The sequence below is a fragment of the Helicobacter sp. 219-2 genome (genome assembly GCF_030053225.1).
In the GTDB taxonomy this organism is placed as follows: domain Bacteria; phylum Campylobacterota; class Campylobacteria; order Campylobacterales; family Helicobacteraceae; genus Helicobacter; species Helicobacter pylori_C.
Genome location: NZ_JASGBS010000001.1, coordinates 689,737 through 805,079, shown reverse-complemented (window position 1 = coordinate 805,079; position 115,343 = coordinate 689,737). Strand labels below are relative to the sequence as shown.

The following is a 115,343-nucleotide window of genomic DNA, read 5'->3' as shown; positions in this document are numbered from 1 at the left end:
TTTCATTACGATAGGGATGCAAATTAATGTGAGTTTCTTTATAGAAAAGTTCTTTGTTGTCATCTTTTTACTCATTTTAGTGATGGGTTTTAAGACGGCTATCATTTATGCGCTCTTGCGTTTTTTTAGAGACGCTAAAACTGCCATAAAAACCGCTCTTTCTTTGGCGCAAATCGGGGAGTTTTCTTTTGTTATCTTTTTAAATTCAGGCTCGCACCAGCTCTTTAATTTGCAAGAAAAAAAAGGGATTCTTGGTTTTTTGCACCAAAAAAATATCTTAAGTATCGCTCAAAATGACATCCACCAGCTCCTTATTCTTATGGTGGTCTTTTCTATGTTAGCAACCCCTTTTATTTTAAAATACCTAGAATCTATCGCTCAATTTATTTTGCACCAAAAGAGCCAAGAAAATGAGCCGGCTAAAAAATAATTGCGTAAAAACCAAATGATAAGTTTGCTTGTATTGTAAGTGTTATGTTAAAATACAAGCGTATTGAACTCAAACTATTAAACAAAGGGGGCTTTTATGAAAGAGCAAGAATGGGATTTAAGCGCTTTATTTGAGAATAAAGAAAGTGCAGAAGAATTTTTAAAAACCTTACAGACAGAAGTGCAAGAATTTGAGAGCACTTATCAAAATAACCTTAAGAATTTAGACATTGCAGGATTTGCCAACGCTCTTAAACATTACGAAGATTTGTCAGAAAAGATTTCTAGGGTGATGACTTACGCTCAATTGCTTTTTGCTAAGAACACCAAAGAAGCGAAGTTTTATTCGCAATGCGAAATGGCTTGCACGAATATCCAACAGCACCTTTTGTTCTTTGAAATTGAATTTAAGAATTTAGACGCCAAAAAACAACTCGCTTTCATTAAAAAATGCAAAAACCATGCTTTTTATTTGAACAATCTCATAGAAAGGAAAAAGCACACCCTAAATTTAGATGAAGAAAAGATCGCTCTAGCTCTTTCACCTATGGGAGTGGGCGCGTTTAGCCGTCTTTTTGATGAGCATTTTTCTTCTTTGAAAATCCCTTTTGAAGAGCAAAACTTGAGCGAAGAAGAAATTTTAGCCCTCTTGCACAACCCCAAACGCAAGATCCGTAAAAAATCTCAAAAAGCTTTCAGTAAAGCGTTAGAAAAATCTCGCCCTTTGCTCACTTACATTTTAAACATGGTGCGTAAAGATTTGCTCATTGAAACTAGGCTGAGAAAATACGATAAAAAAGAGAGTTTCCGCCACATTGACAACCAGATCTCCCAAGAGAGCGTGGATAGCATGCTAGAGATTGTGAACGCTAATTTTTCTTTAGTGCATCGTTACTACCATCAAAAAGCGCAAATTTTAGGGCATAAACTCAAAGATTACGATCGCTACGCCCCTTTAAGCGATGAAAATACCACCATGACTTACTCTCAAGCTTTAGAAGAAGTGCTTAACACCCTTAAAGCCTTTAGCCCAGAATTTCACAAAATCGCTTCTAAAGCGATCAAAGAAGGCTGGGTGGATTCGCACCCTAAAGATTTTAAGCAAGGCGGGGCTTTTAGCCATGGCGGGGTGCCTAGTGCTCACCCTTATGTGTTATTAAACTACACAGGAAACCGCCGAGACGCTTTCACTATCGCTCATGAGTTTGGGCATATGATCCACCAAGAATTGTCCAAAAAACAAGGCGTATTGAACATGGATACGCCCTTAACCACCGCAGAAACCGCTTCCGTCTTTTCTGAAATGCTGTTTTTTGAGCATTTAAAAAAGGGTTTAAAATCTGACGAGCTTCTTTTCATGCTAGCAGGCAAGCTAGAAGATATTTTTTCTACCCTTTTTAGGCAAGTGGTGATGACTAATTTTGAAAGAAGAATCCATGAAATTGATGAAGAATTAGACACCAAAGATTTTGATCGAATCTGGTTTGAAGAAAACCAAAGGATGTTTGAAAAGAGCGTAAAACTCACTAAAAACTACCATTTGTGGTGGAGCTATATCCCCCATTTTATCCATTCGCCTTTTTATTGCTACGCTTATAGTTATGGGCAGCTTTTAACTTTGGCGCTTTATGGGCTTTATAAAAAAAGCGACGCTAAAGAGTTTGTTAAAACTTACACGGAATTTTTGAGTTTAGGAGGGTCAAAAAGCCCCAAAGAATTAGTGTCCATGTTTGGCTTTGACATTGATAGCAAAGAATTTTGGGAGATTGGCATGCAAGAGGTGTGCCATTTGTTAGAAGAATTTGAAAGGTTGCTCGCATGCAAAGAGAATTAAGGCTTTTAAACAACAAACATTGCATGGAATACTTGCAATTTCTGTCCAAAAACCATTTGAGTTTTAACCTTTTATGCGAAAGAGATGCGATTGATTTTTCCCCCAAGCTCCCTAAAGAAATTCATGAAAAATTCGGCGCGTTGGTGCTGTTTGTTTTAGCCGGATACACCTTAGAAAGCTTGATGATTGACACACAAAGCGTGCAGTTTGAAGCCGGGTTTGGCCCTAATAATATTGGCAGCGTGGTTCAAGTGGAACTTCCTGGCATCATTCAAATCCTTATCAAAGAAAAAAATGAAAATGTCGTTTTATTCAATCGTTGCGATTCGCTTGAATTGTTTCAAAAAGAAGAGCCACTCTTTCAAGAGTCAAAAAAAGACGAGCGAGAGTCTAAAGAAGAGTTTAAAGAATGGCTGGATTCTAAAGAGGCTTTTTTTTCCAATTCCAAAAACCGTGCGATTTTAGAAAATCTGCACAAAAGCTAAAGGACTGATTGATGAGCGTTTTGAAATTGCATGTAAAAGTCTTTCGTTTTGAAACCAACAAAGATTACAACCCCGCTTATGAATCTTATTTTTTAGAATACCAAGAAGATCAATACCTTTTGGATCTTTTAAAACAACTCAAGGGCGTGAGTTATAATGAAAATATCGCGCTTAAAATCAACCAAATTGCGGTGTTTGAAGACGCTAATGTGAGCGATTTGGTGGCGTTTTTTTCTAAAGAATGGGTGCTAGATCCCCTATCCAAACGATACGCTTTAAAAGACTTGGTGATTGATGAAAAGGCGGTTTTAAAAAACTATGAAGATTTTTTCAAACAAGTCCCCTACATCACTAAAGGCGAAAAAGAAGAATTAGAAAAGTTTATCCAAATCAATTTTATCAACCCCCAAACAAACCCTAAATATCTGGGCGATGGCTTTTTCTTGTATGTTAAATGGCTGATGAAGCGCTACCCCACAGAGCGCGACCGGTTATTAGAGATGATTTCTCAGCCTGAAAGCGGTGTGATGAATTTTTTAAGCGTGGCGCATTATCTCTATAAAAACGATGACAACATTGACCATGAAATCTATGAATTGCAAGAAATCCTAACCAATTCCAAAATCAAGCCATGGAAAGATTTTTCTAAAAACCTTTTAAGCCTTTTTCAATACCACTCTAACCCCCCTAAAACGCCTAACCCCCCTAAAACTTGCACGCTCTTTAACGCTTATGCGAAGCATTTAAACGCGCAATCGCTTCTAAAAAGTGCTAAGCTCTATTTAGAAAAAATGGGGCAAAAAGTCATTGATCTGCCTTTTTGTTATGATGGAGGCTATTATGGGAAGATTATAAGCACGCATGATTTTCTCACGGCTTGCGCGTATAACCTGGCTCTAGCCAAAGCCAATGGCGTTTCGCTCATTTTTTGCGAAGAAGATGCGTATTTGAACATCTTGCATGCTAAAGAAGTTTTAGACAACAACCCTGAAATCATCGACTCCATTAATGAAAAATTGAAAAAATACCAGCTTGTTTATGAAAAAGGCGTTGAGATAGTCTATCTTAATGAGTGGGTTAATGAATTTTTGGCATGGGAATTGAAAAGCCCTTTTGATGCGTTTTTAGGGGCTGAATTTTCTCGCATCAAACAAAGCGATCATTTTTTCAATAAAATCCGTTTAAAAGCCCCCCATTTTTTAGAGTCTTTTCAAAATTACGCCCCCCTTTTAGAAGTCAATGAAGCAAGCGGCTTACTCCAGTGCGCGCATTTACGCTATTTAGGGATTGATTTAGGGGCGGATTTTTTAATCGCGCATTCCTTAGGGCTTTTTTACGCTTTTGAAAATTTAAGCTTAAAAGCTTCAAAGATTTATAAAAGAGATAATGACAACACCCCCACTTTATTTTTACCTCAAATCGCGCTAATGGCTATGGGGGAAAAAAACACGCAAGCTTTAGGGCTTGATGCACATTACCATAAGTTTACTTTCATTTAAAATGAACGCTTTTTTAAAACTTGCGCTCGCTTCTTTGATGGGGGGACTTTGGTATGCTTTCAATGGCGAAGGCTCTGAGATTATCGCTATAGGGATTTTTTTATTGATTTTGTTTGTTTTTTTTATCCGCCCTGTGAGTTTCCAAGACCCAGAAAAACGAGAAGAATACATAGAACGGCTTAAAAAAAACCATGAGAGGAAAATGATCTTACAAGACAAGCAAAAAGAAGAGCAAATGCGTCTTTATCAAGCCAAAAAAGAGCGAGAGAGCAGGCAAAAACAAGACCTTAAAGAACAAATGAAAAAATACTCATAAAGGAAAAAAATGGAAATCATTTTATTAATTGTTGCGGCGGTTGTGTTGTTTTATTTTTACAACACCCTCAAAGAATATTTGAAAAACCCCCTAAACCCTAAAACAAAAACCGAAGAATACGACTTGAAAAATGACCCCTATTTGCTGGTGCAATCTAGCCCCCTAGACAAATTCAAGCAAACCCAAACAGGCGCGTATATGCGTCTTTTAAAGTTTTTAGACATTCAAAAAAACGCTTTGGATAATGCCTTAAGAACGCTTTTTATCAATGAATTAGAGCAGCCCTTAAACAGCGAACAGCAAAATTTAGCCAAAGAGCTTCTCAATGAGCCTGTGGATAAAAAAGAAAATTTTGAATCCTTATGCCAAGAAATCGCCGACCACACGCATGGGGAATACGCCAAGCGCCTGAAATTAGTGGAATTTCTCATGTTATTAGCCTATGCTGATGGGATTTTGGATAGCAAAGAAAAAGAATTGTTTTTAGATGTGGGGGCGTTTTTGCAGATAGACAATCAAGATTTTAACGAGCTTTATGATAATTTTGAACGCTTCAATTCCATAGAAATCCCTATGTCTTTAGAAGAAGCAAAAAATCTTTTTGAAATCCAAACTCATATAACCAAGCAAGATTTAGAGGAAAAAGCTTTGGATTTGAGTGCTCTCTACTACCATAAAATGAACGACAACAAACGCTACAGCGAACAGGATTTTATCTCGTTAAAAAAGATCGCCCTCGCTTCCCAACTCTTAGAAAATGGTTTAAAAAACTCCTAAGGGGTCTTATGAAAAAGGCTATTGAATGCCCTTTTTAAAAGCCCTAGAATCTTTTGATGCGCCCTTTTTAGAAAAAGAAATTTTAAAGCGTTTTAGGGATAATTTAGTTTTTTTCAAATCTTATAATCCCCATCTTTTTAACGCTCTCAATACGCCTTTTAAAAATTACCAATTGCTTTTTGAACAAAACCACTTCAACCTCTTACACACGCCCACAAACGCTTTAAGCTACCCTAAAAATCAAATGGTAGGAATCGCTTTTAACATGGCTTCTAACCCCCTGAATAATCCCAGATGGTCATTAGACAATAACCACCTCTCTTTACATTATTTAAAAACTCAAAACAACCCCAAACTCCCCCTAACCCTTAAAGCCACGCATGCGATCTCAAACTTTTTAGATAATTATCAAACGCCTTGCTCTTTAAAAAAATTCTTACCCCCTACCATGATTTATGGCGTATTAGACGGCTTGTTTTTGGCCATTTTACAGGCTCAAAATTACCGCTTCCATTCGCTTTATTTGTTTGAAGAAAATTTAGATTTGTTTAAGATCAGCTGTTATTTTGCGCGTTATGAAGATTTGATTACAAAAGGGGCTAAACTCTTTATTCAAGGGTTTTTTAACCCCAATGAATTAAAAATGGATTTTTTGAAACGCCCTGTCACGCATTCTTTTTTAAAGCTAGAAATCATGCCCTATAAAAGCGCTTTTAATTCACGCATGAAAGAAAACATTCAAAGCTATTACAAACAAGCCTTAAGGGGTTGGGGGAGCTTTGAAGATGAATTGCTAGGATTAAAGAACACGCTTAAAAACTTACCCTTATACCAAACTCTAAAAACCAAACCTAAAAAGATTAACGCTCCCATTTGCGTGGTGGGTAACGGGCCAAGCCTGGATTTATTGTTGGATTTTTTAAAAGAAAATGAAGATCATTTCATCATTTTTTCATGCGGAACCGCTTTAAAGCCTTTAAAAACGCATGGAATCAAAGTGGATTTTCAAATAGAAGTGGAGCGCATAGACTATCTTAAAGAGGTTTTAGAAAAAGCCCCCCTAGAAGACACCCCCTTAATAGGGGCGAACATGCTCAATCCTAACGCTTTTAATATAGCCAAAGAAGCGTTCATGTTTATGCGTGGGGGGAGCGCTTGCACGTATATAAGCCCTTTAAGTATAGAATACGCAGCACCTTTTGTGGGCAATGCCGGGGTGGCTTTAGCGAGTTTGATGAGCGATGAAATTTATTTGTGCGCCTTAGATTGCGCTTATATCAAAGGGTTTAAAAAGCACGCTCAAAATTCCTATTATGAAAATGAAAAAGAAATTGACCCTTCGTCTTTAATCAGCGTAGAGGGTAATTTTAAAGGTTATGAAACTTTTAGCGACTCGCTTTTTTTGCTCTCTAAAGAAAGGATTGAAGAAGCCCTTAATTATTACCAGCCTAAAAAAGTCTATAATTTAAGTTATGGGGCTAAAATCAAGCATGCCGTTAGCCTCAATCGCTCTCAAGTAAAATTGAAACCTTCCAACAAACAAGAAGCTATCGCTCGCATTAAAAGCATGTTTAACCCTAAAAGTCATCATGCTAAGGATTTAAAAAATTTACAAAAAAATCTGATCAGTTTTAAAGAGGATTTTTTCATGCGTTTAAACACGCCTTGCAAAACCAAGCAAGAAATCTTTGAATGGGTGGATAGCTTGAGTGGATTTTGCCAAACAACCAGCGCTAAAACCCCTACTATAGGCATTTTATTTGAAGGGAGTATCGCTCATATCTTACAAAGCGTATTGATCGTTTCATTGCATCTTAACGAAAATGAGCTTGCGTGTTTTACCAACCACTCTCAAAACACCTTAAAACAATTCCTTAAAAAAGCTTGTTTGTTATTGCAAATGCAACTCAAACAACCATGATTTTTATTTTTACATTATAATAACAACCTTAAATCAAAGGGGTGATCATGCCACACAATGAAATCACAAGGGTTCAAGTCCCTGCCTTAATGCATTTAGCCAAGTTGGGCTATGATTTTATTCCCACTAATTCTAATCCTAACCTAGACACGGCCACTAATATCTTAACAGATAGTTTTACCCAAGCGTTTGAGCGATTAAACCCCACTAAAAACGCACAAGATTCGCTTACTGAAATGAAGAAACACTTGAATTATAATGATTTAGGCAAAAACTTTTATGAATACCTGCTCAAAAGCGAGCATCAAATCATAGACTTTGATAACCCTAGCAACAATCTTTATGAAATGATGGCTGAATTACCCTATAAATCCTTTAGGCCTGACGCCACCCTTTTTATCAATGGCTTGCCTTTGGTGAATATAGAAGTTAAACAGCCTTTGGCCGGACAAGGCATTAAAGAAGAAAGAGATCGCCACATCAAACGCTATAAAAACCCTGAAAACAAAGTTTTTTATAACCTTGCACAAATTTGGCTCTTTAGCGATAACTTACCCTATGATGAAAACAACCCCGATCAAGGTGCGTTTTATAGCGCTTCATATTCGCCCATTTTCCAACGCTTTGTTGAAGCCAATAAGCTAGATATTACCCCCCCCCCCCCCGAAAAAACGATCAAAATCATCAAAACCATCGATCGCTTGAAGAAATTCAAAAAAGTGTCTTAAACGAATTTAACCTTAAAGACACCGACTGCCCAAAAAGCCCTAAAGACACCCCAACAAACGCCCTTTTAACTTCGTTTTGCTCTCCCAAAAGGCTTTGCTTTATCCTAAAATACGGCATCAGTTTCTTAAAAGAAAAATCAGAGTTTAAAAAACACATTTGGCGTTATGCGCAGATGTTTGCGAGCCTGAACGTTTTAAAAGAATTGCAAAAGCATTATGGAACAAACCAAAACCTAAAAGATCCCCTAAAAGGCATCATTTGGCACACGCAAGGCAGCGGTAAAACCGCCTTAACCTACCATTTAACCAAACTCATAAAAGACTTTTTTAACCCGCTAGGGAAAAAGACTAAATTTTATTTTATTGTGGATAGGTTGGATTTATTAGAGCAAGCCAAAAACGAGTTCTTAAAAAGAGGCCTTCAAGCGCATGAGGCAGAAAATAAAGAGGATTTGAGCCAAAAATTAAAAAGCTCTAGCGTGTTTGAAAACCCTCAAGGGAATGATGAAATCATCGTTGTGAATATCCAAAAATTCAAAGCTCCCAATGAAGACCCATCCGATAGCACTCCTAAAGAAATCATTTCTAAAACAGACTTGCAAGAATCCATTCAAAATAGCCACGATTTACAAAGGGTGTTTATCATAGATGAAGCCCACAGGAGCTACGATCCTAAAGGTTGTTTTTACGCTAATTTGATAGAATGCGACAAAACAGCGATTAAAATCGCCCTCACAGGCACACCCCTATTAGAAGATAATGCACAAGATAAAGCCACTAAAAAAACTTTTGGCAACTACTTGCACACCTATTCTTACACAGAATCCATTAAAGACGCCCACACCCTAACACTCCAGTTAGAAACCATTGAAACGAGCTACAAAGAAAAACTGCAAGAAATCTATCGCCTTTTACAAGAAAGCATCACTATTGAAGACATAGAGATTAAAAAAGAAACGATTTTTAATGATGAGAAATACATTAAAGCCATGCTCTCTTATATCATTAGAGATTTATTGAAGTTCAGACAACTGAATGACAACAACGAACAATTAAAGGCTATGGTGGTTTGTTTTTCAAGCAAGCAAGCCAGATTAGCTAATTGGCTTTTTAATGAAGTCCAAGAAGAAGTCTTACAAAAAAACCCCAACCTAAAAATTTTAAACAAACTCAAATCTAGCCTGATTTTGCATGATGAGCAAGAAGTCAAAGAAAAGATTTATTCTTTCAAACATGAAGATACGGATATAGTCTTTGTGTTTAACATGCTTTTAACCGGCTTTGATTTACCCAATCTCAAGCGCCTTTATATCCACAGAGAATTAAAAGATCACAATTTACTCCAAGCCCTAGCCAGAGTGAATCGCCCCTATAACAACATGGCTTTTGGCTATCTTATAGATTTTGTAGGGATTCAAGAAAATTTTGACAAAACGACTGATGATTATTTGAAAGAATTAAACCGATTCAATCAAAGCGGTGCCAATAGCGATTCTAATATCAAAGACATTTTTGCGGATCGTGAGAATTTAGAAAAAGACATTAAAAACGCCTATAACGATCTTTTTAATTACCCCATTGATGATATAGAGGGCATGACTAGCGCCATTGTGAAAATGAGCGAAATTAACGAGTTACAAAAAGTTTCACACGCTATTAAAACGCTCAAAGAGCGCTACAATTTAATCCGCACTTCTAATGATGAAAAAATCCTTTCATTAAAAGAAAAAATTGATATTGAAAAGATCAATAAAATCTCTTCAACGCTTACTCAAAAAGCCAAACAACTCTATGCATTAAAAAATATCAATGAGCCTAAAAACCCCAACGATTTAATCATTTTAGAAGACCTCATCGCTCTTTTAGACTTTAAAATAGCGTATAAAGAAAGCAAAGAATTGCACTTTAAAGAAAGCGAAGAAATTAGCGCCAAACAAAAACAAGCTAAAGAGATTTTAGAAAAAATCCCGGATCAAAAAGATAAAGAAATCCAAAAGATTTATAAAGAATTTTCAAAACTGCTCCAAACGCCCGCAACAAGCCAGAATTTTGAGGAAATTTCTCATTCCTATGATGCGATCATTTCACAACTCAAACAACACAAAGAACAAACCACCCACTTATTAAACAAATACAATAATGATTTATCGTATGCGATCACGCACAAACGCCTCCACGAACGCCTCCACGAACGCCTTATGGAAGAAAACATTTCTGATCCAGTGGGAATTTTCACGCTTTTAAGCGCCTTAAAAAAATCTATTGATGAGCGTATTTCTAAGCGTCAAGAAATCTTAAACGAAGAATACCACCTAAAAAATGCCATAAAAATAGAATTAAGGAACGCTTTCAAAGAAAACCCCTCCTTAAAAGATTTAGAAAAAGAAAAAGAATTTATCGTTCAAACCCTTTTTAACGAGCTACAAAACCACCATCAAGGAAATTCACATGCCCAATAACGCTTTATTGCAAATCAAACAAAACACCCTAAGCCTCATTGATGATTTAAAAGTTACTTGCGCGAGTTATGGTTTAGGGAATGATGGCAACGAATACAAGATCATCACGCAATGCTTTTTGTATAAATTCTTATGCGATAAGTTTGAATTCCTTTTTGAACAAGAATTTCCTAACCAAACAATACAAGATTACAAAGACTTTAGTGAAGAAGAAAAAGAAGATTTTTTTCTTACCTTAATGGATAAAAGACTCCCCAAACTCGCCTATGATGATCTTTTAAGCTATCTTTTTGAAAAACATTTTAACGATAACGATTTACACCTAAAGCTAGATATTATTTTTAATCGTATTTCTAGCAATAATGCCGAGCTTTTTAACACCACAAGCACGGATGAAACCACTATCGCTTTATTTGAAAGCATCTCACAATACATTAATGAAGAGTCTAAAAGGGCTAATTTTACCAGAGCTTTACTAGACAAACTCAGAAATTTTGATTTCAAACAGGCTTTTTTAAACCTACAAAACCAGCAAGGCTATGATTTTTTCGCCCCCATTTTTGAATACTTGCTCAAAGATTACAATAGCAACAAAGGAGGCAAATACGCCGAATACTACACCCCTTTAAGCATCGCTAGCATCATTGCTAAGCTTTTAATTAATGAACCAACTCAAAGCGTCAAAATCTATGATCCAAGCGCAGGCACAGGAACGCTTTTAATGGCATTAGCCCACCAAATAGGCACGGATTCTTGCACCCTTTATGCCCAAGACATTTCGCAAAAATCCTTAAAAATGCTCAAACTCAACCTCATTTTAAACGATTTGACCCACTCTTTAAAATACGCCATTGAGGGAAACACTTTAACCAACCCCTACCATTCTAAAGAATGTAAAGGGAAAATGGATTACATCGTGAGTAACCCCCCTTTCAAGCTGGATTTTTCCAACGAGCATGCCGAAATTTCGCAAAACAAAAACGATTTTTTCTTAGGCGTTCCTAATATCCCTAAAAACGATAAAAGCAAAATACCTATTTACACGCTCTTTTTCCAGCATTGCTTGAACATGCTTAATAATAAGGGTAAGGGGGCTATCGTCGTGCCGACCGGATTCATTAGCGCTAAAAGCGGGATAGAAAATAAGATTGTCAGGCATTTAGTGGATAAAAAGCTCGTTTATGGGGTGATTTGCATGCCCAGTCAAGTTTTTGCCAGCACCGGCACTAATGTGAGCGTCATCTTTTTTAAAAAAGCGCCCAGCGCAAATGAAGTCATTTTGATTGACGCTTCCAAACTCGGCGAAAAATACACCGAAAACAAAAACAAAAAAACGCGCTTAAGAAAAAGCGATATTGATTTGATTTTAGAAACTTTTCAAAATAAAACCCAAAAAGCGGATTTTTGCGCTCTGGTTTCTTTTAATGAAATCATAGAAAAAAACTATTCTCTAAACCCCGGGCAGTATTTCACTATAGAAGACACAAGCGAGAAAATAAGCCAAGCGGAGTTTGAAAATTTAATGCAAAAATATTCAAGCGAACTGACAAGCCTTTTTGATGAAAGCCAGAGCTTGCAACAAGAAATTTTAGAAACTTTAAAAGGGGTTAGGTTTGAGTGAGTGGCAAACATTTTGTTTAAAAGATTTAGGAAAAATAGTCGGTGGCGCTACCCCATCTACCAATAACCCCAAAAACTATGGCAATAAAATTGCTTGGATTACCCCTAAAGATTTATCCACTTTACAAGGGCGTTACATTAAAAAAGGCAGCCGCAGCATTTCACGCTTAGGATTTAAGTCATGCTCTTGTGTGTTACTCCCAAAACATGCCATTTTATTTTCTTCAAGAGCTCCCATAGGTTATGTGGCTATTGCCAAAAAAAGGCTATGCACCAATCAAGGTTTTAAAAGCATTATCCCCAACAAAAAAATTTATTTTGAATTTTTATACTACTTGCTCAAATACCATAAAGATAATATCTCTAACATAGGGGGCGGAACTACTTTTAAAGAAGTTTCAGGGGCTACTTTAGGTCTGTTTAAGGTTAAAATACCCCCTACTTATTACGAACAACAAAAAATCGCCCACACGCTTTCTATCCTAGACCAAAAAATAGAGAACAACCACAAAATCAATGAGCTTTTACACAAAATCCTAGAACTTCTTTATGAGCAATACTTCGTTCGTTTTGATTTTTTAGATGAAAACAACAAACCCTATCAAACTAGCGGCGGAAAAATGAAATTTTCTAAAGAATTAAACCGCCTTATCCCTAACGATTTTGAAGTTAAAACGCTAGGGGAATTAGTGGATATTTTCAGCGGTTATTCTTTTCAATCAAATACATACAGCAACAACAAAAATGATTATATTTTAATCACAAATAAAAATGTTCAACATTCATTAGTTGATTTAAGTATTACAACTAACCTTTTATTTTTACCGAAAAAACTCCCTAAATATTGCCTATTAGAGCCAACAAATATTTTAATTACATTAACAGGACATATTGGACGCTGTGCCTTAGTGTTTTCAAAAAATTGTATTTTAAATCAGCGCGTCGGCGTAGTTTTACCAAAAGAAAAAGAGCTAAACCCCTTTTATTATTCTTTGATAAGAAATCCCCTATTCTCAGCTATACTACAGAGAAACGCTATAGGATCATCTCAACAAAATTTAAGCCCTATTGACACCTTAAAAATTCAAATCCCTTTCAACCATAAAATAATCAAGCAATACTCAAAAACATGCGAAAATATCATTAAATTACTTGTATCCAACATGCAAGCAACCCAAACCCTAACCGTGCTCAGGGACTTTCTGCTCCCCCTACTCCTAAAACAGCAAGTCAAACCTCAATGAAAAATTTTAAAACAAAACTTTTTAAGGGGTAAAAACCCTTTAGTTACAAGAAAGAGAAGTTTCAAAAATTAAAAGTTTGAGTCAAATCCGCTAGTAAGATTTGACCCTAGCACTCTTGCACCAGAGCCAAAATTTTAGTATAATGTGGCGTTGCGAGTGCCATTAAAACTATGATTACTAATCTCATGTTAGGTTATCTCCTTTCTGAGGTAACCACCCACTGTTACCCTCAACCCTAACATACTCCAAATACCGCAACCAAAGAGAAAACCAAGAGATTACTACTTGCGTTCGTTTATTATAGAAACAATCAACCCAAAAAACGCTAAAAAATTTTAAGCGATCTTTTAGGGTTAAATGAAGTTTTATTCAAAAAATGAAGTTTTACAAAAAAGAGTTTTTAAACAACAACTAAGCAAACTCATGCTACAATCTCTCTTTTTGATTGCGGAGTATGGCGCAGCCTGATTAGCGCGCACCCTTGGGGTGGGTGAGGTCGTGGGTTTGAATCCCGCTACTCCGACCATGACTTTTTAAAAAAGCTTCAATTACTATCATTTCATTATATAATCACACCAAGCAAAATGATTTTTAAGCATGATGATTTAAAGGATTTCTATTGAATCGTTTCTTTAACCGAGAGCTTTCATGGTTAGCTTTTAACACAAGGGTTTTAAACGAAGCCAAAGATGAGAGCTTGCCTTTATTAGAGCGCTTGAAATTTTTAGCCATTTATGACACGAATTTAGACGAATTTTACATGATAAGAGTGGCAGGGCTTAAACAACTCTATGAGCATAAAATCGCCTCTAAAGGCATTGATGGCGCAAGCCCTGAAGAACAATTAGAAAAAATCAAGCATTATTTAGCGCATGAAATTGAAGAAAGGGAGTTAGAATTTCAAAAAATCCAAGCCCTACTCTTTAAAAAAGGGCTTTGTATCACCCCCTATAATGAATTGAATTTAGAGCAAAAAGCTAAGGCTAAAACCTATTTTAAAGAGCAACTTTATGCGTTAGTTTTGCCTTTTAAGTTGGATTCTTCGCACACTTTCCCGCCTTTAGGGAATTTGACTTTTGCGCTTTTTGCCCGCATTAAAGACAAAGAAACCCAAACCATCTCCTATGCGCTCATCAAACTCCCCTCTTTTATCTTCCGTTTTGTAGAGCTAGAAAAAGGCTTGTTTGTGCTGGCTGAAGAAATCGTAGAAGCGCATTTAGAAGAATTGTTTTTAGAGCATGAGATTTTAGATTGCATGGCGTTTAGAGTAACTTGCGATGCGGATATTGCCATCACTGAAGATGAAGCGCATGATTATGCGGATTTGATGAGTAAGAGTTTAAGGAAACGCAATCAAGGCGAAATCGTGCGCTTGCAAACTCAAAAAGGCAGTCAAGAGCTTTTAAAAACCCTTTTAGCGTCTTTAAGGAGTTTTCAAACCCACTCTTACAAAAAGCACAAACTCACCGGCATGCATACCTATAAAAGCGCGATTATGCTCAATTTAGGGGATTTGTGGGAATTGGTCAATCATAGCGATTTTAAAGCGCTTAAATCGCCCAATTTCACGCCCAAAATCCACCCTCATTTCAATGAAAACGATCTTTTCAAATCCATAGAAAAGCAAGATCTGTTGCTGTTCCACCCGTATGAAAGTTTTGAGCCCGTGATTGATCTAATAGAGCAAGCCGCTAGCGATCCCACCACCCTTTCTATCAAAATGACGCTTTATCGTGTGGGCAAGCATTCCCCCATTGTCAAAGCTTTAATTGAAGCAGCGAGCAAGATTCAAGTGAGCGTTTTAGTGGAATTAAAAGCGCGCTTTGATGAAGAAAGCAATCTGCATTGGGCAAAAGCTTTAGAAAGGGCGGGCGCGTTAGTCGTTCATGGCGTTTTCAAACTCAAAGTGCATGCCAAAATGCTAGTGATCACTAAAAAAACAGACAACCAATTACGCCATTTCACCCATTTAAGCACGGGCAATTACAACCCTTTGAGCGCTAAAATCTATACCGATGTGAGTTTTTTTAGTACTAAAAATGAAATCGCTAACGACATTATCAAGCTTTTCCATTCCTTACTCACTAGCAGCGCAACTAATAGCGCATTAGAAACGCTTTTTATGGCGCCCAAACAGATCAAGCCTAAAATCATTGAACTCATTCAAAATGAAATGAATCACCAACAAGAAGGCTATATCATTTTAAAAGCCAACGCCCTAGTGGATAGCGAAATCATTGAATGGCTCTATCAAGCCTCTCAAAAAGGGGTTAAAATTGATCTCATTATTAGAGGGATTTGCTGTTTAAAGCCCCAAGTCAAGGGATTGAGCGAAAATATCAGGGTGTATTCTATTGTGGGGAAATATTTAGAACATGCACGCATTTATTATTTTAAACATGAGAATATCTATTTTTCTAGCGCGGATTTAATGCCCAGAAATTTAGAAAGGCGCGTGGAATTGCTTGTCCCGGCCACAAACCCAAAGATCGCTAATAAATTGTTACATGTTCTAGAAATCCAATTGAAAGACACTCTAAAACGCTACGAGTTAAATTCTAAAGGCCGTTACGCAAAAGTTTCAAACCCTAACGATCCTTTAAATTCGCAGGATTATTTTGAAAAACAAGCCCTTAAAACCTTTTAAGGGTTATCGTTCAAATCATAAAAGATAAGGATTTAAATGCTTTATTCGTTATTAAAAAAATATCTTTTTAGCCTAGACGCTGAAGACGCGCATGAAAAAGTGTGTAAAATTTTAAAAATGCTTTCTTCATCGCCCTTTTTGTGTCGTTTGATTGATTCTCAATGGGGTTATAAAAACCCAAAGCTTGAAAATGAAATTTTAGGCTTGCATTTCCCTAACCCCTTAGGATTAGCCGCTGGTTTTGATAAAAATATCTCCATGCTCAGGGCGTTAATCGCTTTTGGGTTTGGCTATTTAGAGGCAGGCACTCTCACCAATGAAGCACAAATGGGGAATGAAAGACCAAGGCTTTTCAGGCACATTGAAGAAGAGTCCTTGCAAAATGCGATGGGGTTTAATAATCATGGAGCGGTTTTAGGAGTGAGATCGTTCAATCGCTTCGCCCCTTATAAAACCCCTATTGGCATCAATTTAGGCAAAAACAAACACATAGAGCAAGCGCATGCCCTAGAAGATTACAAAGCGGTTTTAAATAAATGTTTAAACATTGGCGATTATTACACCTTCAACCTTTCTTCGCCCAACACCCCTAATTTAAGGGATTTACAAAACAAAGCGTTTGTGAATGAGCTTTTTTGCATGGCTAAAGAAATGACTCATAAGCCTTTATTTTTAAAAATCGCCCCGGATTTAGAAACAGACGCCATGCTAGAGGTTGTCAATAGCGCTATTGAATCAGGAGCGCATGGAATCATTGCGACTAACACCACGATTGATAAAAGCCTAGTGTTCGCTCCTAAAGAAATGGGGGGCTTGAGCGGGAAATGCTTGACCAAAAAAAGCCGTGAAATCTTTAAAGAACTGGCTAAAGCTTTTTTTAATAAAAGCGTTCTTATTTCTGTGGGGGGGATTAGCGATGCCAAAGATGCTTATGAAAGGATTAAAATGGGAGCGAGTCTGTTACAAATTTATAGCGCTTTTATTTACAATGGGCCAAATTTATGCCAAAATATTCTTAAAGATTTGGTAAAATTACTCCAAAAAGATGGATTTTTGAGCGTCAAAGAGGCTATAGGAGCGGATTTAAGATGAAACATTTTTCTGTTAAAAGACTTTTGAGGCTTAGTTCTGTCTTGTTAGTCACTTTAGGAGCGAGCATGCACGCACAATCTTACTTACCCAAACATGAGAGTATTACCTTAAAGAATGGGTTGCAAGTCGTAAGCGTCCCCCTAGAAAATAAAACCGGGGTTATAGAAGTGGATGTGCTTTATAAAGTCGGCTCTAGAAACGAAGTCATGGGCAAGAGCGGGATCGCTCACATGTTAGAGCATTTGAATTTTAAAAGCACTAAAAACCTTAAGGCCGGCGAATTTGACAAGATCGTTAAGCGTTTTGGGGGCGTGAGTAACGCTTCTACGAGCTTTGATATTACACGCTATTTTATTAAAACCAGTCAAGCTAACTTGGATAAATCTTTAGAATTGTTCGCTGAAACCATGGGTTCTTTGAATTTAAAAGAAGATGAGTTTTTGCCTGAGCGTCAAGTGGTCGCTGAAGAAAGGCGATGGCGCACTGATAATTCCCCTATCGGCATGCTTTATTTCCGCTTTTTTAACACCGCTTATGTCTATCACCCCTACCATTGGACGCCCATTGGTTTTATGGACGATATTCAAAACTGGACTTTAAAAGACATTAAAAAATTCCATTCGCTCTACTATCAGCCTAAAAACGCTATTATTTTAGTGGTAGGCGATGTCAATTCTCAAAAGGTTTTTGAATTGAGTAAAAAGCATTTTGAATCCTTAAAAAACCTTGATGGAAAAACTATCCCCACCCCTTACATGAAAGAGCCTAAGCAAGATGGAGTCAGAACGGCAGTCGTGCATAAAGATGGGGTCCATTTAGAATGGGTAGCCCTTGGGTATAAAGTGCCTGCTTTCAAGCATAAAGATCAAGTCGCCCTAGATGCGTTAAGCAAGCTTTTAGGCGAGGGTAAAAGCTCATGGTTGCAAAGCGAATTAGTGGATAAAAAACGCCTGGCTTCTCAAGCCTTCTCGCACAACATGCAATTACAAGATGAAAGCGTGTTTTTATTCATTGCGGGGGGTAATCCCAATGTCAAAGCCGAAGCCTTGCAAAAAGAAATCGTAGCGCTTTTAGAAAAGCTTAAAAAAGGCGAAATCACTCAAGCTGAATTAGACAAGATCAAAATCAATCAAAAAGCTGACTTTATTTCTAATTTAGAAAGTTCTAGCGATGTTGCGGGGCTTTTTGCGGACTATTTAGTGCAAAACGATATTCAAGGCTTGACGGATTATCAGCAACAATTTTTGGATTTAAAGGTGAGCGATTTGGTGCGTGTGGCCAATGAATATTTTAAAGACACCCAATCAACCACCGTGTTTTTGAAACCTTAAAAGAGCCTTATAACATGCAATTTCATTCATCTAGTGCGTTAATTACGCCTTTTAAAAAAGATTTGAGCGTTGATGAGGCCGTTTATGAAGCCTTGATCAAGCGCCAAATTTTTCAGGGCATGGACGCATGCGTGCCTGTTGGCACGACAGGAGAATCCGCCACGCTCACCCATAAAGAGCATATGCACTGCATTGAAATCGCCGTAGAAACTTGCAAAAACACTAAAACGCTCTCAAATTCGCGCATGAAAGTGTTAGCCGGTGTGGGCAGTAACGCCACGAGCGAGTCCCTTTCTTTAGCAAAGTTCGCTCAAAAAATCGGCGCGGATGCGATTTTATGCGTAAGCCCCTATTATAACCGCCCCACCCAACAAGGCTTGTTTGAACATTATAAAACTATCGCTCAATCGGTGGAAATCCCTGTCATGCTTTATGATGTGCCAAGTAGAACAGGCGTGTCTATTGAAGTTTCAACCGCTCTCAAACTCTTTAGAGAAGTCCCTAACATTAAAGCCATTAAAGAAGCGTCTGGCTCTTTGAAAAGAGTGACAGAATTGCATTATTACGAAAAAGATTTTAAAATTTTTAGTGGGGAAGATTCACTCAACCACTCCATCATGTTTTCAGGGGGGTGTGGCGTGATTTCAGTAACCGGTAATTTAATGCCCAATCTGATTTCACAAATGGTCAATTGCACGCTCAAACTTGAATACCAACAAGCCCTAGAAATCCAAAACAAGCTTTTTCCTTTGCACCAAGCCCTTTTTGTAGAAACAAATCCTATCCCTATTAAAATGGCTATGCATTTAGCCGGCTTGATTGAAAACCCAAGCTACAGACTGCCTTTAGTGGCCCCAAGCAAAGAAACGATTCAACTTTTAGAAAAAACTTTACAACAATATGAGGTCATTGCATGAACAATTCCAATCACATGAAAAATAAAACCCTAGTGATCAGCGGCGCGACTAGAGGGATTGGCAAGGCGATATTGTATCGCTTCGCTCAAAGCGGCGTGAATATCGCTTTCACTTACAATAAAAATGTTGAAGAAGCCAACAAAATTATAGAAGATGTGGAGCAAAAATATTTTATTAAAGCCAAAGCCTACCCCCTCAATGTTTTAGAGCCTGAGCAATACACGGAGCTTTTTAAGCAAATTGACGCTGATTTTGACAGAGTGGATTTTTTTATTTCTAACGCTATTATTTACGGGCGTTCTGTCGTGGGCGGATTTGCGCCGTTTATGCGATTAAAACCTAAGGGGTTAAACAATATTTACACAGCCACTGTGTTAGCGTTTGTGGTGGGGGCTCAAGAAGCGGCAAAACGCATGCAAAAAATAGGCGGTGGGGCGATCGTGAGCTTAAGCTCTACCGGGAATTTAGTCTATATGCCTAATTACGCCGGGCATGGCAATTCTAAAAACGCCGTAGAAACCATGGTCAAATACGCTGCTGTTGATTTAGGCGAGTTTAACATTAGAGTGAATGCGGTGAGTGGCGGGCCTATTGATACGGACGCTTTGAAAGCCTTCCCTGATTATGTGGAGATTAAAGAAAAAGTAGAAGAGCAATCGCCCCTAAAACGCATGGGCAATCCTAACGATCTAGCCGGAGCGGCTTATTTTTTATGCGATGAAACCCAAAGCGGTTGGCTTACAGGGCAAACGATCGTTGTAGATGGCGGGACTACTTTTAAATAAAGATATTTCTTGCAAAACATTATTCACATCCACCAAAACAAAGAGTTGCAATTCATTAAAAAATGTTTGTTGTGCTATTTTTTCGCCCCTTTGTGTGGGGCTATCTTGCTAGTGCTTTTTCTTGTTTCAAGCGGGGCAAAATCGTTTCAAATTTCTAACCTCTTTAATAATCAACTAGCTTATATCGTTTTATTGTCTCTTTTTTTATGCGCGCTTGGGTTTATTGCCGGAGCCATTGGTTTTTACAGGCTTTCTAAAATCACACGCCATCTGAGTTTTTTTGAAAATTTTGCTTTCAGTTTTTTGGCGGTGATTTTATGCGCCCTTTTAAGCTATCTTATCCCTAACGCCAGTAACGCTCTTTCACTAATCGGTAATGGCGTTTCTATTTTTTATTTGCATAAACTCTATAGAGAATTGAGCCTTTATACGCAAGAAAGGTTTTTTTTAAGCGGGTTTAGGTTATTGCTTTTTAGTTTCATGCTGGCTCTTTTAGGGATTTTAGCGCAAGCGTTAGTTGTCATTTTTTTAACGATCGCTGTGATTTTAATGTGTGTGGCACTGGGATTTTTAGGGCGCGCGTTTTTGAATTTTTCACAAGTCTTTTTGAAAGCATGAAAATTTTAAAACTCCTGCCTAATTTTTTAACGATTTTACGCATCGTCTTATCCTTATTTTTATTATTTTTATTGTTAAACACGCGCACTTATTTTAGTTTTTTAACCCCCTTTCACATCAACATGATCTCTTCATTGGTTTTTTTGTTTGCCGCGCTAACGGATTTATTGGACGGATACATCGCTAGAAGCTATAAAGCCAGATCGCGCTTTGGGGAAATCTTTGACCCTTTAGCGGATAAAATCCTTATTTTGAGTGCGTTTTTAGGGTTAGTCCATTTGGATCGTGTGAATGCGTGGATCCCGTTTGTGATTTTAGGGCGTGAATTTTTTATTTCAGGGCTTAGAGTCTTAGCCGCTAATGAAAAAAAGGATATTCCTGTCAATGCGTTAGGCAAGTATAAAACCGTTTCTCAAGTCGTGGCGATTGGCGCTTTATTGGCTGATGTAACTTACTCTTATGCACTTGTGGCTATAGCGGTTTTTTTAACCCTTTATTCGGGGATAGATTACACTATTAAATATTATAAATCTTAATGTTTTAGAAGAAGTTTTTAGCGTTTTTTAAAAAATACCTCAAAGCTCCGTTCTCATCAAATATTGATAAACATTAACCTTAATTCTTTCGTTTTTTTATAAATTTTATTTTCAATATTCAATTAAAAAAAATCATTTTATTTTATTTTTGTTATAATTCAAGCTATTTTTATTTTCAATCTAAGGAGGTGTCGCATGGACAATCAAAAGATAACGCATCAAAATATCGCGCAAAAACAAGGCGAGCTTAAAAGAGACATGAAAATGCGCCATCTCTTAATGATTGCCTTTGGGGGAGCGATTGGCACAGGGCTTTTTGTAGGCACTGGAGGTAATATTGCGAGTGCTGGCCCTTTAGGGACTTTGATCGCTTATTGTTTTGGAGGGCTTGTGGTCTATTGTATCATGCTCTCTTTAGGCGAATTGGCTAGCGTTTATCCCACTACGGGAAGCTTTGGGGATTATGCGGCTAAATTCATAGGCCCTGGCACGGGCTATATGGTTTTTTGGATGTATTGGCTTGGCTGGGTGATTACGGTGGCGCTAGAATACATCGCTATAGGCATGATCATGCAACGCTGGTTTGCTGGTATTCCTATCCATTATTGGGTTATTTTATGCATTGCGTTAGTTTTTTTATTGAACTTCTTTTCGGTTAAAATTTTTGCTGAAGGCGAGTTTTTCTTCAGCCTGATTAAAGTTTTAGCGGTGATCGCTTTTATAGGCATTGGTGCGATTGGGATCATTTATCAAATCTATTTGCATGGGTTTAGTTCTATTTTTGATAATTTCCATTTTGGCGATAAGGGGTTTTTCCCTAACGGAAGCGCAGCGGTTTTTAGTGCGATGCTTGCAGTGATTTTCGCATTCACCGGCACAGAGGTGATTGGGGTGGCTGTGGGAGAAACTAAAAACGCTAGCGAAGTGATGCCTAAAGCGATTAAAGCGACTTTGTGGCGGATTGTCTTTTTCTTTTTAGGCTCTGTGTTTGTCATTTCTGTTTTTTTACCCATGAGCGATTCTTCTATCACGCAAAGCCCTTTTGTGAGCGTTTTAGAACGCATCAATTTGCCCTTTATTGGCATGGGTATCCCTTATGTGGCTGATATAATGAACGCTGTTATCATTACGGCGATGTTTTCTACCGCTAATTCAGGGCTTTATGGAGCGAGCCGCATGATTTATGGGCTGTCCAAACAAAAGATGTTTTTTAAGGTTTTTTCCAAACTCAACCGACAAGGCACGCCCACTTATGCGATGTTTTTTTCCCTTTCTTTTTCTCTCATAGGGCTTTTAGTCCAAATTTATGCCAAAGAAAATGTCGTGGAAGCTTTGATTAATGTGATCAGTTTCACGGTGATTATTGTGTGGGTTAGCGTGTCTGTTTTGCAATATTCTTTCCGCAAGCAATACTTAAAAGCCGGGCATTCTTTAGCGGATTTGCCTTATAAAGCCCCCTTTCTACCCTTTTTGCAACTCATAGGGATCACTGGGTGTGTCATCGGCGTGATTGGTTCGGCTATGGATAAAGATCAACGCATTGGGATGATTTTAACGATTGTTTTTGCCATTGTGTGTTACATTGGATACTATTTTACACAAAAAGCTAATGAAAATAACAAAAAAGATTTGATATAATCTTTTTTTAATTTTGAAGTTTAGCAAATTTTAAGGAAGTAACCATGATGAAAAAAACCCTTTTTATCTCTTTGGCTTTAGCGTTAAGCTTGAATGCGGGCAATATCCAAATCCAAAGCATGCCCAAAGTTAAAGAGCGAGTGAGTGTCCCCTCTAAAGACGATACGATCTATTCTTACCACGATTCGATTAAGGATTCGATTAAAGCGGTGGTGAATATCTCCACTGAAAAGAAGATTAAAAACAATTTTATAGGTGGCGGTGTGTTTAATGACCCCTTTTTCCAACAATTTTTTGGGGATTTGGGCGGCATGATTCCTAAAGAAAGAATGGAAAGGGCTTTAGGCAGCGGCGTAATCATTTCTAAAGATGGCTATATTGTAACTAATAACCATGTGATTGATGGCGCAGATAAGATTAAAGTTACCATTCCAGGGAGCAATAAAGAATATTCCGCTACTTTAGTAGGCACGGACTCTGAAAGCGATTTAGCGGTGATTCGCATCACTAAAGACAACTTGCCCACGATCAAATTCTCTGATTCTAACGATATTTCAGTGGGCGATTTGGTTTTTGCGATTGGTAACCCTTTTGGCGTGGGTGAAAGCGTTACTCAAGGCATTGTTTCAGCGCTCAATAAAAGCGGGATTGGGATCAACAGCTATGAGAATTTCATTCAAACAGACGCTTCCATTAATCCTGGAAATTCCGGCGGCGCTTTGATTGATAGCCGTGGAGGGTTAGTGGGGATCAATACCGCTATTATCTCTAAAACCGGGGGCAACCACGGCATTGGCTTTGCTATCCCTTCTAACATGGTTAAAGATATTGTAACCCAGCTCATCAAAACCGGTAAGATTGAGAGAGGTTACTTGGGCGTGGGCTTGCAAGATTTGAGCGGCGATTTGCAAAATTCTTATGACAATAAAGAAGGGGCGGTAGTCATTAGCGTAGAAAAAGACTCTCCGGCTAAAAAAGCAGGGATTTTGGTGTGGGATTTGATCACTGAAGTCAATGGGAAAAAGGTTAAAAACACGAACGAATTGAGAAATCTAATCGGCTCTATGCTACCCAATCAAAGAGTAACCTTAAAAGTCATTAGAGATAAAAAAGAACGCACCTTCACCCTCACTCTTGCCGAAAGGAAAAACCCTAACAAAAAAGAAACAATTTCTGCTCAAAACGGCGCGCAAGGCCAATTGAACGGGCTTCAAGTAGAAGATTTAACTCAAAAAACCAAAAGGTCTATGCGTTTGAGTGATGATGTTCAAGGGGTTTTAGTTTCTCAAGTGAATGAAAATTCCCCAGCAGAGCAAGCCGGCTTTAGGCAAGGTAACATTATCACAAAAATTGAAGAGGTTGAAGTTAAAAGCGTTGCGGATTTTAACCATGCTTTAGAAAAGTATAAAGGCAAACCCAAACGATTCTTAGTTTTAGATTTGAATCAAGGTTATAGGATCATTTTGGTGAAATGATAGAGGTGGGTTGTTAGTCGCATGTCTTTGATTAGAGTGAATGGGGAAGCTTTTAAACTCTCTTTAGAAAGTTTGGAAGAAGACCCTTTTGAAACTAAAGAAACGCTAGAAACGCTTGTTAAACAAACGAGCGTTGTTTTATTGGCTGCTGGGGAATCGAAACGATTTTCTCAAACCATCAAAAAACAATGGCTGCGCTCTAATCATACCCCCTTATGGCTCAGCGTTTATGAAAGCTTTAAAGAAGCCCTAGACTTTAAAGAAATCCTTCTAGTCGTAAGCGAATTGGATTATATTTATATCAAACGCCACTACCCTGAAATCAAGCTTGTAAAAGGCGGAGCATCAAGGCAAGAATCCGTTCGTAACGCTTTAAAAATAATTGATAGCGCTTACACGATCACCAGCGATGTGGCTAGGGGTTTGGCCAATATTGAAGCGCTCAAAAGTTTGTTTTTAACCCTCCAACAAACCAGCCATTATTGCATCGCTCCTTACTTGCCTTGCTATGACACAGCGATCTATTATAACGAGGCTTTAGACAGAGAAGCGATCAAACTCATTCAAACCCCGCAATTAAGCCACACCAAAACGCTCCAATCAGCCCTAAATCAAGGGGATTTTAAAGATGAAAGCAGCGCGATTTTACAAGCTTTCCCTAATCGTGTGAGCTATATTGAAGGCAGTAAGGATTTGCACAAGCTCACCACGAGCGGCGATTTGAGGCATTTCGCGTTCTTTTTTAACCCAGCAAAAGACACTTTTATAGGCATGGGCTTTGATACGCATGCATTCATTAAAGATAAGCCTATGGTTTTAGGGGGGGTTGTTTTGGATTGCGAGTTTGGGTTAAAGGCCCATAGCGATGGCGATGCTTTGTTGCATGCGGTTATTGATGCGATTTTAGGAGCGATTAAAGGGGGGGATATTGGCGAATGGTTCCCTGATAATGACCCGCAATACAAAAACGCCTCTTCTAAAGAGCTTTTAAAAATCGTGTTGGATTTTTCTCAAAGCATTGGGTTTGAATTGCTTGAAATGGGAGCGACTATCTTTAGCGAAATCCCCAAAATCACTCCTTACAAACCGGCGATTTTAGAGAATTTGAGCCAACTTTTGGGTTTAGAAAAATCTCAAATCAGCTTGAAAGCCACCACAATGGAAAAAATGGGGTTCATTGGCAAACAAGAAGGGCTGTTAGTCCAAGCGCATGTGAGCATGCGTTATAAACAAAAACTTTAAAGGTAAGGAAGAATTGATGAAAATCTTGATCATTGAAGACGATTTAGCGCTAGCTAGGAGTATTTCGCATAATTTGCATGATTTAGGGCATTTTTGCGAGATCATCTCTAGCATTTCAGAGGAAAATAAAGAGCCTTATGATGTGATTTTGGTTTCTTCTAAAGTTTGCACTCAAGGGCGTTGCGAACATTTTGTGCGTTATAATTCCAAACAAATCATTATCATGATGGCTTCGCATGTCAATGAAGATGGCGTGAATAAACCCATTCAAGCGGGAGCGAGAGATTATATTCTAAAACCTTTTAAAATGGATGAATTGTTGCGTAAGATTCAATACCACAAAGCCTACCAAGAAATGACCGCTCGCCTAGGATTTTATGAAAATTACTTAGACTTTATCCATGCGGAATTGCCCTTGCCTAAAGATTTTTCTTACCGGCCGCCCTTTATCATCCACACGCCCTCTCAAGAGCTTGCGAACGCTTATTTATTGCAATACGCTAAAGAAAGGCAAATGGATTTTTCTTTTTTCTCTCTAAAGGATACCACTTGGAAAGAACTATACAAAATTAAAGACAAACTAGAACGCCCTTTTTACATCATGCATTTAGAAGAGCTTAAAAAAGATGAGCAATTGAAATTGTTAGAATTGGCCCGTTCATGCCCTATTGTTTTGTCCTATACCCATAAAGAACCCCTAGAATTTCCTAAAATTGTGAGCATTGAATGCGGCAACAAACCCCTATCTTTGTTCAGCAACCACACGACTTTCCTTTCCATTCAAGAATATGAAAGAGAAGCGATCAGGCATTTTTCTTCTACTTGCACCGATACAGAATTAGCCAACAAGCTTGGCATTAGCCGCAAAAGCCTTTGGGAAAAACGCCGGAAGTATAATTTGCCGCGCAAATAAAAGAAAATCCTTAAGCCCTGTTTTCATTGGGCGTTTGATCATAAAATGTAAAAATGCCCAAAGCGTTTTTACAATCAAAAGATCTAAAGCAAGCGATAACCTCTCAAAATTTAGCGTATTTAATGAGAATAGAGCTAATTATTATTAAAATAACTTATTATTTGCTATATATTTACTATAATAGTTTAGCCTTTAAAAAAGAGAAATTCAACTTAAGGATTAACCATTAGACAAGCGTTTAACAAGGCAAGATTCACGCATTCAAAAACCCTTTTACTAGACATTGATTGTGTTATCCCTAATATTGTTAGGCGTTTGCTCTCTAATAAAACGCTCCCTAAAAGATTCGCCGCTTGCAGCTTGCAAGAGGTGGGCATAATCTTTCTCACCACTCAAATTTTATCCATCATGCGCAAAACCCGTTGCTCTAAAACGCTTTTTTTTATCACTAGGGGCAGAGAGAGTTTCCGATACCAGCTGTGCGATCATTACAAACAAAAACGCCACCAATTTAATGAAGATTTTAGATCTCTTTTAAAAGCTCTAAAAATCGCTTTAGTGGAAAAATACCCCCTAAAAAAAGGGGCTAGGATCCAGGGCGAACATTGTTTTGAATATGAAGCCGATGATATTATCTCTTTTTACAAAAAGAAAGACCCCCAAAATTATGTGATAGCCAGCATGGATAAGGATATTTTGTATTCCAATAGAGGCTCTCATTTCAACCTCAAAACCAACGCTTTTTTTAATGTGAGTCAAAAAGAGGCTCATTTTTTTGCTTATTATCAGTGCGTTGTGGGAGATAAGGGGGATAATATTAAAGGGGTTAAAGGGATTGGTGGCTTCAATTATAAAGATTTTTTAAACGAAGACGCTAAAGAGCATGAGCTGTGGGAGCAGATTATTCAAGCGTTCAAAATTAAAGAAGATTTGAGCGATAGCGAAGCTAAAGAAAAGGCTCTTTTAAACATGCGTTTAGTCAATATGCACCAGATGACCCACCATGGCGTGATCAAACTATGGGAGCCTGAGTTTAAAAAAACTTTTTTCCCTAAAAAACCCCAAAGACCTGATTTTAAAAGAATTTCTTAAAACATTTTTATCTTTGATTTCTTAAAAAAAAAAGAAATTATCGCTTACTTTATTGCACAATCTCTTCCGCTATTGATTGCAAAGATGGTGTTTTTTAAAACAAAAACTTCCCAAAAAAGACAAAAGAACTATTTCCAAGACTTTTTCTCGTGGCTTTAGAATTGTAAGCATACACATACCCCCCACCCATATCAAAAGACAAACCCCTATAAGTCCAAACCCTAAAACTGCTCATTAAAGAATATTCTTGGTAATCCCCAAAAGCCACCATGGCATCTAAACGCACCCTTTTAGTCTTAAGCCCTAAAAAAACATAGCCTGAAATGCTAGAGTTTGCAAAATAAATCGCTGGCACGCCGGGCGCGTTGATCCCACGGCCATAGAATTTAGTCCTGTCATTAAAAGTCCATAGATAGCCCTTATTGTTTCTTGCCGGAACGATATAAAAACCCGTTCCAAAATTAAAAATTTTGTATTTAAAAGTTTGATCGATCAAAAACAAGCCGGCATTTTTAGCGTTGGTGGCAATATCAGTGTTGCCGTATTGATACATGCCATGCACTAGAGTGTGCGAAGTGAAACCCTTAGCTAAAGAAGCGTCATACTCCAACTTACCCCCCACTTGCACCAAAACATTTTGAGTGGGCAAAGGCAAGCGGGTATCCGTTAAAATAAAAGGAACCACTTTAAGATTTTCATGCCTGTATTCTGTGCCTAAAACAAACACTTCCCCCCCCACATACAAGCGTTTAGACACAGGATCATAAGACGCTAGAGCGTTTAGGGAAGTAGCGATCCTATTCCCTTGCTCTTTGTTGATTTGATGCCCATTATAAAGCATGCTATCCATAAAAATCCCAAAATAACGCATGGAATTTTGCTTAAAAGCCACAGAAACCCCTTGAATATTACCCCCTATCCAATCAAAATCCACAAAATCGGTATTGAAACGCCCTAAAGCTATTTTAAAACGCTGGTTAGTGTATTGAATATACGCATCAGAAACATCGCCAGCGCTCAAATAAGGTTTAACATTGTTAGGGTTACCAAAAAAATTCCCCAGACTGATGTAAAGGTTGGCCAAACGCTGTTTGTTATAAATATTCCAAGCTCCAATCGCTCCAATGCCAAAGGACCACCCATTGCTATAAGAAAAATCCACCCCAAGGCGTGCTAAAGCCCCCACATAGCTGTGAGGGTTTTTTTGCGTCCCTTGATTATACAATAGCCCCAAATAGCCAAAAGGTTTTACGGCGATTTCTAAAGCTTTCAAAGACAGACCATTTAAAAAAAGGATCCATAACGCTAAATAATAATATCTTTTCTTATTTTTCTTGTATTGCATTAAAAACTCATCGTGGATTTAAACTCAATATTTTAATTAAAATTCCTTTTAATTGCGCTGAAACGGGTTTAAAATCTCCATTACCTAAAAGCATTATCAATAAACTTGATTGACTAACACTAAAGATTTATGATAGTATTCTAATAAAACTATTTTAAAGGTGATCCATGAGCAAGAGCTTATACCAAACTTTAGATGTGAGCGAAAACGCCAACCAAGATGAAATCAAAAAATCCTACCGCCGTTTAGCCAGAAAATACCACCCGGATTTGAATAAAACCAAAGAAGCCGAAGAAAAATTCAAAGAAATCAACGCCGCTTATGAAATTTTAAGCGACGAAGAAAAACGCCGCCAATACGATCAGTTTGGCGACAACATGTTTGGCGGGCAGAATTTCAGCGATTTTGCCAGAAGCCGCAGCGCTAGTGAAGATTTAGACGATATTTTAAGCTCTATTTTTGGGAGAGGAGGCTTTTCGCAAAGATTTTCTCAAAATTCGCAAGGCTTTTCTGGCTTTAATTTTTCCAATTTCGCCCATGAAGATTTAGACATAACCACCACTTTAAACGTCTCTGTTTTAGACACCCTTTTAGGCAATAAAAAACAAGTGAGCATCAATAATGAAACTTTTAGCCTTAAAATCCCTATCGGCGTGGAAGAGGGCGAAAAAATCAGGGTTCGCAACAAGGGGAAAACGGGGCGAACGGGCAGGGGCGATTTGCTCTTGCAGATCCATATTGAAGAAGATGAAATTTACAGGCGCGAGAAAGACGATATTATCCAAATCTTTGATTTACCCTTAAAGACGGCTCTTTTTGGAGGGAAAATTGAAATCGCTACTTGGCATAAAACCTTAACCCTAACCATTCCCCCTAACACCAAAGCGATGCAAAAATTCCGCATCAAAGACAAAGGGATCAAAAACAGAAAAACTTCGCATGTGGGGGATTTGTATTTGCAGGCTCGTTTGATCTTGCCTAAAACGGAAACGCTTTCTAATGAGTTAAAAGCGTTATTAGAAAAAGAATTGTAAGGAGGAATCGTGTGCGATTATGATGAACCGCTTTATTTGATAAGCGTTGTGGCTAAAATCTTAGGCGTGCACCCTCAAACCTTGCGCCAATACGAAAAAGAGGGTTTGATAGAGCCTAGCAGGACTGATGGGAAAATGCGCTTGTATTCCCAACGAGATATGGACAAAATCAAAACGATTTTACGCCTTACAAGGGATATGGGGGTTAATCTAGCGGGCGTGGATATTATTTTGCGCTTAAAAGAAAAGCTTGATGAATTAGACAACCTGAATAAAGAATTGCAAGACACTCTGCACAAACACTCTAGAAACACCAAAACCCCAACGAAAAATTTAAACACCCCTACTAATTTTTATGAATTGATTTTATTTAAAAAATGAGCCTGACTTCGCTTTTAAACCCAAAAAGCCTAGAAGATTTTTTAGGCCAAGAGCATCTAATAGGCAAAGACGCCCCCTTATTTAAAGCCCTACAATCCAAACACTTCCCCCATGCCTTTTTCTATGGCCCTCCTGGCGTGGGTAAAACAAGCCTGGCTCAAATCATCGCCCGCATGCTAGAGCGCCCCATTCTTTTATTTAATGCGACGGATTTCAAATTAGAGGATTTACGCCTTAAGCTTAAAAATTACCAAAACACCCTTTTAAAACCGGTTGTTTTTATTGATGAAACCCACAGATTGAATAAAACCCAACAAGAATTTTTACTCCCCATTATGGAAAAAGATCACGCTCTAATCTTAGGGGCTAGCACGCAAGATCCCAATTACAGCCTAAGCCATGCGATCCGCTCAAGAAGTTTTATTTTTGAATTAACCCCCCTAAACAAGAGCGATTTAGACAAGCTTTGCGCTAAAGCTTTAACATTACTCAAAAAACAAATAGAGCCTAGCGCTAAAACCTATCTTTTAAACAACAGCGCTGGCGATGCTAGAGCGTTATTAAACCTTTTAGATTTGAGCGCTAAAATAGAAGATCCTATCACTTTAGAAACGCTGCAATCCTTACGGCCTCATAGCCTGAATGACGGATCTTATAGCGATGATACGCATTATAATCTTACTAGCGCACTAATTAAGTCTTTAAGAGGGAGCGATGAAAACGCTTCCATCTATTATCTGGCGCGCTTGATTGCTGGCGGGGAAAACCCGGAATTTATCGCCAGAAGGTTGGTGGTTTTTGCGAGCGAAGATATTGGTAACGCTAACCCAAACGCCCTAAATTTAGCCACTTCTTGCTTGTTTTCAGTCAAACAAATCGGCTACCCTGAAGCGCGCATCATTTTAAGCCAATGCGTGATTTATCTGGCTTGTTCGCCCAAGTCTAACACGGCCTATAGAGCGATCAATCAGGCTTTGGATTATATTCAAAAAGGCTCACTCTACCCCATTCCTAAACACCTGCTGCCTAACGCTAAAGACTACCTTTACCCGCATGATTATAACGGCTATGTCAAACAAGATTATTTGGAAAAACCCCTAGATTTGGTTTCTTCTCAAGGCATAGGGTTTGAAAAAACCCTTTTAGAATGGCTTGATAAGATAAGAAATTGATTTTATAAATTACATTAAAATGCGACAATGGTAATAAAAAATCAATATTTTTTGATTAAATTAAAATAATAATGAGTTTTATCTATGTTTCATCGCATTATTATTGTATAATAATATTCTAGTTATAAAAATCATTTTACGGATAAGGAAAATATTAGCATGAAAAGATTAGAAACTTTAGAATCTATTTTAGAGCGCTTGAGAATGTCTATCAAAAAAAACGGACTCAAAAATTCAAAACAAAGAGAAGAAGTGGTGAGCGTTTTGTATCGCAGTGGCACACACCTAAGCCCTGAAGAGATCACGCATTCTATCCGCCAAAAGGACAAAAACACCAGCATTTCTTCAGTCTATCGCATTTTGAATTTCTTAGAAAAAGAAAATTTTATCTGTGTTTTAGAGACTTCAAAAAGCGGTCGGCGCTATGAAATTGCGGCTAAAGAGCACCATGATCACATCATTTGTTTGCATTGCGGTAAGATCATTGAATTTGCAGACCCTGAAATTGAGAACCGCCAGAATGAAGTCGTTAAAAAATATCAAGCCAAGCTGATTAGCCATGACATGAAAATGTTTGTGTGGTGTAAAGAATGCCAAGAGAGTGAGCGTTAAAAGATTTTAAAAAAGAAGATTAGATAGGGTTATCTTTAATGGTTTTAAGGACTTCATTCAGGTTAAAACGCTTGAGTTTTAGATTTTTGATTTCTTCATCGCTCAAGCGTTTCCAAGTGAAGGTCTTGCCGACATACCCCCATTTATCATAGCTTGGAGTGAATTCTAAATCCCCGTTTGAATTTTGAGTGACTCTCACATAGTAGGTCTTGCCGTCATAAAAATTATACGCTTTACCGCCTTTATAAGATCGTTCTCCAACCTTAACCAAATCGCTTAAAAACACCACGCCTTTATCGCTGCGATCCCTTAATTTTGGGTTAGGGTTAAACTTGTCTTTTCTGGCTTTAGAGCCATCCGCATCAGAAATACCATAGGCATAGAACTTCCCATTATGCTCAAAAAACTCCACAAAAGAGCTTTTCATGTATAAAAATTCTTGAGTTTGATAAACTCCAGGCAACTCTACAGCCCCTAAAAAACAACAAAAAACTATAACAAGACTCACCAATTTCATAATTTTAATTTGATCAATCCTTTAGGTGCTTTAATGACCGCTTTAAAAATCGGCTCTTCCCTATATTTTTTAAAAGACTCTCCATAAAATCTCAACGCATGCGCATCGTTTTCAAAAAAAATAGCCAGCATGCCCACATCTAAACGCAAAAAAGAAGCTTCACTGACCGGCTCATAAACGATCAAATCTTTTTTTTCATCGTAAGGGTTTTTAATGGCAGCTTGATTGATACCCACCGCTTTAGCCCCCTCAACGCCTTTGACAATCAGCTGGAAATCCACATATTTTTTGTGGCTTTCAAAAAAGCCTTTCTCGCTTTCTTTGGCATGCTCTAAACAATAACTCTGCTCTATGCTAAACATGCCATGCCCTAAAGGCACTTGAAATTCTGTATTAGTAGCGAGGTTTAAAATCCTTTGATTCGCTTTACTACCCTTTTGCATGACATCTTTTAAATACTCATGCAAAATTTCTAACGCTTGTGTTTTTTTAAACAAATGCCCAAGCGAGCTTAATTCCCCAAAAATAGCCATATCCCTTTCCTTTTTATGATAAAAAGATTTAATGTTTCAGTTGCTCTAAGCGTTCTTTTTTAGTGCCAATATCAGTGATTTGAATGCCAAAATTCCCATCCACAATCACCACTTCGCCCTTAGCGATCACCTTGTCATCTACAAGAATTTCCAAAGGGTCATTCACCAATTGATCCAGCTCTACCACGCTCCCTATATCCATAGAAACCACATCTTTTAAAATCATCTTTTTTTGCCCAATGCGCACCTTAACATTCAATTTCACGTCTAAAAGCATGCTGATATTGCGGATTTCTATGTTTTCTAAAGACGCATCATGGGTTTTAATCTCTTCAGTAGCGCTCTTTGTTTTTTCTTCTTTTTCTTCTTGATGCGTTTTTTCAAATTGGCGCTCAAAAGCCACCGTAGTCAATAAAATGATTTGGCTTTCTTTGATGGCTTCCATTTTAAAAGAAAATACCATCGCTTTAGCGTAATCTTCTTTTTTAGGAAGCTCTTTAGCGATCTCAGCGTTTATAGTGGTGAAATTGAGTTTAGGGAGCAATTCTTGAGACTTCAAGCTTGTAGCGATCGCGCCAAAAATATTAGAAGCCATTTCTTTAAAAGCGTCTAAATCGTCATTATCCATTTCTTCCTTACTCGCTCCCTCACCTCCTAGCATCAAATCGCTTAAAGCGGTAACTAAAACCACCGGAGCCAGTAATTCAATAGAGCTCTCTTCTTTTTCAATCGCACTTATCACAACTCTTGCATAAGGCACGCTGATCAAACTCCCCCAAGCCTCTTCACTATTAGAAACTTCTTTTTCTAATCCCACGCTTGGAGCCTTACCCACTAACCCTTCTAAAGTAGAAACAACCTCTTGAATAAAAATTTTAATAAAATCTTGCATTTCTCACTCTTCTTCTATTTTCATAATATCGCCCACTTTGCCTCTGCGCTGTTCTTCTAGCATTTCTAAAATTTCTTTAGTGCGTTCTTTTTCGCTATAAACCACTTCTTTAATTTGAATGGTTTTCCTATACCCTTGAAACCCCACGCTCGCTAAATAACGCTTTTTTTTATGCACATACACGCTCACTTCATCATTAGCGATCTTATTTAACCGGATAGTATCCCCCACATCTAAATCTAGCATTTCTTTCAAACTCAATTCCACCGCGCCCAAAAACACCATCATATCCACGCTCACCCCGCTCAATAGTGCTTGCAATTCCTTATTACGGCTCTTTTTGGAATTCGTTTCTGAAAGCATGAAATCCCTACTCCCCATTTTAGAAAGAATGCTCTCAATGGAAATCACCGGGTAACAAATATTCATCATCCCACGACTATGCCCAATAATAATCTCTAAAACCACCATGATAGAAATTTCATTTTGAGCGACGATCTGGACCACATTCGCGCTGGATTCTTTAGCGTCAATGGTAGGAAACATCTCCACCACGGGCGACCACACTTCTTTTAAAATTTGCATCACTTGGCGTAAAATCGTATCCAATAAATTCAATTCAATATCGCTAAATTCCCTACTTTGATCATACGCGCTCCCCTTACCCCCTAATAGTCTGTCAATCATAGGGAAAGCGATGCTAGGATTGATTTCTAAAACCCCTGTTCCTCCCATAGGCTTCATGGAAAAAACATTAAAACTCGTAGGGCTAGGCAAACTCATCAAAAATTCGCCATAAGTCATTTGATCCACGCTATGGAGCTGAATTTCCACAATAGAACGCATGATAGAAGAAACTTGACTGGAAAGATTCCTAGCCATTTTATCATGGATACTCCTAAAAGAGCGCAATTGCTCCTTACTCACACGATTAGGGCGTTTGAAATCATAGAGGGTTACGCTGCGCTGCGGGATAATATCTTTTTTTTGGACATTTTGAATATCCACATTTTCATCAACGACTTCTAAAAGCGCATCAATTTCTTCTTGGCTTAAAATATCAGCCATGATCCACTCCTAAGGATTTACGCACCTTTTTAATCACTTCTTTAATGATTTGAGAAATGCGCGATTCAGTGATGCCTAAAATCTCTTTAATCTCGCTCAAATTCAACTCTTCAAAGTAATAAAGCTGGATAAGGATTTGCTCTCTTTCGCTCATTTGATTCAGCGCTTTTTGGACATGCTCTAACAACTCTTCTGCTTCAATTTTTTTAGTGATTTCATCTTGCTCAATCGCATTGAATTGTTCGTCTATTGGCACTAACGCATAAATATCTGAAGCCGTTTTGGCTTCTTTTATTTTTTCAATATTTTCGCCTAAAACTTCCGCTAAATACGCATCGCTAGGCTCTTTCCCATGCTCATTAAGGTGTTTGGTGATTTCAATATCAATGCTTTTAATCAGCTTTCTGTTGGAGCGAGAAATCACATCTAAAGAGCGCAAATAATCTAGCATCGCCCCATTGACACGAGTTTTAGCATACCCCCAAAAAGAATCGTTTAACGCGCTCTCATAACGCCTGGCTAATTTAATCAATTCTTCAGTGCCAATAGAAACCAGATCGTTAAAATCAATAGAGCTGGGCAAGCGCTCTTTCAAGCGAAACGCCATAGCGCGCACGGCCGGTAAATACTGGATAGCGAGCGCGTCTTGATGGTGGTGTTGCTGCTTATCATAGGCGTTCAAAACCTTTTCTATATTTTTTTCGCTTGTTTCGCTTGTTTGAGTTTTTTGAATTTCTTTGGGCATTCTATTTTCCATCATCAAAATCATAACTTCTAATGTATTCTAAAATATTAGCCACTTCTTTTTCTCTGTTCTTAAATTCATGGTTGAAACGAAGCAAGCTCTCTTCAGTGCCTTTTTTGTCAAAAAGACAAATATCCAAATCCGTGCAAGCGATAAAAATAGACGCAAACAACAACGCAATCAAGTATCCCCCAAGCGTGGATAACACCGTCCATAATAAAATGCTCTCTGGCTCATTGAATTTCAACACCGAAAACACTAACCCCAAAAAAAACCCTACCACAACAGAAAAATGGATAAAATTTTGCACTTTCATCAGCCTACCCCAAATAACTCAAAAGCCTTTTAAAAAAGCTTTTAAAACCTTCTTTTGGTATTTCTAAAGCGCCGGTTTCTAATTTAGAAACCAAAAGGCCCGCTATCTGATCAATGGATTGCGAAAACAAATCATTAGGGGCTATTTTTCTCAAAATTTTGCGCTCTCTCACATAGCGTTTCAATAAGGAGCTGTTTTCAATCGCTCCTAAGTAATGCAATTCTAATGAAGCGATATTGTTTTTAGCCACTTTCAACAGCCTTTCATAAGTCGCCCTGCCCTCTTTAGGTTGGGCTACCATGTTAGCGATAAGAAACAATTCATCTTTATTTTTGGAGTTGATTTTAATGCATGCATACGCATCGGTAATCGCTGAAGGATCGGGGGTGGTAACAATCACCACGCAATCGCTCGCATTCAAAAACGCTTGCGTAGTGGCTCCAATCCCAGCGCCTGTATCAATCACAATATAATCCAAAGAGCTTAAAACCCCCTCTTCATCTACGAATTGATCTAAAGCTTCTGCGCCGCTAATGTATTTTAATATTTCTTCGCCGCTATCTCCTGGAATGAGGCAAAGCCCGGGCTCAATCTCGCAAATGATTTCTTGCAATTTGGCTTCACCTTTTAAGGCGTGCAAGATATTTTTATGGGTTTTCACCCCAAAAATAACATCTAGATTCGCTAAACCAATATCCGCATCAAACACCCCTACCTTATAACCTTTCTTGTATAAAGCATAAGCTAAATTAGCGCTAATATTGGATTTCCCTACGCCTCCCTTACCGCTTGTGATAGCGATGAATTTGGTATTCCCTTTATTGTCAAAAAAACTTTTGGGGTTTTTAATATTGATCAAATTATCTAAGCGACTCGCTTGATTGTTCATGCTTGTTCCTTATTAGGGTTACTAAAGCCATCTAGCATGCAATCCACTAAATATTCATTAGTAGCCACTTTCAAATCCATAGGCACTTCTTGCCCAACAGAAAGATAGCTGATAGGCTTTTGGCTTTCATGCACTAAAGAAAACAAATTCCCTAACCCCCTACTCTCATCTAATTTCGTAAAGATTAAAGTGTCAATCCCTAACACCCCAAAAGAATCATAAATATCTTTCATGTCTTCATACTTAGTGGTAACCGAAAGCACTAAGGACACATCAATATTATAACCCCCATCTATAAATTCCTTCAAACCGGCAATTTTTTCTTTATCGTATTGCGAATGCCCTGTCGTATCCACTAGAATAAAATCGCAGTATTCCAAAGCTTCAATTTCTTTAGCAAAATCTTTAGCGTCAATCACCGCTTCTATACTCATTTTCATTTTATTAGCATACCAGCTTAATTGCTCCAAAGCCCCAATACGATAATTGTCTAAAGTGATAATGCCCACCTTGTATTTTTTCGCTAGCATCCTAGAATAGCGCGCGGCTAATTTGGCTAGAGTCGTCGTTTTCCCCACGCCTGTTGGCCCTACAAGCATTAAGATGCGTTTTTGCCTTAAATTCAAATCTTCAGGGCGGCACAAGATCATTTTGCGCAACACTTCTCTAAAATAGCGCTTGATCGTTACGGAATTTTCGCGCATGCGTAAAGGCATCAATTCCAGGCTTAATTGCATGATTTCATCTAAATGGCTGGATTTCATCCCGCTTTGTTTGGCCAATTTGTAAATTTCGGCAAATTCTTGAGGGATATTGACAGAATTAGGGTTTTTCTCATCCCAAAACATGTTTTGAATGAGTTTCAAGCTGTCTCTGATTTTGCTTAATTGCAGATTAATATCTTTAATCTCTTCTTCTTGTTTGACTTCTCTTTTTTCTCTTTCTTTTTTATGGTTGGCTTCATCTTTTAAGGCTTGCAATAAAGCGTCTTGCTTATTAGACTCTAAAGGCGTATCCTCTAATGGAGCGTCTTTGTCTAAAAGGGTCTTATTTTTTGAAAAACTATAGTTGCGCTGATTAGATGAAACCCCGGCGAGTTTGCGCATTTCTTCTACAGTGCTTGAAAGCTGCATGACCACATCTTCTTCATTCAATTCTTCATCATACAAACTTTCTGGAATAAGGGGGGCTTTAGGGGGTTTGTTTTCGCTTTCTTCTTCAACCGCTACAACGATTTCATAAAGCCCAGAAGAAGTGAGCGTTTTTTTACGGATTTCTTGGGTTTTAAACACCAGCGTATCCACCCCATGGTGGCTTTGAGCGATCTTTAAAGCTTCAGCGGCCGTTTCCCCACTATAGGTATAGAATTTCACCACTCCCCTTTTTTAAAAAGAATTTGCTGCAAAGCCAACGGCACTAACACCGAATCCCTTTCACTCCATTTAAGATGAGGTAAAGTCAAATCCTTCTGTCTTAAAATGACTTGATTGAAAGCGATAATATCAATGTCTAAAGTTCTTGGAGCGTCTTTAAAATCGTGCTTCCTTTGGCGCCCAAAGCGCCTTTCTATATAAAAAACCAGAGCGAAAAAATGGCGCAAGCTTAAAGATGTTTTAAGAATAATCGTAGCGTTATAAAAGTTAGGTTGCTTCGTGTAACCAAAAGGCGGGTTGATATAAACAGGCGAAGAAAAAATTTTCCCGATTTTACTATGATTTTTAAAATATAAAAAACAATTTTTTAATATTTTTAAAGGATTTTTAAGGTTAGATCCCAAACCTAAAACCACCCTGTTAGAAAAATCAAGCCTTTTTTTAAAAAGGCTAGGGAAAAAGCGGCTAGTAAGGATCTCTCGCATCACAAAAGCTCAGCCCTAGAATTTTTGATCACCACTAAATCTTCAATGCGCACCCCAAAAAATCCAGGGATATAAATCCCAGGCTCTACAGAAAACACCATGCCCTCTTCTAAAATGGTTTCACTGCGCGATGAAATATAGGGAAGCTCATGAATGTCTAATCCAATGCCATGCCCGGTGCTGTGAGTGAAATATTGCCCATAACCATGATCGCTAATCACTCCCCTAGCCAAGCTATCCGCTTTTTTACCGGTCATACCCGCTCTAATGCCTGAAATAGCCTTTTCTTGCGCTTCTTTCACGATGTCATAAATCTTTTGACGCTCTTTATCCTTGAAACTCTGCTCTCTTGTGAAGACAAAATCTTTAGGGTCAAAAAAGGCGGTGCGAGTCCGATCAGAGCAATAGCGTTCGTATTTGATCCCCATATCCAAAAGAATGCTATGCTCCGCTTTTAAAAAATCCTTTGCGCTAGGCAAAGCATGGGGCTTGCTCGCATTCGCATTCAAGGCTAAAATAGGCTCAAAACTCAGATCATAAACCCCCTCTTTAGTCAAAAAGTCCTTAACCTTATGCTGCAAATACCGCTCGCTCAATGACTCTTTTTCATCAAAAACCTTTTTCACATACTCAGCAAAATTTTCAAAAGCTTCAACATTCAGCGCTTGAGATTTTTTGAGGAGTTGGATTTCATGATCGTTTTTAATGATGCGTTTTTGGCGGTGGTAACTAGGCACGCCCTCTAAAGTAACCTTATCCCCAAGCACTGAATTCAAACGCTTGTAGGTTTGTAAATTCACTTGATTGGGGTCAAAAAAGAGCTTTTTAAGCGAACTTTTAACGATCAAATCAATCGCGCTTTGCACTAAATCGCTAGATTCTACCACTTCCGCTAAAACGCCATTTTTAGGCTGAATGCTTTCTTTAGCTTCTTGAGTGTAGCGAGAATCAGTGATAAAAAACGAGCGATCCTCTAATTGCAAAAACAAAGCGTTATCGCAACTATAAGCGCACTCAAAAAACATCGCATTTTCATCAAGCGTGAAATGGGCGTCTCTCTCTAATCCACTCATCAATAGCCCCCTTTTATTTTTGATTGTTAATGGGGTTATTGGGGTTGTTTTGTTGGGCTTCTTGGAACGCTTTCATTTCGGCTAAAATATTGACCATCGCCATTAAAGCCATGTTGTAACCAAGCGGGCCAAATCCCATGATCACGCCTCCACAAGCCGCTCCGGTGTAAGAATTTTTCCTAAATTCTTCTCTGGCTTGAATGTTAGTGAGATGCACTTCAATGACGGGTTTGCCCGCTAGCATGATCGCATCAGCAATCGCAATAGAAGTGTGCGAAAACGCTCCAGGGTTAATGATAATCCCTTCATAATCGCTGCCCACGCTCTCTTGGATTTTATCAATGATTTCGCCCTCAAAATTGGTTTGAAAAAACTCTAATTCCACATCTAAATTGCCTTGCTTCACGAAAGTTTGCATGATTTCATGGATTTGGTCTAAGGTTACCATGCCATAAAGTCTTGGGTCTCTGTGTCCTAACATGTTTAAATTAGGCCCTTGAATCACTAAAATTTTCATTGTTGATTTCTCCTTGTTTAATATGGAATGAGATCGCATTATAGCATAAGTTTTTATCTTGCCCCTTAAATCCCCATAAGAACGCATCACAAGAAACTACCTCTTGACTAACATTAAACCCTTTATACTAAAAAGCGCTTTTATCCTTTTTTAAAAAAACAGCCATCATGACCATTCCTACAAAAAAACTTCCCGTAATAAAGAAATCAAAGGGGTCAAACCCAATACCAAAAATAAGGTAAAAAGTGAGTGTTGTTAATATAAAGAGTGAGATTAAAGAGTTTTGCTTTATCCCGCTCCAAAAAATCTTTACAATGACTAATAAAAAAAAGAGCCAGATTAAAAAGCCTATGATGCCCCTAGTGGCTAGAACATGAATGATTTGATTGTCGTATCTTTCATAACAAAGAATCAAGTCTTTGGCTCTGTAAGAATGCGATAAAGATAAAATCTCTTCTAACCTTTGGCATTTCTCGCTAGCGGCCATACCAAAAAAGGGTCTTAAACGCAAAACCGTTAGGGCTTCTTTCCAGCGCTCCAAACGCCACCCGATACTGCTATCAGCGTCCTTTTTAGCGTAGCGTTTCAAATCTTCTTCAAAGCTTTGGTTTTGAACCCTAGATTGCTCTATTGCCCCCTTTTTTTCTAAAGCACTACTCCCCATATACAAAGCGCTCAAAATAAGACTCACAACCACCATATAACCCAATGGTTTGAGCGATTTTTTAGCGTATAAAATAAAGCAAGAAAGGATTAGAAAAGTAGCTACAAAGGCGATTGTCGCGCTCCTTGTGGCGCTTAAAATAACGACTAAAAACCCCACAAAAACAGAAAGCGTGAAAAAAAGTTTCTCTTTTTGATTTTGCGAATAAAGCGCATAAATATAACAGCCTAAAATGGAAACGCTCACTAAAACCACATACTCTTTAACCGTGCTAAACCCTTGCGCTCTGGGCATGTTAAAATAAATTTTTTGCACCAATGAAAGCAAGCCGTTGATGAAATTTGCAACAGCCATGCTGTAAAAAAGGATTTTTTGATTCAATTTGATTCTTAAACAACTGGCAAAAAGCAAGCATAACGCCCCGCAAGCATAAGTTAAGGACATGTTTAGAGCGAATAAATTGTAGCGGAAAGTTTGGCTATCATGCATGTTAAACATGTTAGGGAAGATGCTTAAAAACACGCCCCAAAAAGCCAGAGTAAGCCATTTGAAAGGCATTGTTTTTAGATGATTAATTCTAAAAGTCTCTTTCAAAGACGCTTGGAAATAACACCTAAGAAACAAAAAAACCATTAAAACAATCAACAGAACTTGAGTTAAAGGTTTTTTAAACGAAGTGAGAAAAAAAAGGGCAAAAATTAAAGTGAAAACAGAGTCCGCACTAAAAAAGGCTTTTAAACGCTCTTTCAACACAAACTCGCCATGCCCTAAAACCGATAAAAATTATCTGTCTTTAATGCCTAACTTTTCAATCAAAACCACATAACGCGCATGATCGGTGCGTTTGATGTATTTCAACAAGTTGCGTCTTTGAGCGACTAATTTTAAAAGCCCTAAACGACTGGAATGATCCTTGGGGTTAGCCTTTAAATGCTCGGTTAAAAGTTTGATCCTTTCATTCAACAACGCCACTTGCACCTCACAAGAACCCGTATCGTTTTCTTTAGTGGCAAACGCCTTAATGATTTCTTGTTTTTTCTCCAGATTCAAAGCCATAACGACCTCCTAATTGGTAATAATTTTAAAGATCGCATTATAGCGTAAAATAAGCTTTTTTGTGTCATACTCTTAAACTTTATATTATAATAAGCCTAAAAAGACAAACCACCTACCTTAAGGCATTGATTTTAGATTATGGCAAACGAACGCTCCAAATTAGCTTTTAAAAAGACTTTCCCCGTCTTTAAACGCTTCTTGCAATCCAAAGACTTAGCCCTTGTGGTCTTTGTGATAGCTATTTTAGCGATCATTATCGTGCCGTTACCGCCTTTTGTGTTGGATTTTTTACTCACGATTTCTATCGCGCTATCGGTATTGATTATTTTAATTGGGCTTTATATTGACAAACCGACTGATTTTAGTGCTTTCCCCACTTTATTGCTCATTGTAACCTTGTACCGCTTGGCCTTGAATGTGGCGACTACTAGAATGATCTTAACGCAAGGCTATAAAGGGCCTAGCGCGGTGAGCGATATTATCACGGCGTTTGGGGAATTTAGCGTGAGCGGGAATTATGTGATTGGGGCTATTATCTTTAGTATTTTAGTGCTAGTGAATTTATTAGTGGTTACTAATGGCTCTACTAGGGTTACTGAAGTGAGGGCGCGATTCGCCCTAGACGCTATGCCAGGAAAGCAAATGGCGATTGATGCGGATTTAAATTCAGGGCTTATTGATGATAAGGAAGCTAAAAAACGGCGTGCCGCTCTAAGCCAAGAAGCGGATTTTTATGGTGCGATGGATGGCGCGTCTAAATTTGTCAAAGGCGATGCGATCGCTTCTATCATTATCACGCTTATCAATATCATTGGAGGGTTTTTAGTGGGCGTGTTTCAAAGGGATATGAGTTTGAGCTTTAGCGCTAGCACTTTCACTATCCTAACCATTGGCGATGGGCTTGTAGGGCAAATCCCTGCCTTAATCATTGCGACAGCGACCGGTATTGTCGCCACTCGCACCACACAAAACGAAGAAGAAGACTTTGCTTCCAAGCTCATCACACAGCTCACCAATAAAAGCAAAACTTTAGTGATTGTGGGAGCGATTTTATTGCTTTTTGCAACCATTCCTGGACTCCCTACCTTTTCTTTAGCGTTTGTAGGGACTCTCTTCTTGTTCATCGCATGGCTGATTAGCAGGGAGGGAAAAGACGGGCTGCTCACTAAATTAGAAAATTATTTGAGTCAAAAATTCGGCTTGGACTTGAGCGAAAAACCCCACAGCTCCAAAATCAAACCCCACACCCAAACCACAAGGGCTAAAACCCAAGAAGAGCTTAAAAGAGAAGAAGAACAAGCGATTGATGAAGTGTTAAAAATTGAATTTTTAGAATTGGCTTTAGGCTATCAGCTCATCAGTCTTGCGGACATGAAACAAGGGGGCGATTTGTTAGAAAGGATTAGGGGTATTAGAAAAAAGATAGCGAGCGATTATGGTTTTTTGATGCCTCAAATCCGGATCAGGGATAATTTGCAGCTCCCCCCAACGCATTATGAAATCAAGCTTAAGGGTATTGTGATTGGTGAGGGCATGGTGATGCCAGATAAGTTTTTAGCCATGAATACCGGTTTTGTGAATAAAGAAATTGAAGGCATTCCTACTAAAGAGCCGGCTTTTGGAATGGACGCTTTATGGATTGAAACTAAAAATAAAGAAGAAGCCATTATTCAAGGCTATACCATTATTGATCCAAGCACCGTTATTGCGACGCACACCAGCGAATTAGTGAAAAAATACGCTGAAGATTTTATCACTAAAGATGAAGTGAAATCCCTTTTAGAGCGCTTGGCTAAAGACTATCCTACGATTGTAGAAGAGAGTAAAAAAATCCCCACCGGTGCGATCCGATCAGTCTTGCAAGCCTTGTTGCATGAAAAAATCCCCATTAAAGACATGCTCACTATTTTAGAAACGATTACCGATATTGCCCCATTAGTTCAAAACGATGTGAATATCTTGACCGAGCAAGTGAGGGCGAGGCTTTCTAGGGTGATCACTAACGCTTTTAAATCTGAAGACGGGCGTTTGAAATTTTTAACCTTTTCTACCGATAGCGAACAATTTTTGCTTAATAAATTGCGAGAAAATGGCACTTCTAAAAGCCTGTTGCTCAATGTGGGCGAATTGCAAAAACTCATTGAAGTGGTCTCTGAAGAGGCTATGAAAGTCTTGCAAAAAGGGATCGCTCCGGTGATTTTGATCGTAGAGCCTAATTTAAGAAAAGCCCTTTCTAATCAAATGGAGCAGGCCAGGATTGATGTGATCGTGCTAAGCCATGCTGAATTGGATCCTAACTCTAATTTTGAAGCCTTAGGCACGATCCATATTAACTTTTAATGGATAAATAATTGATAAAAAAGGAGAATGATGCAAGTTTATCACCTTTCACACATTGATTTAGACGGCTATGCATGCCAGCTTGTTTCAAAACAATTTTTTAAAAATATCCAATGCTATAACGCTAATTACGGGCGTGAAGTCTCAGCGAGGATTTATGAGATTTTAAACGCAATCGCTCAATCTAAAGAGAGTGAATTCCTTATTTTGATTAGCGATTTGAATTTGAATTTAAACGAAGCGCAGTATTTGCAAGACAAAATCCAAGAACACCGCTTGCAAAATAGAAACATCCAAATCCAGCTTCTAGATCACCATATCAGCGGTAAGGAAGTGGCTGAGAGTTTCCATTGGTATTTTTTAGACACGAACCGCTGCGCGACTAAAATCGTGTATGAGTTTTTGAAAAAGCATTACGCTATTTTAGAGCCAAAAAACACAACATGGCTAGAGCCTTTGGTGGAAATGGTCAATTCTGTGGATATTTGGGACACGCAAGGTTATGGCTTTGAATTAGGCAAGGTGTGTATGCGCATGATTAACCAAAGCTCTGAATTGAATCGTTTCATGTTTGATGATGAGAACCGCAATTATAAATTAAAGCTTTTAGAAGAAGTTAAAAACTATTTGTTTTTAGAAAATGCCCCTGTAGCTTATGATAATGATTTGTTCAAACTTAAAAAAATCGCTTTGGGGGGTGATCCTGATACAGAAACGATGGACAATATCTCTTCAAACGCGCAAACGCATTTGCTCTCTTTAAAAAAGCATGATTGCAGCGTTTATTACCAGGATAAAAAAGGGTTTTTAAGTTATTCTATGGGGGGTATTAGCGTGTTGGCTAACCTTTTTTTAACGCAAAATCCAGATTTTGATTTTTATATGGATGTGAATTCTAAAGGGAATGTGAGCTTAAGAGCGAATGGGAATTGCGATGTGTGCGAACTCAGTCAAATGTGTTTTAATGGGGGAGGGCATAGGAATGCGAGCGGAGGCAAGATTGATGGCTTTAGAGAGAGTTTTAATTATAGGGATATTAAAGAACAAATTGAAGAAATCTTTAATAACGCTTAAAAATAAGCTGTTTGTAAAAAGCTATCAAAAACTAAAAAGAGTTTAAAAACTCTTTTTGGAAAGTTTAAAAATTTTCATTCCATCGTTTTATGGCAAAAACTCATTTTTTAAGAGAATAAGGAATATTTTAAAATAATTCTCCCCCTACAAATCTCCAACTAAACCCCCTAACCCCCCAAAAGACCGCTTAAAAATCCATCGCTTGATTAAAATCAAGCTCTTTTAATAATTTGATTGTAAAGAATGCTTTTAACATTCTTTAAGTTTTATAGTCAATATTTGACAGAGCCAAAGTTTGCATTTTTGTGTTTTGATAGGTATTTAGATCCATGAATTGATGCAAATCTATTTTAGTGTTTTTTAACCAAAATACCCTACCAATCGCAGATAAAACGATTATGCCCCTAGCTAAACACCAACATGATATGAGTGTCTCTACTATCGTTATTAAAATATCTGATTTTACCCACTCCACACCCTCATTCTAATCTATTTTTAGCCAAAACCACGGAATTTATTCTTCACACGCCGGTTTTGGGTAGCAAAAACGATAACCTCTGCGCCTTACGGTTTCAACCGTGGAAATCCCTAAGGGTTTATCCATTTTTTGGCGGATTTGATTGATAGCCACTTCAATGACATTAGGGGTAACCATTTCAGGCTCTTCCCAAATAGCGTCTAAAAGCTGTTCTTTGGAGACGATTTGATCCCTATGTCTGGCAAGATGGGTGAGCACTTCAAAAGGCTTGCCTTTAACCTCAACTTCACGCCCCTTGTAAATAATCTTTTCTTCATCGGGGCTAATAGTCAAATCCCCAATTTCAATCACATTAGAGCCCCAAAATCTCAAACGAGCCTCAATCCTTGCAACTAAAGCCTTAATGCTGCGATAAGGTTTAGCGATGTAATCGTCCGCGCCTTGCTCAAACGCATGGACTTCTTCCTCGCTTGTAGGGTTATCCGAAGAAACTAAAACAACAATAGAAGAATGCTTTTCTTTGATTCTAGAAACAAAACTTAAAGCATTTTTATCGCTAACCATAACCAAGTCATAATTCCTAATATCCATAAGATATTCCCCATCCTCCAAACTCTCTGTTACATCAGCCATAAAGCCTTTAACATTTAAGCCCTTTTCAATTTCTCCACCCAAAACAGAATTTTTTTCAATCAGTAGAACGCGCATGGTGTATGACTCCTGCATTTAAGAGTAATTCAGGCACTGATTATATCATAAATTTTAAATTAGTTTAAGAAAATATTAATAAAAGTTATCGCTTGATCAAAATCAAGCCCTTGATTATTGGTTGTAAAAAATGCCTTTGAGCGTTTTTATGGATAATTTTTAAAATCATTTGCTAAAAATCACCATTTTATTGTATAATTACAAATCCAACCATTCCTTATGGTTTGGTTGGCACCGCTAAGACTAAAGGGTCACCTCCCCCTCCTTTCCCTTTGTCTTGGCGGTTGTTTTTTATCCTTGTTTAATTCTCATTTTTAACCGCTTGATTAAGATTTTGTTTAACTAAGCTTGATTTTTAGGTAAAAGCCTAAGGTATGCGATCTCGCTAGGGGCTAAAAACCTTAAAGGAACACCCCAATACCCTGCCCCACTGCTCACATAAATTTGAGTGGTGTCGCTGTGCTTGTATAAACCATATAAATAGGTTTGCGCCAGCTTGACTAAAAGGCTAAAGGGAAAGATTTGCCCCGCATGGGTATGCCCTGAAAGCACTAAATCTACAGAATGGCTTTCTTTGAGACTTCTAATTTGTTTGGGCTGGTGGGCTAAAAGGATTGTGGGCTGACTCTCATTGCGCTTTTTTAAAGCTTTGTCAATATCAGGGGCAAAATTTTGATGCTTTCGTGCGAAATAATCATACACGCCGCACAAGTTGATCCCCCCTAGATTCACGCACTCATTCCCTAAAATCGTTAAATTAAGCGTGTCAAGAAACGATAAAATCGGCTCTATGCCATGATAATACTCATGATTTCCTGGCACATAAAAAGTGCCATGCACGCTTTTAAGGTTGTTTAAGGGCAGTAAAAAAGATTTGACTTTTTCAATGTTTTCATCCACTAAATCCCCCCCAATCAGCACCATATCCACTTCTTTTTGATTGACTTCTTCTACAATGTAATCAACAAAATCTTTTTGCAACAAACTCCCCACATGCATGTCTGTGAGTAAAATAATCTTTAATTCTTTATCCAGTTTGTCTAAATAAATAGGGGTTTCTTTGATTTTAGGGCGGGCCAACCCTTCATAAAACCCGCGCCAAAAATACCCCAATAACGCCAGATAAAACCCCAATTTTAAAAAATTTTTTAAACTTTTACGCCTTGAATGCAAAAAATCTATTTTTTCTATGGAGTAGGAAAACCCGTAAAAACTTAAAGAAAGGATAAAAACAATAAAAGTTACAAACGAACACGCCGAAGTCAAAACAAACAAATGGCTAGGCATGGTATTTCTATAAAAAGCAAAAGCCGCCTCGCCCGCACTCAAAAGGATAAAAAACCCTAAATAAGCGTGTTGAGAGATTTTCTTTAAGGTTAAAAACGATTTTAACATCCTAAAAGAACTATAATTCAAAAGACACAAAACCAATAAAAACGCTATGGAGATCAGCATACCACCCTTTTGTAGTCATAATGTTCTACTATATTAGCATATTAACGCTAATGCGCCCTTTAGGTTTCATCGTGCTATTTCCTTTTTTATCAGTCTCAATCCACACAGAAAGAGAAAAGTATCCCTCCCTTTAAAAGAGTGTGAGTTTGGATATAATAATAAAAAATGCGCTTAAAACCATGAAAAAGGAGATGCGATGCAATTAGACGAAGATTTAGAATTCGCTAAAAAAATCTTTAACCCTAACAGAGCGTTTGCCAAGCAAGCCAGGATTAAAAACATGTGCGAATATAAAGATTTAGTGCATGAAGCCAATGAAGATTATGAACATTTTTGGGGCGAGTTAGCCAAGCAAAAACTCACATGGTTTAAACCTTTTGATAAGGTTTTAAACAGCGATAACGCCCCTTTTTTCAAATGGTTTGAAAACGGCAAAATCAATGTTTCTTACAATTGCATAGACAGGCATTTAAAAGACAAAAAAAATAAAGTGGCGATCATTTTTGAAGGGGAAATGGGGGATTATAATGTCATCACTTACAGAAAACTCCACTCTGAAGTCAATAAAACAGCCAACCTTTTAAAAAACGAATTCAATGTCAAAAAAGGCGATAGAGTCATTATCTATATGCCTATGATTGTAGAAAGCGTTTATATGATGCTCGCATGCGCTAGGATTGGAGCGATCCATAGCATCGTTTTTGCTGGGTTTAGCCCTGAAGCCTTGAGGGATAGGATCAACGACACTCAAGCCAAATTAGTTATCACAGCGGATGGAACTTTTAGAAAAGGCAAACCCTACATGCTCAAGCCAGCCCTTGACAAGGCTCTAGAAAATAACGCCTGCCCTAGTGTGGAAAAAGCGCTCATTGTGATACGAAACGCCAAAGAGATTGACTATGTGAGAGGGCGCGATTTTGTCTATAATGAAATGGTCAATTACCAATCCGATAAATGCGAACCTGAAATGATGGATTCTGAAGATCCTTTATTCTTGCTCTATACAAGCGGATCAACCGGGAAACCTAAAGGCGTTCAACACAGCAGTGCGGGGTATTTGCTATGGGCACAAATGACGATGGAGTGGGTTTTTGATATTAGAGATAACGATAATTTTTGGTGCACCGCTGATATTGGTTGGATCACAGGGCACACTTATGTGGTTTATGGGCCTTTAGCTTGCGGGGCAACGACTTTGATACTAGAAGGCACGATGTCTTATCCGGATTATGGGAGATGGTGGAGGATGATAGAAGAATACCGCGTGGATAAATTCTACACTTCCCCCACCGCTATAAGAATGTTGCATGCTAAAGGCGAAAACGAACCCTTAAAGTATAATTTAGACTCACTCAAAGTTTTAGGGACGGTGGGAGAGCCCATTAACCCTACGGCATGGAAATGGTTTTATGAAAAAATCGGTAATTCAAAATGCAGTATCGTGGATACTTGGTGGCAGACAGAAACAGGCGGGCATATCATCAGCCCTTTACCGGGAGCTACGCCTATAAGGGCTAGTTGCGCGACTTTACCTTTACCTGGCATCCATGCAGAAGTTTTAAACGAAGACGGCACTAAAACAAAGCCCGGAGAGCAAGGGTTTTTATGCATCACTAAGCCATGGCCTTCTATGATAAGAAACATTTGGGGCGATGAAAAACGATACATTGACAGCTATTTTTCTCAAATCAAGTTGAATGGGGAGTATGTCTACCTCTCTGGAGATGGCGCTATCGTGGATGAAAACGGATACATCACTATTATTGGGCGCACCGATGATATTGTGAATGTGAGCGGACATAGGATTGGCACGGCTGAAGTGGAGAGCGCTATTTCTAAACATGAAATGGTGGCTGAATGCGCGGTAGTGGGTATCCCTGATGCGATTAAAGGAGAGGGCTTGTTTGCGTTTGTGGTGCTGTGCGATGGGGCTAAATGTAATCTTGGCGAGAGTTTAGAATTGCTAAAAGAAATGAATTATATCTTATCCATTGAGATTGGAAAGATCGCTAAATTAGACAATGTCATGTATGTGCCGGGTTTGCCTAAAACCAGGAGCGGGAAAATCATGAGAAGACTTTTGAAATCTATCGCCAAAAAAGAGCCCATCACTCAAGATTTAAGCACGCTAGAAGATGTGAATGTGGTCAAAGAAATAATGAGTATCGTTCAAATGGAAGAGTGAAATCTAAAAAATGCTTTTTAGCGTTTTTTAGCCAAATAATGAAAGTCTAATTTCAATCAAGCGATAATCTCTCATAAAGTGTAAGGACGCTACCGCTTTGCGTTATTTCACCACTCAAAAAGCGTTTTAACTTTCTTTAAATCTTTATACTCCACGCTTTTGATAGCATGATCTTCTAATTCAAAATCCGCACTCAAATCGTTAGCGTCTTTAAGGACAGCTTGAAAGCTTTCTTTATTTGTGAGTTTGACTTCCACTTTTTCGCCTAAAGAAAGCTTGAAGTGTTTGGGGGTTTTAAGCGTTCTTTCTAACCCCATAGAGCTCACTTCCAAAATATAAGCGTCTTGAATAAAATCGCACACATCTAATAAGGGCGAAATGATCTCACTCACTTGTTGGCAAATATCCAAACTAACCGCTCCATTAGGGTTTTTAAGGCTCACTCTTAAAACATGCTGCTCATTTTCTTTAATCAAACTCACATCATAAAGCAAATAGCCTAAACTTTCAATCACGCCCTCTATTTTCTCTTCTATTTTTTTAGTCATTATCTTTCCCTTTAGCGATTTCATTAAATATGGCGTCTAATCGGAGCTGTTTTTCTAGGCTATTGTCTAAAACAAAACTGAGTTTTGGGCATTTAAACCACCCGCTCGCCTGCAAAACAAACTGCCTAATCAAGCCCTCAGCTTTTTTTAATTTAGAAAGGATTTTATGATCTTGTGAAAGCACAAACACAAAAGCGTGGTGCTTCCCTTTAGAGCATTCCACTTTAGTAACGCTTAAAGAATTCAACTCGCTGTCGTTCAAGCTCGCTAAAGCCTCTTGTAGTAATTCTAAAAGATTGGATTCTAAGCGTTCTTTATGAGCGTTCATTAGATGGTTCTTTTTTTATGGATTTCTTTATAGGTTTCAAACACATCGCCCACTTTAATCTCATCATAATTGTCTAGCATGATTCCGCACTCATAGCCCTTAGAAACTTCTTTCACATCATCTTTAAAGCGTTTTAAAGAAAGGATTTCGCCGGTATGAATCACCACGCCATCCCTAATCAAACGCGCCTTAATGCCACGAGCGATCACCCCATCGCTCACCACACACCCAGCTATCGTGCCAACTTTAGGGATATTAAAGGTTTCTCTCACTTCCGCTTGCCCGGTATGCTCTTCTTCAATAATAGGACTCATCAAGCCTAATAACAGCGATCGCATCTCTTCAATCAAGGCATAAATCACCGTGTAAGTTTTAATGCTCACATTGTATTCTTTAGCCTTATTTTTCACATTACCAGTGGGGCGGATATTAAAGCCTAAAATCACGGCATGATCACTGCTAGAAACTAGGCTCAAATCATTCTCAGTAATGCCCCCCACCCCTGAGTGGATCACTTGAATCGCTACTTCTTCGTTATTAAGCTCTAACAAGCTGTTTTTAATGGCTTCCAAGCTTCCTTGCGTATCCGCTTTAATGACTACAGGAATGTTTTTCAATTCCTTATTAGCGACCATTTCTGAAAGCTCATCAAAAGACACTTTAGTGCTTTTACTCAAGGCTTTTTGGCGTAAATAAGTCGCCCTCTTTTGAGCTTGCAAGCGCGCGATAGAATCGTTTTCTACCCCTATTAAGACAGATCCCGCAGGCGGCACTTCGCTTAAACCTGTGATGAGAGCCACCATAGAGGGTTTTAAGCTTTGAATGCTCTTACCTTGATCGTCAGTCATCGTTCTTACTTTACCAAACGCCGTTTCAGCAAAAAAACTATCCCCCACGCTCAAAGTCCCGCTTTGGACAATCACAGTGGCTACTGCCCCACGCCCTTTTTCCACGCTTCCTTCTAAAACAACCGCTCTAGCGCTGCCCTCTTCTATGGCTTTTAATTCCATAATATCCGCTTGGATAAGAATGGTTTCTAACAAATTGTCAATGCCATCGCCCGTTTTAGCCGAAACAGGGATAAACTCATGCTCTCCGCCCCAATCCACAGGGTTATAGCCAAGCTCAGCGCATTCGGCTTTGAGTTTGTCCGGATTCACATTAGGCTTATCCATTTTATTCATCGCAAAAATCACAGGCACATTAGCGGCCTTTGCATGCTCTAATGCTTCAATAGTCTGCTGCTTCACCCCATCATCAGCCGCTATCACAATCACTGCAATATCTGTAACTTGAGCCCCACGATTACGCATCTGGCTAAAGGCTTCATGCCCTGGGGTGTCAATGAAAGACACCCACTTATCATTCTTTTCTACCATGTAAGCGCCAATGTGCTGAGTGATCCCCCCAGCTTCCGTGTGAGCGACTCTTTTATCACGGATTTTATCCAATAGTGAAGTTTTACCATGATCAACATGCCCCATGATAGTAACCACAGGCGGGCGCTCTTTTTTCACCCCCTCTAGCACTTCTTCTACCTCAAATTCTTCTAAAGTGTTTTGAACAGAAATTTCTAAATGGAACTCTTCGGCTAAAATTTCTATGCTATCCTTATCCAAAAAGTCGTTTTTAGTTACCATAAGCCCTAAATTAAAGAGGGTTTTAATCACATCAGCCAGATTCAAATTCGCTTTTTGCGCAAATTCATAGACGCGCACTTCTTCAGGGATTGAAATCGCGCTTTGGATCACTTTTTGGCTGTTATCGTTACGGAATGCGCGTTTTTTCTTGGATTGTCGTTTGATCCCACTTTCATTCATCCAAGGGTTTTTCCTTTGGACGCGCACCCTGTCGTTGATATTTTGGCGGATTTCTTTTTCTTCTTCTTCCTTATTGAGATTATCTTGTTCATGCAAATCAAACAATAAGATTTCATCGGTTTCATCATCATAAATATCATTGCCCTTAAAATCCCTCGCATCGCTCAAATCAATTTTATGGGATTTGTTGTTTTTGGCCGTGGGGGTGGGTTTGGGCTTACTGGGTTTTTTGGCTTTTTTAGCCTCTTGCTTGTCTTTTTCTTGCCATTCTTTTTTAATGTCTTCAAAAATAGCCGCCGCGCTTTGAGTGGGTTTTTTGCTTTCGGTTACGCTGTTTTCAGTTTCATTTTCTGCTTCATCGTTGCGTTTAATCACCCTAAAACCGGTGCGTCTTTTAATGTTTTCATGGCGTTTGATTTCTTGCTCTTGCTTTTTAACTTCGCTGATTTCTTTTTTAGCGTTATTAACATTATTAGCGTTATTGGCACTGTTAGCGTTGTTAGCGTTACTTTGGGTGAGCTTGTTTAGGGCTTCTCGGCTTTTTTGGATTTCTTGGAGCTTTTGCTTGGCTTTTTCTACTTGAGAGTGGCTAACCACTTTAGGGGTGTTTTCTACAGGGGGCGTTTGGTCTTCAAAAGTATTGACAATCTCTATCCCTCCTTTTTTTTTGGCAATGGGCGCAGGAGCTTCTTTTTTCTTTTCTTTAGTTTTTTTGGGTTTTGGCTGGCTTTTTGTTTCTTCTTTTTTAGGCGTTTTGGAAACCTTTTTGTTAAGGGGTTTGGGCGTAGCGGTCAAATCATCTTTATTGTCTTGTTCAGGATTTTTAGTGGGTTTATTGGCTTGTATTTGTTCTTTAATGCCATCCACAATGTATTTGTATAGCTTGCCTGCTTGCTCTGGGGTCATTTTAGAATTTGTCTTAAGCTCTAAACCAATGTCTTTGGCTTGCTTGATCACATTTTTAAGCTCTTTTTGGGTCTTACCAAGCTCGGCTAAAAATTCTTTTAAATCAACCATACTACTCATGCTATGCTTCTCTCCTTAATCCAAGTAATGATATTTTTGGTATCTTTTGGGGCGTTCTTTATTTTTGAAACCGCTTTCAACAACTTTTTTTCTCCACTTTTCAAACAATTTCCACACACATAAAAACTACGGCCTTTGCCATCAAATTCCATGATTTGATTTTCAAAGCTTTTCAAACGCAACAAATCCTTTTGAGGTTGGCGCATTCTGCACGCCACACACATGCGGATTTTAATTTCAGTCTTTCTCAATAAGAACTCCATCATTATCAAAATCTAAAACCGCTACCCTAAATTTAGGGAATTTCTTGCTCAAAACCTGCTTCAATTTAGGGGCATCCTCTTCATAACACATATTAAAAAACGACGAACCGCTCCCTGAAAGCGTGCTCATTAAGGCGTTATTTTCTAAAGCGAGCTTTTGGATCGCAAACAACACGGGATAAGTTTGCATGCGCTTATATTGATGCATCCTGTCTTTAGAGCAACAACGCAGTAAATCCCACTTACCCTGCACAATCGCCATCGTCATCAAGCTCGCATGCGAAAGGTTAAACACGCTTTCTTGCACGCTGTAACGCTTGGGCAAGAGGTGGCGCGATTGCTTGGTAGAAATGGCCCTATTAGGGATCACCATGACCGCTTTTAAAAAAGAAGGGATTGTGGTTTTTAAACTTATCACTTTCTTTTTTTCCACAAACGCTGCATTATACCCCCCAAACACCGCCGGGGTGATATTATCCGGGTGGTTTTCATAAATTAAAGCGGTATTGACAATGTTTTCTCTATCAAAAGCAAACCCTAAAAACGCAAACGCTGAAGCGACCGCCCCCACAATCATCGCCGAGCTAGACCCCATGCCCCTTGTAATAGGGACTCTATTATGCAATAAAAATTTAAATGAGCCGTCATTCCCATGCTTTTTTAAAATCTCATAAAACACTTTAGTGAAAATATTGTTGGTTAAAAACTTAGGAATCCCTTCACCCTCCCCAACCAATTTCACTGCATGAAAACTGCTAGGCTCAATAAAAAAACGATTGCGTAAATTCAAGCTCAAACCCAAGCAATCAAAACCGGGGCCTAAATTCGCACTTGTTGCAGGAACACTCACTACCAAATTTTAAACCCCTATTGTTGATACCCTTTCATTTTTTAAAACTAGCATTATTTTTTAAAACTAGCATTATACACTAAATAGGAGGCAAAATGTAAAACGGCGTGTTCAATTGGGTGAATTTGTCTTTCTCTAAAAAAGAGGGCAGCATGAAATCTTTTGGTGCGATTTTCAAATCTTTAAAATCGCTCAAGCTTTCCATTTCTTTTGAAACAAAGTATTTATTGGCATACGCTAAAATGGGCGTGTTGCCGTTAAAATCAAAGCCTGTGGTGGAATAGAGTTCAAAGTCATGAATTAAAGCCAAAGTGTGTAAGAAAACATGCGTGAGCTTTAGGCTAGTGAAACTCCCTGGCCCTTTAGCGTAATAAACCCCTTTAATCGCCGGTAAAGTAGGGTTTTTAAAATCTTCAAATAATTGCGAAAAAACTTCTACTAAAGCCTCGCTTGTTTTTGCTTTAGAAGTGTAAGAAGTGCATAAAAAATCGTTTTGATACACCCCAAGCAAGACCTTCTCGCCCAAAGAGATAAGCACTAAATCCAATTCCAAAAAATAAACCCTAATTCAGGATTAAGCGAAAGCCTTTTGCAACGCAAATTCTTTAGCCGGATCTGTAGCGATCAAAACTTCGTAATTTTTAGCGTCCGCTAAAATGGCTTTAACCAACATGGAATTGAGCTTATGACTCCCTGAAAAAGAAGTGTATTTGCCCATCACAGGCATGCCCAAAACCATTAGATCCCCCATAGCGTCTAAAATCTTATGACACACGAATTCCTTTTCGCACCTCAAACCCTCTTTATTCAAAATGCTGTTTTCATCCAGCACGATGCAATTATTCAAACTCCCCCCTTTAGCCAAACCAATGGATCGCAAGTAGTTCACTTCTTGCAAAAACCCAAAGGTGCGAGCTTTAGCGACTTGCTCTTTGTAAGCGGTTTTACTAAAGACAAAATGATGAGCCTGCTTGGCGATAACCGGATGGTTAAAATCAATCGTGAAATTCAAAGAAAGCTGGCTGTCTGGCTCAATTTTAACAAACTTATCACTCTCTCTAACCTCAACGACTTGCTTGATTTCCATCACCTTTTTAGGAGCGTCTAGTTCTTTAATCCCTGCTTCATCTAAAAGCATGCAATAAGCCAAAGCACTCCCATCCATGATAGGGATTTCTTCGTTATCCACAGAGATCTTAAGGTTGTCAATACCATACGCATGGACAGCTGAAAGCAAATGCTCAATCGTAGAAATTCTAGTATTATCCTTACCCAACACGGTTGCCATTTTGGTATCCACGATGTTTTCAGGTTTTAAGGGGAGCTTCACGCCCAAATCAGAGCGGTAAAAAACAATGCCTTGATTTTCTTCTAAAGGCTCTAAAACAAGCTTCACAGGAACGCCCTTGTGTAAGCCTATCCCTACTAATTCCACAGAGTGGTTAATGGTTGTTTGTTTCATAATACTTCCTTTATGTCTAGTATATCGTCATTTTTAGTGATTATTTTAATATTTTTATTTACCAAAAGCCGTTCAACCTCTTTTAGAGATAAAATTTTATTTTGAAAAACGATTTGAGCGCTCTTGACTTCTTTCAAAATCAAGCACTCTCCAAAGCACACAATCGCCCCTTCACAAACCCCATAAACCGACACACAGCCTTCTGAAATAATCTTGGCTCCATTGTGGATATTGCCCAAAAAAATAAGGTGGTTAGCGCTATAAATCTCTTCCCCACTCCTGATATGGCGCTCATAAATCGTTGTTTTAGGTTCTGTTTTAGAATGATTGGGTGTTGGATGATTGGTTTCTTCTTTTATAGACATGGTTTTGATATGACGCCCGTTTAAAGGGCGATTGGTTTCTAAAAACAAAAGCTGGTGTTTGTGCAAAATGGCTTTGACTTCTGGTTCAATATCATATTTAAATATAATAAGAAAATACTGCAAAAGGGCATGGTTTTTTTCTAAAAATCCTATGACCGCTTCAGGCTCTTGCTTTTCAATTTCAAACGCATGCACATTTTTTTGATTCGTTTTTAACATGACTATCCTTTCATTAAAAGCCGCTTGGCTTGCTCTATGGGGGCGATGATATTGGTTTTTATCCATTGCTCATTAAGCCATTCATTGGGCCGGACAAAAACCCCTTGCAAAAGCATCCCTAAATGCAACCCATTCCCTAATTTCAAACCACTACTCCCCACGCTTTTATCATCTTTTAAATGAGCCAAAAAAACGCACAAACCCAGCCCATAACAATGGATTAAACTATTACCATAAAAATCTAACTCCCCCTTAAAAACCCTCTTCACCGATGAATCAAACGCTAAAGATAAATCCTTGCCAGGTATCAAATCCACCCCTAAATGCAAGAATTGGAACAACACCTGATTATCCCTTAAGATACGCCGATTTTCTAAAAAATTGCTTACCATTTTAAAAGGCCCACTCAAGGGTTTTAGCGCTTGAAAATGAGAAAAATCCTTATAAAAATCCCCTTGCTCTAAAGTGATCTTGTGGATTTTTTCCAAATCTTTTGGGCGCGCGTTGGAAAATCTTTCCAATAAAGTTTGTTCAGTGTCGTTTTGGAATTTTTCTTGCTTTGCAATCTTATCTTTTAAGGCACTTAAGTCTATATCTTTTTCCCTCAAACGATGGGTTTTTCGCTTGAATAATAATGGGGTGGTATTAGAGTTATAGGCTTTATCTTTAGCGACAATGAACGCTTTAAAATCCTTATTTTTATAAGACCAAGGCACTAGAGCGATAAAAACATTACGCTGTTTGAATTCTAAAAGCCTGAAAGCTTCAAAATCCTTTTTTTTGACGCGCACAAACGCTTGAGACAAATTCTTATCCAAAGCTTCAAAGACGACTATCGCGCTCCCTCCATAAGCGATGCTTGGGGATCGAGATAAAATAGTAATGGAGGGTTTTATCGTATCAACACACACTTCTTGTTTGAAAGACGCCTTATTGCCATTGAAAAAATTAGCATAACTCCAATCATTAGCTTGAATTTCATACAAAAGACACTTGTCTTCTAGCCCCATGATTTCAGGCTTGATCAAAGGCACTTCTAAAGACTTGGGTTTATCCAATACTAGACTTTCTTTTTTGTATAAGATCAAATCATCTTGTGTGGTTACTTTTAATTCATAGCGTTTGATGCCCTTTGGGGCTACTATTTTAATCTTAATGGGTTTTTTTAAATCCCAAAAAAGCGCTCCATCATTGCCATCAAGCGCACCCTCTTTGCTAATTAAACTAAAACTTAAAGCTTTAGGTTTTGTGATTAAAGCGTTAAAGATCAAATAACCCCCTAAAATTAAAACGACTAACGCTAAAATTTTAAACCTTAACTCCAAAATCAAGCCTTAAAAAATAAACGCATAATTCACTAATAAAAAACTGGATCGCTTGAACTGGTTGTTAGCCGAAACCAACAAACGCTCATCATCTTCTTTATTTTGATAAATCGCTCCCTCTTCCACTCCCATTCTCAAATAGCTAATCGGTAATTTTGTGCCAATCTCTAAGCGGTGTTTCCTATAAAGCGTTAAACTCACGCCCACATTAAAAGTGTAATCCACTTCAATCAAAGATTTCCATAAAAAATTAGGGCTTGAATAGCCCCCCACTACCAAATCTCTCCCGTTTTGATTAGGCTTGTCTTGATAGAGCATAAGCCCTATCCCAAAACCCGCATAAACGCCTAAAAAATGCTTTTTAGTTTTAAAATCTAAAGGCATATCAAATAATAAATCCGTATTCATAGCCCCTAAAACATAAATAAACGAGCCTTGTTTGAGTGCATTCTCTTTTAACGCCCCACCCCCAAGCAATAAATCCCCATAAAATCGTGTCCCAAAATAAGGCACAAAGTATTTTTGATACCCGAATTTAACGCTAATCATAGAAACAGGAGCGTTAATATTGATATTGTTTTTAAACGCGCTAGGGGCATTTGCGCCATATCTGTCTAACATTTCCCCTTGATAAGACAAGTTAAGTTCCCCATAAGCATACCCACCCCCTAAAAAAACCCCACTTCTATCATTAGCTATGGAAAAAGATTTGAGCAATTTCTCTTTTTTCTTGGAGGAAATTTTAGGATAAGATCGATCAATATATTCTTCTTCAAACTTATCCTTATTTATCTCTTTGGGCGAAACCCCTTTTTCGGTGAGCTGTTGCTTTAAATGGTTTATTTTTTCGTCTAATTGTTGGTTTTCTTCTTCTAAATTGTCATAATCTGCCGCTTGAAGTCCTAGTATGAGTGCGATATAAATCAAACAATATTTAAATTTCAACATTTTAGCCTTTACAATAAATAGTTGTAACTAATATAATAAATATTAGTGCTTTTAAAATAATATAAAAAGGTTTGCGAAGTTTCTTTTAAGGGGGGCATTTTTAAGGCTAATTCAAAGCGGTGTTTGAGGTTAAGCGTCATGCTCACCCCTAAATTTAACACTAACCCAAAAGCGTTAGGCTGTGAATACCCTTTAATCTCTTTTAAATTTTGATACATCCCATTCCACCCCACTCCAACGCCTCCAAATATCCCTAACGCAAACCTTTTTTCTTTGTCAATAGGCTTATCCATCAACAGATCAATATTCAAGCTTGCGGTTTGATAAGAAGCTAAAGAATCGCTTTTAAACCCTTTCATCGCCCCTCCTAAATATTCCCCATAAAAGCGTAAGGCGCTAATCCCGTTAGCAAAATACTTTTGATACCCGCTCCTTAAGCCATACAACAAAGGAGAAGCTTGAATATTGCTTGAAGGTTCAAAGCTTTCATAAGATCGGGCATTAGGATGAGCGTTAATCCCTATATCGCCAAGAATGACGCCTATAAAAAAACCGCTCTTATTTTTAGCCATTTGTTGGAATAAGATGGATTCATTTTTTTCATGCAATTCCCCTTTGAGCATGTAAAGCTGGCGTTTTTTCTTATGGATTTCTTCAAGCAGGCTTTTTTCATCAATCTTTTTTTTAACTTCCTTGTTTTCTTCAAATTCTAGCGTTTGGGCGCGTTTTTCTTCCAAAAGAATGGGAGCGTCTTTGGGGGTATTTTCTTCAGTCATATTCTCTTGAGCCGTATTTTCTTCAGCATTCAAGCCTAAAATAAAACCAAAGCACAAAATGAAATTTCTTATTTTTTTAGAACACATATTGATACCCAATGCTTGCTATAGCTCCCCACCAAGTCTCTTTTGAAGAATTAGATTGCAAAAAAGGGAAATTATTTAAAATTTTAAATTCAAATTCAATGCGGTTTTTTTCTAATACCGTTAGAGCCAAACCCGCATTAAAAGACATCCCCCATTCCGCCGTGTAATTCACCCCATGCGCTACAACCCCTAAACCTAAACCCATATAACCCCCCATATAAAGGTATTTCCCCACAAAAGGTAAGGGAATGTCCAATAAAAAATCCCCATTCAGCATAACCGATTGAAACCCCACACTCCCAAAGCCCGCTTTTTTAGGGGCTCCTCCATAGTATTGGATATAAATGCGCCTGCCAATGATATTTGGCTTGACCAAGCGTGCAAAAAATGACGGCCTGAAAGTTTGATAGCCAAAACGCAAGCCATAAGCGAACAAATAATTTAAAATATTCCCCGTGATGCTAGAACTATTAGTTCTAACCATGATTTCATGGTTGTAAAAAAACCCAGTATTGATCCCTAAAATAAGCCCGCTTTTAGCGTTCGCCCTTTTTAAGTCTTTGATCAATTCTTCAACTTCTTTATCTTCATAGGCTTTATAATACTTGATATACTTATAGTATTTTGGATCTAGGGTGTCATAATCAAGCGCGTTCAATCCCGCATAAAACCCCATTAAAAACCATAAAATAACATATTTTTTAAGACCCAAAATCGCCAAATCCCTTGAATTGTTTGTTAAAAGTTTCTTTCAATTATACTAAAATAATTAAAATGACCGGTTAAAATTGAGTGAAATTTTACCCACCCTAATAAAGTCATGCTACAATGCCACTATATTTAACACTTAGGATTTTTCAATGAGCATGCAAACCGCCCCAATTAAAAAAATCACTCTCAACCACCTCCAAGCTAAAAAAAATCAAGAAAAAATCATCGCCATCACCGCTTATGATGCGCTATTTGCTCAAATATTTGATCCGCTAGTGGATGTGATTTTAGTGGGCGATAGTTTGAATATGAGTTTTTTCAATCAAAACGACACTTTAAATGCGAGTGTGGGAATGATGCTCTATCACACCAAAGCCGTGTGCGCGGGCGCTAAGACTCCTTTTATCATTACAGACATGCCCTTTGGAAGCTATAAAGATGAAAAAACAGCCCTAAAAAACGCCATTAGAGTTTATAAAGAAACCCAAGCGAGCGCGATCAAACTAGAGGGGGGGAAAGAAAAAGCGAAACTGGTTAAAACGCTCACTGATGATGGCGTTATTGTGGTAGGACATATCGGCTTAATGCCCCAATTCGTGCGTCTTGATGGAGGTTATAAGATTAAGGGCAAAAATGAAGAGCAACAAAAAAAGCTTTTAGAAGACGCCTTGAGTTTAGAAGAAGCCGGGGCGGGTTTGTTGGTTTTAGAGGGTATAACCACCCCTATCGCTCAAAAAATCACGCAAACAATCAAAATCCCCACGATCGGCATAGGGAGCGGTAAAGATTGCGACGGGCAGATTTTAGTGTGGAGCGATATGTTAGGCTTTTTTGATAGTTTTAAGCCTAAATTCGTGCGAGAATACCTTAAGGGGAAAGAATTGGTTCAAAACGCTATCAAGCAATACGCTGATGATGTGAAAAAGGGAAACTTCCCTAACGAGCTAGAAAGTTATCATTAAATGAAAGAACGGATAGTCAATTTAGAAACTTTGGATTTTGAAACTTCCCAAGAAGTGAGTTTGCGCCCTAATCTTTGGGAAGATTATATCGGTCAAGAAAAGATTAAAAGCAACTTGCAAGTTTCTATTTGCGCGGCTAAAAAACGCCAAGAAAGTTTGGATCACATGCTCTTTTTTGGCCCGCCCGGTTTGGGTAAAACTTCAATAAGCCATATCATCGCTAAAGAAATGGAAACCAATATCAAAATCACCGCCGCTCCCATGATAGAAAAAAGCGGTGATTTGGCCGCCATTTTGACGAATTTGCAAGCTAAAGACATTCTTTTTATTGATGAAATCCACCGGCTTAGCCCAGCGATTGAAGAGGTTTTATACCCGGCTATGGAAGATTTCAGGCTGGATATTATCATAGGCTCAGGCCCAGCGGCTCAAACCATTAAAATTGATTTGCCCCCTTTCACCCTCATCGGCGCTACCACCAGAGCCGGAATGCTCTCTAACCCCTTAAGAGACCGATTTGGCATGAGCTTTAGAATGCAATTTTATAGCCCTAGCGAACTAGCCCTTATCATCAAAAAAGCCGCCGCTAAACTCAACCAAGACATCAAAGAAGAAAGCGCTGATGAAATCGCTAAAAGGAGTAGAGGCACGCCAAGGATCGCTTTAAGGCTTTTAAAAAGGGTGCGCGATTTTGCGTTAGTCAAAAATTCAAGCTTGATGGATTTAAACATCACTTTGCATGCTTTGAATGAGTTAGGCGTGAATGAATTAGGCTTTGATGAAGCGGATTTGGCGTATTTGTCTTTGTTGGCTAACGCTCAAGGACGACCGGTGGGTTTGAACACGATTGCAGCATCTATGAGAGAAGATGAAGGCACGATTGAAGATGTGATTGAGCCTTTTTTACTCGCTAATGGTTATTTAGAGCGCACCGCTAAAGGCAGAATCGCCACGCCTAAAACCCACGCGCTTTTAAAAATCCCCACTTTAAACCCTCAAACTTTATTTTAATCTTGTTTAGAAAGAAAATTACACTACAATAACGATAAAATTTTAAAGGGTGTAAAAGTAGATTATTATGTTTGGCATGGGCTTTTTTGAAATCCTTGTGGTGTTGGTTGTAGCGATTATTTTTTTAGGGCCAGAAAAATTCCCCCAAGCTGTCGTGGATATGGTGAAGTTTTTCCGTGCGGTTAAAAAAACGCTCAATGACGCTAAGGACACTTTAGATAAAGAAATCAATATTGAAGAAATCAAAAAAGAAACCCTAGAGTATCAAAAGCTCTTTGAAAACAAAGTGGAGAGTCTTAAGGGCGTTAAGATTGAAGAATTAGAAGACGCTAAAGTAACTGCAGAAAATGAGATTAAAAGCATTCAGGATTTGATGCAAGATTATCAACGCAGTTTAGAAACCAACACAACCCCTAACCATTTAAACGAAGAAGTTTCCAATGAAGAAGCCCTAAATAAAGAGGTTTCAAGCGATGAATCTCCTAAAGAAGTCAAATTAGCTAACAACACCAAAGAACACGACAAAGAAAAAGAGCATGTTTGAAGATTTAAAACCGCATTTACAGGAATTAAGAAAGCGTTTGATGGTTTCTGTAGGAACGATTCTAGTGGCGTTTTTGGGGTGCTTTCATTTTTGGAAAAATATTTTTGAATTTGTTAAAAATTCTTATAAAGGTACGCTCATTCAGCTCTCCCCTATTGAAGGGGTCATGGTAGCGGTTAAAATCAGTTTTTCAGCCGCTATCGTCATTTCCATGCCCATTATTTTTTGGCAATTATGGCTCTTTATCGCTCCAGGGCTTTACAAGAATGAAAAAAAAGTGATTTTGCCTTTTGTGTTTTTTGGGAGTGGCATGTTTTTAATTGGGGCGGCGTTTTCTTATTATGTGGTGTTCCCTTTCATCATTGAATACTTAGCCACTTTTGGGAGCGATGTGTTTGCGGCTAATATTTCTGCGTCCAGTTATGTGAGCTTTTTCACGCGCTTGATTTTAGGCTTTGGCGTGGCATTTGAATTGCCTGTTTTGGCGTATTTTTTGGCTAAAGTGGGCTTGATTACCGATGCGAGCTTGAAAGCGTATTTTAAATACGCTATTGTAGTGATTTTTATTGTAGCAGCCATTATCACTCCCCCTGATGTGGTGAGTCAAATCTTTATGGCGTTGCCCTTAGTGGGGCTTTATGGGCTTTCTATTTTGATCGCCAAAATGGTCAATCCGGCCCCCAATGACAACGAAGAAGATAGCGAAAATAACGCCAAAGAAAATACAAAGAGCGAGTGATAGTTGAAAGAATTTGATTTAGAAAGCTATGATTATGATTTGCCTAAAGAATTGATCGCCAACTACCCCATTTTGCCCAAAGAAAAGGCTAAATTACTCGTATATGAAAGGCGTTCGCAAAAAATCACGCACACCACTTTTGAGCATGTTTTAGATTTTTTCCCTAAAAACGCCCTTGTGGTGTTGAACGACACTAAAGTGATTAAGGCCAGGCTTTTTGGTTCTAAGCATGCCTTTTTGCCATCAAAAACAACCGAAGTGTTTTTCCACCGCTTTTTTAAAAACAATACCGCTCTAACTCAAATCAAGGGTAAGATCAGAGTGGGGGACAAAATCTTTTTTGATGCAAATTATCACGCTGAAGTTTTGGAATTGCTTCATAACGGCCAGCGCTTGATCGCTTTTTATGACAATAAAACCCCCTTAAATCAAGCGAATATCTTAAAACTTTTAGAGCAATACGGGCATATGCCCCTACCCCCTTATATTAAAAGAGCGGATGAAAGTTTGGATACGCATGAATACCAGAGCGTGTTCGCTAAACACATGGGTGCGGTGGCTGCCCCTACAGCGTCATTGCATTTTTCTCAAAATACCTTAGAAAAATTATTGAAAGATTTCAAGCACGCTTTTTTAACCTTGCATGTGGGGGCTGGGACTTTTCTTGGCGTAGAAACTAAGGATATTAGAGAGCATCAAATCCATACAGAAGTGTTACGCATTCCTAAAAAGAGTCAAGAAATTTTGCAAAAATCCCAAGAGGTTTTATGCATCGGCACGACCGCTTTAAGGAGCGTGGAATACTTTAAGCGATTAGAAAACCCTAATCAAGAGGCGTTTGAATGCGATATATTCTTGCATCTTGCTAATCCTATTTTGCATGTTAATCATTTGCTCACTAATTTCCATTTGCCCAAATCAAGCCTTTTAATGCTTGTAAGCGCGATGGTAGGCTTAGAAAAAACCAAAGAAATCTATCAAATAGCCATAGAAAAAAAGTATCGTTTTTATTCTTATGGCGATGGGATGCTGATTTTATGAACCCCTTATTGCAAGACTATGCGCGCATCCTTTTAGAATGGAACCAGACGCACAACTTGAGCGGCGCGAAACATTTAAGCGAGTTAGAACCCCAGATCACAGACGCTCTAAAACCTTTAGAATTTATCAAAGATTTTAAAAGTTGTTTGGATATTGGAAGCGGAGCGGGACTTCCTGCTATCCCTTTAGCCCTTGAAAAACCTGAAGTCAAATTCATTCTTTTAGAGCCAAGAATAAAAAGAGCGGCTTTTTTAAGCTACCTTAAAAGCGTTTTGCCTTTAAAAAATATTGAAATTGTTAAAAAGCGTTTAGAAGATTATCAAAATCTTTTACAAGTGGATTTAATCACTTCTAGAGCGGTCGCTAGCTCTTCTTTTTTGATAGAAAAAAGCCAACGCTTCCTAAAAGATAAGGGGTATTTTTTATTCTATAAAGGCGAGCAGTTAAAAGATGAAATCGCTTGTAAAGACACTGAATGCTTTATGCATCAAAAGCGTATTTATTTTTACAAATCAAAGGAAAGTTTATGTTAAGAATTTTAATCCCCCTACTCATTATTGTGTGGGTTTTATGGCGTTTGTTTTTGAGGCAAAAACCCCTTAAAGGCAACCATAAAGACAGCCACTCTTATACGCAACAAACCCCTAAAGAATTAGAAGATCACATGATTGTATGCTCTAAATGCCAAACCTATGTTTCTAGCAAAGACGCTATTTATAGCGGAGCAGTGGCGTATTGCAGTGAAACTTGTTTGAATAATAAAGGATAAATATGCTTATTTTAGGACACCCTTTAATCCCTAGCGATCGTTTTATTTTCATTAAAAACACCGATGGCATCCATTCTAGCGCCAATAACGATATAGTGTGTTTTGAAGCAAACCCAAAAAATTTGGAATTAGCCAAATATTGCTGTGAAAATAGCGTCCATTTTGGCGTGATCTTTTTATCGCACAAAATAGAAACAGACACCTTTTTTTTATTCAACGCTTTCAAACCGCTCTATTGTATTTTTAAGGATATTAAGCAAGCTACACTCGCCCAACAACACGCCACTAATTACTTATTAGATAGCAAAATTTTGTTTTCTATGGATTTAAACGATACAGAGTTGTGGGAAATTTGCGCTAAAAGTCAGATTGATGGCGTTATTTCTAAGGATTCACTCCTTTTAAAATAAGCCCTTTTTAAACAAATCTCAGTTATAATAAACCCTTTTTAAGGGGAGATGTCCGAGCGGTTGAAGGAGCACGCCTGGAACGCGTGTAAGGTGCAAGCCTTCGAGGGTTCGAATCCCTCTCTCTCCGCCATTTAAAAATGCCACGAATGCGAAACAAAAAACAAAAAACTCCTTTCAAACAAGCTACGCCTTTCAGGGGTTAGAAAGATTTTCATGCCAATTTCCACATCCACCTTATGATACAAAACGATCGTGCGAAACTGCACCCCAAATTTCCCGATAGCCCTGAAATAAGTGTTATGAAAATTGAAATCTTTTAATGAATCCCAAGTATTCACCACCAAATCTTTGACTTTATTGTTGAGTATCCATGTGTTAGCGGCCAGTTGCAAGCCAAAGAAAAAAGCCCAGCGGTTGATAGGGTTTTTAGCGTAGGCGACCATAAAATCCCCTCCCACCCCATAAGTGAACATGTTCGCCTGTAAAGTAGAGTCATTATTAAAAAGCACATTACCATAATCTATAAAGAAATAATACCTAGAATAAGCCCAATCGTTTTTAGGATTCACTTCATAGCCTTGAAGGATTGAAGCCCCTTGTAAAAGCTTGTTGGTGTTTAAAGGGCGCATAAACACCGTGCCTATTTGATAAGAAGAAGACATATAACTCAAATTTTCAGCATTTAAAATATTTAAAAAACTTATACTCAGTATTAAAATTCTTAAATAATACACTTACTTGTAAAATCCTTGTCTTTCTTTTTTCAAACCATCCAATGACCCTTTATCGCCCTCAAAGAGTTATTTTATTATTTTTAAACGATTATCATAGCAAACAAACTAAATTTTTTTACAAATAAGAACGCTCATTGAACGCTCCATTTAGCCAATGATTATTGTCGGTCAAGGTAATTTTAATCAAAACATGCTATTATTTGGAATGGTTTATTATTATAAGGCGTTAGAGACGCTTTGGCTGTTTAAAAAGAGCCTAATTTAAATGCAATCTTAAAAGGAGAAGCACTTTGAAACTACTGGTAGTAGATGATAGCTCAACTATGAGAAGAATTATTAAAAACACACTTTCACGCTTAGGCTATGAAGATGTTTTAGAAGCTGAGCATGGAGTGGAAGCTTGGGAGAAACTAAACGCTAATGCGGACACTAAGGTGCTTATTACAGATTGGAACATGCCTGAAATGAACGGCTTGGATCTCGTTATAAAGGTGCGTGCGGATGAGCGGTTTAAAGAAATCCCTATCATTATGATTACCACAGAAGGCGGTAAGGCTGAGGTCATTACGGCTTTGAAAGCGGGCGTGAATAACTACATTGTGAAGCCTTTTACCCCCCAGGTTTTGAAAGAAAAATTAGAGGTTGTTTTAGGGACAAACGATTGAGTGTTAAAGCTAATGTATTATGAGTTTTTCTTTATCTTCCCTAAGGAGCAAGAGCTTTTTGAGAGCTTTCTTTTAGACACCACGCATCTAGCCTTAGAAGAATCAAGCCTGGAAAATTTAAAAGCGTTTGACGATAAAGAGACTATTGAATTTATAAGCCAATCCAGTTGGCATTATTTCACCACTCATGACCCTTTAAAAGAAAATTTAAAAGAAAAACCCCCACACCTCAAAAATTTCGTTATTTTACGCTCTCAAAAGGATTTGAACGACTCGCTCATTCCAGCATTAGAAGCGTTTTGTTTGAGCTTGCAACAAAATCTGCAAAGTGGGTTTGATTTTTTCTATCTTTCACGCAATCTGGCTTCAAAAGACTGGCTAGAAGCCTACAAACAAGCTATTTTGCCGGTGCAATGCACCAAGTTTTACATACACCCTAGTTGGCATCAAAAACCAAGCCATATCGCTACAGATGATAGCATAATGATTGATCCGGCTCTTGCCTTTGGATCAGGCCATCATGAAAGCACTTCTATGTGTTTGGAATTGCTCTCTAACCTTGATTTAAAACGCAAAAACGCTTTAGATGTGGGCTGTGGGAGCGGGATTTTAAGCATCGCCTTAAAAAAACAAGGCGTTAGCGCTTTAAGCGCTTGCGATACGGATAGTTTAGCCGTTGAAGAAACCCTAAAAAATTTTAGTTTGAATCAAATACCCCTATTAGCGCAAGATAAAGTCATTCATGGATCTACGCAAAAAATTAAAGGGTGTTTTGATATTATTGTGGCGAACATTGTCGCTGATGTGATTAAGAGTTTGTATAGTGAATTTGTGCGGCTTTGTAACCACACTCTTATTTTATCAGGGATTTTAGAAACCCATTTAAACTCTGTTTTACAGATCTATTATAATGGATTTGAGGTTTTAGAGCAACGACAGCGTAACGAATGGGTCGCTCTAAAATTGCTTAAAAAACAATCAATAAATTAAGGATTATAATGAAACCAACAAACGAACCTAAAAAACCTTTTTTTCAAAGTCCCATTATCCTTGCGGTTCTTGGAGGGATTTTACTCATCTTTTTCCTACGCTCTTTCAATTCTGATGGCAGTTTTTCGGACAATTTCTTAGCTTCTAGCACCAAAAATGTGAGCTACCATGAAATCAAACAGCTCATCAGCAATAATGAAGTGGAAAATGTGAGTATCGGTCAAACTTTGATCAAAGCTAGCCATAAAGAGGGTAACAATCGTGTGATTTATATCGCTAAACGAGTACCTGATTTGACCTTAGTGCCTTTGTTAGACGAAAAAAAAATCAATTATTCTGGTTTTAGCGAGTCTAACTTTTTTACGGACATGTTAGGGTGGCTCATGCCTATTTTAGTGATTTTAGGGCTATGGATGTTTATGGCAAACCGCATGCAAAAAAATATGGGTGGGGGTATTTTTGGCATGGGGAGTGCGAAAAAACTCATCAACGCTGAAAAACCCAATGTGCGTTTTAATGACATGGCAGGCAATGAAGAAGCCAAAGAAGAAGTGGTAGAAATCGTAGATTTCTTAAAATACCCCGAACGATACGCCAATTTAGGGGCTAAAATCCCTAAAGGCGTGTTATTAGTAGGGCCTCCAGGAACCGGTAAAACCCTTTTAGCAAAAGCGGTAGCCGGCGAAGCGCATGTGCCATTTTTCTCTATGGGAGGGAGCAGTTTCATTGAAATGTTTGTGGGCTTAGGGGCAAGCAGGGTTAGGGATTTGTTTGAAACCGCTAAAAAACAAGCCCCTAGCATCATTTTTATTGATGAAATTGATGCCATAGGTAAGAGCCGAGCGGCTGGAGGCGTGGTGAGCGGGAACGATGAAAGAGAGCAGACCTTAAACCAGCTCTTAGCCGAAATGGATGGCTTTGGGAGCGAAAACGCGCCTGTGATTGTCTTAGCCGCAACGAACCGCCCTGAAATCTTAGACCCAGCTTTAATGCGTCCAGGGCGCTTTGACAGGCAGGTTTTAGTGGATAAGCCTGATTTTAATGGCAGGGTAGAAATCTTAAAAGTGCATATTAAAGGCGTGAAACTCGCTAATGATGTGAATTTGCAAGAAGTCGCCAAACTCACCGCAGGGCTTGCAGGAGCGGATTTAGCGAATATCATCAATGAAGCCGCGCTTTTAGCAGGAAGAAACAACCAAAAAGAAGTCAGGCAACAGCATTTAAAAGAAGCGGTTGAAAGAGGGATTGCAGGGTTAGAAAAGAAAAGTAGGCGCATCAGTCCTAAAGAAAAGAAAATCGTCGCCTACCATGAAAGTGGGCATGCCGTGATTTCTGAAATGACTAAAGGGAGCGCTAGGGTGAATAAAGTTTCTATCATTCCAAGAGGCATGGCGGCTTTAGGCTACACCCTTAACACGCCTGAAGAAAACAAATACTTGATGCAAAAACACGAACTCATCGCTGAAATTGATGTGCTTTTAGGTGGGAGGGCGGCTGAAGATGTCTTTTTGGAAGAAATTTCTACCGGTGCGAGCAACGATTTAGAAAGAGCGACTGATATTATTAAAGGCATGGTGAGTTACTACGGCATGAGCAGTGTCAGTGGGCTTATGGTGTTAGAAAAACAACGGAACGCCTTTTTAGGAGGTGGTTATGGAAGCAGTAGGGAATTTAGCGAAAAGACCGCAGAAGAAATGGATCTTTTCATTAAAAACCTGCTAGAAGAACGCTATAAGCATGTCAAACAAACCTTAAGCGACTATAGAGAAGCGATTGAAATCATGGTCAAAGAATTGTTTGACAAAGAAGTCATTACAGGCGAAAGGGTGCGTGAAATCATCAGCGAATACGAAGTTGCCAACAATTTAGAAAGCCGTTTGATTCCTTTAGAAGAGCAAGCGAGTTAAGAGTGCGAGCTTACAAACGGATTTTTGATAAGGGTTTAAAGCCTTATTATAAACATTCTGTTTGTTTAAAGCTTTTTTTTAGATTTTGTTTTCTAAAAACTCATGCTTATCAACAGCGTTATAAAGCGTTTTCTCTAACGCTCTTTTCTTGTAAGTTTTTTAACGCTTGTGAGATTTTTATCTCAATAATGGATTTTAAAATCGTTTTTATTCCTATTCTTTCTAAAAGACAAGTTAAAAAGAGTTTCTAATGCCTATTAACCCTCTCTATCTTTTCCCTAATCTTTTCACCGCTAGCAGTATTTTCTTAGGCATGATGAGTATTTTTTACGCTTCCAGTTATCAATTTGTCATGGCATGCTGGTTAGTGGTAGCGAGCCTTATATTAGACGGGCTTGATGGGCGTGTCGCAAGGCTTACCAACACCACTAGCAAATTTGGTATAGAATTTGACTCTCTGGCTGATGTGGTCGCTTTTGGGGTGGCCCCAAGCTTAATCACTTACTTTTATGTGGGGTATAACTTTGGGCGCATAGGCATGGCGGTGAGCGCGTTGTTTGTGATTTTTGGAGCGATACGATTGGCGCGATTCAATATCAGCACCAACACAAGCGACCCCTATTCTTTCATCGGTATCCCTATTCCTGCTGCGGCGGTATTGGTGGTGCTTTGCGTGTTATTGGATAACAAATACCATTTTTTAGAAGGAAATACAGAAAAGTTATTTTTAGGCTTCATTGTCTTATTGGGGGTGCTTATGGTGAGCAATATCCGCTACCCTAATTTTAAAAAAGTCAAATGGAATCTCAAGCTTTTCATCTTAGTGTTGATTTTTTTATCGTTAGTGTTTGTGCGCCCTTTAGAAGCTTTAAGCGTGTTTATGGGGTTGTATTTGATTTATGGAATCATTCGGTGGCTTTTTTTAATGGTAAAAATTATTTTTAATAAAAATAAGAGCGCATGAAAGAATCTTTTTATATAGAGGGAATGACTTGCACGGCGTGTTCTAGTGGGATTGAACGCTCTTTAGGGCGTAAGAGTTTTGTGAAAAAAATAGAAGTGAGCCTTTTAAATAAGAGTGCTAACATTGAATTTGACGAAAACCAAACCAATTTAGACGAAATTTTCAAGCTCATTGAAAAGCTAGGCTATAGTCCTAAAAAAACTCTAGCAAAAGAAAAAAAAGGATTTTTTAGCCCTAATGTTAAATTAGCGTTGGCGGTTGTTTTCACGCTTTTTGTGGTGTATCTTTCTATGGGAGCGATGCTTAGTCCTAGCCTTTTACCTGAAAGTTTGCTTACGATTGATAATCATAGTAATTTTTTAAACGCTTGCTTACAGCTTATAGGCGCGCTCATTGTCATGCATTTGGGGAGAGATTTTTACATTCAAGGGTTTAAAGCCTTATGGCACAGACAGCCCAACATGAGTAGCCTTATCGCCATAGGCACAAGCGCTGCCTTAATTTCAAGCCTGTGGCCATTGTATTTGGTTTATACAAACCAGTGGTCTTATGGGCATTATTATTTTGAGAGCGTGTGCGTGATTTTAATGTTTGTGATGGTGGGCAAACGCATTGAAAATGTTTCTAAAGACAAAGCATTAGACGCTATGCAAGCCTTGATGAAAAACGCCCCCAAAACCGCCCTTAAAATGCAAAATAACCAACAGATTGAAGTTTTAGTGGATAGCATTGTGGTGGGGGATATTTTGAAAGTCCTCCCTGGAAGCGCTATTGCAGTGGATGGTGAAATCATAGAGGGCGAAGGGGAATTAGATGAGAGCATGTTAAGCGGCGAAGCGTTGCCGGTTTATAAAAAAGTCGGCGATAAAGTCTTTTCAGGGACATTCAATAGCCACACGAGCTTTTTAATGAAAGCCACGCAAAATAACAAAAACAGCACCTTATCTCAAATTATAGAAATGATCCATAACGCTCAAAGCTCAAAGGCAGAGATTTCTCGCTTAGCGGATAAGGTTTCAAGCGTGTTTGTGCCAAGCGTGATAACTATTGCTATTTTAGCATTTGTGGTGTGGCTCATCATCGCGCCTAAGCCTGATTTTTGGTGGAATTTTGGAATCGCTTTAGAAGTGTTTGTATCGGTTTTAGTGATTTCTTGCCCTTGCGCTTTAGGGCTGGCTACGCCTATGAGCATTTTAGTAGCGAACCAAAAAGCGAGTTCTTTAGGATTATTTTTTAAAGACGCTAAAAGTTTAGAAAAAGCAAGGCTAGTTAATACGATCGTTTTTGATAAAACCGGCACGCTCACTAACGGCAAGCCTGTCGTTAAAAGCGTTCATTCTAAGATAGAATTATTAGAGTTATTGAGTTTAGCGGGCAGTATTGAAAAAAGCAGCGAACATGTCATTGCTAAAGGGATTGTAGAATACGCAAAAGAGCGTAACGCTCCCTTAAAAGAAATGAGCGAGGTTAAAGTGAAAACGGGTTTTGGCATTAGCGCTAAAACGGATTATCAAGGTGCTAAAGAGAGCATTAAAGTAGGTAACAGCGAGTTTTTTAACCCTATTAACACGCTAGAAATTAAAGAAAACGGGATTTTAGTGTTTGTGGGCAGAGTGATTAGTGAAAAAGAAGACGAGCTTTTAGGGGTGTTTGTTTTAGAAGATTTGCCCAAAAAAGGCGTGAAAGAACATATCGCTCAAATCAAAAATTTAGGCATTAACATCCTTCTTTTAAGTGGGGACAATAGGGAAAATGTCAAAAAATGCGCGCTTGAATTAGGGATTGATGGCTATATCAGCAACGCTAAACCACAAGACAAGCTCAATAAGATTAAAGAACTTAAAGAAAAAGGGCAGATCGTTATGATGGTGGGCGATGGCTTGAATGACGCTCCTAGTCTTGCGATGAGCGATGTGGCGGTGGTGATGGCTAAGGGGAGTGATGTGAGCGTGCAAGCAGCGGATATTGTGAGCTTTAATAACGATATTAAATCGGTTTATAGTGCGATCCAATTAAGCCAGGCGACCATTAAGAATATCAAAGAAAATTTGTTTTGGGCTTTTTGTTATAATAGCGTGTTTATCCCTTTAGCTTGTGGGGTTCTTTATAAGGCTAATATCATGTTAAGCCCAGCGATTGCGGGTTTAGCGATGAGCTTAAGCTCTGTGAGTGTGGTCTTAAACTCCCAAAGGCTAAGGAATTTTAAAATTAAGGATCATTGAATGAAAGCAACTTTTCAAGTGCCAAGCATTACTTGCGACCATTGCGTGGATAAAATTGAAAAATTTGTGGGCGAAATTGAAGGCGTGAGCTTTATTGATGTGAGCGTGGAAAAAAAGAGCGTGGTTGTAGAATTTGACGCTCCAGCGACACAGGATTTGATTAAAGAAGCCTTATTAGATGCTGGGCAAGAGGTAGTGTGATACAGAGGTAGTGTGATACAGAGGTAGTGTGATACAGAGGTAGTGTGATACAGAGGTAGTGTGATACAGAGGTAGTGTGATACAGAGGTAGTGTGATACAGAGGTAGTGTGATATAGAAGTGGTGTGATATAGAAGTAGCGGATTGATAATAAAGGTGGTGTGATATAAAGATAGTTTTAAAGACCGCAGCATTCAAAAGGGTTGTTGTCTATTAATGCTTTGTTTGGGTGTTTTTACGCCCTTCAATTGCGATCTATCATAACCATAAGAGAAAGAAATTATCGTATTTTCCTTTTCTCATTTCAATTTTTTCAAGCCGCTAATCACACCACCCATAAAAGAAAGGGAGTTGCGAGATAGATTGCTTTTGAATTGCGAACGAATGAGTTCAAAGATTTTAACAAACAATACGCATAGATCAATCAGGTTTCATATTGCCAAGCAATAAGCCCTTTATGTGTCCAATAGGGACAAGAATACGAGAGTCATCATCTTTTAAGTCATTGTCTAATCGCTGTATTAAGCCATCCATGCCCTTTTTGGATTATCTCATGCATTCTTTCTAAAATACGATGTTCCCTTGCTAAAAAAGAATAAGATGAACGCATGATATAAAGTCTTCTGCTTATTTTACACAGCCTCTCTGTTAAATTAGGTAATGATAAATAAAGATTTCTAATGTCTAGCATAACTATCCTTTATTTGCGACTATGATATTATATCAGGCGTTGCCTTAAAACGCTATGAACTCTTTTGGTAAGTCTTATCCATTCTACACAAATTTCACTAAAATCATGCCACTAAACGCGTTGTTTTTATAAAATTCTATGCGATAGATCCTTTCTTGCTTGTCTAATGAAAAGCGTTTTTGAAAATCTTTAAATTTAATCGTATAGCCCGCTTCATTAGGCTTGCTTTCATTAGAAACGCTAAAGCCAATCACATTCGCGCGGATATTGTCCATAGCATGGATATAAAAACTCTCTTTCACTTCAACCACGCTCCCTATTTTAACCATTTGATCCTTATTGTCAATTTGCATTTTCACTTCTTCTAAAGAATGATCAAACTCTATATAAAAGGGCGATAGTCGTGTCATGAGCTTGTTGCCGTATTTCAAAAACACTTCTTGTTTATTTTTGACTAGCCCCACAATGTAAGCGTTGCTCTCTATGGGGATTTGTGGGATTTTAGTGTTGTGGGGTAAGGGGAAATGGTTGAGTTTGGGGCGCAAGTTAAAAAGGGGCATTTTAGGCAGAGAGCTGATTTTTGCCCACAAGCTTTTATTATTGATTAGGGCATGCACGCTGCTAGGGTTAAGCTCAAAATCGCGCTTAAAAGGGATATTGAGTTGGTTGAGTAAGCCCTCAATGGCTTGCAAATGGTAAAACACCCTTGATGCTAAAGGGAGTTCTTTGCTGGCTTCATTGGCAAAAGCGCTCTTTTTTTGATTGATCGCATAAAAAGTTAGGGCTTTTTGCATTTCTGTATCGCCTTGCGCGGTGCGCGTGTTTTTTAAATGATACTCTTCAATGGGGTGCAATAAATGGGCGTTGATGCTCTCAATCGTATTGTTTGCAAAAGCAAGCAAGTTAGGGAATTTCGCCCCCTTAACCTCATCTTGATCAATAATAAAGCAATTCCCCCAGCGCTTAGGATTGAGCATCGCATCAACATAAATAGGGCGATAATACCCACCGCCATCATGCAAATGCAAGACGGCATCTATATTGGGTTTTGCAATCAAGGATTTGATTTCTTGGATAGTGGGGTATTCAGGGTCATTCTTGTCTAAAGCGGCAAATTTGCGGTTCATATCTCCATACAAGCCCCTATGATTTCTCAACATGGAAGGCTTATTCAATACCGGAACCACTTCAACCAGGCCTTTTAAAACGCTATAGTGCATCAAAAACAAATTAGCCGCATTAAACCCTCCAGGCTCATCGCCTTGAATCCCTGCTAAAAGCAACAAATGGGGGGCTTTGTCTTTATCCTCTACATTTGTAGGGACTTTTTCTATCGTTTCTATCGCATGCAAAAACGAATACAAGCCCCACACTAAAAGCCATATTTTTTTCATCCAATCTCTCTACTATTGAAACTAAAAGATCGCTAATTATACCTAAAAACCTTTTTAAGGATGTTTTTAAAGTTCTCATAAAAAGGAACGAAAAATGCTTATGAATAGTTAATTCTATTTAAAGGTTTTTTATGGATATTTTAAAAACTCTTCAAAAGCATTTGGGCGATGTTGAAACAAGCGATTTTAAAACCAATGCGGTAGAAAAATCCCAACAAATCGCCAAATTCAGTAGGGACATGAAAAATATAAACGAGAGCGTTGGAGCGTTACAAGTCTTGCAAATCGCTTGCAAAAAGCTTTTTAATAAGAGCATGGGATTAGAAGATAAAGACGCTTTGCAAGCTTCTATCATTAAACAGGAATTGCGAGAAATTGTAGAAAATTGCCAGTTTTTAGCCTCCCCTTTGTTTGACACTCAGCTCAACATTGCAATCAATGATGAAATTTTTTCCATGGTTGTGGATAATCCGTTGGATTTATTGGAAAATGCGGGCGAATTTCAAGCTTATTTGGAAGAAAAATTAAACGAAATTAAGGAATTATTAGGTTATTTGAGCGAAAGCCTTTCAAACCCTAAAGCCTTTATGCCAAGTTTTTCAAATAAAAGCCTTAAAGATTTATTAAGCGATAATTTGAGAGCTTAAATTTTAGCCCTCTAGTTTAGAAAACTTGATTTTCCATAAAAAGAATGAGCCTAAAAACGCTATTACAAATAAGCCCACCAAGTAATAGCCCAAGTCTGTAAATTCCAGGCTTTGTAAGGCGTTTAAAAGGCGGTTTTCAAATTTTAAATGGAGTTTCTCGCTAACGACTTGAAAAAGCTCAATCAACCCGATAAAAAGCGCGATAAACACGCTTAAGGCCGTGATGGAGATATTGTAATAGATTTTTCTTAAAGGGGTTTTAAACGCCCAATCATACGCCTTAAGCATGAACGCCCCATCTAAAGTGTCAAACAAACTCATGCCAGCGGCAAAAAGAATGGGTAAAGAGAGCATGCCCACCACACTCACTTTAATCGCACTGCTAGAGAGAGCCAAAAGCGCGATTTCACTAGCGGTATCAAAACCTAATCCAAAAAGAAACCCGATAGGATAAATATGCCACGACTTGGAGATGAAATTAAACAAGGGTTTAAAAAAGCGGTTGAGTAAGCCCCTACTCGTTAAAAGCCGCTCAATCTCTTCATTTTGTTGCTGGCTTAGGCTTTCATTAGAATGCGATTTTTTGAAGATTTTTAGTAAATCCACTAGAATAATAGCATTCAATAGCCCTATAATGAGCAAAAAAAGCCCAGAAACTAAAGTCCCCACTACCCCCCCTATTTCTTCTAGCATCGGCGTATGCTCTTTAGCCCAAGCGATCGCAAACGCGCTGATGATGGTCATTAAAATCACCACGCTTGAATGCCCCATAGAAAAGTAAAAACCCACACCATAGGCGTTTTTGCCTTGTTGGGTGAGCTTTCTAATGGTGTTGTCTATGCAAGCGATGTGATCCGCATCAAAGGCATGCTTTGCCCCTAGCATGTAAGCCATAGAAGCCGCCGCATAAAACGAAGCGTTATTGGCCATAAAGAGCAACGCTAAACCTAATGCATGCAAGAACACAATCGCTAAAAAATAAGGAAACCACAATTTCATAGCACACCTTTTAAGAAAATAATACTTTTTGGGTAATTTTAATATATTTTGTTAAATTAGAAAATTTTAGGATTTATTTTTGATTATTTTCTACAGATCTTTCTAAAAAATTTTTAAGGGGAACGAGAGATTTTGAGTCAAAACCAATCACTCCTTGTAGTTTCTCATAGTCTCCTTTATATTGATCCTTTACTTTACCTTCTGTATCAAAAATATTTTTTTTGGTATATAGATCCTCTAATCCAAGCGCTTCTAAATAGGCATACAGCATATTTTTTCTGATGTTTTTAATCGGTTTGTAATGTTCTTTCTTTTTAATACAATCTAAATAGCTTTCAAAACAATTTATGAACTCTTTGTGGTTAGCAATCTCTAATAATAGGGTTTCTAAATCGCCATCATCTTGATTGTTAGGGAATAAAAAAATTTGTTCTCTTGGAAAATCAATCCTTTTTTCTTTGAGTTCTTTACAAATATGCTCAAGCTTATTATCAAAACCAGCATCACTTTCTTGGCTCTCTTTCTTGTCTGCATCAAAAATAATACACACTTGTTTATATGTTTTATGTTTATTATTTAAAATTTTGTCAATCTTTTCCAGAAATTCATCTGAAATTAGCTTATCTTTACCTTCTATATCAAACACATCAAAATGATTCTTGCATTCAAAATGATTCTTGCATTCCAAAAAATTAAGATACCAACCCAGAAAGTTTCTATCGCTTTTTCCTTCTGTATAAATAAGTATCTTTTTACTCATAATTATTTTCCTTAAATCTTTCTTTACCTCCAAAAAGATTGGCATGATTTTTGAAATAAAGAGATAGATTTTCTCCATAATAAGGCTCTGCAACGATTGAACTGCTGCTTTTTTCTAAGCAAAACAATTTAGTCTGATTGGTAAATTTTTTTTCTTTGATAACTTGGTCTAAAATTTCTACAAATTCTTGGCTGTGGGTAGTCATAAACACTTGCAAATTACGATCTTTGTTTTTTTAATAAAATTAATAATCTTTTCTAACAATAACCTCATGCAAGAAAAATGCAAGCCATTTTCCACTTCGTCAATATAGATCGTTGTTGCGTTATTGGCAATAAAAGCGCTCACAATATGCAAATACTTCATCAAACCATCGCCAAACATAGATAGGGGGACTTTTTCTTTTATATTTTTCACCTCTAATTTGAGTTGGTTGTTAGCATTAAATCTAATAGCTTGAATGTTTTTATCAAATTGGTTAAGGCTTTGATTCAGCCTTTTTTCTAGTTGATTGTCATCAAGAACCTTACCCACTGCTTGAATAACATTGGGATCCATAATATGGATAGCATTAGGATTTATAACATTTCGCTTGCGAGCAACATCGCTAGGGGTTATGATGGTAGCGCTTTCAAAGGGTAAAAGCTTCCGTGATAGATTAGGTTTGAAATTATTAAATTGCCTGTTGTAGCTTGATTGATTAGGAATTGGTGGGAAATTGGGAATTCTAGCGATCTTTAAATAATCGTTATAGATTTCTTCTTCACCTTTTTTAAAAATGAACTTAAGTTGTGAGAATGCTTGCGCTTGTTCTGCTGTGGGTATTATTTGCGACTCTATTGTATTTTGATATTCACTGGCTATGAATTTTATTTGCAAGTCCAAGGTCTGATTGTTATCTAAAGTTGTAACAATTTGTATTTCTTTCTTTGTGTCTAAAGCATAAAACATCAAGTTTTTTGATTCTATTGTTAAAGGCTCTTTGCGTATATCGTCATAAATTTCTAATATATTGGCGCATGGGTGCATGGATTTTCCCACTAAACAATATAACGCCTCTAACAAATTAGACTTTCCCGCATTGTTTTCACCAGTGATAATATTAAGCTTGGTAAAACCATCAATTGTGGTGTCCTTAAAATTCTTAAAGTTTTTGATGCGAACAGACTGAATCATTGAACCCCTTTATCTAAGCAGAAATTTGCACTAAATTCTTGTATTATAACACATGCAATTACGACAAAATTTTAAAAGAACTTGAGGGCAAACGATCTGATGAGATCGGTTCATCTCTTTCCACCCAAAAACCTAACCCATTCGTCTCTGTCAATCAAAATCACTTCGTTAGCTTGAGCTAGTTTTTGAGCGGCTTGCGTGAAATAGCTGTTGGTGATCACGCAAGCTTTTTCGCAAGCGTAGTAAGCTTTAGAAGAGACCACCTCCTGAATAGCTTTGGGCGAAACTTTATGCGAGTAGCGTTTGGCCTGAACCGCCCACTTGATGCCGTCTTTTTCTGCAATCAAATCCGCTCCATAATCGCCGCTTTTTTGCGTGATGCTCACTTCAAAACCCTTTGAAGTGAAAAAGATTTTGGCGTATTCTTCAAATTCAAAGCCGTTCATGGCGTCTATTTTTTGTAAAGCGCGTTTGAGTTGGCGCTTTTTATACGAAGAAATAACGCCTTGAAAAAGCACTAACATTGAAAAAACGCCAAGAAGCGCTAACAATTTTAAAAGCAAATCGTTAGCTGAGGTTGCTAATTTCAATTCTAGGGCTTTTTCCAATAAAACATGCCACGCTAAATAAATCCCTACCGAAAACAAAATGACAAAAATAAAAAATACAATCTTTTTCATGCCTTAAAGCCACTCTGCATTTTCTATAGCGTTCAAACGCTTTTCTAAACCCTCCATAAGAGAATAGTAAGCCTTATTAAGGGCTTTGATTAAAGCGTTGTGATAGGTTTTATCTTCTTGGGAAAAAAGAGAGGGGTTATCGCCCAAATGATTAGCGTAATAAACAGGCACGCTGAAAGCGGTGGGGATTAAAAGGGTGTCAAACGGGCAAGTTGTCTGCGGGGCGCATTCTAAAATCAAGCTCGCTTGAAGGTTTAAAAAACGCATGACGGATTTTGGGTCAGCGTTAGGCTCAATCGTCTTTTTAAGCCTTTCTTTAATGCCTTTTAAATCTTTAGGACTCTCTTCAAAAGAGAAAAAAACATTGCCTGAAACATTGAGAATAAAAGCGCTTTTATCTTTTAAAAAATAAGCGATTTGTTGGATGATCGCTTTTTTAAATTCTTTTTGGTAAAAGGGCGGCACAAAATGGGCGTTAAAAAAGATTTTAGGGGGGGTTAAAGTGAAAGCGGTTTTTAAAGCGCTATTTTTGGGGTAATCTTTATATTTTAAATGGAGTGTCATTTTGTTGAAAAACTGACACCCTAGTAAAATAAAAATAACACCAACGCTTAAAACCCTTAACATTCTATCAAACGCCCATGCTCTAATTTCACATGCTTAGTGGCTAATTTTAGCGTGCTTGGGTTGTGCGAGATGAGAATGATTAAGCGATTTTGTTTCAATTCTAAAATGCTTTGTTTAACGCTCTCTTCTGTGTTATTGTCCAAAGCGGAAGTGGCCTCATCAAAGATTAGAACTTGAGCGTCTTTATACAAAGCTCTTGCAATGGCGATTCTTTGGCGTTGGCCACCGCTAAGATTAGCGCCAAATTCATCTAAAACACTCTCTATCCCATGAGGCATTTTTTCCACAAAATCTAAGGCTTGAGCTTTTTTCAGGCATTCTTTGATTTTTATCTCATCAATTTCTAAACCATACGCCACATTTTCAGCCACGCTCCCATTAAAAATAAACACCCTTTGAGTGACAACGCTAATCTTTTCTCTCAAGGATTTTTGAGTGATGCTCTCTATTTTTTGATCGTTGATGAAAATTTCGCCCCTGCTTGGCTCATAAAGGCGTAAGATCAGATTCACTAATGAGCTTTTACCGCTCCCGCTTTCGCCTTTTAAAGCGATGATTTCATTTTGTTGGAATTTCAAACTAATATCGCTTAAAACATAGTGCTCTTGATTATCTAGCGTATAAGCCAGCCATACCTTTTTAAATTCTATGGTGTGTATAGCGTCATCTAGCGTTAATTCCCCATCAACAATAGCCGGCTCTCTTTCTAAAATCTCATGGATCCTGTCGCTAGCGACAAAGGCTTCTTGAAAATTAGAAACGATCCTAGTTAGGCGTTTGATCGGCGTATAGAGCATAAAAAGGGCCGTGATGAAAGAAAAAAACGCCCCCACGCTAATATGACCCCTAATCACTTCATTCCCCCCCAAATAAATCACTAGCGCTATAGCGATAGAGCCTAAAAACTCCATTAAAGGCGAAGAAATTTCAGCCACGGCGATGTTTTTGATACCGATTTTAAAAAACGCTTCATTTTCTTTCACAAAAGCCTTATGCTCTAATTTTTCGCCATTAGAGATTTTAATCGCTTCCACATTGTTAAAGACTTCACTCAAACGAGCGGTGATTTTGGCGTTACTCTCTTGATGGGATTTAGCGAGTTTTTTAACCTTACGAATGATTTTACTGATAGGAATAGCGGCTAGCGGCATGATCACTAACCCCACTAACGCTAATTTAGGGCTTTGATAAACCACCACCCCCACTAACCCCACAATCGTTAGCCCCTCTCTTATGCTCTCTGAAAGGTAATTGGACAAACTCGCTCTAATCAAACCTATATCATTGGTGATCCTTGCGATCAATTCGCCCTTTTTAGTCCTGTTAAAAAAATCCATTTCCATTTTTAGAAGGCTTTCTAACATGGTGTTGCGTATTTTTTTGACAATATCAAGCCCGATAAAGTTAGTGAAATAAGTGCCTAAATACATGCCCCCACTCTTGCCCAAATACGCCAAAATCACTAAAAAAGGCAGGATTTTGAGCATTTGAGTGTCTTTATTGATAAAAATTTCATCTAAAGTGGGCTTGACTAAATAAGTCCCCCAAGCCGTACTTAAAGCCACCACTAAAGAAGAAAATAAAACCACTATAAAACTTTTATAATGCTCTTTAAGATATTTAGAATAACGCCTGAAAAAGAGTTTCAAATGTTTAACCTTATGGATTTGATTAAACTCGTATTATAGTGTTTTTATTATAGGGATTTTTAACGCTTTAATAAACAGCTTAAAGCGATTAATTAGAATTTAGCGCTAAGAGTTGTCATCAAATGACTCCTGTCTGAATAAAGCGCTTTAGAGCCGGGCGTGGGCCTGTAACTCCCTACCATAAAGCCTGCATGCGTCATCACGCCCAAATATTCTAATTTCACGCTCGCTGTCAAACTCTTACTGATCTTATAGCCCACATTAACAGCCGCGCTCGCTTCATTGGCTAAAGTGCCGCTAGTCCAACGCCATAAAGTCCCCCACAGCCACTTTTTATGCACGCCCCCACCAAAAACCCAGCCAGAGATGGCATCAGCGGTTACCACATGGCTTATCGCTTGCCCTATATCATAAACGCTATTGGTCCAAAAATCAATGCCTAAAGGGTTTCCTGTCGTGCCGATGTAAGCGTTTGCGTTTTTCCATACTTTATAAAACGCTCCTCCAAAATTAAATTCATTGTAATCAAATCGTTGTCTAATGAGCAAGCTTTGCCCAGCGGTGCCAGCCTTTATGGCGTAACGATAAGTATCCCTTTTTAAGGGGGCATGGACAGGGAGCAAAATATAAGCTTTTGTTTCTGATCTAAAGCCCACGCCATCAAAATTAGGGTTACTATCATAGCCTACAACCACCCCAGGGCTATAATAAGTCCCTGGCGAAAATTGGAAAAAAGGGCTAACACTAACCCCTTTTCTTTCATAAGTGTAATTCACTAAATGGATACCATAATTCAAAGTGCGCCCGTTTTTAATCACGGTTCTTGGAGAGTAAAAATCATAAATCCACTCCCCATAAGCGAACGCCCTACCCCATGAGCTAAACCACCATAATTTGTGGATCCCTTCACTTTTATCCTTGACTTTAGCGCTGATTTCAAAACCTTGCGTGTAAGAGCTCATGTAAGGAGCGCTAGATTGGTAACGCCCTCCTTTAGCTAAAAAAATATCCTTATAGCGGTATTCTAAAAAAGCGTTATTCATCAAGTAATTACGGCGGATTTTATTAGCCCTAGCGTTCCCGCACGCTATAGAATCAATCACTTTGCCATCCGACCCAAGCGCGCACTCATGGATACTCGTGCCATCAAGCAAGGCTCTTTTACCCCCTAAATAGCCATCCCAATAACCAATATAGTTATAAATAACCGATCCGCCTTGATTGAATTTCGTGCTATCATAAGCGACCCCTCCTAGCGTGCCACCGACTTTTCCCTCTAAAACATGCCCTTGATCTTTAAGGCCTTTGGATAAAAAATCCGCATAGATATTGCCCTGCCCTACAGCGGTTACAAAGGTTTCTGTAGGATAAATCCCTCTAGAAATATCAATCTTTTTTTTATTAAAGCCAACTTTAGAAAAGGACTCCGCTAAAACTTCAATTTTATAATCAAACGCTTGCAAAGGAGCGCTTAAACTTAAAACATATAACCCACAAAAAACTTTATTCTTTAAAGGCGTGCTATTTTTCATTTTTTTCCTTTTAATAGCAAATACATCTTAAAGATTATGACTTAAAGACTATACAATTCTTAACTGATCTAAAAACAAAGAAGCGTAATCAAGCTATTTATTTACTTTTAATTAACCCAACTATTTTAGATTATAACGAAGTTTTTTTAGTTTCATACTAAAATGAGATGAAGTAAATCAAAATCTGATCAAAGTGGGATTTTTGTGCCGTTTTATAACAAAACCCATTTTTTTAATATGAAAGTTATCATACGAAAGCTCTTGTATTGATTGTAAAAAATGCCAAAAAGCATTTTTTAAGTTTGACAATCAATCTAATAGCAAAAACTCCAACACCGCCATGCGCATCGCCACGCCATTTTTGACTTGCTCTAAAACTTTAGATCGCTCATCTTCTAACACCGCACTTTCTATATCAATATCCCTATGCACCGGGCCTGGGTGTAAAATAATCACCTCTTTATTTTTAGCATGAGCCTCTAGGCGTTGTTGGGTGATGCAATAAGCGTTGCCATAATCTTTCAAGCTCGCAAAAATGGGCGCGTTGTGCCGTTCGGTTTGGGTCCTCAAACTCATTAAAATGTCTGCAAATTCTATCGCTTCTTCAATGTTGTGCGTCGTTTTTAAAGAAACGCTAGGGAGCATGGAGCTTGGAGCGCACAGCATGATCTCAAGCCCTAGTCGTTGGAGTAATTTAATGTTACTATTAGCCACTCTGGAATTTTTCACATCGCCTATGAAAGCGATTTTTTTCCCTTTTAAATTTTCTAAACTGCCAAAATGCTGATAAAGGGTGAGCAAGTCCAATAACGCTTGGGTCGGATGAGCGCTTACGCCGCTTCCTGCGTTAATCAAGGGGCATTGTGAAAATTCGGCTAATTTAAAAGGCGCGCTTGAAAAAGCATGCCGTGTGATGATAGCATCAGGCTGCATGGCATGGATATTTTTAAAAGTGTCTGTTAGAGTTTCACCCTTTGAAGCGGAGCTTGTTTGCATGTTTAATTTCACGATTTTTGCCCCCAATCTCAAGCTTGCGATTTCAAAACTAGACACCGTTCTGGTGGAATTTTCAAAAAATAAAGCCACGATGATTTTATTTTGCATTTTTTCTTTCGTTTCTAAAGATACGGCGTTAAAATCGTTCGCATAAACGCTCGCTTTTTCTAATAAAAGCTTGATTTCATCTAGGCTTAAATCGCTAGTTTGGAGCAAGTGTCGGCATTTTTTTGGCATAAAACCCCCTTTTAGTTATAATATAGATTTTATTTTAGCTAAAAATGGCATGGGTTTTAGCAAGGAATGGGCTTGAAAAATCTCTCAACGCTTCTGGTGTTTTTATTCTTTTGTTTAGGGTGTGTGAGCAATTTTAATGAAGACACTTACACGCCGGATCTCATTTTAGAAAAAAAGATCCAAGCCAGCAGGAAGGGCGAAATCACCCAAAATAATGTGCCTATCATCACGGCTATCGCTACGCATTTAAACGATGTGGATAGCGGCGCTTACTATGACCATGAGTATTTTTTAGTGGAGATTTTCACGCAAAATAACGATTGGATTGATGATGGCTATATTTCTTATGAACTTTTTGGCACAAAACCTATAGGAAAAGAGCCTTTATGGGTGCGAGAAATCACAAAAGATGAATTTGATGGCATTTTAGAAACCACGAATCGCTGGAGCAGAGCCTTTTTACTCGCTTTTGACAAATTGGATTATTTAGCGGTGCAAGAAGCCAAACTAGAGCTTGATGCCTATAGTTTAGGCAAGATTGTTTTTAATTTCGCTTATCAAGTCCCCTTACCTCAATTTTAATGCGCTTAGATTACGCTTTATTCAACCAGCATTTAGTGAATAGCAGAGAAAAAGCTAAAGCGTTGGTTTTAAAAAATCAGGTTTTAGTCAATAAAATGGTGGTTTCTAAACCCTCTTTTATGGTGAAGGAGGGCGATAAGATTGAGCTCATCGCTACAAATCTATTCGTTAGCAGGGCTGGGGAAAAATTAGCGACTTTTTTAGAAAATCACTTTATAGATTTTACAAAAAAGGTGGTTTTAGATGTGGGAGCGAGCAAAGGGGGCTTTAGTGAAGTGGCTCTTTTAAAAGGGGCTAAAAAGGTGCTTTGCGTGGATGTGGGGAAAATGCAATTAGATGAAAGTTTGAAACAAGACAAGCGCATAGAATGTTATGAAGAATGCGATATTAGAGGGTTTAAAACGCCAGAAACAATTGATTTAGTGCTTTGTGATGTGAGTTTTATTTCTTTATATTGTATTTTAGAAGCGATTGTGCCTTTAAGCGATGAATTTTTAGTGCTTTTCAAACCGCAATTTGAAGTGGGTAGAAAAATAAAACGCAATAAAAAGGGGGTGGTGATGGATAAAGAAGCCATTTTAAACGCTTTAGAAAACTTTAAAAACCATTTAAAAACAAAGAATTTTCAAATCTTAAAGATCCAAGAAAGCTTAGTGAAAGGGAAAAACGGGAATGTTGAATTTTTTATCCATTTCAAGCGAGCCTGAGATTAAAAGCTTAGCTATCGGTAAATTTGATGGCTTGCATTTAGGGCATCAAGCCCTTTTTAAAGAATTAAAAGATCCCAAAGCCCTTTTAATCATAGAAAAAAAACATTACACTAAAGGCTATTTAACCCCCCTAAAATACCGCGCTAAACTCGTGGGCATGCCTTTATTTTTTGTGTATTTAGAAGAGATTTCGCCATTAAACGCTTTAGAATTTTTAGATCTTTTAAAAAAGAAATTCCCCCATTTAGAACGCCTGGTCGTGGGCTATGACTTCAGGTTTGGGCATGAGAGGCAAAATGACGCTTTATTTTTAAAAGAGTGTTTTGAAAAAACCATTATTGTGCCTGAAGTGAAAATAAAAGAGATTAGCGTGCATTCTAAAACCATCAAACTAGCCCTAAGCCATGGCGACTTATCTTTAGCTAACAAGCTTTTAGGCAGGCCTTATGAAGTGTGCGGGGAAGTCATTAGCGATCAAGGCTTAGGGCATAAAGAATTAGCGCCTACTTTAAATATAAAAACTAAAGATTTTATCCTCCCTAGTTTTGGGGTGTATGCGAGTTTGGTGAAAATAAAAGATCCAATTTATCAAAAAAGCGTGAGTTTTATAGGCAACCGCTTAAGTACGGATCAACATTTCGCCATAGAATGCCATGTGCTTGATACCATCATAGAAAACCCGCCCAAAGAAATCGCTTTGCGTTTGGTTCAAAAAATACGAGATAACATGCGTTTTTCTTCGTTAAAAGAGCTTAAAAATCAGATCCAACAAGACATCTTAAGAGCCAAAGAGATTTTGAGATAATTTGTGTTAAAATGGCTTTTAAAAACCTTAAAAATGGAAAAATTTGATGCGATTGAGTAACGCTGACTTAGAACGATTAAAAAACATGGCCAACACGCTGCGCTTTTTGTGTGCGGACATGATAGATAGGGCTAATAGCGGGCATCCGGGCGTGTGCTTGGGATTAGCCGATGTGATGGTGGTTTTAAGCTTGCACTTAAATCTAAACCCCACCAACCCTAAATGGCTTAATAGGGACAGACTGGTTTTTAGCGGAGGGCATGCGAGCGCGTTAGCGTATAGTTTGTTGCATTTGTGGGGCTTTGATTTGAGCTTGGAAGATTTAAAGCGTTTCAGGCAATTACACTCTAAAACCCCAGGACACCCCGAATTGCACCACACCGAAGGCATTGAGATCACGACCGGGCCTTTGGGGCAAGGTTTTGCTAACGCTGTGGGCTTTAGCATGGCGAGTCAATACGCTCAAAACCTTTTAGATAAACAAGCCATTTCTCATAAAGTCTATTGTTTGTGTGGGGATGGGGATTTGCAAGAAGGCATTAGTTATGAGAGCGCTTCTTTAGCCGGGCACCTCAACCTAAACAACCTCATTGTGATTTATGACAGCAACCAGATCAGCATTGAAGGCGCTATTAATATTAGTTTCAGCGAACAGGTCAAGATGCGGTTTTTAGCGCAAAATTGGGAAGTGCTAGAATGCGATGGGCATGACTATCAAGCGATTCATAACGCTTTAGAAGAAGCCAAAAAATCCACCAAACCCACGCTTTTAATCGCTCATACGATTATTGGTAAGGGGGCTATTGGCTTAGAGGGGAGTGAAAAAACGCATGGCTCGCCTTTAAATAAAGAAGTGTTAAAACAATCCAAAGAAAACGCTCAAATCAATCCTAATGAAAGCTTTATCATTAGCCCAAAAAACAAAATGCATTTTGAAGAAGTGAAAGTTAGGGGCGTTAGTTTAGAAGCCTTATGGGAAAAATCCTTAAGCCCTAAAGCAAAAGAAAAGATCCATGCGTTGAAGGATTTTGATTTTAGTGCCATCCATTACCCCGTTTTCAAAAAAGGCGAATCTCTAGCCACGAGAGTGAGTAACGGCATGATTTTAAACGCTATCGCTAAAGAATGCGAGGGCTTTTTGGGGGGGAGTGCGGATTTAGCCCCGTCTAATAACACGCAATTAAAACACTCTGGCGATTTCCCTTTAGGGCAAAACTTGCATTTTGGGATCAGAGAGCATGCCATGGGGGCTATCACTAACGCTTTAGCGGCGTATGGCTTGTTTGTGCCTTTTTGCGCGACCTTTTTTGTGTTTAGCGATTACTTGATGCCTAGCATTCGTTTGAGTGCTTTAATGAAACTAAAAGCCCTTTTTATTTTTACGCATGACAGCATTGGCGTGGGCGAAGACGGGGCCACGCACCAGCCCATAGAGCAATTGAGCCATTTACGCGCTTTGCCCAATTTCTACGCTTTCAGACCCAGCGACGCTTTTGAAAATACCGCTTGCATGCAAGTAGCGTTAAGTTTGAACGCTCCTAGCGGGCTTATTTTATCGCGCCAGAATTTACCCGTGCTTGATGAGGTTTCTAAAGAGCAGGTTTTAAAAGGGGCGTATGTTAAACACCATTCTAAAGATCCCATTATCACGCTCGTTGCGAGCGGGAGCGAAGTTTCCTTGGCTTTAGAGAGCGCTAAAATGTTAGAGCGAGAAAATATCCCCACTCAAGTGGTGAGCGTGCCATGCTTTGATTTATTAGTGGAACAAGATGAAAGCTATCTTAAAGAGCTTTTTAAGGGTAAAGTTTTAGTGATTGAAGCGAGCCGTGCGATAGAGTGGTATCGTTTTGCGGATAAAATCATTGGCATGGATTCTTTTGGGAGTTCAGCAAAGGGCGATAAACTCTTTGAAAAATTCGGCTTTAGCGTTGAAAACATCACCGCTCAAGCTAAAAGGTTACTCCACGCATGAACTTAGAAAAACTTTTTTCACAAAAACCCCCCCTATTTGTTTTTAGCTCTACCAGGCGTTTGAAACATTTCTATTTAGAGCAAGGCGAAGGGTTTTTGCCTAACGCAATGAGCATGGGGAGTTTTTTTGAACAGGCTTTTTACATCCCCAATAAAAAGAAAATCCCTAACAGCGTGCGGCTAATTTTAATGATAGACACCATTAAAGCTATCGCTAAAGAAAAAAAATCCATTCTTGAAGGGCTTTTGCTTTTTGAAAACAGCTTTTTGGGGTATTTGGAAAGCACTTCTTTTTTGTTTGATTTGTTTGATGAGTTGGGTTCGGCTTGTATCAAACTCAATGAACTTTCTTCTAAAGACATTTATTTGGATTATGAAAAGCATTTAGAAGTCTTAGAAATGATTTATAAGTGCTACATTAAAAAGCTAGAAGAATTAGGCTTTTATGACAAAATCATGCAAGAAAAGCCCACCATTTTAAAAGAATTTTTTGAACATTTTTCCTCCATTGAATGGCATTTAGACGGCTTTATGAGCGTTTTTGAAAGGCAATGCCTATTAGAAGTGGCCGAGTTAGTGCCTATCACTTTACACCTATCTTGCGATAAATACAACCAAAAATTTTTGGAATTTTTGAATCTCAAGTTAGAGACAGATTGCGATTATTCCATTGATTTTAAAACCCAAAAGATTCTCTCCCAAACGCCCAAGCGCCAAAAAATAGAGCCAAAGCTTTACGCCAACTCCAGTTATTTAAAACAAAGCGCTTTAGTTTTACAAACCATAGAAGAATATTTGCAAAAAGATAACGACCCTAATAAAATGGCGATCATCACACCTAATGCGGATTTTTTACCTTTTTTAAAACTCTTAGACAAAAACAACAATTTGAATTTCGCTATGGGATTAGGAGCTAGAAACAGCCCTTATTATACAGAGCTTCTCAAAATCTCAGAAGATTTAGAAACGAGCGGTTTTGATTTGAGCGCATCGCCTTTATTGGATTTGGAAAACCTCACGCTCGCGCTTTTAGAACAACAAAGCTCTAAAGAAAAAGCGCCATTAAAAGAAGCGCATTCTCAAATCATGCACCAGTATCATCTTTTAAAAGACACGCTTAAAAACTACAGCCTTAAAGATTTGTTGCATTTGTATTTGCAAGAATTTGAAGCCAATTTCCGCTTAGACGATTCTAGCGGAGGCAAAATACGAGTCATGGACACTTTAGAAACAAGGGGCATGCAATTTGATAAAATCGTTATTGTGGATTTCAATGAAACTTGTGTGCCAAGCCTTAAAGATTGCGATTTGTTTTTAAACTCTGCTTTAAGAAAATCACTCAACCTCCCCACTTTATTAGATAAGAAAAATTTGCAAAAACACTATTACTACCAGCTCTTTAAAAACTCTAAAGAAATGGTGCTTTCTTATATAGAGAGCGAAACTTCAAAAGTTTCTAACATGCTTTTAGAATTGGATTTGCATATAGAGCCTATCAAAGATGCTTACACGCTTTTTGAATCAACCCCTTTAAAAGACTACCAAGAAGAAGAAATCAAAGCCGCTATCCCTAAAGATTTTAGCTTTAGCGCTAGCTCATTGAACGCTTTTTTAACTTGCAAACGCCGTTTTTACTACCACTACATTAAGCGATTCAAAGAAAGCCCTAAAGATGAAAATAATAGTGCTATAGGCAGTTTGCTCCATGAACTTTTAAAAGAAGCTTATGAAAAAGATAAAAACCCCTATGCGTTAGAAGAAAGGCTCATTCAGCTCTTAGAAACAAAAGGAAACATTACCCCTAAAGAGCGTTTAGACACTCTTATAGCGCTTAAAAAAATCCAGGCTTTTTATGTTAAAGAAAAAGAACGCTTTCATGCAAAAATCAAAATCCTTGATCTTGAAAAAAGCTTTGAAACGACCATTCAAGGCGTTGCGTTTAAAGGGCGTATAGACAGGATTGACAAAACGGCTGACAATGAGATTATTTTATTGGATTACAAATTCAAAAGCGAGTTGAAATTAGACAACATGAGTGAAAAACAAAGAGGAAGTTTAAGCCCCATAGAAATCGCTCAAATAAGCGCTGATTATCAAATGGCCATCTATGCGTTTGCCCTTAAAAATTTGGGTTACAAAGGGCCTATAAAAGCCTTTTTTTATGACTTAAGAAAGGGCAAGTTATTAGAAGAAGAAGAGCCTATTTTGCAGGCTAAAATGGATTATTTAAAATCTTCTCTTATCCCCGAGCTCAAACAAGAAATTGATTTTGAAAAAACTCTAGAGATTAAAGATTGTGAATATTGCTCTTTTAAAGACATGTGCAACCGATGAAATCTAAAAAACTTTATTTAGCTTTAATCATAGGGGTTTTATTAGCGTTTTTAACCCTATCTTCATGGCTAGGTAATAGCGGTTTAGTGGGGCGTTTTGGGGTGTGGTTTGCCGCAATCAATAAAAAATATTTTGGGTATCTTTCATTGGTTAATTTACCCTATTTAGCGTGGGTTTTATTCCTTTTATACAAGACTAAAAACCCTTTTACAGAAATCGTTCTAGAAAAAACTTTAGGGCATCTGCTTGGCATTTTATCTTTGCTCTTTTTGCAATCTAGCCTGTTGAATCAAGGGGAAATCGGCAACAGCACGCGTTTGTTTTTGCACCCTTTTATAGGGGACTTTGGGCTTTATGCGCTTATAATGCTTATGATAGTTATTTCTTATTTGATTTTATTCAAACTGCCCCCTAAAAGCGTTTTTTATCCCTATATAAACAAAACACAAAGCCTTTTAAAAGAGATTTATAAACAATGCTTACAAGCCTTTAGCCCTAATTTTAGCCCCAAAAAAGAGGGTTTTGAAAACGCCCCATCAGACATTCAAAAAAAAGAAACCAAAAACGACAAAGAAAAAGAAAATCTCAAAGAAAACCCTATTGATGAAAACCACAAAACCCCTAACGAAGAATCGTTTCTAGCGATCCCTACCCCCTATAACACGACTTTAAACGCTCTAGAGCCGCAAGAAGGCTTAGTCCAAATTTCCTCCCACTCTCCTACCCATTACACCATTTACCCTAAAAGAAACCGATTTAATGACTTATCCAACCCCACTAACCCCACTTTAAAAGAGGTTAAACAAGAAACTAAAGAAAGAGAACCCACGCCTAAACCTGCCACGCTCAAACCTGTCATGCCCGCATCTGCGCCCAACACAGACAATGACAACAAAACAGAAAACCACAAAGCCCCAAACCACCCCATAAAAGAAGAAAATGTGCAAGAAGAAATGATAAAAGAAATGATAAAAGAAGAAGAAAACGAGGTGCAAAACGCTCCAAGTTTTAGCCCAATAACCCCCACAAGCACTAAAAAACCCGTTATGGTTAAAGAATTGAGCGAAAATAAGGAGATATTAGACGGATTGGATTATGGCGAAGTGCAAAAACCCAAAGATTATGAGCTTCCCGCAACGCAATTATTGAATGCGCTTTGTTTGAAAGACACTTCTTTAGATGAAAACGAGATTGACCAAAAAATCCAGGATTTATTGAGCAAACTGCGCACCTTTAAAATTGATGGCGATATTATCCGCACTTATTCAGGCCCTATTGTAACCACTTTTGAATTCCGCCCAGCCCCTAATGTTAAGGTGAGTCGCATTTTAGGCTTGAGCGATGATTTAGCGATGACTTTATGCGCTGAATCCATTCGCATTCAAGCCCCTATTAAGGGTAAAGATGTCGTTGGCATTGAAATCCCTAACAGCCAAAGCCAAACCATTTATTTAAGAGAAATTTTAGAGAGCGAATTGTTTCAAAAATCCAGCTCGCCCTTAACTCTAGCTTTAGGCAAAGACATTGTGGGTAACCCTTTCATCACGGATTTAAAAAAGCTCCCCCACTTGCTCATCGCTGGCACGACAGGAAGCGGTAAGAGCGTGGGCGTGAATGCGATGATTTTATCCTTACTCTATAAAAACCCCCCCGATCAACTCAAATTAGTGATGATCGATCCCAAAATGGTAGAATTTAGCATTTATGCGGACATTCCTCATTTACTCACGCCCATTATCACCGACCCTAAAAAAGCTATCGGGGCTTTACAAAGCGTGGCTAAAGAAATGGAGCGCCGATATTCTTTAATGAGTGAATACAAGGTTAAAACCATTGATTCTTACAATGAACAAGCCCCAAATAACGGCGTTGAAGCGTTCCCCTATTTGATTGTAGTGATTGATGAATTAGCGGATTTGATGATGACAGGGGGCAAAGAAGCGGAGTTTCCTATCGCTAGAATCGCTCAAATGGGGCGAGCGAGCGGCTTGCATCTCATTGTAGCGACCCAACGCCCAAGCGTGGATGTCGTAACCGGCTTGATTAAAACCAACTTGCCTTCAAGAGTGAGTTTTAGGGTAGGCACTAAGATTGATTCTAAAGTGATTTTAGACACCGATGGGGCGCAAAGCTTGTTAGGAAGGGGCGATATGCTCTTTACCCCCCCAGGAACGAATGGGTTAGTGCGCTTGCATGCCCCCTTTGCCACTGAAGATGAAATCAAAAAAATCGTGGATTTCATTAAAGCCCAAAAAGCGGTGGAATACGATAAAGATTTCTTGCTAGAAGAATCGCGCATGCCTTTAGACACCCCTAATTATCAAGGCGATGACATTTTAGAAAGGGCTAAAGCAGTGATTTTAGAAAAAAAGATCACTTCTACGAGTTTTTTACAACGCCAATTAAAAATCGGCTACAACCAAGCCGCTACCATTACTGACGAATTAGAAGCTCAAGGCTTTTTATCCCCAAGAAACGCCAAAGGCAACAGAGAAATTTTGCAAAACTTTTAGGTTTTGTTTTCATTGGATATTGGCAAACATTATTTTTAATTTTTAAAAAACTTTTCTCAATGATACAAACGATACCAACCCTTCACCTATTAATCAAATATTATCTGTGTATTCCCTAACTCCTAGTAAAATCACCTAAAAATTTCATATTCAAGGATAGCCATGAACCCCCAAACCCAACTAGCCACCAAAAAACCCTTAAAATCCCTTTTAGCCGCTAGTTCAGGCAATTTAGTAGAATGGTATGACTTTTACACTTATGCGTTCTTGGCGCCTTATTTTGCTAAGGAATTTACCCACACTAATGACCCCACTTTAGCGCTAATCTCAGCTTTTTTAGTTTTCATGCTAGGGTTTTTCATGCGTCCTTTGGGGAGTTTGTTTTTTGGTAAATTGGGGGATAAAAAGGGGCGTAAAACTTCTATGGTGTATTCCATTATCCTTATGGCGCTAGGCTCTTTTTTGCTCGCATTGCTCCCCACTAAAGAAATCGTAGGGGAATGGGCGTTCTTGTTTTTATTATTAGCCAGGCTTTTACAAGGCTTTAGCGTGGGAGGAGAATATGGCGTGGTCGCTACTTACCTCTCTGAATTAGGCAAGAACGGCAAAAAAGGTTTTTATGGCTCTTTTCAATATGTAACTTTAGTGGGAGGGCAACTCTTAGCTATTTTTTCACTCTTTATCGTTGAAAATATTTACACGCATGAGCAAATCAGCACGTTTGCTTGGCGTTATTTATTCGCTTTAGGGGGTATATTAGCCTTGCTCTCGCTCTTTTTAAGAAATATCATGGAAGAAACTATGGATAGTCAAACAATTTTTAAAACCACTATTAAAGAAAAAACCCAAAGAGGCAGTTTGAAGGAATTACTCAACCATAAAAAAGCCTTAATGATAGTCTTTGGGCTAACTATGGGAGGGAGTTTGTGTTTTTATACTTTTACGGTGTATTTAAAAATCTTTTTAACCAACAGCTCATCATTCAGCCCTAAAGAAAGCAGTTTTATCATGCTTTTAGCGCTCTCTTATTTTATTTTGTTGCAACCCTTGTGCGGAATGCTGGCTGATAAAATCAAGCGCACCCAAATGCTGATGGTTTTTGCTATCGCAGGGCTTATTGTAACGCCCATTGTCTTTTATGGCATCAAGCATGCTAGTGGCGTGTATGAAGCCCTATTTTATGAAATGCTTGCCTTGAGCGCGATGAGTTTTTACACTTGCATTGCTGGGGTCATTAAAGCGGAATTATTCCCTGAACATGTGCGAGCGCTTGGCGTGGGTTTAGCCTATGCGATTGCGAATGCGCTTTTTGGAGGGAGTGCGAGTTATATAGCGTTGCAATTCAAACAACATGGTTTTGAATGGGGGTTTGTGGGCTATGTCATGTTTAGTATTATTATCTTTATGGTTATGGTTATCATATTTCCTAAAAAAACCTATTTGGAATAAATCTTTATTTAATTTTTGCTATAATTTTTCCTTTTAAAAGGATTCTTGCATGCAAAATGGGTATTATGCGGCCACTGGAGCTATGGCGACACAATTTAACCGCTTGGATTTAACCTCTAATAATTTAGCTAATTTAAACACCAATGGCTTTAAAAGAGACGATGCGATTACAGGCGATTTTTTAAGGCTTTACCAACAATACCAAGAGCAGCTGCCCTTAGAAGATCAAACCAAAGCGAGTGCGAAGTATTTAAACCGCAATCTCAATCGTGTGCCTATTCTATCAGAAATCTATACGGATAGGAGTCTTGGCGCGTTTGAAGAAACGCATAACCCCCTGGATTTTGCCCTAACAAGCCCCAACCTCTATTTTGCGATACAAACTGATGAGGGCGTCGCTTATACCAGAGATGGGCATTTTAGCGTGGATAAAGATGGCTTTTTGGTAACTCTTAATGGCTTTAGGGTGCTTTCTCGCTCAGGCTTGAACGAAAAAGGAGGGATCATGCTCATGCCTGACGCTGAAATTGAAGTCAATCAAAACGGCGAAATCACTTTTAGGGATAATGAAGCCCCCATTCAAGCAGGCGCGTTAGCTTTAGTGAGTTTTAGCGAACCTAAAAATCTTAAAAAAATAGGGCAAAACCTTTATACCTATCAGGGCGAAGGCGTTCATCAAGTCTCTGACTCTGGCGCATTAAGGCAATACATGCTAGAAAAAAGCAATGTCAATGCGGTGCGCGAAATGAGCGCTTTGATTGGAATCAACCGCTTTTTGGACATGTATTCTAAAGTGCTAAAAACCCACCAAGACGACATGAACGCTGAAGCGATCAACAAACTCGCCTCAAAAGCTTAAAAACGAATGATTTAGGATTATTTTCAACTTGTGAGTCTGTAAGAATTTCTTTTGTCTCTTTGACTTGTGAAAAATTTTCATGTGCATGTGTTTGCATGTTTATTTTTTCTTTTTTATTGTTTAGTTCGTTGTGGTTCTTGTGTTTTAAGCTCGTTTGTAGTAAGATTATCCCCATTAAGGTTTGAGATGCTATAGTTGATGCCATCTCTGTAATCGTTAGAGAGTGTCGACTTGGTCTCTAATTCCCTTAATGTTTTTATCGCCCCATTAAAGCTTTTTTATTATCCACTTTATTATCAGCGTCCATTTTAAGATAGAACCATTCCAAAAGCTTGTAAAAAATTTCTTTCTGCTTCCACTAATCTTTAGCAAATCATTCTTTTGTAATTTGATTACGCCCTTTTAGCATGACCAACACCATATCTAAAGAGATCTTTTTTTATTTATAAATGTAATTTTATATTTTTACTCCAATTATTTATAAATGTAATTTTATATTTTTACTCCAACGCCAAGTCAATCAAAATTTGCCAATTCTCTTTATAGTGTTGGAGTTGCGACAAACTCTTTGTAAAGCTATTTTATTTGCCCTATTAAGTGGTATTCTAAAATGCTTTTTTGCTTTCTCTTGCATGCCTTAAACTCTAAATGCTTTAAGGGGTTAGCAATGGATAAAAGATGGGGTTTTTCACTTAAATTCAATACCACCACAAGCACATAATCATGGCTATAAGTTTGTGCTTGCTCATATTCTTTTTGGGTCAATCTCAATGTCCCTTGCTTTTCTCTAATCCCCTTAACTTCCACTAAAAACGCTTGCTTGTTGGTTTGAATATAGAAGTCATACCCATCGCCAAAAAGACGCATGTCTTTTAAATGCCCACAAGAAAATATTTTGATGTTTTTATAGTGGTTTAAGAAATACAATTCGGCTTCTAAACCTGTTTCTTGCATGCTTTTATAGCGGGTTTTGAGGTAAGCGTTAGGGGTAATGCCTAAATCTTTGACGCCGTATTGTTCTTGCAAAAACAATTTCACAATATAGCTAAAACCCTTAACGCTTTCATTTTCAAACAAACTATCAATCCATAATTTCCTATGGATATAGGCATCGCCTTTTTGCCACCAACCTTTGCGTTTGTTAGGAAAAAAATAATCAAATAAATCCATGCGATTTTTGATAACTCCAGTCGTGTCAGCTAGGCCAATTTGGACGCAATATTCAAAAAAAGCATTTTTAGTAGAAAAGCCAAATTCTTTAATAAAGTCATTATCAAATTTTGCCAAAGCATAGCCTATGAGATTTAAAATTTCATAGTTCTTATGTTTTGCCATAGAAGCTAAACGCCCTAATCAATCTTTAATATCGCTAAAAACGCTTCTTGGGGAAGCTCCACCTTGCCGATAGCTTTCATGCGTTTCTTGCCCTCTTTTTGCTTTTCTAAAAGTTTTCTTTTTCGTGTAATATCGCCCCCATAGCACTTAGCCGTTACATTCTTACCGACAGATTTAATCGTCTCTCTGGCGATGATTTTATTCCCCACGCTCGCTTGGATAGCGACTTCAAAAAGCTGTCTTGGGATAAGCTCTTTCATCGTTTCCACTAAAGCTCGCCCCTTTTCATACGCCTTGTTTTTATCTATGATGATAGAAAGCGCATCCACCACATCGCCTGCCACCCTCACATCCAACTTCACTAAATGGGCCTCTCTGTTTTCTATCGGCTCATAATCAAAGCTCGCATACCCTTTAGTGCAAGATTTGAGCTTGTCATAAAAATCCATCACAATTTCATTGCTCGGCAAGGAATAAGTGAGCATGACACGAGATTGGTTCAAATATTCCATTTTTTCTTGAATGCCTCTTTTATTATTCAATAACTGCATTAAATTACCCAAAAATTCACTCGGCGTGATGATCGTCGCCCTCACAAAAGGCTCTTTGATGCAAGCGATATGGTTTTCAGGGGGCAATTCGCTAGGGTTTTGGACATATTTGATGCTATTATCCGTTAAATGCACTTCATACACCACCGTGGGAGCGGTAGCGATGAGGTTAAGGCCAAATTCCCTCTCCAGCCTTTCTTTAATCACTTCCATGTGCAATAGCCCTAAAAAACCCACCCTAAAGCCAAAGCCAAGCGCCACAGAGCTTTCAGGCTCAAAATTTAAAGCGCAATCGTTAAGCTGGAGTTTCAATAACGCTTCTCTTAAATCTTCAAACCTGTCCGTTTCTATAGGGTAAAGCCCCGCAAAAACAAAGGGTTTAGCCGGCATAAAGCCTTCAATGGGTTTAGGGGTAGGGTTTTTAGCGTCTGTGAGCGTGTCGCCCACCGCAATATCCGTAACGCTTTTTAGCCCTAAACTCACAATGCCAATCTCACCGCATTCTAAACTTTTAGTTGGGATTTTTTTCAAAGGGTTAGGGTAGTATAGCCCTAAAACGCCGTGTTTTTTACCTGTTCCCATCACTAAAATTTCTTGCTCTGTGTTGATGCTCCCATCCATGATGCGCACCAACGCTAGCGCCCCTAAATAATTGTCAAACCATGAATCATAAATGAGCGCTTTTAAGGGAGCGTTAAAATCACCGCTAGGGGCAGGAATGGTCGTAATGATTTTTTCTAACAAATCTTTAATGCCAAGCCTGGCTTTAGCGCTCACTTCATTAGCATTAGAGCAATCAATCCCTATCGTGTCTTCTATATCCTGTTTGACTTCTACAACATTCGCATTAGGCAAATCAATTTTATTAATCACCGGTAAAATTTCTAAATGGTTATCTAAAGCGATATAAGTGTTGGCGATGGTTTGCGCTTCCACGCCTTGAGTGGCATCTACTACCAATAACGCCCCTTCGCACGAACACAAAGAACGCGACACTTCATAGCTGAAATCCACATGCCCTGGGGTGTCAATGAGGTTTAAAACATAATCCTCCCCCTTAAGCGTGTAATTTAAGCGCACGCTTTGAGCCTTAATCGTAATGCCCCTTTCTTTTTCAATATCCATCGTGTCCATCACTTGGCTCTTCATTTCTCTGTTACTGATAGCGTTGCACTCAGAAATCAAACAATCCGCTAAAGTGCTTTTACCATGGTCAATGTGAGCGATAATGGAAAAATTACGGATATTTTTCATTGGCACTTTTGGTTTCATCTCTCTTGTCCTAAATCTTTTAAAATAGCGTCAGTCAAACTCTCTGTGTCTAAGCCTAAGGATTTTTCCACTAAAGCGGTGTTCCCATGCATGATAAATTCGTCAACGATTTCAAAGCTTTTAACAGGCTTTAAAATATTTTGTTCGCTCAAAAACTCTAAAATTGCGCTAGCCACCCCCCCAAGCTTGTAATTATCGCTAAAAACATAGAGCTTTTGATAAGGGGCAACGATGGCACTTAAATTTTGATCTAAGGGCTTTAAAAACCTGAGATCCAACAGCGCGCACTCTATGTTTTTTTCCTTTAAAGCCAGTTGGACTAAATGCGCCCGCCCCACGCCATTACCATAGCCAATGAGTAAAATTTCGCCCTCTTTTTTCAATAATTCGCTTTGCCCTAAAACAAAACCGCTAGGCTCAAAAACCCCCTCTTTTAACGCAAACGACCCCCTAGGATAGCGGAACGCGCAAGGGCTTGAATCGTGTTCATTGGCAAAATGCACGGCGCTTTTTAAAGTCTCATTATCTCGTGGGGCAAAAATGACCATGTTGGGGATAGAGCGCAAATACGACACGTCTAAAAGCCCTTGGTGCGTTTCGCCGTCTTCGCCCACAATCCCAGCCCTATCAATGGCTAATTTAATCGGCAAGCTAGAAATGCAAGCGTCATGCACAATGGAATCATAAGCCCTTTGCAAAAAAGTAGAATAGATACTCACAAAAGGTTTAAACCCCTCTTTAGCCATAGCGCTGCTAGAAGTTAAAGCGTGTTGTTCAGCGATAGCGACATCAAAAAAGCGCAAAGGGTAAGCGTCAATGAGTTTGTCTAATCCTGTGCCGCTAGGCATAGCAGCGGTTACGCCTACGATTTTTTCATCTTTTTTGGCTAATTCTAAAAGGGTGTTAGAATACGCTTCAGTGGGCGATAAAATCGCACTTTTGGATTTTTTAGACAAGCCGGTATCCAAATCAAAAGGCCCCACCCCATGCCATTTTTCATACCGCCCTTCAGCGATTTTATAGCCTTTGCCCTTTAAGGTTTGTGCATGAATTAGCACTGGCTCTTTAAGCTCTTTGGCTAATTTTAAGGTTTCAATAATCGCGCTCAAATCATGCCCATTAATAGGCCCTATATAGTTAATGCCTAATTCTTCAAAAAACACGCCCGGGGTGATGAGTTTAAAAGATTCTTCAAAACGGCTCGCTAAGTAATTCACGCTTTCAGGTAAGGTGCTTAAGATTTTTTTAACTTTAGAGCGGAAAGACTGGTAAAACGGGCCTTTCATCAGCTGGCTAAGGGCTTTAGATAAGGCTCCAATAGGCGTGCTGATACTCATTTCATTATCGTTCAAAATCATGATCATGGGGTATTTCCTATCGCCCAGTTCATTTAAGGCTTCATAAAAAATCCCTGCGCTAATGCTCCCATCGCCCAATAAAGCTATGGGCATGCCTAGCGCTTGTTTCAAACAAAAAGCTTTAGCCACCCCCACGCCTATAGACACCGAAGTGGAGCTATGCCCGGCAATGAAATAATCGTATGCGCTCTCGCTGGGTTTAGTAAAGCCGCTCAAGCCTTTAAATTGCCTTAGAGTGCTAAAGCTTTCAAAACGCCCGGTTAAAAGCTTGTGAGCGTAAGCCTGGTGTGAAGTGTCAAAAATGAAAGGGTTTTTTTGGCAATCAAATAAGGCATGCATGCTTACAATCAGCTCCACAGCCCCTAAAGAAGAGCTTAAATGCCCCCCATTAGCGCTCACCACTTCTAAAATACGACTCCGTAGCGTTTGGCACACCAACTCCAAGCCTGCAATATCGTTAGGGTTTAAATCAAAAGTTTTATTTTGCAAAATCACACCTTAAAATTTTCCAACACGCTTTCTTTGAGCGTTTTAAAGCGCTCCATTAAATTCCCATCAAGACTCCCGTTAGAGCTAGTGATCATAACGCCTCCCTTAGAAATAGCCTCATTGCTCTCTAATTTGATTTTAGAAGCGTTTTGCAAACGCTCGTTCAAATAAGGGTAATCCAAGGGATTGACTTTTAAATGAATATCCGTTGCGTCTAAAACATTTTTTAAAAGCTCTTCAGCCAAAGCTAGGGCCACTTTTTGGCTGTTGTCTTCCACTTCTTTAAGGATCACTTCTTTAGCTATATCTATCGCAATCGCGCTCAGTTCCTTTTCCAAAGCCATTAAATGATCTTCTGATTTTTTCATTTTTTCATCTAAAGCGCTGATCGCATGCAAAAGCTGGTTTCTTTCTTCATTCACGCTATGAGTGAGTTCGTTACGCATTTTTTCTTCGCCCTCTTTAAAACCGATTTTATAGCCATCGTTTTTAGCGTTTTCAATCAAAACTTTGCTTTCTTCTTGGGCTTTTTCAAATTGCATTTGCAATTTCACTAAATGGCTTGAAAGCTCATCGGTTTTTTTCAATAAGCAATCAATCAAATCGTTTTCTATCGCTTTTTTTTCCAAAGGCTCTTGGGGGTGGTTAGGCGTTTCTAAAGACGCACCATTAGGATTAATTTTAGGGGGTAAATTTGCCATGCTCTTAAATTCGTATTTTTGAATGTCATGCTTATTCAAATGGTCTTTTTGGATCAAATTTTTGCGGCTATTCAATGACATCTTCCTCTTCACCGGTTTGGATCACGCCTTTTTCTTGCAAGCTCTGCACGATTTCAATGATTTTCCTTTGAGCCACATCCACATCTTTGATTTTGACTGCCCCTAAATATTGCATTTCTTCTACAAACTGCTCTGCTGCCCGACTGCTCATGTTGTTTAAGAATTTATCGGTTAAATCTTGGGTGGAAGTTTTTAGCGCCAAAGACAAGTCTTTTTTATCCGCTACTTTTAAAATCTCTCTAATGGCGAAATTGTCTAGTTTGGCTATATCTTCAAAAGTGAACATCATTTCTTTAATCGCGCCGGCGAGCTTGTTATCCACGCTTTCAATGCGAGCGAGCGTGGTTTTAGCGCTCTTTTGGCCTAAGCGGTTAAAGATTTCAGCCACCGCTCTCAAGCCGCCTACTTCAATTTTATAGCTGGTGAGCGATTCTAGCTTGTTTTCTAACACCGTGGAAACCCTTTTAACCACTTGGGGCGATATTTCGCCTAAATTCGCCATTCTAATAGAAATCTCAGCTTTCATTTCATCAGGGAAATAGCTCAAAGTCTCAGCCGCATTAGGGGCTTCCATGTGGGCTAAAATCAAGGCAATGGTTTGAGGGTGTTCATTAATGATGAAATCAGCGAGTTGTTGGGGCTTGATTTTGCCTAAATAAGCGAAGTTTTTTTGCGTTTGCAAGCTTTTAGTGAGTTTATCCATCACTTTTCTGGCTTCTTCGCTCCCTAAAGTCCTGGTTAAAAGCTCTCTGGCGTATTCTAAACCGCCGGTATTGATGTATTGGTTAGACTGAAAAATCGCAAAAAATTCCTCTAAAACCGCCGCGCCGATTTGCTTGTCTGTGCCGTTTAATTGCACGATTTGCTTAGAAATCTCTGTAATGGAGTCAATGTCTAAATGCCTTAAAATCTCGCCTGTGGCGTCTTCGCCCACTTGAATGAGTAAAATAGCGATTTTTTCACTCATGGAGAGTTCGTCTAATTGGGCCTTTTGTTTGGGGGTAAGCTTGGTTGCCATTTTTAACCTTTTATCTTTTTAGCCTTTCGTGCTGTCTGAAGAGATTTCATCTTTGATTAGGAGCTTAAAGAGCATTGCGATTTCATCAGGGCGCTCTTTAAGGGTCCCTCTAATCTTTTCTAAGACAATTTCATATCTTACTTCTTCTTCGCTAAAGGTTGCATTAAGCCCTAATTGATCTTCTACTTTTTTTCTCAAATCGCCCAGTTTGTTCAATTCATCTTCTTCTTCATCCATTTCTTCAAACATGGATTTCACTTCCTTATCTTCATCAGGCACCACTTCAAGCATGCGTTCGCTGAAAGGCACAATCACTTTTTTATAGAAAATAAATAGCACTATAAACACCAAAATATACTTGATTAAAGGCGTGAATGAGCCTAAGACTTTTTGAGTCTTGTGCATGATTTTTTCGCTCAAAGTAGCGTTATCAAGCATGGGTGCCATAGGATTAAACTCAAAATTACTCACCGCTACATCATCGCCTCTATTTTGATTATAGCCAATGGCTTGTTTCACTAGAGCGTTGATTTTTTTAAGCGATTCATCGCTCAAAGGCTCGTATTCTAAAGTATTCGCCCCATCTTTAAGCGCGATTTTATACTTGCCATCCACCACAACCGCCGCATTCAAACGCACTAAAGTGCCAAACTCGCCCTTAATCTCGCTAATGGTTTTACCCACTTCATAATTGGTCGTGTTTTGAGACTTTTCGTATTTTTCTGGCTCTTTATTGTCTTTCAATCCTTGCACAGGCCCGATATTGCTCACAACCCCAGGCACACCGCCGACTTGTTTTTTAGGAGCGCCTTCTTTTTTTTCTTCTAAATTCTGCTCGCTCCTTACGACATTATTGGGATCAAAAGTCTCTTTAGTACTTTTCTTTTGGCTGAAATCAAACTCCGCATTAACCCTTGCGACCACCTTGTTTTTACCCCCCACAATAGGGGCTAAGATATTGACAATCTTATTTTCTAAAATGTTTTCAAAATTTTGTTTATAACGCAATTGCTCTAGGGCTAATTCTTTGGAGTTTTCTAGTATATCGCCTTCGCCTATTGATTCGCCGTTTTCATTCACGATTTTCACATTTTCTGTCGTGAGTTTAGGCACAGCTGCAGCGATTAAATTTTTAATCCCTAAAATTTGAGTGGGTGAAAGCTTCATGTCAGGCTTGAGTTTGAGCATCACTGAAGCGCTAGGAGGGACTTCTTTAGCCACAAACACGCTGTCTTTAGGGATTGCAATATGCACATTGGCTTTCAAAATGGGGTTTAAACTTTCAATCGTGCGCGACAATTCCCCCTCAATGGCGCGAATGAGTTTGATATTTTGATCAAAATCAGTCGCTCCAAAGTCTTTAGTGTCAAAGATTTCAAAGCCCACTTTACTCGTTTTAGGGATCCCTTGAGAAGCCAGCGTGATCCTTTCTTCATACACTTTATCTTTAGGGATAAGAATGGTGTCGTCTTTTAAGATTTTATAAGGGATTTGGTTTTGCTGGAGGTGTTGTAAGATTAAAGCGTTATCGCTAGAGTCCAATCTTTCAAATAAAACCCCATAGCCCCCTTGCGCGTAGTCTTTTTCTTTAAAAGGATAGAGCAATAAAAACACAAGCAAAGCGGTGATTAAAACCCCCGCTGCGATTAGGGCGATTTTTTGCTTTTTATTGAGCTTGATGAAAAAATCAACAATCCGTTGCAATAATACCTTTAAATCCAATATTAAAACCTTGATAAAATTTTCATTCTTTTAAGCCGTTCGCTTAGATTTTTTGAAACACGCTCAAATAAATCCCTATGGAAAAACAAGCCCCTAACGCCCCTAAACAAAACCCTCCTAAAACACTGCTAAAAGACACCCCTAAAACAATCAGCGCTAACCCTATTAAAAGAATCAGACCAAACAAACTATAAAAAAGAATGTTTTTAAGCGTTTGATGCGTGATCAAATGGGGTATCAATAAAACAAGCAACCCATAAAATAGCGTTAAAGAGAGTGCAGTAGCGTTAGGGAAATTAGCGCTACGCGAAAGCCACTGAATGGAATACGCCAAAAGGTGTTTTAAAGATTCTAAAAGGGCTTCAAACAAAACCACGCTTAGTACAAACCACACCCCAAGCACTAAATTTCTGCGATAAAGGCTTAAAAACACCCCCACTAACAAGCTCAAAGGCAACACGAATTGAGAAGAGCCTAAAAAAACAATGCGTTGGAGCGTTTGATCTAAAATAGGGTTAGAAGAGTTTGAACGCATCAAGCTAAAAATGGCATTGTCCATTGAATGAGCGTAATCAAAAAAAACCAAGCCAACCATAAGGATAAAAAACGCGCTAAAAACGCCTCCTAAAAGAAACAGGGTTTTAACTTGTAATAAGAAAAATATTTTGGGTTGTGCAGAAACATTTTTGAAAGAATTTTCAGCCATTATTTAAAACCCTTTTAGTTAGTTCATTCAAACTTGATATTATACGCCAACGAATTTTAAAATTGCTCTTAAAAGTTTTAAGACAATGAAGTTTAAACACATAAAATCTTTTTATTCTAATCAAACCTAACTAATAAGAAACTGAAATTGTTTTTTTTTTTTTTGAAATCGCTTTAATTTTTGCCCTCTTTTAAAGCTTTTTAACCCTTTTTAGACTACAATGTAAGAAGCAAAAATCAAAGGAACGCAATAACTTATGGATAGAGCCAAATTTATATTCGTTACAGGGGGTGTGTTAAGCTCTCTAGGGAAAGGGATTTCATCTTCTTCGATCGCTACGCTTTTACAGCATTGCAATTATCAGGTTTCTATTTTGAAGATTGACCCTTATATCAATATTGATCCAGGCACCATGAGCCCTTTAGAGCATGGGGAAGTGTTTGTAACTAGCGATGGCGCTGAAACGGATTTAGACATAGGGCATTATGAACGCTTTTTGAACAGGAATTTAACAAGGTTGAATAATTTCACTACCGGGCAGATTTTTTCAAGCGTGATAGAAAATGAAAGGAAAGGGGAATATTTAGGCAAAACCATTCAAATCGTCCCCCATGTAACCGATGAAATCAAAAGGCGCATTAAAAGCGCGGCTAAGGGGTTGGATTTTTTAATCGTGGAAGTGGGCGGAACCGTGGGCGATATGGAGGGCATGTTTTATTTGGAAGCGATCCGCCAGCTTAAATTGGAATTAGGGAATGAAAAAGTCATCAATGTGCATGTAACCTTGATCCCCTATATCCAAACCACTAACGAGCTAAAAACCAAACCCACGCAACACTCCGTCCAAGAATTACGGCGTCTTGGCGTAACCCCTCAAATCATTTTAGCGCGATCGCCTAAGCCTTTGGACAAAGAATTGAAAAATAAAATCGCTTTGAGTTGCGATGTGGAGCAAGACAGCGTGATTGTGGCTACAGACACTAAAAGCATTTACGCATGCCCTATTCTTTTCTTGCAAGAAGGCATTTTAACCCCCATTGCCAGACGCTTTAATTTGAATAAACTACACCCCAAAATGGCGGCTTGGAACACTTTAGTAGAAAAGATTATCGCTCCTAAACACAAAGTCAAAATTGGTTTTGTGGGCAAGTATTTAAGCTTAAAAGAATCTTATAAATCCTTGATTGAAGCCTTAATCCATGCGGGTGCGCATTTGGACACGCAAGTCAATATTGAATGGCTAGATAGCGAGAATTTTAATGAAAAGACTGATTTAGAGGGTGTTGATGCGATTTTAGTGCCTGGGGGCTTTGGAGAAAGGGGGATTGAGGGCAAAATTTGCGCCATTCAAAGAGCAAGGTTAGAAAAACTCCCCTTTTTAGGGATTTGTTTGGGCATGCAATTAGCGATCGTTGAATTTTGTCGCAATGTTTTGGGTTTAAAAGGGGCTAACTCTACAGAGTTTAACCAACGCTGCGAATACCCTGTGGTGTATTTGATTGAAGATTTTATCGATCAAAACCATCAAAAACAGGTGCGCACCTATAATTCGCCTTTAGGAGGCACCATGCGATTAGGCGAATACGAATGCGAAATCGTGCCAAATAGCTTGTTAGAAAAAGCTTATAAAAAGCCTAGCATTAAAGAAAGGCACCGCCATCGTTATGAAATCAACCCCAAATACCGCCAAGAGTGGGAAAATAAGGGCTTGAAAGTGGTGGGTTTTGGAGCGAATCATTTGATAGAAGCGATTGAATTAGAAGATCACCCGTTTTTTGTGGGGGTGCAATTCCACCCGGAATTCACCTCCAGGTTGCAAAGCCCTAACCCTATTATTTTGGATTTCATTAAGAGCGCTCTTCATAAATCCTAATCTAAAAAATGAAACAAAAGCTTAAAGCTCAAATCAAAGAGCGAGTGGCTTCTATCGCTTATAATGAAAAAGGGTTTCCTAGCCCCTTTTTATTTAAAGACTTGAAAAAAGCCGCGCTCAAAATCATAGAAGCCATGCATGCAAACACAGAGATTTTAGTGGTGGGCGATTATGACGCTGACGGCGTGATTAGCTCTACTATCATGGCAAAATTCTTTGAAAGCCTGAATTATAAGCATGTTCGCATTATAATCCCTAATCGCTTCATTGATGGCTATGGGATTTCTAAAAAATTTTTAGAAAAACACCACGCCCCTTTAATCATCACGGTGGATAACGGGATTAACGCCTTTGAAGCCGCGCGATTTTGCAAAGAAAAAAACTACACCCTTATCATCACAGATCACCATTGCTTACACCATGATGAAGTCCCAGACGCTTATGCGGTGATCAACCCCAAGCAGCCGGATTGTGATTTTATCCAAAAGGAAGTGTGCGGGGCGTTGGTGGCGTTTTATTTGTGCTATGGCATCCACCAGCTTCTAGGAAAAGAAAAAAGCCATTCTAGCGAGTTACTGTGCTTAGCGGGCGTGGCGACTATTGCTGACATGATGCCTTTGACTTTTTTTAACCGCTTTTTAGTTTCTAAAGCCTTGTATTTTTTGCAAAAAGAATCCTTAGGAGCGATGGGGTTTTTGCGCCAAAGAGAAATTTTTAGAAAACGCTCTTTAAAAGCGAGTGATATTTCTTTCAGTATCGCTCCCTTAATCAACTCCGCAGGGCGCATGCAAGATGCGAAAATGGCTTTAGATTTTTTAAGCGCGAATAATTTTCAAGATGGCTATTTTTTGTATGAACGCTTGAAAGCATGCAATATGAAGCGTAAAATGATCCAACAGCAGGTTTTTGAAGAGGCTTTTAAGCATGCAATGGTTGGCGAAAAAATTATTGTCGCTTTTAAGGAGGATTGGCATGAGGGCGTGTTAGGGATTGTGGCTTCAAAATTAGTGGAAGCCACTCAAAAGCCAAGCCTGGTTTTTACCTTTAAAGAAGGGGTGTATAAAGGGAGCGCTCGTAGCTCTCAAAATATTGATTTGATTGACGCTTTGAATGGGGTTTCTTCTTTGTTGCTCGGCTATGGAGGGCATAGGCAAGCGTGCGGGTTGAGCGTTGGAAAAAACAATATCATCTCGCTCTTTGAAACTTTAGAAAATTTTGATTTTAAAATCCTACCTTTTTGTGAAAAAGAACCCCCTTTAACGCTCACATTAAAAGACATTGACAGAGAGCTTTTAGAGATTATAGAAGCGGGTGAACCTTATGGGCAAGAAAACCCAGAGCCGCTCTTTCAGGCGCAAAATTTAGAAGTCATAGAAGAAAAAATCATTAAAGAAAGCCACCAGGTTTTGCGTTTTAAGGATAAAGAATGCGTCAAAGAGGCTATTTATTTTAACACTGAGCGGTTTTTGAAAGCGGGCGAAAAGGTGAGCGCGATTTTTAGCGTGGAATTAGATGAGTATTCTAATGAGCCTAAAATGTTTGTTAAAAGTTTGTTGTAGTGCCTTTTGTTGAAGAAGAATTTGAAATTTTAAAACCCATTAAAGCCTTGTTTTTTGTGCGCAATGTTTTAAAATGCTCTTTAAAAGAAGCCCAGCGCCACCTTGACAAACAACGCCTAAAACAAAACCAACAAGCCGTGCGTAAATCTCAAATGATTCAAGGGGTCGTTAGCTTGATTCATTTCAAGCCTAATAAAAAAACTCAAGCACTTGTTTTTGAAACGAAAGATTTTGGCGTGTTTGACAAACCCCCTCAAGTCTATACCCACCCTAAAGGCTATTTTTACCATGAAAGCTTACTGGATTGTATCCAGTCGCATTTTGGCAAAAACGCCCACCCAGCCCACAGACTGGATTATGAAACGAGTGGGTTGGTTTTAGCGGGCAAGACTTTACAAAGTGCTAAGGATTTAAAAGCGCTTTTCATGCAAAAAAAAGTGAAAAAAACTTATTTGGCGCTAGCGCATGGGTTGGTTGATAAAAATATCGTCATAGACAAACCCATTCTAACGCCACAAAACATTCAAAAAGATTTGCGTATTAAATCTAAAATTTCTCCTTTAGGCAAGCCTTCAACCACGCTTGTTGAGCCTTTAAGCTATAATCCTTTTTTGGATATAAGCTTACTCAAAATAACCCCACTCACTGGGCGCACGCACCAGATCCGCTTGCATTTGAGCAGCGTGAATCACAGGATCGTGGGTGAGGGGCTTTATGGGGTCATAGATGAAAACGCTAGAGAATACCTCCAATTAAAGCGTGAAAATAACGCCCCATTACTCATGCTCCATGCCACTAGTTTGGAATTTGAATTTAAGGGAGCGATCTATAAGATCACCTCCCCCATGCCCAAACGCTTCATGCCGTTTTTAAAAGATTGACCCCTTTTTTATTGATTGTTCTTTTGATTATTCTCTTTAGGGGTTTATTTGAGTTTTTCCACATACGCTTTAACGCTTATTGTTTCTATATTTTTTAAATCCTTTTGAAATTCTTGGCTGAATTTGGTAATGCTGTTATCAAAACTAATTTTGTAGCTTTCTTTCAGATTTTTTTTCATTTCATTAATGTTGTTCAAAATTTCTTTTTTGAAATCATCTCTGTGGAGCCATTCATCAATATAATTAAAAGCCACATCAGCCCCAAGAGTTGATAAGACGCCACCCACGGCTATGCCAAACTTTGCGAGGAATTTAGCCCCTAATTTAGTGCCAAGCTTTTCCACAAGCTTTGGGACTAGCCTTTTCATAAGCTTACCAGCACCCACGCCAGCCGTTGCCCCTATTGCCGCTGCGAAACCCATTTTTAATTTCAAATCTCTTTCTGTTCTGTCATCAATATTTTTTAAAGATTCCACAACTTGAGGAATATCAGTCACTCCTTGTGTGGCGATCTTTTCTGTATCCTTTTTGTGCTGGCGCAACAAGCTTATAAAAGCATCAGAAATGTTGTCTGTCATCGTTTTTAATCGTTGTTTGTAATCAGCCCCTAAAAATTTTTCCTGTAATTTATTGAATAATGCGTCTTCTACGCTCAAGCCGAGCTTTTTAGCTACAAAAAGGGCAAGCTCACTATAATTTCCCTTGAGAGAGTAGTGCCAGTCTAAGAACTTATCCACATTGTTTTCTATTGGATCAAAAAGATTGTCTATTTGAGCGTCCACCTTGCTATACATTTTATCCTTACTGCTGCTCAGCAAATCGCTTATTTCTTGTTGGTGGCTATCAAGATTATTTTTTATTAGATCTGATATTGGATCTGGCAAAATTTCGAGGATTGTTTTTGTATGAGCTGTTTTAATTGCTTGACTGGGTTCATCATATGTGATGCTACTTAAAATAGGATAAAGCATGAATAAAATAATAATAATAATAATAATGTAAATATACTTTCTTCCTTCCTTTTTTTTAATCTCTTGTTCTTTTTCTTGTGTTAGTTTTTCTAGCTCTTGCTTTTGTTTTTCTAGCTCTAACTTTGGTCTTGCTTGCTCTAGATCTTCTTTAACATCATTTTCCACACTCACCCCTAAAATATTTTGATAAACAATAAATGATTTGAGCGCTCAACCTGCTGATGGCTATCCCACTAAGAGCGTTATAGATGATAAACACTACCCAGCCCGCAACCATAAACCCCTTATTCATGCCCATGCTCTCTGCTTTGAACATGGCCCACCAAGCAAATCCCTCTAACATCTTTTTAGCCTTCAAAAAATAATCCGTGCAGTCGCAGCTAGAATAGATGGAATCACTCGCTGCCTTAATTGTGTCTATCAAAGCTGGTTTCAAATAACCGGGTATGTTGTTAGTATAAATCACATAGCAACTCAAGCCAATGAAGAAAAGAGCCCCCACAAGAGAGCTTGCTTCTCTAGACATCAGCATCAAATAATCTTCTTTGATAATACCCTTGAGCATCTTTTCAAACACGCCAAACACCGCAGTGCAAACAACGATAGTTAAAAAAACAAGCCCCCACATCATCCAATTATAGTCTAGCACGCTATAAGCGATGGATATAGATGTGAAAATTGAAAAAATAAAATAAAAGCAAGACACCATTATTGGGGAGTTTAGCATCGTGAACAAACAGGATTTTTTATTCACAAAACACTTGGTGAAGCACTTCCTCTGATGCATTTTTAAAGAAACATAGCTGTAAGCGACAATCCCTAGTATCAGCAGCACAAAGACCAACGAGAAGCAGGACTTATCGTAAGTCCAACGCCACAAACCCAACAACACCCCCACAATCACGCTTGTGCGTAGAATGGTTTTAAAACAACGAAACATTATCTTTTATCCTTCTTATTGTTTTTGAAGCGTTTGTTAGGGTTATCTTTGAGGAGAAAGATCTTAAACGCTACCAGTATTAAGGATAGTGAGAATATCGTTAGCGCTACTATCCAAAAAAGATCCTTGCTGGCAAAATAAAGGATCGTGCTCTCTATCAAGCAAATGAGCGAAACGCCGTATTTAAACTCAAGCTTTAAAATCTTATGGCGGGACACAACCATAGCGACTAAAAACCCGACAGACCCGCCAAGGAGCGATAAAACCCACAAAGCTTTTTCAGGAATACGCCACATTTTTTGCTCAATTTTTATCCACCAGCATGAGAACAAAAATCAAAATATTGACTATGAGCAACCAAACGATAGAAACAAATTCCATGCCTTTCAAGAGCGTTTTAACAGCCCTACCACTTGGCTTTTTAGAGAGAGAAAAGGCAAAATTTTAAGATTGATTCTCAAATCCATTCCTTTACAAAAATTAATCCTAGGTGTTCTAACATGATTTTTAGCATGATCGCATCAAGCCTTTTTTAAAATATTCCTTAGCTTGAGAAAAATCTTGCGTAACTCTTTATACCCAAAAGGACAAGCTCTTTAGGGTTTGGCTCTGGCCATAATCCCTCACCCCCAATAAACCCAACACGCCCAAGCACAAAGCCCTAAAAAAGGCTTTTTAAAAACTTTTTAACATGGCACTCTTTCTTATTCTCCAAGCAAAATACAGCCCTCATTCAAATATTCTTTCAAGATTTCTCGCCCTTTAGGGGTTCTCATCAAAATAAATATCACCTGTTTTCTCAACCTCTCAGGCTCTTCTCTGTTGGCGTTTTTGGTCAGATCGTATTCGTTGAAAAAATACGGCATGACGGACTTTGATTTGAGTTCAAGCCCCACCTCTTTGATGACTTTTTCTATCGTGTATTTTTTCTTACAATGTTTTTCGCAACCCCCCAATTTCAAAATCTCCATATTCCTTGACGCTCTTTTTCTCACTTGATTGAAATACGGGCTTTTTTGCAGCCTCTCCACAGCCAGAGCGTAATTCTTATCCTCTATGGCCTTGATGAATTGCTTGAATTTGAATAGCCCACTCAAGCCTAAATTATAGCTCAAATCCAAGATGACCATTCTCCTCATTGCGTCCAAATTTTTATACCACCCATAAGAGAGGAGGGCCTTATGATTCTCTTTCAATATGCGGTTTGGTGATACGCTTACCCTCATAAAAATAAACGCTCAAATTATAGCCATAGCCAATCGTGGGATGCCCCGTCTTGTCGGTATAAATGGAAGGCGAAAACCCCTCTGAATCCACTATCAAAAACGACGCCACTAGGATCAATTTGCTAAGACAGAGCATATAACCCTCCTCAATCGCTTCTTTCTTTCTTGCTCCTCAACTCTTCTTGTTTTTTGAGAATCATCTCTTCAGTAATGCTAGAGAGCCTCTCATGCGTATCCTCTGGGGCTTCTTGGCGTTGGGTTTCTTCTTGCTTTTTGGCGATAATTTCTTCAGTAACGCTAGAGAGCCTTTCTTTGGGGGGAGTTTTACTTTCTTTTTGGTGGGAGCGCTTTTTCAGACTCTCTCTGATCTGTCTTTTTTTTTGGATGAGCGCAAACATCTTTTGGCTGAACTTATAGCACTGGCGCGCACTTATGACAATCACGCCCCACTTGATTAACAAAGCGGCTAAAAGCAGAATGGGTGAGCTGGCGGTATCTAGCAAGAATTGGCGCACATCGCTATACACCCAAATATCCACCAAAATCACTAGCAGAGTGATCAAAATAGAAAACGCAATGCTTTTAAACCGAAAAAGCCACGCCACGATCACAAACCCTCTCGTGTGCCTATGGGCTAAGAGCCAGCGCTCATTCTTTTCGCTAAAAAACCCCATCACGCTAGAGATGAAACTATCTTTCTTGCTCATTATCGCCTCTCTCCCAAACTTCTTTGAAATGCTTGGCGCTCTTTTCTTGGTTTTCTTCAGATTCTTTGGCGTGGATCTGCTCCAAGAGTCTCTTTTCTTCCGCTTCAAACATGATTTTTAATTCCTCTTCATTGAAATCGCTCAATTTCATGCCCTCTTTTTTCAAGCGTTTTTCCACGATCTTAACCGCTTGCTCTCTGATCTTTTGAGATTTTTCCTTGAAGAACGCCCGCTTGGTCTTTTGGAGCGCTTCGTTAGAATTTTTTTGGATGGTTTGTTTGCAAGAATCTAAAAAATCCATAACTTGATGCATGATTTTCATGATTGTCCGTTTTTAAAGGTATTGAGTCCGCTTATTATCACCCTAAAAGAATACCAAAAAAAGATTAAAAACTCTCTAGTAAAATGTCTTCTTAAGAAAATAAGAGAGCGTTTGACGATACCCTAACCCCCAAAATAAGGCTTTTGTGCGATAATTTCTAGGTGAGATTATCGCATGTTTTTTGTCCCTTATCTCAATAGTTTGAGCATCTCGCATGCTTTTTTATATCCTAGTTTGCATGCTTTTTCAAACAAAGCGGCAGCTTTTTTTGAGTCCTGTTTCACCCCATCCCCATTATAATATAACCCCCCTAAAGCACCGCACCCATCACCCTCTTTTAACTCGCATGCTTTAGAATAAAGATAAGTGGCTTTTATTAAGTCTTTTTCCACTCCTTGACCATCTTTATATAGAACCCCTAAACCATTACACCCCCCACCATTATTCAAACCACACGCTCTTTCAAAATACTTCCTAGCTTTAGAAAAATCTTGCTTTTCGTAACTCTTTATACCCAAAAGGACAAGCTCTTCAGGGTTTGGCTCTGCCATTAACCCCCCCCCCCAATCAACGCACAACACAAACACAAAACCCTAAAATGGCTTTTTTGAAGTTTCCTAGCAT

General features: G+C 38.5%; 108 protein-coding genes, 2 tRNA genes and 3 pseudogenes (1 of these 113 running past the window's edge). 59 read left to right on the top strand and 54 right to left on the bottom strand.

Going from position 1 to position 115,343, the window contains the following annotated elements; translation table 11 throughout:
* The 24 genes from P6280_RS04025 to P6280_RS03910 form a co-directional block, all read left to right on the top strand.
* Positions 1–430 carry the end of a cation:proton antiporter domain-containing protein gene (locus P6280_RS04025; protein WP_220928318.1) on the top strand. 821 nt of this gene lie to the left of the window's left edge, so only the last 430 of its 1,251 coding nucleotides appear in the window; its start codon lies beyond the left edge, outside the window; its stop codon occupies positions 428–430.
* A gap of 96 nt (positions 431–526) precedes the next feature.
* Entirely contained in the window at positions 527–2,263 is a 1,737-nt protein-coding gene (locus P6280_RS04020; RefSeq protein WP_283237063.1) for a M3 family oligoendopeptidase, read from the top strand.
* The gene (locus tag P6280_RS04015) at positions 2,248–2,748 is read left to right on the top strand and encodes a hypothetical protein (protein WP_283237062.1); all 501 of its coding nucleotides are present in this window, start codon (positions 2,248–2,250) and stop codon (positions 2,746–2,748) included. The genes P6280_RS04020 and P6280_RS04015 overlap by 16 nt, the downstream gene beginning before the upstream one ends.
* A gap of 11 nt (positions 2,749–2,759) precedes the next feature.
* The gene (locus tag P6280_RS04010) at positions 2,760–4,247 is read left to right on the top strand and encodes a DUF5644 domain-containing protein (RefSeq protein ID WP_283237061.1); all 1,488 of its coding nucleotides are present in this window, start codon (positions 2,760–2,762) and stop codon (positions 4,245–4,247) included.
* 1 nt (position 4,248) lies between these two features.
* Positions 4,249–4,563 (top strand): hypothetical protein, encoded by a 315-nt coding sequence (locus tag P6280_RS04005; RefSeq protein ID WP_024117443.1) that lies wholly within the window; start codon positions 4,249–4,251, stop codon positions 4,561–4,563.
* Positions 4,564–4,572: 9 nt separating this feature from the next.
* Positions 4,573–5,340, top strand: a complete 768-nt coding sequence (locus P6280_RS04000; protein ID WP_180482888.1) for a TerB family tellurite resistance protein — start codon at positions 4,573–4,575, stop codon at positions 5,338–5,340.
* A gap of 25 nt (positions 5,341–5,365) precedes the next feature.
* Positions 5,366–7,261: a motility associated factor glycosyltransferase family protein gene (locus P6280_RS03995; protein WP_283237060.1), complete on the top strand. Its 1,896-nt coding sequence runs from the start codon at positions 5,366–5,368 to the stop codon at positions 7,259–7,261.
* Between the two features lie 47 nt (positions 7,262–7,308).
* Positions 7,309–7,989, top strand: a complete 681-nt coding sequence (locus tag P6280_RS03990; protein ID WP_283237059.1) for a type I restriction endonuclease — start codon at positions 7,309–7,311, stop codon at positions 7,987–7,989.
* A gap of 173 nt (positions 7,990–8,162) precedes the next feature.
* Positions 8,163–10,448 carry a DEAD/DEAH box helicase family protein gene (locus P6280_RS03985; protein WP_283237058.1) on the top strand — a complete coding sequence of 762 codons (2,286 nt, stop codon included), beginning with the start codon at positions 8,163–8,165 and terminating at the stop codon, positions 10,446–10,448.
* Positions 10,438–12,069 carry an N-6 DNA methylase gene (locus P6280_RS03980; RefSeq protein ID WP_283237057.1) on the top strand — a complete coding sequence of 544 codons (1,632 nt, stop codon included), beginning with the start codon at positions 10,438–10,440 and terminating at the stop codon, positions 12,067–12,069. The genes P6280_RS03985 and P6280_RS03980 overlap by 11 nt, the downstream gene beginning before the upstream one ends.
* The gene (locus P6280_RS03975) at positions 12,062–13,312 is read left to right on the top strand and encodes a restriction endonuclease subunit S (RefSeq protein WP_283237056.1); all 1,251 of its coding nucleotides are present in this window, start codon (positions 12,062–12,064) and stop codon (positions 13,310–13,312) included. The genes P6280_RS03980 and P6280_RS03975 overlap by 8 nt, the downstream gene beginning before the upstream one ends.
* A 448-nt stretch (positions 13,313–13,760) precedes the next feature.
* Positions 13,761–13,838 (top strand) — tRNA-Pro (locus tag P6280_RS03970).
* Positions 13,839–13,931: 93 nt separating this feature from the next.
* Entirely contained in the window at positions 13,932–15,959 is a 2,028-nt protein-coding gene (locus P6280_RS03965) for an RNA degradosome polyphosphate kinase (RefSeq protein ID WP_283237055.1), read from the top strand.
* A gap of 36 nt (positions 15,960–15,995) precedes the next feature.
* A complete protein-coding gene (locus P6280_RS03960) occupies positions 15,996–17,051 on the top strand; it encodes a quinone-dependent dihydroorotate dehydrogenase (RefSeq protein WP_283237054.1) in 1,056 nt (351 codons plus the stop codon).
* Positions 17,048–18,382, top strand: coding sequence for a zinc protease PqqE (pqqE, locus tag P6280_RS03955; protein ID WP_283237053.1), 1,335 nt, complete (start codon positions 17,048–17,050; stop codon positions 18,380–18,382). The genes P6280_RS03960 and pqqE overlap by 4 nt, the downstream gene beginning before the upstream one ends.
* 14 nt (positions 18,383–18,396) lie before the next feature.
* Positions 18,397–19,299 (top strand): 4-hydroxy-tetrahydrodipicolinate synthase, encoded by a 903-nt coding sequence (gene dapA / locus P6280_RS03950; protein ID WP_283237052.1) that lies wholly within the window; start codon positions 18,397–18,399, stop codon positions 19,297–19,299.
* The gene (locus P6280_RS03945) at positions 19,296–20,084 is read left to right on the top strand and encodes an enoyl-ACP reductase (RefSeq protein WP_096419759.1); all 789 of its coding nucleotides are present in this window, start codon (positions 19,296–19,298) and stop codon (positions 20,082–20,084) included. The genes dapA and P6280_RS03945 overlap by 4 nt, the downstream gene beginning before the upstream one ends.
* 9 nt (positions 20,085–20,093) lie before the next feature.
* Entirely contained in the window at positions 20,094–20,702 is a 609-nt protein-coding gene (locus P6280_RS03940) for a hypothetical protein (RefSeq protein WP_283237051.1), read from the top strand.
* The gene (gene pgsA / locus P6280_RS03935) at positions 20,699–21,238 is read left to right on the top strand and encodes a CDP-diacylglycerol--glycerol-3-phosphate 3-phosphatidyltransferase (RefSeq protein WP_017180879.1); all 540 of its coding nucleotides are present in this window, start codon (positions 20,699–20,701) and stop codon (positions 21,236–21,238) included. The genes P6280_RS03940 and pgsA overlap by 4 nt, the downstream gene beginning before the upstream one ends.
* Before the next feature lie 195 nt (positions 21,239–21,433).
* A complete protein-coding gene (locus P6280_RS03930; protein ID WP_283237050.1) occupies positions 21,434–22,876 on the top strand; it encodes an amino acid permease in 1,443 nt (480 codons plus the stop codon).
* 44 nt (positions 22,877–22,920) lie between these two features.
* Positions 22,921–24,351 (top strand): DegQ family serine endoprotease, encoded by a 1,431-nt coding sequence (locus P6280_RS03925; protein WP_017283927.1) that lies wholly within the window; start codon positions 22,921–22,923, stop codon positions 24,349–24,351.
* Positions 24,352–24,372: 21 nt separating this feature from the next.
* On the top strand, positions 24,373–25,593 hold the full coding sequence (locus tag P6280_RS03920; protein ID WP_283237049.1) for a bifunctional 2-C-methyl-D-erythritol 4-phosphate cytidylyltransferase/2-C-methyl-D-erythritol 2,4-cyclodiphosphate synthase: 1,221 nt from the start codon (positions 24,373–24,375) through the stop codon (positions 25,591–25,593).
* A gap of 16 nt (positions 25,594–25,609) precedes the next feature.
* On the top strand, positions 25,610–26,506 hold the full coding sequence (locus P6280_RS03915; RefSeq protein ID WP_000697549.1) for an OriC activity response regulator: 897 nt from the start codon (positions 25,610–25,612) through the stop codon (positions 26,504–26,506).
* 225 nt (positions 26,507–26,731) lie between these two features.
* Complete coding sequence (locus P6280_RS03910) at positions 26,732–27,598, top strand: 5'-3' exonuclease (protein ID WP_073503596.1); 867 nt, start codon at positions 26,732–26,734, stop codon at positions 27,596–27,598.
* A 94-nt stretch (positions 27,599–27,692) separates the two neighbouring features.
* Here the strand turns inward: P6280_RS03910 and P6280_RS03905 are convergent, their stop codons facing one another.
* Complete coding sequence (locus tag P6280_RS03905) at positions 27,693–28,943, bottom strand: hypothetical protein (RefSeq protein WP_283237048.1); 1,251 nt, start codon at positions 28,941–28,943, stop codon at positions 27,693–27,695.
* Positions 28,944–29,110: 167 nt separating this feature from the next.
* Here P6280_RS03905 and P6280_RS03900 point away from each other — a divergent pair, with 167 nt between their 5' ends.
* The 4 genes from P6280_RS03900 to fur all read left to right on the top strand — a co-directional run bounded on the left by P6280_RS03900 (position 29,111) and on the right by fur (position 32,142).
* Positions 29,111–29,977 carry a DnaJ C-terminal domain-containing protein gene (locus P6280_RS03900; protein ID WP_283237047.1) on the top strand — a complete coding sequence of 289 codons (867 nt, stop codon included), beginning with the start codon at positions 29,111–29,113 and terminating at the stop codon, positions 29,975–29,977.
* Positions 29,978–29,986: 9 nt separating this feature from the next.
* The gene (locus P6280_RS03895) at positions 29,987–30,358 is read left to right on the top strand and encodes a heat shock protein transcriptional repressor HspR (RefSeq protein WP_283237046.1); all 372 of its coding nucleotides are present in this window, start codon (positions 29,987–29,989) and stop codon (positions 30,356–30,358) included.
* A complete protein-coding gene (locus tag P6280_RS03890) occupies positions 30,355–31,530 on the top strand; it encodes a replication-associated recombination protein A (RefSeq protein WP_096464494.1) in 1,176 nt (391 codons plus the stop codon). The genes P6280_RS03895 and P6280_RS03890 overlap by 4 nt, the downstream gene beginning before the upstream one ends.
* Before the next feature lie 159 nt (positions 31,531–31,689).
* Positions 31,690–32,142 carry a ferric iron uptake transcriptional regulator gene (gene fur, locus P6280_RS03885; RefSeq protein ID WP_000824997.1) on the top strand — a complete coding sequence of 151 codons (453 nt, stop codon included), beginning with the start codon at positions 31,690–31,692 and terminating at the stop codon, positions 32,140–32,142.
* 19 nt (positions 32,143–32,161) lie between these two features.
* Here fur and P6280_RS03880 read toward each other — a convergent pair whose 3' ends face one another.
* The 13 genes from P6280_RS03880 to rpsO form a co-directional block, all read right to left on the bottom strand.
* Positions 32,162–32,659, bottom strand: coding sequence for a DUF2147 domain-containing protein (locus tag P6280_RS03880; RefSeq protein WP_121296793.1), 498 nt, complete (start codon positions 32,657–32,659; stop codon positions 32,162–32,164).
* On the bottom strand, positions 32,656–33,192 hold the full coding sequence (locus P6280_RS03875; protein ID WP_283237045.1) for a NanQ anomerase/TabA/YiaL family protein: 537 nt from the start codon (positions 33,190–33,192) through the stop codon (positions 32,656–32,658). The genes P6280_RS03880 and P6280_RS03875 overlap by 4 nt, the downstream gene beginning before the upstream one ends.
* 28 nt (positions 33,193–33,220) lie before the next feature.
* Entirely contained in the window at positions 33,221–34,084 is an 864-nt protein-coding gene (fliY, locus tag P6280_RS03870; protein ID WP_283237044.1) for a flagellar motor switch protein FliY, read from the bottom strand.
* Positions 34,085–34,087: 3 nt separating this feature from the next.
* The gene (gene fliM / locus P6280_RS03865; protein ID WP_001919332.1) at positions 34,088–35,152 is read right to left on the bottom strand and encodes a flagellar motor switch protein FliM; all 1,065 of its coding nucleotides are present in this window, start codon (positions 35,150–35,152) and stop codon (positions 34,088–34,090) included.
* A complete protein-coding gene (locus P6280_RS03860) occupies positions 35,145–35,921 on the bottom strand; it encodes an RNA polymerase sigma factor FliA (RefSeq protein ID WP_000602378.1) in 777 nt (258 codons plus the stop codon). The genes fliM and P6280_RS03860 overlap by 8 nt, the downstream gene beginning before the upstream one ends.
* A complete protein-coding gene (locus P6280_RS03855) occupies positions 35,899–36,213 on the bottom strand; it encodes a hypothetical protein (RefSeq protein WP_000867999.1) in 315 nt (104 codons plus the stop codon). Before P6280_RS03855 ends, P6280_RS03860 begins: the two co-directional genes overlap by 23 nt.
* 4 nt (positions 36,214–36,217) lie before the next feature.
* Positions 36,218–37,102 carry a flagellum site-determining protein YlxH gene (ylxH, locus tag P6280_RS03850; protein WP_001064442.1) on the bottom strand — a complete coding sequence of 295 codons (885 nt, stop codon included), beginning with the start codon at positions 37,100–37,102 and terminating at the stop codon, positions 36,218–36,220.
* Positions 37,099–38,475, bottom strand: coding sequence for a flagellar biosynthesis GTPase FlhF (flhF, locus tag P6280_RS03845; protein ID WP_283237043.1), 1,377 nt, complete (start codon positions 38,473–38,475; stop codon positions 37,099–37,101). Before flhF ends, ylxH begins: the two co-directional genes overlap by 4 nt.
* Positions 38,472–38,960, bottom strand: coding sequence for a 2-amino-4-hydroxy-6-hydroxymethyldihydropteridine diphosphokinase (folK, locus tag P6280_RS03840; RefSeq protein ID WP_283237042.1), 489 nt, complete (start codon positions 38,958–38,960; stop codon positions 38,472–38,474). The genes flhF and folK overlap by 4 nt, the downstream gene beginning before the upstream one ends.
* Positions 38,960–40,033 (bottom strand): aminopeptidase, encoded by a 1,074-nt coding sequence (locus tag P6280_RS03835; RefSeq protein ID WP_283237041.1) that lies wholly within the window; start codon positions 40,031–40,033, stop codon positions 38,960–38,962. The genes folK and P6280_RS03835 overlap by 1 nt, the downstream gene beginning before the upstream one ends.
* Positions 40,034–40,046: 13 nt before the next feature.
* The gene (gene aroQ / locus P6280_RS03830; RefSeq protein WP_000699289.1) at positions 40,047–40,550 is read right to left on the bottom strand and encodes a type II 3-dehydroquinate dehydratase; all 504 of its coding nucleotides are present in this window, start codon (positions 40,548–40,550) and stop codon (positions 40,047–40,049) included.
* A 127-nt stretch (positions 40,551–40,677) separates the two neighbouring features.
* Entirely contained in the window at positions 40,678–41,967 is a 1,290-nt protein-coding gene (locus P6280_RS03825; protein WP_120918566.1) for an O-antigen ligase family protein, read from the bottom strand.
* Positions 41,968–41,997: 30 nt separating this feature from the next.
* Entirely contained in the window at positions 41,998–42,270 is a 273-nt protein-coding gene (gene rpsO, locus P6280_RS03820) for a 30S ribosomal protein S15 (protein WP_001207116.1), read from the bottom strand.
* Between the two features lie 138 nt (positions 42,271–42,408).
* On the opposite strand from rpsO, the gene flhA reads away from it, so the two are divergent.
* Entirely contained in the window at positions 42,409–44,610 is a 2,202-nt protein-coding gene (flhA, locus tag P6280_RS03815; RefSeq protein ID WP_001262900.1) for a flagellar biosynthesis protein FlhA, read from the top strand.
* Positions 44,611–44,640: 30 nt separating this feature from the next.
* A complete protein-coding gene (locus P6280_RS03810; protein ID WP_283237040.1) occupies positions 44,641–45,684 on the top strand; it encodes a 3',5'-cyclic-nucleotide phosphodiesterase in 1,044 nt (347 codons plus the stop codon).
* 514 nt (positions 45,685–46,198) lie between these two features.
* On the opposite strand, the gene hsrA is transcribed toward P6280_RS03810, so the two are convergent.
* Together hsrA and P6280_RS03800 are read right to left on the bottom strand one after the other, a co-directional pair.
* Positions 46,199–46,870 (bottom strand): response regulator-like transcription factor HsrA, encoded by a 672-nt coding sequence (gene hsrA / locus P6280_RS03805; RefSeq protein WP_001264984.1) that lies wholly within the window; start codon positions 46,868–46,870, stop codon positions 46,199–46,201.
* A 342-nt stretch (positions 46,871–47,212) separates the two neighbouring features.
* Positions 47,213–48,325: a metallophosphoesterase gene (locus tag P6280_RS03800; RefSeq protein WP_283237039.1), complete on the bottom strand. Its 1,113-nt coding sequence runs from the start codon at positions 48,323–48,325 to the stop codon at positions 47,213–47,215.
* A gap of 196 nt (positions 48,326–48,521) precedes the next feature.
* On the opposite strand from P6280_RS03800, the gene acs reads away from it, so the two are divergent.
* On the top strand, positions 48,522–50,510 hold the full coding sequence (gene acs, locus P6280_RS03795; protein WP_283237038.1) for an acetate--CoA ligase: 1,989 nt from the start codon (positions 48,522–48,524) through the stop codon (positions 50,508–50,510).
* A 107-nt stretch (positions 50,511–50,617) separates the two neighbouring features.
* Here the strand turns inward: acs and rimP are convergent, their stop codons facing one another.
* The 12 genes from rimP to P6280_RS03735 all read right to left on the bottom strand — a co-directional run bounded on the left by rimP (position 50,618) and on the right by P6280_RS03735 (position 61,239).
* Positions 50,618–51,058, bottom strand: a complete 441-nt coding sequence (gene rimP, locus P6280_RS03790; protein WP_000162226.1) for a ribosome maturation factor RimP — start codon at positions 51,056–51,058, stop codon at positions 50,618–50,620.
* Positions 51,051–51,386 (bottom strand): 30S ribosome-binding factor RbfA, encoded by a 336-nt coding sequence (gene rbfA, locus P6280_RS03785; RefSeq protein ID WP_000991174.1) that lies wholly within the window; start codon positions 51,384–51,386, stop codon positions 51,051–51,053. The genes rimP and rbfA overlap by 8 nt, the downstream gene beginning before the upstream one ends.
* Positions 51,386–54,232, bottom strand: a complete 2,847-nt coding sequence (infB, locus tag P6280_RS03780; RefSeq protein ID WP_283237037.1) for a translation initiation factor IF-2 — start codon at positions 54,230–54,232, stop codon at positions 51,386–51,388. Before infB ends, rbfA begins: the two co-directional genes overlap by 1 nt.
* Entirely contained in the window at positions 54,229–54,483 is a 255-nt protein-coding gene (locus P6280_RS03775; RefSeq protein ID WP_001232507.1) for a DUF448 domain-containing protein, read from the bottom strand. The genes infB and P6280_RS03775 overlap by 4 nt, the downstream gene beginning before the upstream one ends.
* Positions 54,470–55,351 carry a homoserine kinase gene (thrB, locus tag P6280_RS03770; protein ID WP_000261737.1) on the bottom strand — a complete coding sequence of 294 codons (882 nt, stop codon included), beginning with the start codon at positions 55,349–55,351 and terminating at the stop codon, positions 54,470–54,472. Before thrB ends, P6280_RS03775 begins: the two co-directional genes overlap by 14 nt.
* 73 nt (positions 55,352–55,424) lie before the next feature.
* Positions 55,425–55,898 (bottom strand): tRNA threonylcarbamoyladenosine biosynthesis protein TsaB, encoded by a 474-nt coding sequence (locus P6280_RS03765; RefSeq protein ID WP_057112106.1) that lies wholly within the window; start codon positions 55,896–55,898, stop codon positions 55,425–55,427.
* Positions 55,899–55,919: 21 nt separating this feature from the next.
* On the bottom strand, positions 55,920–56,807 hold the full coding sequence (gene lpxC, locus P6280_RS03760; protein WP_283237036.1) for a UDP-3-O-acyl-N-acetylglucosamine deacetylase: 888 nt from the start codon (positions 56,805–56,807) through the stop codon (positions 55,920–55,922).
* Positions 56,804–57,391 (bottom strand): septum site-determining protein MinC, encoded by a 588-nt coding sequence (minC, locus tag P6280_RS03755; RefSeq protein ID WP_000921025.1) that lies wholly within the window; start codon positions 57,389–57,391, stop codon positions 56,804–56,806. Before minC ends, lpxC begins: the two co-directional genes overlap by 4 nt.
* Before the next feature lie 2 nt (positions 57,392–57,393).
* The gene (locus tag P6280_RS03750; RefSeq protein WP_283237035.1) at positions 57,394–58,716 is read right to left on the bottom strand and encodes a M23 family metallopeptidase; all 1,323 of its coding nucleotides are present in this window, start codon (positions 58,714–58,716) and stop codon (positions 57,394–57,396) included.
* Positions 58,717–58,725: 9 nt separating this feature from the next.
* Entirely contained in the window at positions 58,726–59,664 is a 939-nt protein-coding gene (locus P6280_RS03745; RefSeq protein ID WP_283237034.1) for an outer membrane beta-barrel protein, read from the bottom strand.
* 8 nt (positions 59,665–59,672) lie between these two features.
* Positions 59,673–60,527 carry an outer membrane beta-barrel protein gene (locus P6280_RS03740; RefSeq protein WP_283237033.1) on the bottom strand — a complete coding sequence of 285 codons (855 nt, stop codon included), beginning with the start codon at positions 60,525–60,527 and terminating at the stop codon, positions 59,673–59,675.
* Positions 60,517–61,239 carry a hypothetical protein gene (locus P6280_RS03735; RefSeq protein ID WP_000523341.1) on the bottom strand — a complete coding sequence of 241 codons (723 nt, stop codon included), beginning with the start codon at positions 61,237–61,239 and terminating at the stop codon, positions 60,517–60,519. The genes P6280_RS03740 and P6280_RS03735 overlap by 11 nt, the downstream gene beginning before the upstream one ends.
* Before the next feature lie 148 nt (positions 61,240–61,387).
* On the opposite strand from P6280_RS03735, the gene panB reads away from it, so the two are divergent.
* From panB to P6280_RS03690, 9 genes are all read left to right on the top strand, one after another.
* Positions 61,388–62,200: a 3-methyl-2-oxobutanoate hydroxymethyltransferase gene (gene panB, locus P6280_RS03730; RefSeq protein ID WP_283237032.1), complete on the top strand. Its 813-nt coding sequence runs from the start codon at positions 61,388–61,390 to the stop codon at positions 62,198–62,200.
* A complete protein-coding gene (ruvB, locus tag P6280_RS03725) occupies positions 62,201–63,211 on the top strand; it encodes a Holliday junction branch migration DNA helicase RuvB (protein ID WP_000664522.1) in 1,011 nt (336 codons plus the stop codon).
* A 67-nt stretch (positions 63,212–63,278) separates the two neighbouring features.
* Positions 63,279–63,755 (top strand): Sec-independent protein translocase protein TatB, encoded by a 477-nt coding sequence (gene tatB, locus P6280_RS03720; protein ID WP_154436653.1) that lies wholly within the window; start codon positions 63,279–63,281, stop codon positions 63,753–63,755.
* Positions 63,748–64,494 carry a twin-arginine translocase subunit TatC gene (tatC, locus tag P6280_RS03715; RefSeq protein ID WP_180401655.1) on the top strand — a complete coding sequence of 249 codons (747 nt, stop codon included), beginning with the start codon at positions 63,748–63,750 and terminating at the stop codon, positions 64,492–64,494. The genes tatB and tatC overlap by 8 nt, the downstream gene beginning before the upstream one ends.
* A 3-nt stretch (positions 64,495–64,497) precedes the next feature.
* Complete coding sequence (queA, locus tag P6280_RS03710; protein WP_283237031.1) at positions 64,498–65,535, top strand: tRNA preQ1(34) S-adenosylmethionine ribosyltransferase-isomerase QueA; 1,038 nt, start codon at positions 64,498–64,500, stop codon at positions 65,533–65,535.
* Positions 65,532–66,068 carry a 16S rRNA (guanine(527)-N(7))-methyltransferase RsmG gene (gene rsmG / locus P6280_RS03705; protein ID WP_001068807.1) on the top strand — a complete coding sequence of 179 codons (537 nt, stop codon included), beginning with the start codon at positions 65,532–65,534 and terminating at the stop codon, positions 66,066–66,068. Before queA ends, rsmG begins: the two co-directional genes overlap by 4 nt.
* The gene (locus P6280_RS03700) at positions 66,062–66,304 is read left to right on the top strand and encodes a PP0621 family protein (RefSeq protein ID WP_172413410.1); all 243 of its coding nucleotides are present in this window, start codon (positions 66,062–66,064) and stop codon (positions 66,302–66,304) included. Before rsmG ends, P6280_RS03700 begins: the two co-directional genes overlap by 7 nt.
* Before the next feature lie 2 nt (positions 66,305–66,306).
* Complete coding sequence (locus tag P6280_RS03695) at positions 66,307–66,714, top strand: hypothetical protein (protein WP_121018006.1); 408 nt, start codon at positions 66,307–66,309, stop codon at positions 66,712–66,714.
* A gap of 42 nt (positions 66,715–66,756) precedes the next feature.
* A tRNA-Ser gene (locus P6280_RS03690) sits at positions 66,757–66,844 on the top strand.
* A gap of 1 nt (position 66,845) precedes the next feature.
* On the opposite strand, the gene P6280_RS03685 is transcribed toward P6280_RS03690, so the two are convergent.
* Positions 66,846–67,448 (bottom strand): outer membrane protein, encoded by a 603-nt coding sequence (locus P6280_RS03685; RefSeq protein ID WP_000291636.1) that lies wholly within the window; start codon positions 67,446–67,448, stop codon positions 66,846–66,848.
* A 290-nt stretch (positions 67,449–67,738) separates the two neighbouring features.
* Here P6280_RS03685 and P6280_RS03680 point away from each other — a divergent pair, with 290 nt between their 5' ends.
* The 7 genes and pseudogenes from P6280_RS03680 to copP all read left to right on the top strand — a co-directional run bounded on the left by P6280_RS03680 (position 67,739) and on the right by copP (position 74,397).
* On the top strand, positions 67,739–68,113 hold the full coding sequence (locus P6280_RS03680) for a chemotaxis response regulator CheY (RefSeq protein WP_000772153.1): 375 nt from the start codon (positions 67,739–67,741) through the stop codon (positions 68,111–68,113).
* A 12-nt stretch (positions 68,114–68,125) separates the two neighbouring features.
* Positions 68,126–69,103, top strand: a complete 978-nt coding sequence (gene prmA / locus P6280_RS03675; RefSeq protein WP_283237457.1) for a 50S ribosomal protein L11 methyltransferase — start codon at positions 68,126–68,128, stop codon at positions 69,101–69,103.
* An 8-nt stretch (positions 69,104–69,111) separates the two neighbouring features.
* On the top strand, positions 69,112–71,010 hold the full coding sequence (gene ftsH, locus P6280_RS03670) for an ATP-dependent zinc metalloprotease FtsH (protein WP_000805281.1): 1,899 nt from the start codon (positions 69,112–69,114) through the stop codon (positions 71,008–71,010).
* Positions 71,011–71,012: 2 nt separating this feature from the next.
* Positions 71,013–71,271, top strand: a pseudogene (locus tag P6280_RS03665) (hypothetical protein).
* Entirely contained in the window at positions 71,261–71,974 is a 714-nt protein-coding gene (gene pssA / locus P6280_RS03660) for a CDP-diacylglycerol--serine O-phosphatidyltransferase (RefSeq protein WP_001122213.1), read from the top strand. Before P6280_RS03665 ends, pssA begins: the two are co-directional and overlap by 11 nt.
* On the top strand, positions 71,971–74,196 hold the full coding sequence (gene copA, locus P6280_RS03655; RefSeq protein ID WP_283237030.1) for a copper-translocating P-type ATPase CopA: 2,226 nt from the start codon (positions 71,971–71,973) through the stop codon (positions 74,194–74,196). The genes pssA and copA overlap by 4 nt, the downstream gene beginning before the upstream one ends.
* On the top strand, positions 74,197–74,397 hold the full coding sequence (gene copP / locus P6280_RS03650; protein WP_057112122.1) for a copper-binding metallochaperone CopP: 201 nt from the start codon (positions 74,197–74,199) through the stop codon (positions 74,395–74,397). It begins immediately after the preceding gene.
* 501 nt (positions 74,398–74,898) lie between these two features.
* Here the strand turns inward: copP and P6280_RS03645 are convergent.
* Both P6280_RS03645 and csd4 read right to left on the bottom strand, forming a co-directional pair.
* On the bottom strand, positions 74,899–75,087 hold the full coding sequence (locus P6280_RS03645; RefSeq protein WP_283237029.1) for a hypothetical protein: 189 nt from the start codon (positions 75,085–75,087) through the stop codon (positions 74,899–74,901).
* 83 nt (positions 75,088–75,170) lie between these two features.
* A complete protein-coding gene (csd4, locus tag P6280_RS03640) occupies positions 75,171–76,481 on the bottom strand; it encodes a DL-carboxypeptidase Csd4 (RefSeq protein WP_033582497.1) in 1,311 nt (436 codons plus the stop codon).
* A gap of 131 nt (positions 76,482–76,612) precedes the next feature.
* Between csd4 and P6280_RS03635 the strand changes: the two genes are divergently transcribed.
* Positions 76,613–77,128 (top strand): flagellar FLiS export co-chaperone, encoded by a 516-nt coding sequence (locus P6280_RS03635; RefSeq protein WP_180408705.1) that lies wholly within the window; start codon positions 76,613–76,615, stop codon positions 77,126–77,128.
* A 3-nt stretch (positions 77,129–77,131) separates the two neighbouring features.
* On the opposite strand, the gene P6280_RS03630 is transcribed toward P6280_RS03635, so the two are convergent.
* The 8 genes and pseudogenes from P6280_RS03630 to pyrB all read right to left on the bottom strand — a co-directional run bounded on the left by P6280_RS03630 (position 77,132) and on the right by pyrB (position 85,784).
* A complete protein-coding gene (locus P6280_RS03630; protein WP_000780448.1) occupies positions 77,132–78,127 on the bottom strand; it encodes a HoxN/HupN/NixA family nickel/cobalt transporter in 996 nt (331 codons plus the stop codon).
* Positions 78,128–78,200: 73 nt separating this feature from the next.
* Complete coding sequence (locus tag P6280_RS03625) at positions 78,201–78,887, bottom strand: DUF3226 domain-containing protein (protein WP_283237028.1); 687 nt, start codon at positions 78,885–78,887, stop codon at positions 78,201–78,203.
* A pseudogene (locus P6280_RS03620) lies at positions 78,880–80,063 on the bottom strand (ATP/GTP phosphatase). Before P6280_RS03620 ends, P6280_RS03625 begins: the two are co-directional and overlap by 8 nt.
* Positions 80,064–80,173: 110 nt before the next feature.
* Positions 80,174–80,743 (bottom strand): restriction endonuclease, encoded by a 570-nt coding sequence (locus P6280_RS03615; RefSeq protein ID WP_283237027.1) that lies wholly within the window; start codon positions 80,741–80,743, stop codon positions 80,174–80,176.
* Positions 80,744–80,746: 3 nt separating this feature from the next.
* Positions 80,747–81,370, bottom strand: coding sequence for a neuraminyllactose-binding hemagglutinin family protein (locus tag P6280_RS03610; protein WP_283237026.1), 624 nt, complete (start codon positions 81,368–81,370; stop codon positions 80,747–80,749).
* Positions 81,364–83,019, bottom strand: coding sequence for an ABC transporter ATP-binding protein (locus tag P6280_RS03605; protein ID WP_283237025.1), 1,656 nt, complete (start codon positions 83,017–83,019; stop codon positions 81,364–81,366). Before P6280_RS03605 ends, P6280_RS03610 begins: the two co-directional genes overlap by 7 nt.
* 92 nt (positions 83,020–83,111) lie before the next feature.
* Complete coding sequence (hofB, locus tag P6280_RS03600; protein WP_283237024.1) at positions 83,112–84,551, bottom strand: outer membrane beta-barrel protein HofB; 1,440 nt, start codon at positions 84,549–84,551, stop codon at positions 83,112–83,114.
* Between the two features lie 309 nt (positions 84,552–84,860).
* Positions 84,861–85,784, bottom strand: coding sequence for an aspartate carbamoyltransferase (pyrB, locus tag P6280_RS03595; protein ID WP_283237023.1), 924 nt, complete (start codon positions 85,782–85,784; stop codon positions 84,861–84,863).
* A gap of 66 nt (positions 85,785–85,850) precedes the next feature.
* Here pyrB and P6280_RS03590 point away from each other — a divergent pair, with 66 nt between their 5' ends.
* The 8 genes from P6280_RS03590 to P6280_RS03555 all read left to right on the top strand — a co-directional run bounded on the left by P6280_RS03590 (position 85,851) and on the right by P6280_RS03555 (position 97,007).
* Positions 85,851–86,366, top strand: a complete 516-nt coding sequence (locus P6280_RS03590) for a hypothetical protein (RefSeq protein WP_000523557.1) — start codon at positions 85,851–85,853, stop codon at positions 86,364–86,366.
* Positions 86,366–87,073, top strand: a complete 708-nt coding sequence (tlyA, locus tag P6280_RS03585; protein WP_283237022.1) for a 23S rRNA (cytidine-2'-O)-methyltransferase TlyA — start codon at positions 86,366–86,368, stop codon at positions 87,071–87,073. Before P6280_RS03590 ends, tlyA begins: the two co-directional genes overlap by 1 nt.
* On the top strand, positions 87,039–87,881 hold the full coding sequence (locus P6280_RS03580) for a bifunctional riboflavin kinase/FAD synthetase (protein ID WP_283237021.1): 843 nt from the start codon (positions 87,039–87,041) through the stop codon (positions 87,879–87,881). Before tlyA ends, P6280_RS03580 begins: the two co-directional genes overlap by 35 nt.
* Before the next feature lie 46 nt (positions 87,882–87,927).
* Positions 87,928–89,853 carry a transketolase gene (gene tkt, locus P6280_RS03575; RefSeq protein WP_283237020.1) on the top strand — a complete coding sequence of 642 codons (1,926 nt, stop codon included), beginning with the start codon at positions 87,928–87,930 and terminating at the stop codon, positions 89,851–89,853.
* Positions 89,850–92,186 carry an ATP-dependent deoxyribonuclease AddB gene (gene addB / locus P6280_RS03570; protein WP_283237019.1) on the top strand — a complete coding sequence of 779 codons (2,337 nt, stop codon included), beginning with the start codon at positions 89,850–89,852 and terminating at the stop codon, positions 92,184–92,186. The genes tkt and addB overlap by 4 nt, the downstream gene beginning before the upstream one ends.
* The gene (locus P6280_RS03565; RefSeq protein ID WP_283237018.1) at positions 92,183–94,699 is read left to right on the top strand and encodes a DNA translocase FtsK; all 2,517 of its coding nucleotides are present in this window, start codon (positions 92,183–92,185) and stop codon (positions 94,697–94,699) included. Before addB ends, P6280_RS03565 begins: the two co-directional genes overlap by 4 nt.
* 162 nt (positions 94,700–94,861) lie before the next feature.
* A complete protein-coding gene (locus P6280_RS03560; protein ID WP_283237017.1) occupies positions 94,862–96,148 on the top strand; it encodes an MFS transporter in 1,287 nt (428 codons plus the stop codon).
* 49 nt (positions 96,149–96,197) lie between these two features.
* Positions 96,198–97,007 (top strand): flagellar hook-basal body protein, encoded by an 810-nt coding sequence (locus P6280_RS03555; RefSeq protein ID WP_283237016.1) that lies wholly within the window; start codon positions 96,198–96,200, stop codon positions 97,005–97,007.
* 576 nt (positions 97,008–97,583) lie between these two features.
* Here the strand turns inward: P6280_RS03555 and P6280_RS03550 are convergent.
* The 7 genes from P6280_RS03550 to P6280_RS03520 are packed head-to-tail and all read right to left on the bottom strand — an operon-like array spanning position 97,584 to position 106,240.
* Positions 97,584–98,342, bottom strand: a complete 759-nt coding sequence (locus P6280_RS03550) for a protein NO VEIN domain-containing protein (RefSeq protein WP_283237015.1) — start codon at positions 98,340–98,342, stop codon at positions 97,584–97,586.
* Between the two features lie 14 nt (positions 98,343–98,356).
* On the bottom strand, positions 98,357–100,147 hold the full coding sequence (gene lepA, locus P6280_RS03545) for a translation elongation factor 4 (RefSeq protein ID WP_283237456.1): 1,791 nt from the start codon (positions 100,145–100,147) through the stop codon (positions 98,357–98,359).
* A gap of 14 nt (positions 100,148–100,161) precedes the next feature.
* Positions 100,162–102,012, bottom strand: a complete 1,851-nt coding sequence (gene dxs, locus P6280_RS03540) for a 1-deoxy-D-xylulose-5-phosphate synthase (RefSeq protein WP_283237014.1) — start codon at positions 102,010–102,012, stop codon at positions 100,162–100,164.
* A gap of 2 nt (positions 102,013–102,014) precedes the next feature.
* Positions 102,015–102,794 carry a flagellar assembly protein FliH gene (gene fliH / locus P6280_RS03535; protein ID WP_283237013.1) on the bottom strand — a complete coding sequence of 260 codons (780 nt, stop codon included), beginning with the start codon at positions 102,792–102,794 and terminating at the stop codon, positions 102,015–102,017.
* Entirely contained in the window at positions 102,781–103,812 is a 1,032-nt protein-coding gene (gene fliG / locus P6280_RS03530) for a flagellar motor switch protein FliG (protein WP_021306005.1), read from the bottom strand. Before fliG ends, fliH begins: the two co-directional genes overlap by 14 nt.
* An 18-nt stretch (positions 103,813–103,830) precedes the next feature.
* On the bottom strand, positions 103,831–105,534 hold the full coding sequence (gene fliF / locus P6280_RS03525; protein WP_096529919.1) for a flagellar basal-body MS-ring/collar protein FliF: 1,704 nt from the start codon (positions 105,532–105,534) through the stop codon (positions 103,831–103,833).
* A gap of 43 nt (positions 105,535–105,577) precedes the next feature.
* The gene (locus P6280_RS03520) at positions 105,578–106,240 is read right to left on the bottom strand and encodes a phosphatase PAP2 family protein (RefSeq protein WP_283237012.1); all 663 of its coding nucleotides are present in this window, start codon (positions 106,238–106,240) and stop codon (positions 105,578–105,580) included.
* Positions 106,241–106,496: 256 nt separating this feature from the next.
* Here P6280_RS03520 and pyrG point away from each other — a divergent pair, with 256 nt between their 5' ends.
* The 3 genes from pyrG to P6280_RS03505 are packed head-to-tail and all read left to right on the top strand — an operon-like array spanning position 106,497 to position 110,553.
* Positions 106,497–108,113 (top strand): glutamine hydrolyzing CTP synthase, encoded by a 1,617-nt coding sequence (gene pyrG, locus P6280_RS03515; RefSeq protein WP_000373216.1) that lies wholly within the window; start codon positions 106,497–106,499, stop codon positions 108,111–108,113.
* A gap of 8 nt (positions 108,114–108,121) precedes the next feature.
* Positions 108,122–109,672 (top strand): single-stranded-DNA-specific exonuclease RecJ, encoded by a 1,551-nt coding sequence (recJ, locus tag P6280_RS03510; RefSeq protein WP_283237011.1) that lies wholly within the window; start codon positions 108,122–108,124, stop codon positions 109,670–109,672.
* Positions 109,672–110,553, top strand: coding sequence for an RluA family pseudouridine synthase (locus P6280_RS03505; protein ID WP_283237010.1), 882 nt, complete (start codon positions 109,672–109,674; stop codon positions 110,551–110,553). The genes recJ and P6280_RS03505 overlap by 1 nt, the downstream gene beginning before the upstream one ends.
* Positions 110,554–110,597: 44 nt before the next feature.
* Here the strand turns inward: P6280_RS03505 and P6280_RS03500 are convergent, their stop codons facing one another.
* From P6280_RS03500 to P6280_RS03465, 8 genes and pseudogenes are all read right to left on the bottom strand, one after another.
* Positions 110,598–111,689, bottom strand: a complete 1,092-nt coding sequence (locus P6280_RS03500) for a hypothetical protein (RefSeq protein WP_283237009.1) — start codon at positions 111,687–111,689, stop codon at positions 110,598–110,600.
* Positions 111,679–112,464 carry a hypothetical protein gene (locus P6280_RS03495; protein WP_283237008.1) on the bottom strand — a complete coding sequence of 262 codons (786 nt, stop codon included), beginning with the start codon at positions 112,462–112,464 and terminating at the stop codon, positions 111,679–111,681. The genes P6280_RS03500 and P6280_RS03495 overlap by 11 nt, the downstream gene beginning before the upstream one ends.
* A pseudogene (locus P6280_RS03490) lies at positions 112,464–112,845 on the bottom strand (DUF1294 domain-containing protein). Before P6280_RS03490 ends, P6280_RS03495 begins: the two are co-directional and overlap by 1 nt.
* 323 nt (positions 112,846–113,168) lie before the next feature.
* Positions 113,169–113,594, bottom strand: coding sequence for a lysozyme family protein (locus P6280_RS03485; RefSeq protein ID WP_283237007.1), 426 nt, complete (start codon positions 113,592–113,594; stop codon positions 113,169–113,171).
* A gap of 49 nt (positions 113,595–113,643) precedes the next feature.
* Positions 113,644–113,826 carry a lysozyme family protein gene (locus tag P6280_RS03480; RefSeq protein ID WP_283237006.1) on the bottom strand — a complete coding sequence of 61 codons (183 nt, stop codon included), beginning with the start codon at positions 113,824–113,826 and terminating at the stop codon, positions 113,644–113,646.
* Positions 113,827–113,836: 10 nt separating this feature from the next.
* The gene (locus tag P6280_RS03475) at positions 113,837–114,397 is read right to left on the bottom strand and encodes a hypothetical protein (protein WP_283237005.1); all 561 of its coding nucleotides are present in this window, start codon (positions 114,395–114,397) and stop codon (positions 113,837–113,839) included.
* Positions 114,381–114,719, bottom strand: a complete 339-nt coding sequence (locus P6280_RS03470) for a hypothetical protein (RefSeq protein ID WP_000699911.1) — start codon at positions 114,717–114,719, stop codon at positions 114,381–114,383. Before P6280_RS03470 ends, P6280_RS03475 begins: the two co-directional genes overlap by 17 nt.
* A gap of 188 nt (positions 114,720–114,907) precedes the next feature.
* Positions 114,908–115,270: a tetratricopeptide repeat protein gene (locus P6280_RS03465; RefSeq protein ID WP_283237004.1), complete on the bottom strand. Its 363-nt coding sequence runs from the start codon at positions 115,268–115,270 to the stop codon at positions 114,908–114,910.
* Between the last annotated feature and the right edge of the window lie 73 nt (positions 115,271–115,343).

Excerpts from the sequence above, each read along its gene's own strand:
- P6280_RS04020 (WP_283237063.1), top strand. The coding sequence starts at position 527 with ATGAAAGAGCAAGAATGGGATTTAAGCGCTTTATTTGAGAATAAAGAA.
- P6280_RS04015 (WP_283237062.1), top strand. The coding sequence starts at position 2,248 with ATGCAAAGAGAATTAAGGCTTTTAAACAACAAACATTGCATGGAATAC.
- P6280_RS04010 (WP_283237061.1), top strand. The coding sequence starts at position 2,760 with ATGAGCGTTTTGAAATTGCATGTAAAAGTCTTTCGTTTTGAAACCAAC.
- P6280_RS04005 (WP_024117443.1), top strand. The coding sequence starts at position 4,249 with ATGAACGCTTTTTTAAAACTTGCGCTCGCTTCTTTGATGGGGGGACTT.
- P6280_RS04000 (WP_180482888.1), top strand. The coding sequence starts at position 4,573 with ATGGAAATCATTTTATTAATTGTTGCGGCGGTTGTGTTGTTTTATTTT.
- P6280_RS03995 (WP_283237060.1), top strand. The coding sequence starts at position 5,366 with ATGCCCTTTTTAAAAGCCCTAGAATCTTTTGATGCGCCCTTTTTAGAA.
- P6280_RS03990 (WP_283237059.1), top strand. The coding sequence starts at position 7,309 with ATGCCACACAATGAAATCACAAGGGTTCAAGTCCCTGCCTTAATGCAT.
- P6280_RS03985 (WP_283237058.1), top strand. The coding sequence starts at position 8,163 with ATGTTTGCGAGCCTGAACGTTTTAAAAGAATTGCAAAAGCATTATGGA.
- P6280_RS03980 (WP_283237057.1), top strand. The coding sequence starts at position 10,438 with ATGCCCAATAACGCTTTATTGCAAATCAAACAAAACACCCTAAGCCTC.
- P6280_RS03960 (WP_283237054.1), top strand. The coding sequence starts at position 15,996 with ATGCTTTATTCGTTATTAAAAAAATATCTTTTTAGCCTAGACGCTGAA.
- pqqE (WP_283237053.1), top strand. The coding sequence starts at position 17,048 with ATGAAACATTTTTCTGTTAAAAGACTTTTGAGGCTTAGTTCTGTCTTG.
- dapA (WP_283237052.1), top strand. The coding sequence starts at position 18,397 with ATGCAATTTCATTCATCTAGTGCGTTAATTACGCCTTTTAAAAAAGAT.
- P6280_RS03945 (WP_096419759.1), top strand. The coding sequence starts at position 19,296 with ATGAACAATTCCAATCACATGAAAAATAAAACCCTAGTGATCAGCGGC.
- pgsA (WP_017180879.1), top strand. The coding sequence starts at position 20,699 with ATGAAAATTTTAAAACTCCTGCCTAATTTTTTAACGATTTTACGCATC.
- P6280_RS03930 (WP_283237050.1), top strand. The coding sequence starts at position 21,434 with ATGGACAATCAAAAGATAACGCATCAAAATATCGCGCAAAAACAAGGC.
- P6280_RS03925 (WP_017283927.1), top strand. The coding sequence starts at position 22,921 with ATGATGAAAAAAACCCTTTTTATCTCTTTGGCTTTAGCGTTAAGCTTG.
- P6280_RS03920 (WP_283237049.1), top strand. The coding sequence starts at position 24,373 with ATGTCTTTGATTAGAGTGAATGGGGAAGCTTTTAAACTCTCTTTAGAA.
- P6280_RS03915 (WP_000697549.1), top strand. The coding sequence starts at position 25,610 with ATGAAAATCTTGATCATTGAAGACGATTTAGCGCTAGCTAGGAGTATT.
- P6280_RS03905 (WP_283237048.1), bottom strand. The coding sequence starts at position 28,943 with ATGCAATACAAGAAAAATAAGAAAAGATATTATTATTTAGCGTTATGG.
- P6280_RS03900 (WP_283237047.1), top strand. The coding sequence starts at position 29,111 with ATGAGCAAGAGCTTATACCAAACTTTAGATGTGAGCGAAAACGCCAAC.
- P6280_RS03890 (WP_096464494.1), top strand. The coding sequence starts at position 30,355 with ATGAGCCTGACTTCGCTTTTAAACCCAAAAAGCCTAGAAGATTTTTTA.
- fur (WP_000824997.1), top strand. The coding sequence starts at position 31,690 with ATGAAAAGATTAGAAACTTTAGAATCTATTTTAGAGCGCTTGAGAATG.
- P6280_RS03880 (WP_121296793.1), bottom strand. The coding sequence starts at position 32,659 with ATGAAATTGGTGAGTCTTGTTATAGTTTTTTGTTGTTTTTTAGGGGCT.
- P6280_RS03875 (WP_283237045.1), bottom strand. The coding sequence starts at position 33,192 with ATGGCTATTTTTGGGGAATTAAGCTCGCTTGGGCATTTGTTTAAAAAA.
- fliY (WP_283237044.1), bottom strand. The coding sequence starts at position 34,084 with ATGCAAGATTTTATTAAAATTTTTATTCAAGAGGTTGTTTCTACTTTA.
- fliM (WP_001919332.1), bottom strand. The coding sequence starts at position 35,152 with ATGGCTGATATTTTAAGCCAAGAAGAAATTGATGCGCTTTTAGAAGTC.
- P6280_RS03860 (WP_000602378.1), bottom strand. The coding sequence starts at position 35,921 with ATGATTTTGATGATGGAAAATAGAATGCCCAAAGAAATTCAAAAAACT.
- P6280_RS03855 (WP_000867999.1), bottom strand. The coding sequence starts at position 36,213 with ATGAAAGTGCAAAATTTTATCCATTTTTCTGTTGTGGTAGGGTTTTTT.
- ylxH (WP_001064442.1), bottom strand. The coding sequence starts at position 37,102 with ATGAACAATCAAGCGAGTCGCTTAGATAATTTGATCAATATTAAAAAC.
- folK (WP_283237042.1), bottom strand. The coding sequence starts at position 38,960 with ATGCGAGAGATCCTTACTAGCCGCTTTTTCCCTAGCCTTTTTAAAAAA.
- P6280_RS03835 (WP_283237041.1), bottom strand. The coding sequence starts at position 40,033 with ATGAGTGGATTAGAGAGAGACGCCCATTTCACGCTTGATGAAAATGCG.
- aroQ (WP_000699289.1), bottom strand. The coding sequence starts at position 40,550 with ATGAAAATTTTAGTGATTCAAGGGCCTAATTTAAACATGTTAGGACAC.
- rpsO (WP_001207116.1), bottom strand. The coding sequence starts at position 42,270 with ATGGCTTTGAATCTGGAGAAAAAACAAGAAATCATTAAGGCGTTTGCC.
- flhA (WP_001262900.1), top strand. The coding sequence starts at position 42,409 with ATGGCAAACGAACGCTCCAAATTAGCTTTTAAAAAGACTTTCCCCGTC.
- P6280_RS03810 (WP_283237040.1), top strand. The coding sequence starts at position 44,641 with ATGCAAGTTTATCACCTTTCACACATTGATTTAGACGGCTATGCATGC.
- hsrA (WP_001264984.1), bottom strand. The coding sequence starts at position 46,870 with ATGCGCGTTCTACTGATTGAAAAAAATTCTGTTTTGGGTGGAGAAATT.
- P6280_RS03800 (WP_283237039.1), bottom strand. The coding sequence starts at position 48,325 with ATGCTGATCTCCATAGCGTTTTTATTGGTTTTGTGTCTTTTGAATTAT.
- acs (WP_283237038.1), top strand. The coding sequence starts at position 48,522 with ATGCAATTAGACGAAGATTTAGAATTCGCTAAAAAAATCTTTAACCCT.
- rimP (WP_000162226.1), bottom strand. The coding sequence starts at position 51,058 with ATGACTAAAAAAATAGAAGAGAAAATAGAGGGCGTGATTGAAAGTTTA.
- rbfA (WP_000991174.1), bottom strand. The coding sequence starts at position 51,386 with ATGAACGCTCATAAAGAACGCTTAGAATCCAATCTTTTAGAATTACTA.
- infB (WP_283237037.1), bottom strand. The coding sequence starts at position 54,232 with ATGAGTAGTATGGTTGATTTAAAAGAATTTTTAGCCGAGCTTGGTAAG.
- lpxC (WP_283237036.1), bottom strand. The coding sequence starts at position 56,807 with ATGAAACAAACAACCATTAACCACTCTGTGGAATTAGTAGGGATAGGC.
- minC (WP_000921025.1), bottom strand. The coding sequence starts at position 57,391 with ATGTTAAAAACGAATCAAAAAAATGTGCATGCGTTTGAAATTGAAAAG.
- P6280_RS03745 (WP_283237034.1), bottom strand. The coding sequence starts at position 59,664 with ATGTTGAAATTTAAATATTGTTTGATTTATATCGCACTCATACTAGGA.
- P6280_RS03740 (WP_283237033.1), bottom strand. The coding sequence starts at position 60,527 with ATGTGTTCTAAAAAAATAAGAAATTTCATTTTGTGCTTTGGTTTTATT.
- panB (WP_283237032.1), top strand. The coding sequence starts at position 61,388 with ATGAGCATGCAAACCGCCCCAATTAAAAAAATCACTCTCAACCACCTC.
- ruvB (WP_000664522.1), top strand. The coding sequence starts at position 62,201 with ATGAAAGAACGGATAGTCAATTTAGAAACTTTGGATTTTGAAACTTCC.
- tatB (WP_154436653.1), top strand. The coding sequence starts at position 63,279 with ATGTTTGGCATGGGCTTTTTTGAAATCCTTGTGGTGTTGGTTGTAGCG.
- tatC (WP_180401655.1), top strand. The coding sequence starts at position 63,748 with ATGTTTGAAGATTTAAAACCGCATTTACAGGAATTAAGAAAGCGTTTG.
- rsmG (WP_001068807.1), top strand. The coding sequence starts at position 65,532 with ATGAACCCCTTATTGCAAGACTATGCGCGCATCCTTTTAGAATGGAAC.
- P6280_RS03700 (WP_172413410.1), top strand. The coding sequence starts at position 66,062 with ATGTTAAGAATTTTAATCCCCCTACTCATTATTGTGTGGGTTTTATGG.
- P6280_RS03695 (WP_121018006.1), top strand. The coding sequence starts at position 66,307 with ATGCTTATTTTAGGACACCCTTTAATCCCTAGCGATCGTTTTATTTTC.
- prmA (WP_283237457.1), top strand. The coding sequence starts at position 68,126 with ATGTATTATGAGTTTTTCTTTATCTTCCCTAAGGAGCAAGAGCTTTTT.
- ftsH (WP_000805281.1), top strand. The coding sequence starts at position 69,112 with ATGAAACCAACAAACGAACCTAAAAAACCTTTTTTTCAAAGTCCCATT.
- pssA (WP_001122213.1), top strand. The coding sequence starts at position 71,261 with ATGCCTATTAACCCTCTCTATCTTTTCCCTAATCTTTTCACCGCTAGC.
- copA (WP_283237030.1), top strand. The coding sequence starts at position 71,971 with ATGAAAGAATCTTTTTATATAGAGGGAATGACTTGCACGGCGTGTTCT.
- copP (WP_057112122.1), top strand. The coding sequence starts at position 74,197 with ATGAAAGCAACTTTTCAAGTGCCAAGCATTACTTGCGACCATTGCGTG.
- P6280_RS03645 (WP_283237029.1), bottom strand. The coding sequence starts at position 75,087 with ATGCTAGACATTAGAAATCTTTATTTATCATTACCTAATTTAACAGAG.
- csd4 (WP_033582497.1), bottom strand. The coding sequence starts at position 76,481 with ATGAAAAAAATATGGCTTTTAGTGTGGGGCTTGTATTCGTTTTTGCAT.
- P6280_RS03635 (WP_180408705.1), top strand. The coding sequence starts at position 76,613 with ATGGATATTTTAAAAACTCTTCAAAAGCATTTGGGCGATGTTGAAACA.
- P6280_RS03630 (WP_000780448.1), bottom strand. The coding sequence starts at position 78,127 with ATGAAATTGTGGTTTCCTTATTTTTTAGCGATTGTGTTCTTGCATGCA.
- P6280_RS03625 (WP_283237028.1), bottom strand. The coding sequence starts at position 78,887 with ATGAGTAAAAAGATACTTATTTATACAGAAGGAAAAAGCGATAGAAAC.
- P6280_RS03615 (WP_283237027.1), bottom strand. The coding sequence starts at position 80,743 with ATGAAAAAGATTGTATTTTTTATTTTTGTCATTTTGTTTTCGGTAGGG.
- P6280_RS03610 (WP_283237026.1), bottom strand. The coding sequence starts at position 81,370 with ATGTTAAGGGTTTTAAGCGTTGGTGTTATTTTTATTTTACTAGGGTGT.
- hofB (WP_283237024.1), bottom strand. The coding sequence starts at position 84,551 with ATGAAAAATAGCACGCCTTTAAAGAATAAAGTTTTTTGTGGGTTATAT.
- pyrB (WP_283237023.1), bottom strand. The coding sequence starts at position 85,784 with ATGCCAAAAAAATGCCGACACTTGCTCCAAACTAGCGATTTAAGCCTA.
- P6280_RS03590 (WP_000523557.1), top strand. The coding sequence starts at position 85,851 with ATGGGCTTGAAAAATCTCTCAACGCTTCTGGTGTTTTTATTCTTTTGT.
- tlyA (WP_283237022.1), top strand. The coding sequence starts at position 86,366 with ATGCGCTTAGATTACGCTTTATTCAACCAGCATTTAGTGAATAGCAGA.
- P6280_RS03580 (WP_283237021.1), top strand. The coding sequence starts at position 87,039 with ATGTTGAATTTTTTATCCATTTCAAGCGAGCCTGAGATTAAAAGCTTA.
- tkt (WP_283237020.1), top strand. The coding sequence starts at position 87,928 with ATGCGATTGAGTAACGCTGACTTAGAACGATTAAAAAACATGGCCAAC.
- addB (WP_283237019.1), top strand. The coding sequence starts at position 89,850 with ATGAACTTAGAAAAACTTTTTTCACAAAAACCCCCCCTATTTGTTTTT.
- P6280_RS03565 (WP_283237018.1), top strand. The coding sequence starts at position 92,183 with ATGAAATCTAAAAAACTTTATTTAGCTTTAATCATAGGGGTTTTATTA.
- P6280_RS03560 (WP_283237017.1), top strand. The coding sequence starts at position 94,862 with ATGAACCCCCAAACCCAACTAGCCACCAAAAAACCCTTAAAATCCCTT.
- P6280_RS03555 (WP_283237016.1), top strand. The coding sequence starts at position 96,198 with ATGCAAAATGGGTATTATGCGGCCACTGGAGCTATGGCGACACAATTT.
- P6280_RS03550 (WP_283237015.1), bottom strand. The coding sequence starts at position 98,342 with ATGGCAAAACATAAGAACTATGAAATTTTAAATCTCATAGGCTATGCT.
- lepA (WP_283237456.1), bottom strand. The coding sequence starts at position 100,147 with ATGAAAAATATCCGTAATTTTTCCATTATCGCTCACATTGACCATGGT.
- fliH (WP_283237013.1), bottom strand. The coding sequence starts at position 102,794 with ATGTCATTGAATAGCCGCAAAAATTTGATCCAAAAAGACCATTTGAAT.
- fliG (WP_021306005.1), bottom strand. The coding sequence starts at position 103,812 with ATGGCAACCAAGCTTACCCCCAAACAAAAGGCCCAATTAGACGAACTC.
- P6280_RS03520 (WP_283237012.1), bottom strand. The coding sequence starts at position 106,240 with ATGGCTGAAAATTCTTTCAAAAATGTTTCTGCACAACCCAAAATATTT.
- pyrG (WP_000373216.1), top strand. The coding sequence starts at position 106,497 with ATGGATAGAGCCAAATTTATATTCGTTACAGGGGGTGTGTTAAGCTCT.
- recJ (WP_283237011.1), top strand. The coding sequence starts at position 108,122 with ATGAAACAAAAGCTTAAAGCTCAAATCAAAGAGCGAGTGGCTTCTATC.
- P6280_RS03495 (WP_283237008.1), bottom strand. The coding sequence starts at position 112,464 with ATGTTTCGTTGTTTTAAAACCATTCTACGCACAAGCGTGATTGTGGGG.
- P6280_RS03485 (WP_283237007.1), bottom strand. The coding sequence starts at position 113,594 with ATGGTCATCTTGGATTTGAGCTATAATTTAGGCTTGAGTGGGCTATTC.
- P6280_RS03480 (WP_283237006.1), bottom strand. The coding sequence starts at position 113,826 with ATGCTCTGTCTTAGCAAATTGATCCTAGTGGCGTCGTTTTTGATAGTG.
- P6280_RS03475 (WP_283237005.1), bottom strand. The coding sequence starts at position 114,397 with ATGAGCAAGAAAGATAGTTTCATCTCTAGCGTGATGGGGTTTTTTAGC.
- P6280_RS03470 (WP_000699911.1), bottom strand. The coding sequence starts at position 114,719 with ATGAAAATCATGCATCAAGTTATGGATTTTTTAGATTCTTGCAAACAA.
- P6280_RS03465 (WP_283237004.1), bottom strand. The coding sequence starts at position 115,270 with ATGGCAGAGCCAAACCCTGAAGAGCTTGTCCTTTTGGGTATAAAGAGT.